Source organism: Pelotomaculum schinkii (assembly GCF_004369205.1).
In the GTDB taxonomy this organism is placed as follows: Bacteria; Bacillota; Desulfotomaculia; order Desulfotomaculales; family Pelotomaculaceae; genus Pelotomaculum_C; species Pelotomaculum_C schinkii.
Genome location: NZ_QFGA01000002.1, coordinates 230,686 through 346,028, shown reverse-complemented (window position 1 = coordinate 346,028; position 115,343 = coordinate 230,686). Strand labels below are relative to the sequence as shown.

The 115,343-nt window shown below is 47.3% G+C and carries 114 protein-coding genes, 4 pseudogenes and 2 riboswitches (2 of these 120 only partly in view); of the genes and pseudogenes, 84 read left to right on the top strand and 34 right to left on the bottom strand.

The features are described 5' to 3' along the window. Positions 1 to 1,072, bottom strand: partial view of an acetate--CoA ligase alpha subunit gene (gene acs / locus Psch_RS12635; RefSeq protein ID WP_190240539.1) — the 5' portion only. 1,031 nt of this gene lie to the left of the window's left edge; the window shows 1,072 of its 2,103 coding nt (coding positions 1-1,072); the start codon lies at positions 1,070 to 1,072; its stop codon lies beyond the left edge, outside the window. Positions 1,073 to 1,987: 915 nt separating this feature from the next. After that, positions 1,988 to 3,253 carry a sporulation integral membrane protein YlbJ gene (gene ylbJ / locus Psch_RS12630; RefSeq protein WP_134219169.1) on the bottom strand — a complete coding sequence of 422 codons (1,266 nt, stop codon included), beginning with the start codon at positions 3,251 to 3,253 and terminating at the stop codon, positions 1,988 to 1,990. Between the two features lie 181 nt (positions 3,254 to 3,434). Here ylbJ and Psch_RS12625 point away from each other — a divergent pair, with 181 nt between their 5' ends. From Psch_RS12625 to ftsY, 13 genes are all read left to right on the top strand, one after another. After that, on the top strand, positions 3,435 to 4,019 hold the full coding sequence (locus Psch_RS12625; protein ID WP_190240538.1) for a GerMN domain-containing protein: 585 nt from the start codon (positions 3,435 to 3,437) through the stop codon (positions 4,017 to 4,019). Positions 4,020 to 4,102: 83 nt separating this feature from the next. Next, positions 4,103 to 4,615 (top strand): YceD family protein, encoded by a 513-nt coding sequence (locus Psch_RS12620; protein ID WP_134219167.1) that lies wholly within the window; start codon positions 4,103 to 4,105, stop codon positions 4,613 to 4,615. Between the two features lie 16 nt (positions 4,616 to 4,631). Continuing rightward, positions 4,632 to 4,811, top strand: a complete 180-nt coding sequence (gene rpmF / locus Psch_RS12615) for a 50S ribosomal protein L32 (RefSeq protein ID WP_134219166.1) — start codon at positions 4,632 to 4,634, stop codon at positions 4,809 to 4,811. 153 nt (positions 4,812 to 4,964) lie between these two features. After that, the gene (gene fapR / locus Psch_RS12610; RefSeq protein ID WP_134219165.1) at positions 4,965 to 5,540 is read left to right on the top strand and encodes a transcription factor FapR; all 576 of its coding nucleotides are present in this window, start codon (positions 4,965 to 4,967) and stop codon (positions 5,538 to 5,540) included. Continuing rightward, entirely contained in the window at positions 5,537 to 6,568 is a 1,032-nt protein-coding gene (plsX, locus tag Psch_RS12605; RefSeq protein ID WP_134219164.1) for a phosphate acyltransferase PlsX, read from the top strand. Before fapR ends, plsX begins: the two co-directional genes overlap by 4 nt. Next, positions 6,549 to 7,553 carry a beta-ketoacyl-ACP synthase III gene (locus Psch_RS12600; protein WP_134219163.1) on the top strand — a complete coding sequence of 335 codons (1,005 nt, stop codon included), beginning with the start codon at positions 6,549 to 6,551 and terminating at the stop codon, positions 7,551 to 7,553. The genes plsX and Psch_RS12600 overlap by 20 nt, the downstream gene beginning before the upstream one ends. A 37-nt stretch (positions 7,554 to 7,590) precedes the next feature. Then, the gene (gene fabK / locus Psch_RS12595; protein WP_134219162.1) at positions 7,591 to 8,538 is read left to right on the top strand and encodes an enoyl-[acyl-carrier-protein] reductase FabK; all 948 of its coding nucleotides are present in this window, start codon (positions 7,591 to 7,593) and stop codon (positions 8,536 to 8,538) included. A gap of 2 nt (positions 8,539 to 8,540) precedes the next feature. Next, on the top strand, positions 8,541 to 9,482 hold the full coding sequence (gene fabD / locus Psch_RS12590; RefSeq protein ID WP_134219161.1) for an ACP S-malonyltransferase: 942 nt from the start codon (positions 8,541 to 8,543) through the stop codon (positions 9,480 to 9,482). 1 nt (position 9,483) lies between these two features. Further along, positions 9,484 to 10,230, top strand: a complete 747-nt coding sequence (gene fabG, locus Psch_RS12585; protein ID WP_134219160.1) for a 3-oxoacyl-[acyl-carrier-protein] reductase — start codon at positions 9,484 to 9,486, stop codon at positions 10,228 to 10,230. 44 nt (positions 10,231 to 10,274) lie between these two features. Further along, entirely contained in the window at positions 10,275 to 10,505 is a 231-nt protein-coding gene (gene acpP, locus Psch_RS12580; protein ID WP_134219159.1) for an acyl carrier protein, read from the top strand. A gap of 66 nt (positions 10,506 to 10,571) precedes the next feature. Continuing rightward, positions 10,572 to 11,813, top strand: a complete 1,242-nt coding sequence (gene fabF / locus Psch_RS12575) for a beta-ketoacyl-ACP synthase II (protein ID WP_134219158.1) — start codon at positions 10,572 to 10,574, stop codon at positions 11,811 to 11,813. Further along, positions 11,803 to 12,522 carry a ribonuclease III gene (gene rnc, locus Psch_RS12570; protein ID WP_134219182.1) on the top strand — a complete coding sequence of 240 codons (720 nt, stop codon included), beginning with the start codon at positions 11,803 to 11,805 and terminating at the stop codon, positions 12,520 to 12,522. Before fabF ends, rnc begins: the two co-directional genes overlap by 11 nt. A gap of 94 nt (positions 12,523 to 12,616) precedes the next feature. Beyond that, a complete protein-coding gene (gene ftsY, locus Psch_RS12565; RefSeq protein ID WP_134219157.1) occupies positions 12,617 to 13,528 on the top strand; it encodes a signal recognition particle-docking protein FtsY in 912 nt (303 codons plus the stop codon). Positions 13,529 to 13,710: 182 nt separating this feature from the next. Here the strand turns inward: ftsY and Psch_RS12560 are convergent, their stop codons facing one another. From Psch_RS12560 to Psch_RS12545, 4 genes are read right to left on the bottom strand one after another with little or no spacing between them, the layout of a single operon-like run. Beyond that, on the bottom strand, positions 13,711 to 14,187 hold the full coding sequence (locus tag Psch_RS12560) for a DsrE/DsrF/DrsH-like family protein (protein ID WP_134219156.1): 477 nt from the start codon (positions 14,185 to 14,187) through the stop codon (positions 13,711 to 13,713). 39 nt (positions 14,188 to 14,226) lie between these two features. Then, positions 14,227 to 14,460, bottom strand: a complete 234-nt coding sequence (locus Psch_RS12555; protein ID WP_134219155.1) for a sulfurtransferase TusA family protein — start codon at positions 14,458 to 14,460, stop codon at positions 14,227 to 14,229. Positions 14,461 to 14,473: 13 nt separating this feature from the next. Further along, the gene (locus Psch_RS12550; RefSeq protein WP_134219154.1) at positions 14,474 to 16,138 is read right to left on the bottom strand and encodes an FAD-dependent oxidoreductase; all 1,665 of its coding nucleotides are present in this window, start codon (positions 16,136 to 16,138) and stop codon (positions 14,474 to 14,476) included. Continuing rightward, complete coding sequence (locus Psch_RS12545) at positions 16,138 to 16,425, bottom strand: ArsR/SmtB family transcription factor (protein WP_134219181.1); 288 nt, start codon at positions 16,423 to 16,425, stop codon at positions 16,138 to 16,140. The genes Psch_RS12550 and Psch_RS12545 overlap by 1 nt, the downstream gene beginning before the upstream one ends. 242 nt (positions 16,426 to 16,667) lie before the next feature. Between Psch_RS12545 and Psch_RS12540 the strand changes: the two genes are divergently transcribed. From Psch_RS12540 to Psch_RS12515, 6 genes are all read left to right on the top strand, one after another. Beyond that, the gene (locus Psch_RS12540) at positions 16,668 to 16,913 is read left to right on the top strand and encodes a hypothetical protein (protein ID WP_243124090.1); all 246 of its coding nucleotides are present in this window, start codon (positions 16,668 to 16,670) and stop codon (positions 16,911 to 16,913) included. 117 nt (positions 16,914 to 17,030) lie between these two features. After that, complete coding sequence (mtnP, locus tag Psch_RS12535; protein ID WP_134219153.1) at positions 17,031 to 17,822, top strand: S-methyl-5'-thioadenosine phosphorylase; 792 nt, start codon at positions 17,031 to 17,033, stop codon at positions 17,820 to 17,822. A gap of 191 nt (positions 17,823 to 18,013) precedes the next feature. Continuing rightward, on the top strand, positions 18,014 to 19,051 hold the full coding sequence (mtnA, locus tag Psch_RS12530) for an S-methyl-5-thioribose-1-phosphate isomerase (protein ID WP_427910099.1): 1,038 nt from the start codon (positions 18,014 to 18,016) through the stop codon (positions 19,049 to 19,051). Between the two features lie 184 nt (positions 19,052 to 19,235). Next, positions 19,236 to 20,486: an adenosylhomocysteinase gene (locus Psch_RS12525; RefSeq protein ID WP_134219152.1), complete on the top strand. Its 1,251-nt coding sequence runs from the start codon at positions 19,236 to 19,238 to the stop codon at positions 20,484 to 20,486. A gap of 18 nt (positions 20,487 to 20,504) precedes the next feature. Further along, positions 20,505 to 21,803, top strand: a complete 1,299-nt coding sequence (locus tag Psch_RS12520) for an amidohydrolase (RefSeq protein WP_190240537.1) — start codon at positions 20,505 to 20,507, stop codon at positions 21,801 to 21,803. A gap of 108 nt (positions 21,804 to 21,911) precedes the next feature. After that, the gene (locus tag Psch_RS12515) at positions 21,912 to 23,087 is read left to right on the top strand and encodes a class I SAM-dependent rRNA methyltransferase (protein WP_190240536.1); all 1,176 of its coding nucleotides are present in this window, start codon (positions 21,912 to 21,914) and stop codon (positions 23,085 to 23,087) included. A gap of 140 nt (positions 23,088 to 23,227) precedes the next feature. Here Psch_RS12515 and Psch_RS12510 read toward each other — a convergent pair whose 3' ends face one another. The 5 genes from Psch_RS12510 to Psch_RS12490 form a co-directional block, all read right to left on the bottom strand. Continuing rightward, positions 23,228 to 23,830, bottom strand: coding sequence for an IS3 family transposase (locus Psch_RS12510; RefSeq protein ID WP_243120657.1), 603 nt, complete (start codon positions 23,828 to 23,830; stop codon positions 23,228 to 23,230). Between the two features lie 46 nt (positions 23,831 to 23,876). Continuing rightward, positions 23,877 to 24,233: a Mu transposase C-terminal domain-containing protein gene (locus tag Psch_RS12505; protein WP_134219148.1), complete on the bottom strand. Its 357-nt coding sequence runs from the start codon at positions 24,231 to 24,233 to the stop codon at positions 23,877 to 23,879. A gap of 96 nt (positions 24,234 to 24,329) precedes the next feature. Further along, positions 24,330 to 24,545, bottom strand: a complete 216-nt coding sequence (locus tag Psch_RS12500) for a hypothetical protein (RefSeq protein WP_134219147.1) — start codon at positions 24,543 to 24,545, stop codon at positions 24,330 to 24,332. A 30-nt stretch (positions 24,546 to 24,575) separates the two neighbouring features. After that, complete coding sequence (locus tag Psch_RS12495; protein ID WP_134219146.1) at positions 24,576 to 25,244, bottom strand: hypothetical protein; 669 nt, start codon at positions 25,242 to 25,244, stop codon at positions 24,576 to 24,578. A 234-nt stretch (positions 25,245 to 25,478) separates the two neighbouring features. Continuing rightward, positions 25,479 to 25,790, bottom strand: coding sequence for a hypothetical protein (locus Psch_RS12490; protein WP_190240535.1), 312 nt, complete (start codon positions 25,788 to 25,790; stop codon positions 25,479 to 25,481). Between the two features lie 239 nt (positions 25,791 to 26,029). Here Psch_RS12490 and Psch_RS12485 point away from each other — a divergent pair, with 239 nt between their 5' ends. Next, the gene (locus tag Psch_RS12485) at positions 26,030 to 26,611 is read left to right on the top strand and encodes an RNA polymerase sigma factor (RefSeq protein ID WP_190240534.1); all 582 of its coding nucleotides are present in this window, start codon (positions 26,030 to 26,032) and stop codon (positions 26,609 to 26,611) included. Then, positions 26,586 to 27,320: a DUF4367 domain-containing protein gene (locus Psch_RS12480; RefSeq protein ID WP_134220445.1), complete on the top strand. Its 735-nt coding sequence runs from the start codon at positions 26,586 to 26,588 to the stop codon at positions 27,318 to 27,320. Before Psch_RS12485 ends, Psch_RS12480 begins: the two co-directional genes overlap by 26 nt. A gap of 101 nt (positions 27,321 to 27,421) precedes the next feature. Here Psch_RS12480 and Psch_RS21695 read toward each other — a convergent pair whose 3' ends face one another. Continuing rightward, positions 27,422 to 27,829 (bottom strand): aminotransferase class III-fold pyridoxal phosphate-dependent enzyme, encoded by a 408-nt coding sequence (locus tag Psch_RS21695; protein WP_134220444.1) that lies wholly within the window; start codon positions 27,827 to 27,829, stop codon positions 27,422 to 27,424. Between the two features lie 229 nt (positions 27,830 to 28,058). Here Psch_RS21695 and Psch_RS12470 point away from each other — a divergent pair, with 229 nt between their 5' ends. From Psch_RS12470 to Psch_RS21180, 6 genes are all read left to right on the top strand, one after another. Then, positions 28,059 to 28,454 carry a type II toxin-antitoxin system HicB family antitoxin gene (locus Psch_RS12470; RefSeq protein WP_134220458.1) on the top strand — a complete coding sequence of 132 codons (396 nt, stop codon included), beginning with the start codon at positions 28,059 to 28,061 and terminating at the stop codon, positions 28,452 to 28,454. A gap of 48 nt (positions 28,455 to 28,502) precedes the next feature. After that, the gene (locus tag Psch_RS12465; protein WP_190240533.1) at positions 28,503 to 29,183 is read left to right on the top strand and encodes a hypothetical protein; all 681 of its coding nucleotides are present in this window, start codon (positions 28,503 to 28,505) and stop codon (positions 29,181 to 29,183) included. 177 nt (positions 29,184 to 29,360) lie between these two features. Then, the gene (tnpA, locus tag Psch_RS12460) at positions 29,361 to 29,771 is read left to right on the top strand and encodes an IS200/IS605 family transposase (protein ID WP_190240532.1); all 411 of its coding nucleotides are present in this window, start codon (positions 29,361 to 29,363) and stop codon (positions 29,769 to 29,771) included. After that, positions 29,762 to 30,232, top strand: a complete 471-nt coding sequence (locus Psch_RS21190; RefSeq protein WP_243124089.1) for a hypothetical protein — start codon at positions 29,762 to 29,764, stop codon at positions 30,230 to 30,232. Before tnpA ends, Psch_RS21190 begins: the two co-directional genes overlap by 10 nt. Positions 30,233 to 30,294: 62 nt before the next feature. Beyond that, positions 30,295 to 30,630 (top strand): hypothetical protein, encoded by a 336-nt coding sequence (locus Psch_RS21185; protein ID WP_243124087.1) that lies wholly within the window; start codon positions 30,295 to 30,297, stop codon positions 30,628 to 30,630. Next, entirely contained in the window at positions 30,603 to 30,848 is a 246-nt protein-coding gene (locus Psch_RS21180) for a zinc ribbon domain-containing protein (protein ID WP_345789082.1), read from the top strand. Before Psch_RS21185 ends, Psch_RS21180 begins: the two co-directional genes overlap by 28 nt. Before the next feature lie 267 nt (positions 30,849 to 31,115). On the opposite strand, the gene Psch_RS12450 is transcribed toward Psch_RS21180, so the two are convergent. Beyond that, complete coding sequence (locus Psch_RS12450; protein WP_243124085.1) at positions 31,116 to 31,613, bottom strand: aminotransferase class III-fold pyridoxal phosphate-dependent enzyme; 498 nt, start codon at positions 31,611 to 31,613, stop codon at positions 31,116 to 31,118. A gap of 201 nt (positions 31,614 to 31,814) precedes the next feature. Continuing rightward, positions 31,815 to 31,952: pseudogene (locus Psch_RS21175) on the bottom strand (reverse transcriptase domain-containing protein); the annotation flags it as partial. A 170-nt stretch (positions 31,953 to 32,122) separates the two neighbouring features. On the opposite strand from Psch_RS21175, the gene Psch_RS12445 reads away from it, so the two are divergent. Continuing rightward, positions 32,123 to 32,623, top strand: coding sequence for an RNA polymerase sigma factor (locus tag Psch_RS12445; RefSeq protein WP_243120836.1), 501 nt, complete (start codon positions 32,123 to 32,125; stop codon positions 32,621 to 32,623). Continuing rightward, positions 32,616 to 33,635, top strand: a complete 1,020-nt coding sequence (locus tag Psch_RS12440) for a DUF4179 domain-containing protein (protein WP_190240530.1) — start codon at positions 32,616 to 32,618, stop codon at positions 33,633 to 33,635. The genes Psch_RS12445 and Psch_RS12440 overlap by 8 nt, the downstream gene beginning before the upstream one ends. A gap of 1,074 nt (positions 33,636 to 34,709) precedes the next feature. On the opposite strand, the gene Psch_RS12435 is transcribed toward Psch_RS12440, so the two are convergent. Further along, positions 34,710 to 36,128 carry an aspartate aminotransferase family protein gene (locus Psch_RS12435; RefSeq protein WP_243124084.1) on the bottom strand — a complete coding sequence of 473 codons (1,419 nt, stop codon included), beginning with the start codon at positions 36,126 to 36,128 and terminating at the stop codon, positions 34,710 to 34,712. A gap of 195 nt (positions 36,129 to 36,323) precedes the next feature. Between Psch_RS12435 and ylxM the strand changes: the two genes are divergently transcribed. The 12 genes from ylxM (at position 36,324) to Psch_RS12375 (ending at position 44,266) form a co-directional block, all read left to right on the top strand. Beyond that, complete coding sequence (ylxM, locus tag Psch_RS12430) at positions 36,324 to 36,686, top strand: YlxM family DNA-binding protein (protein WP_427910098.1); 363 nt, start codon at positions 36,324 to 36,326, stop codon at positions 36,684 to 36,686. Positions 36,687 to 36,719: 33 nt separating this feature from the next. Further along, positions 36,720 to 38,069 (top strand): signal recognition particle protein, encoded by a 1,350-nt coding sequence (gene ffh, locus Psch_RS12425; protein WP_190240529.1) that lies wholly within the window; start codon positions 36,720 to 36,722, stop codon positions 38,067 to 38,069. 26 nt (positions 38,070 to 38,095) lie between these two features. Then, complete coding sequence (gene rpsP, locus Psch_RS12420) at positions 38,096 to 38,362, top strand: 30S ribosomal protein S16 (RefSeq protein WP_134218988.1); 267 nt, start codon at positions 38,096 to 38,098, stop codon at positions 38,360 to 38,362. A gap of 16 nt (positions 38,363 to 38,378) precedes the next feature. Continuing rightward, positions 38,379 to 38,606, top strand: coding sequence for a KH domain-containing protein (locus tag Psch_RS12415; RefSeq protein ID WP_134218987.1), 228 nt, complete (start codon positions 38,379 to 38,381; stop codon positions 38,604 to 38,606). A gap of 488 nt (positions 38,607 to 39,094) precedes the next feature. Beyond that, positions 39,095 to 39,532: a YlqD family protein gene (locus Psch_RS12410; protein ID WP_190240528.1), complete on the top strand. Its 438-nt coding sequence runs from the start codon at positions 39,095 to 39,097 to the stop codon at positions 39,530 to 39,532. After that, positions 39,525 to 40,034, top strand: a complete 510-nt coding sequence (gene rimM, locus Psch_RS12405; RefSeq protein WP_190240527.1) for a ribosome maturation factor RimM — start codon at positions 39,525 to 39,527, stop codon at positions 40,032 to 40,034. Before Psch_RS12410 ends, rimM begins: the two co-directional genes overlap by 8 nt. Continuing rightward, positions 40,035 to 40,790 carry a tRNA (guanosine(37)-N1)-methyltransferase TrmD gene (trmD, locus tag Psch_RS12400; RefSeq protein WP_190240526.1) on the top strand — a complete coding sequence of 252 codons (756 nt, stop codon included), beginning with the start codon at positions 40,035 to 40,037 and terminating at the stop codon, positions 40,788 to 40,790. It begins immediately after the preceding gene. 190 nt (positions 40,791 to 40,980) lie between these two features. Next, positions 40,981 to 41,322 (top strand): 50S ribosomal protein L19, encoded by a 342-nt coding sequence (gene rplS / locus Psch_RS12395; RefSeq protein WP_134218984.1) that lies wholly within the window; start codon positions 40,981 to 40,983, stop codon positions 41,320 to 41,322. Positions 41,323 to 41,423: 101 nt separating this feature from the next. Further along, entirely contained in the window at positions 41,424 to 41,975 is a 552-nt protein-coding gene (gene lepB / locus Psch_RS12390; RefSeq protein WP_243124079.1) for a signal peptidase I, read from the top strand. 20 nt (positions 41,976 to 41,995) lie between these two features. Further along, positions 41,996 to 42,844 carry a ribosome biogenesis GTPase YlqF gene (gene ylqF / locus Psch_RS12385; RefSeq protein ID WP_190240523.1) on the top strand — a complete coding sequence of 283 codons (849 nt, stop codon included), beginning with the start codon at positions 41,996 to 41,998 and terminating at the stop codon, positions 42,842 to 42,844. A gap of 34 nt (positions 42,845 to 42,878) precedes the next feature. Continuing rightward, the gene (locus Psch_RS12380; protein ID WP_345789081.1) at positions 42,879 to 43,682 is read left to right on the top strand and encodes a ribonuclease HII; all 804 of its coding nucleotides are present in this window, start codon (positions 42,879 to 42,881) and stop codon (positions 43,680 to 43,682) included. Positions 43,683 to 43,903: 221 nt separating this feature from the next. After that, the gene (locus tag Psch_RS12375; RefSeq protein WP_134218981.1) at positions 43,904 to 44,266 is read left to right on the top strand and encodes a YraN family protein; all 363 of its coding nucleotides are present in this window, start codon (positions 43,904 to 43,906) and stop codon (positions 44,264 to 44,266) included. A gap of 58 nt (positions 44,267 to 44,324) precedes the next feature. Here the strand turns inward: Psch_RS12375 and ablB are convergent, their stop codons facing one another. Both ablB and kamA read right to left on the bottom strand, forming a co-directional pair. Continuing rightward, a complete protein-coding gene (gene ablB / locus Psch_RS12370) occupies positions 44,325 to 45,215 on the bottom strand; it encodes a putative beta-lysine N-acetyltransferase (RefSeq protein WP_134218980.1) in 891 nt (296 codons plus the stop codon). Then, on the bottom strand, positions 45,190 to 46,488 hold the full coding sequence (kamA, locus tag Psch_RS12365) for a lysine 2,3-aminomutase (protein WP_134218979.1): 1,299 nt from the start codon (positions 46,486 to 46,488) through the stop codon (positions 45,190 to 45,192). Before kamA ends, ablB begins: the two co-directional genes overlap by 26 nt. 139 nt (positions 46,489 to 46,627) lie before the next feature. Then, a riboswitch (cyclic di-AMP (ydaO/yuaA leader) is annotated at positions 46,628 to 46,782 on the bottom strand. Between the two features lie 291 nt (positions 46,783 to 47,073). Here kamA and Psch_RS12360 point away from each other — a divergent pair. After that, positions 47,074 to 48,165 carry a mechanosensitive ion channel family protein gene (locus Psch_RS12360; RefSeq protein ID WP_134218978.1) on the top strand — a complete coding sequence of 364 codons (1,092 nt, stop codon included), beginning with the start codon at positions 47,074 to 47,076 and terminating at the stop codon, positions 48,163 to 48,165. 51 nt (positions 48,166 to 48,216) lie between these two features. On the opposite strand, the gene Psch_RS12355 is transcribed toward Psch_RS12360, so the two are convergent. Together Psch_RS12355 and Psch_RS12350 are read right to left on the bottom strand one after the other, a co-directional pair. Then, positions 48,217 to 48,912, bottom strand: a complete 696-nt coding sequence (locus Psch_RS12355) for a response regulator transcription factor (RefSeq protein ID WP_134218977.1) — start codon at positions 48,910 to 48,912, stop codon at positions 48,217 to 48,219. Between the two features lie 27 nt (positions 48,913 to 48,939). Continuing rightward, positions 48,940 to 50,409: a sensor histidine kinase gene (locus Psch_RS12350; protein ID WP_134218976.1), complete on the bottom strand. Its 1,470-nt coding sequence runs from the start codon at positions 50,407 to 50,409 to the stop codon at positions 48,940 to 48,942. Positions 50,410 to 50,708: 299 nt separating this feature from the next. Between Psch_RS12350 and Psch_RS12345 the strand changes: the two genes are divergently transcribed. The 6 genes from Psch_RS12345 (at position 50,709) to Psch_RS12320 (ending at position 63,136) form a co-directional block, all read left to right on the top strand. Next, positions 50,709 to 51,881 carry an efflux RND transporter periplasmic adaptor subunit gene (locus tag Psch_RS12345; protein WP_190240522.1) on the top strand — a complete coding sequence of 391 codons (1,173 nt, stop codon included), beginning with the start codon at positions 50,709 to 50,711 and terminating at the stop codon, positions 51,879 to 51,881. Continuing rightward, a complete protein-coding gene (locus Psch_RS12340) occupies positions 51,878 to 55,033 on the top strand; it encodes an efflux RND transporter permease subunit (RefSeq protein ID WP_190240521.1) in 3,156 nt (1,051 codons plus the stop codon). Before Psch_RS12345 ends, Psch_RS12340 begins: the two co-directional genes overlap by 4 nt. A 378-nt stretch (positions 55,034 to 55,411) precedes the next feature. Beyond that, positions 55,412 to 57,550, top strand: coding sequence for a helix-turn-helix domain-containing protein (locus tag Psch_RS12335; RefSeq protein ID WP_190240520.1), 2,139 nt, complete (start codon positions 55,412 to 55,414; stop codon positions 57,548 to 57,550). A 687-nt stretch (positions 57,551 to 58,237) separates the two neighbouring features. Continuing rightward, positions 58,238 to 59,854: a CoA-transferase gene (locus Psch_RS12330; protein ID WP_190240519.1), complete on the top strand. Its 1,617-nt coding sequence runs from the start codon at positions 58,238 to 58,240 to the stop codon at positions 59,852 to 59,854. Positions 59,855 to 60,135: 281 nt separating this feature from the next. Further along, positions 60,136 to 61,377, top strand: a complete 1,242-nt coding sequence (locus Psch_RS12325; protein WP_190240518.1) for an L-lactate MFS transporter — start codon at positions 60,136 to 60,138, stop codon at positions 61,375 to 61,377. A 232-nt stretch (positions 61,378 to 61,609) separates the two neighbouring features. Continuing rightward, entirely contained in the window at positions 61,610 to 63,136 is a 1,527-nt protein-coding gene (locus Psch_RS12320) for an acyl-CoA dehydrogenase family protein (RefSeq protein WP_190240517.1), read from the top strand. Between the two features lie 413 nt (positions 63,137 to 63,549). Here Psch_RS12320 and Psch_RS12315 read toward each other — a convergent pair whose 3' ends face one another. Both Psch_RS12315 and Psch_RS12310 read right to left on the bottom strand, forming a co-directional pair. Continuing rightward, the gene (locus tag Psch_RS12315; protein WP_190240516.1) at positions 63,550 to 65,283 is read right to left on the bottom strand and encodes a M64 family metallopeptidase; all 1,734 of its coding nucleotides are present in this window, start codon (positions 65,281 to 65,283) and stop codon (positions 63,550 to 63,552) included. Further along, entirely contained in the window at positions 65,280 to 65,759 is a 480-nt protein-coding gene (locus tag Psch_RS12310) for a hypothetical protein (protein ID WP_190240515.1), read from the bottom strand. The genes Psch_RS12315 and Psch_RS12310 overlap by 4 nt, the downstream gene beginning before the upstream one ends. Positions 65,760 to 66,456: 697 nt before the next feature. Between Psch_RS12310 and Psch_RS21690 the strand changes: the two genes are divergently transcribed. The 3 genes from Psch_RS21690 (at position 66,457) to Psch_RS12295 (ending at position 68,580) form a co-directional block, all read left to right on the top strand. Next, positions 66,457 to 66,573 carry a helix-turn-helix domain-containing protein gene (locus tag Psch_RS21690; protein WP_190258832.1) on the top strand — a complete coding sequence of 39 codons (117 nt, stop codon included), beginning with the start codon at positions 66,457 to 66,459 and terminating at the stop codon, positions 66,571 to 66,573. Positions 66,574 to 66,860: 287 nt separating this feature from the next. Next, positions 66,861 to 68,216, top strand: a complete 1,356-nt coding sequence (locus tag Psch_RS12300; RefSeq protein ID WP_190240514.1) for an acyclic terpene utilization AtuA family protein — start codon at positions 66,861 to 66,863, stop codon at positions 68,214 to 68,216. A gap of 13 nt (positions 68,217 to 68,229) precedes the next feature. After that, positions 68,230 to 68,580, top strand: a complete 351-nt coding sequence (locus tag Psch_RS12295; protein ID WP_190240513.1) for a DUF4387 domain-containing protein — start codon at positions 68,230 to 68,232, stop codon at positions 68,578 to 68,580. 476 nt (positions 68,581 to 69,056) lie between these two features. On the opposite strand, the gene Psch_RS12290 is transcribed toward Psch_RS12295, so the two are convergent. Next, the gene (locus Psch_RS12290; RefSeq protein ID WP_190240512.1) at positions 69,057 to 69,272 is read right to left on the bottom strand and encodes a Ku protein; all 216 of its coding nucleotides are present in this window, start codon (positions 69,270 to 69,272) and stop codon (positions 69,057 to 69,059) included. A 261-nt stretch (positions 69,273 to 69,533) separates the two neighbouring features. Between Psch_RS12290 and Psch_RS12285 the strand changes: the two genes are divergently transcribed. Further along, on the top strand, positions 69,534 to 72,650 hold the full coding sequence (locus Psch_RS12285; protein WP_190240511.1) for a hypothetical protein: 3,117 nt from the start codon (positions 69,534 to 69,536) through the stop codon (positions 72,648 to 72,650). A gap of 150 nt (positions 72,651 to 72,800) precedes the next feature. Here the strand turns inward: Psch_RS12285 and Psch_RS12280 are convergent, their stop codons facing one another. The 3 genes from Psch_RS12280 to Psch_RS12270 form a co-directional block, all read right to left on the bottom strand. Continuing rightward, positions 72,801 to 74,174: an MATE family efflux transporter gene (locus Psch_RS12280; protein ID WP_190240510.1), complete on the bottom strand. Its 1,374-nt coding sequence runs from the start codon at positions 74,172 to 74,174 to the stop codon at positions 72,801 to 72,803. Positions 74,175 to 74,192: 18 nt separating this feature from the next. Continuing rightward, entirely contained in the window at positions 74,193 to 74,639 is a 447-nt protein-coding gene (locus Psch_RS12275) for a MarR family winged helix-turn-helix transcriptional regulator (RefSeq protein ID WP_190240509.1), read from the bottom strand. 377 nt (positions 74,640 to 75,016) lie between these two features. Continuing rightward, positions 75,017 to 75,361, bottom strand: a complete 345-nt coding sequence (locus Psch_RS12270) for a helix-turn-helix domain-containing protein (protein WP_190240508.1) — start codon at positions 75,359 to 75,361, stop codon at positions 75,017 to 75,019. A 150-nt stretch (positions 75,362 to 75,511) separates the two neighbouring features. Then, positions 75,512 to 75,603: riboswitch (cyclic di-GMP riboswitch) on the top strand. Between the two features lie 66 nt (positions 75,604 to 75,669). Here Psch_RS12270 and Psch_RS12265 point away from each other — a divergent pair. From Psch_RS12265 to Psch_RS12245, 5 genes are all read left to right on the top strand, one after another. Then, complete coding sequence (locus Psch_RS12265; RefSeq protein ID WP_190240507.1) at positions 75,670 to 76,221, top strand: HD-GYP domain-containing protein; 552 nt, start codon at positions 75,670 to 75,672, stop codon at positions 76,219 to 76,221. A 21-nt stretch (positions 76,222 to 76,242) separates the two neighbouring features. Next, entirely contained in the window at positions 76,243 to 76,596 is a 354-nt protein-coding gene (locus Psch_RS12260) for a hypothetical protein (RefSeq protein WP_243124077.1), read from the top strand. Continuing rightward, positions 76,596 to 77,447, top strand: coding sequence for a CBS domain-containing protein (locus tag Psch_RS12255; RefSeq protein ID WP_190240505.1), 852 nt, complete (start codon positions 76,596 to 76,598; stop codon positions 77,445 to 77,447). The genes Psch_RS12260 and Psch_RS12255 overlap by 1 nt, the downstream gene beginning before the upstream one ends. Before the next feature lie 330 nt (positions 77,448 to 77,777). Then, complete coding sequence (locus Psch_RS12250; RefSeq protein ID WP_190240504.1) at positions 77,778 to 78,080, top strand: LysM peptidoglycan-binding domain-containing protein; 303 nt, start codon at positions 77,778 to 77,780, stop codon at positions 78,078 to 78,080. Positions 78,081 to 78,486: 406 nt separating this feature from the next. Beyond that, positions 78,487 to 78,696 (top strand): hypothetical protein, encoded by a 210-nt coding sequence (locus tag Psch_RS12245; RefSeq protein ID WP_190240503.1) that lies wholly within the window; start codon positions 78,487 to 78,489, stop codon positions 78,694 to 78,696. Between the two features lie 145 nt (positions 78,697 to 78,841). On the opposite strand, the gene Psch_RS12240 is transcribed toward Psch_RS12245, so the two are convergent. From Psch_RS12240 to Psch_RS12225, 5 genes and pseudogenes are all read right to left on the bottom strand, one after another. Next, on the bottom strand, positions 78,842 to 79,942 hold the full coding sequence (locus Psch_RS12240) for an RNA-guided endonuclease InsQ/TnpB family protein (protein WP_206663773.1): 1,101 nt from the start codon (positions 79,940 to 79,942) through the stop codon (positions 78,842 to 78,844). Then, positions 79,932 to 80,324: an IS607 family transposase gene (locus Psch_RS21170; RefSeq protein WP_282432474.1), complete on the bottom strand. Its 393-nt coding sequence runs from the start codon at positions 80,322 to 80,324 to the stop codon at positions 79,932 to 79,934. The genes Psch_RS12240 and Psch_RS21170 overlap by 11 nt, the downstream gene beginning before the upstream one ends. Next, positions 80,325 to 80,783, bottom strand: a pseudogene (locus Psch_RS21430) (class I SAM-dependent methyltransferase); the annotation flags it as partial. Positions 80,784 to 80,974: 191 nt separating this feature from the next. Further along, the gene (locus Psch_RS12230; protein WP_190240501.1) at positions 80,975 to 82,537 is read right to left on the bottom strand and encodes a YifB family Mg chelatase-like AAA ATPase; all 1,563 of its coding nucleotides are present in this window, start codon (positions 82,535 to 82,537) and stop codon (positions 80,975 to 80,977) included. A gap of 526 nt (positions 82,538 to 83,063) precedes the next feature. Further along, positions 83,064 to 84,044, bottom strand: coding sequence for a LysR family transcriptional regulator (locus Psch_RS12225; protein ID WP_190240500.1), 981 nt, complete (start codon positions 84,042 to 84,044; stop codon positions 83,064 to 83,066). A gap of 388 nt (positions 84,045 to 84,432) precedes the next feature. Between Psch_RS12225 and Psch_RS12220 the strand changes: the two genes are divergently transcribed. Then, positions 84,433 to 85,506, top strand: coding sequence for a TDT family transporter (locus Psch_RS12220; protein WP_345789080.1), 1,074 nt, complete (start codon positions 84,433 to 84,435; stop codon positions 85,504 to 85,506). A gap of 602 nt (positions 85,507 to 86,108) precedes the next feature. On the opposite strand, the gene Psch_RS12215 is transcribed toward Psch_RS12220, so the two are convergent. After that, positions 86,109 to 87,068, bottom strand: coding sequence for an amidohydrolase family protein (locus tag Psch_RS12215; protein WP_190240499.1), 960 nt, complete (start codon positions 87,066 to 87,068; stop codon positions 86,109 to 86,111). A gap of 4 nt (positions 87,069 to 87,072) precedes the next feature. On the opposite strand from Psch_RS12215, the gene istA reads away from it, so the two are divergent. The 6 genes from istA (at position 87,073) to Psch_RS12185 (ending at position 97,618) form a co-directional block, all read left to right on the top strand. Next, positions 87,073 to 88,611 carry an IS21 family transposase gene (istA, locus tag Psch_RS12210; protein WP_190240498.1) on the top strand — a complete coding sequence of 513 codons (1,539 nt, stop codon included), beginning with the start codon at positions 87,073 to 87,075 and terminating at the stop codon, positions 88,609 to 88,611. Next, complete coding sequence (gene istB, locus Psch_RS12205; RefSeq protein ID WP_190240497.1) at positions 88,605 to 89,351, top strand: IS21-like element helper ATPase IstB; 747 nt, start codon at positions 88,605 to 88,607, stop codon at positions 89,349 to 89,351. Before istA ends, istB begins: the two co-directional genes overlap by 7 nt. Before the next feature lie 906 nt (positions 89,352 to 90,257). Further along, positions 90,258 to 92,237, top strand: coding sequence for a sigma-54-dependent Fis family transcriptional regulator (locus Psch_RS12200; protein ID WP_190240496.1), 1,980 nt, complete (start codon positions 90,258 to 90,260; stop codon positions 92,235 to 92,237). 320 nt (positions 92,238 to 92,557) lie between these two features. Beyond that, complete coding sequence (locus Psch_RS12195) at positions 92,558 to 93,790, top strand: AsnC family transcriptional regulator (protein WP_190240495.1); 1,233 nt, start codon at positions 92,558 to 92,560, stop codon at positions 93,788 to 93,790. Then, entirely contained in the window at positions 93,791 to 95,209 is a 1,419-nt protein-coding gene (locus Psch_RS12190) for an acetate--CoA ligase family protein (RefSeq protein WP_190240494.1), read from the top strand. 342 nt (positions 95,210 to 95,551) lie between these two features. Next, positions 95,552 to 97,618, top strand: coding sequence for a sodium-translocating pyrophosphatase (locus tag Psch_RS12185; protein ID WP_190258830.1), 2,067 nt, complete (start codon positions 95,552 to 95,554; stop codon positions 97,616 to 97,618). Here the strand turns inward: Psch_RS12185 and Psch_RS12180 are convergent. Beyond that, a complete protein-coding gene (locus Psch_RS12180; protein ID WP_190240493.1) occupies positions 97,615 to 97,767 on the bottom strand; it encodes a hypothetical protein in 153 nt (50 codons plus the stop codon). The genes Psch_RS12185 and Psch_RS12180 overlap by 4 nt on opposite strands. A 71-nt stretch (positions 97,768 to 97,838) precedes the next feature. On the opposite strand from Psch_RS12180, the gene Psch_RS12175 reads away from it, so the two are divergent. The 5 genes and pseudogenes from Psch_RS12175 to nadA form a co-directional block, all read left to right on the top strand. Beyond that, positions 97,839 to 98,024, top strand: coding sequence for a recombinase family protein (locus Psch_RS12175; RefSeq protein WP_282432464.1), 186 nt, complete (start codon positions 97,839 to 97,841; stop codon positions 98,022 to 98,024). A gap of 7 nt (positions 98,025 to 98,031) precedes the next feature. Continuing rightward, entirely contained in the window at positions 98,032 to 98,253 is a 222-nt protein-coding gene (locus Psch_RS12170; RefSeq protein WP_190240491.1) for a hypothetical protein, read from the top strand. A 520-nt stretch (positions 98,254 to 98,773) separates the two neighbouring features. Continuing rightward, complete coding sequence (locus Psch_RS12165; RefSeq protein WP_190240490.1) at positions 98,774 to 99,229, top strand: universal stress protein; 456 nt, start codon at positions 98,774 to 98,776, stop codon at positions 99,227 to 99,229. 227 nt (positions 99,230 to 99,456) lie between these two features. Further along, positions 99,457 to 99,717 (top strand): helix-turn-helix domain-containing protein, encoded by a 261-nt coding sequence (locus Psch_RS12160; RefSeq protein WP_243124075.1) that lies wholly within the window; start codon positions 99,457 to 99,459, stop codon positions 99,715 to 99,717. A 181-nt stretch (positions 99,718 to 99,898) separates the two neighbouring features. Further along, positions 99,899 to 100,162, top strand: a pseudogene (nadA, locus tag Psch_RS12155) (quinolinate synthase NadA); the annotation flags it as partial. Here nadA and Psch_RS12150 read toward each other — a convergent pair. Beyond that, entirely contained in the window at positions 100,156 to 100,716 is a 561-nt protein-coding gene (locus Psch_RS12150) for a magnesium chelatase domain-containing protein (protein WP_345789079.1), read from the bottom strand. The pseudogene nadA and the gene Psch_RS12150 overlap by 7 nt on opposite strands. Before the next feature lie 1,087 nt (positions 100,717 to 101,803). Here Psch_RS12150 and Psch_RS12145 point away from each other — a divergent pair. Further along, a pseudogene (locus Psch_RS12145) lies at positions 101,804 to 101,955 on the top strand (IS3 family transposase); the annotation flags it as partial. A gap of 5 nt (positions 101,956 to 101,960) precedes the next feature. Here Psch_RS12145 and Psch_RS12140 read toward each other — a convergent pair. Further along, positions 101,961 to 102,281 carry a BMC domain-containing protein gene (locus tag Psch_RS12140; RefSeq protein ID WP_190240489.1) on the bottom strand — a complete coding sequence of 107 codons (321 nt, stop codon included), beginning with the start codon at positions 102,279 to 102,281 and terminating at the stop codon, positions 101,961 to 101,963. Positions 102,282 to 103,510: 1,229 nt separating this feature from the next. On the opposite strand from Psch_RS12140, the gene eutJ reads away from it, so the two are divergent. The 14 genes from eutJ to Psch_RS12070 form a co-directional block, all read left to right on the top strand. Next, a complete protein-coding gene (eutJ, locus tag Psch_RS12135; protein ID WP_190240488.1) occupies positions 103,511 to 104,362 on the top strand; it encodes an ethanolamine utilization protein EutJ in 852 nt (283 codons plus the stop codon). A gap of 5 nt (positions 104,363 to 104,367) precedes the next feature. Further along, positions 104,368 to 105,729 (top strand): 4Fe-4S dicluster domain-containing protein, encoded by a 1,362-nt coding sequence (locus Psch_RS12130; RefSeq protein WP_243124160.1) that lies wholly within the window; start codon positions 104,368 to 104,370, stop codon positions 105,727 to 105,729. Further along, positions 105,726 to 106,265 carry a BMC domain-containing protein gene (locus tag Psch_RS12125; protein WP_190240486.1) on the top strand — a complete coding sequence of 180 codons (540 nt, stop codon included), beginning with the start codon at positions 105,726 to 105,728 and terminating at the stop codon, positions 106,263 to 106,265. The genes Psch_RS12130 and Psch_RS12125 overlap by 4 nt, the downstream gene beginning before the upstream one ends. Before the next feature lie 149 nt (positions 106,266 to 106,414). Continuing rightward, positions 106,415 to 109,048, top strand: coding sequence for a glycyl radical protein (locus Psch_RS12120; RefSeq protein WP_190240485.1), 2,634 nt, complete (start codon positions 106,415 to 106,417; stop codon positions 109,046 to 109,048). A 92-nt stretch (positions 109,049 to 109,140) separates the two neighbouring features. Further along, positions 109,141 to 110,124 (top strand): glycyl-radical enzyme activating protein, encoded by a 984-nt coding sequence (locus Psch_RS12115; protein ID WP_190240484.1) that lies wholly within the window; start codon positions 109,141 to 109,143, stop codon positions 110,122 to 110,124. Positions 110,125 to 110,144: 20 nt separating this feature from the next. Then, positions 110,145 to 110,486: a BMC domain-containing protein gene (locus Psch_RS12110; protein ID WP_190240483.1), complete on the top strand. Its 342-nt coding sequence runs from the start codon at positions 110,145 to 110,147 to the stop codon at positions 110,484 to 110,486. 4 nt (positions 110,487 to 110,490) lie between these two features. Beyond that, on the top strand, positions 110,491 to 110,967 hold the full coding sequence (locus Psch_RS12105) for a EutP/PduV family microcompartment system protein (RefSeq protein ID WP_243124073.1): 477 nt from the start codon (positions 110,491 to 110,493) through the stop codon (positions 110,965 to 110,967). After that, a complete protein-coding gene (eutM, locus tag Psch_RS12100; RefSeq protein ID WP_190240481.1) occupies positions 110,939 to 111,217 on the top strand; it encodes an ethanolamine utilization microcompartment protein EutM in 279 nt (92 codons plus the stop codon). The genes Psch_RS12105 and eutM overlap by 29 nt, the downstream gene beginning before the upstream one ends. A gap of 40 nt (positions 111,218 to 111,257) precedes the next feature. Then, entirely contained in the window at positions 111,258 to 112,058 is an 801-nt protein-coding gene (gene pduB / locus Psch_RS12095) for a propanediol utilization microcompartment protein PduB (protein ID WP_190240480.1), read from the top strand. Positions 112,059 to 112,087: 29 nt separating this feature from the next. Beyond that, positions 112,088 to 112,732: a phosphate propanoyltransferase gene (gene pduL, locus Psch_RS12090; protein WP_243124071.1), complete on the top strand. Its 645-nt coding sequence runs from the start codon at positions 112,088 to 112,090 to the stop codon at positions 112,730 to 112,732. Between the two features lie 50 nt (positions 112,733 to 112,782). Beyond that, on the top strand, positions 112,783 to 113,121 hold the full coding sequence (locus Psch_RS12085) for a BMC domain-containing protein (protein WP_206663771.1): 339 nt from the start codon (positions 112,783 to 112,785) through the stop codon (positions 113,119 to 113,121). A gap of 66 nt (positions 113,122 to 113,187) precedes the next feature. Continuing rightward, complete coding sequence (pduA, locus tag Psch_RS12080; RefSeq protein WP_190240478.1) at positions 113,188 to 113,463, top strand: propanediol utilization microcompartment protein PduA; 276 nt, start codon at positions 113,188 to 113,190, stop codon at positions 113,461 to 113,463. Between the two features lie 123 nt (positions 113,464 to 113,586). Continuing rightward, a complete protein-coding gene (gene buk / locus Psch_RS12075; RefSeq protein ID WP_190240477.1) occupies positions 113,587 to 114,654 on the top strand; it encodes a butyrate kinase in 1,068 nt (355 codons plus the stop codon). A 51-nt stretch (positions 114,655 to 114,705) separates the two neighbouring features. After that, positions 114,706 to 115,343: the 5' portion of a hypothetical protein gene (locus Psch_RS12070; protein ID WP_190240476.1), read on the top strand. 529 nt of this gene lie beyond the right edge of the window; only the first 638 of its 1,167 coding nucleotides appear in the window; it begins with the start codon at positions 114,706 to 114,708; its stop codon lies beyond the right edge, outside the window.

Genomic DNA, 115,343 nt, shown 5'->3' with positions numbered 1-115,343 from the left:
CCTTAGCATCCCCTAACACGTCAACCGGATTGTAAATATTGGATTCCCGGGGCAGGTTGCCGCGCAGTTGCTCGATCGTCTCCTGCGTAAAGCGCGCCATCTGTAGTTTCTTCTGCTCAATGGTGTCGGCGGCGATAATCCCGGGACCTCCGGAGTTGGTGACCACCGCCACCCTGCCCCCGGAAGGTACCGGCTGGCTGGCAAAGGCCACGGCCAGGTCAAAGAGTTCCGCCATACTTCTGGCGCGAATAACACCACATTGACGGAAAGCTGTTTCATAGGCCAGGTCGCTTCCAGCCAGCGCGCCCGTATGGGAGGAGGCTGCCTGGGCGCCGGCCTGGCTGGTTCCTGATTTTAGTATGATGACGGGTTTTTTGCGGCTGGCTGTCCGGGCTGCCTCCAAAAAATGAGCGCCATTTTCCACGTCCTCAATGTAGCACAGGATTACCTTGGTGTTGGGGTCCTGTCCGGCGTCCTCAATAAAGTGGGACTCGGTGAGGTCGGCTTTATTACCCAGGCTGACAAACTTGCTGAAGCCAAGACCGGCCCGGTAGCTCCAGTCCAGAATGGAGAGGACCATGGCGCCGCTCTGAGAGATAAAGGCTATTTCCCCTTTGAGAGGAAAGCCGGCAGCAAAAGAGGCGTTAATCGGGGTGTGCGTATCAATCAATCCGACACAGTTGGGGCCCGTCATCCTCATTTCGTATTTGCGGCAGGTTTCCACCAGACGGCGCTCCAGTTCCAGACCTTCTTTGCCTGTTTCCTTGAAGCCGGCGGTGATCACCACCAGGTTTTTAACCCCGCTGATGCCGCACTGCTGGGCTGCATCCAGCGTGCGGGACGCCGGCAGGGAAAGGACCGCGAGCTCGGCCGGCATTGGCGTCTTGTCCACCGCCGGGTAACAGGCGAGCCCCTCGATTTCCTGCTCCTTGGGGTTAATGGGAAAAATAGGGCCGGTATAACCACTGCTGATCATATTTTTAACAATCACGTTTCCGATCTTACCAGCAGCCTTGGACGCGCCGATTATGGCGACCGATTTCGGGTTAAAGAAACTGACAAGGCCTGCCATAAAATTCACCTTCTTTATGCGATGAGCTGGCAAACTTTTAATAGCATTTCCTTTAACCCTGCTCTAAATTCATCCCGCTAAAAAACAAGTGTATAATTGGTTCTCGAAAAGCCTCATGCGTAGTGGGCTTGGGGTTATCCTCCGCTCTCTTCGCAATTCTCCATTTGTGCATCAAGATCGTCGTACCAACCGCATCTGCAGACTGCCATGCGGTAGCTACGCGCTATTTAAGCTTTACTGCAAGCAACGCACGCGCTAAGGAACGCACCCAGGTGCTCCGCTCGCTCCGGATAACCCCAAGCCCGCAAGTCAAGCCTTTTCGAGAACAGTGTTTGTGGTAAGTGAAACAGAGGTAGTTCTCTGGTCTGCCGTTCTCGAAAAGCCTCTGGGGTAGTGGGCTTGGGGTTATCCTCCGCTCTCTTCGCAATTCTCCATTTGTGCATCAAGATCGTCGTGCCGAACGCATCTGCAGACTGCCATCCGGTAGCTACGCGCTATTCAAGCTTTTCTGCAAGCAACGCACGCGCTAAGGAACGCACCCAGGTGCTCCGTTCACTCCGGAAAACCCCAAGCCCGCAGTTAAGCCTTTTCGAGAACAGTATTTGTGATAAGTGAAACAGAGGTAGTTCTCTGGTCTGTCGTTCTCGAAAAGCCTCTGGGGTAGTGGGCTTGGGGTTATCCTCCGCTCTCTTCGCAATTCTTCATTTGTATAACGAGGGGATCATATCCACCGCATCTACAGACAGCCATGCGGTAGCTACGCGCTATTTAAGCTTTACTGCATGCAATGCACGCGCTAAGGAACGCACCCAGGTGCTTCGTTCGCTCCGGATAACCCCAAGCCCGCGAGTCAAGCCTTTTCGAGAACAGTGTTTGTTACAATGAGAACCGTCCCCATTGTTATGGTGTTACCGTTCATCTTTTTAGCCTTAAAAAGAACAACCGGAGGCTGCCGGCCAAATGTGCCAGCAGTGCCAGAAGTATCACCCCTGCTAAGATAGCCAGGAAAAAGCCGAAGATTTTAGCGTGGGTGTACGGCGCCAGGGCTTGCCACCCGCCGGCCGCAGCCATGGCCGGCGCGGTTGCTTCTTCCAGCGGCGCAAACCAGCTGCAGGCCAGGTAGGTGTACAGGCCGGCCAGGGCGGTGTGGGCCAACCGTGTCATGATAAAAGGCTTCATCCTGATGTCGGTCTCGGCAATCATACTGGCCGCCTGGGCATGGACGGAAAGGCCGCTCCAGGCCAGGATCATGCCCACGGCAGTCACCCGCTGGATCAAAGGGGCGGCCGCCTCGCTGGCCAGTTTCGAACCGATGGTCATCTCAAAGAAGCCGCTGCCCAGGGCGGGTAATATGCCGGGCGCGAACCCAAGCGGCAGCAGCAGCATCCCCAATATACCGGCCAGAGCGTCAATAACCCCGGCTGTGGTCAACAGCCTGATGATTACGGCGAAAAGAATGATAAAGCCGCCGATATTGAGCAGGTTGGTTACGGCGCTGCGCACCGCGTCACCCATGACTTTACCGAGGGGGCGTCGGTCCTCTCGCTGTACCTGAAGCATACGCTGGAAGGCATGCCGTATAATGCTGCCGTCTCTGTGTGGAGGTCCGGGGTAGCGCTCCCGGCCGTCCCTGCCGTAAAAACGCAAGCCCAAACCCAGGGTCAGGTTGGAAAGGTAATGAGCCCCGGCAATCAATAAGCCCACCTTGGGGTTGTTGAACATGCCGATTGCTACAGCTGCCAGCATAAACAGCGGGCTCGAGTTGTTGGTAAAGGACATCAACCGCTCTGCCTCGATCCGGGTGCATAGTCCCTCCGAGCGAAGTCTGGCCGTGACCATGGAACCAATTGGATAACCAGAGAAAAAACCGACCATCATGACAAAAGAGCCGGCGCCGGGGACATTGAAAAGAGGTCGCATCACCGGCTCCAGCAGGACCCCCATAAAGTGCACCACCCCGAAATTCATCAGCAGTTCGGAGGCAATAAAAAAGGGCAGGAGGGCGGGGAAAACAATGTTCCACCAGGTTTTCAGACCGAGAGCCGCCCCGTCAAAGACCACCCGCGGGTACAGCGCCATGCTGATTACAAAGGCCAGAGCACAGACAGTCCAAAGGAGGCGAACCATATCCCGCCGCCGGTCGTCTATCTTTGTAAAACCCTTTAAATTTAATCTCGCCATGAATTCACCGGCTGTCTTTTTGAAAATGAGTTCTCTTAATAATATGGCCGGTCACCTGGATTTTAGACCCTATCAAACCAACTCGGCAACCCGGTGAATACAATGGGGATGTGAATTAATTATGAAGTAAGTCTTGATTTTTATACAAAAGGCTTAAATAATAATGAGGGAGGCGATTGTTTTGTCCAAGTTCAAAAACCGTTGGATTAAGCTGTTTTTGCTGGTGGTTGGCCTGGGCGCCGCTGCGTTTTTGTTGGGAGCCTATGCTCCTATATTTAACCAGCAGGTGGAAAATCCCGCTGGAAACACGCCCGAACCCCTTTCGCAGGGGGCCGGGGAAGAGACAAGAGAGCTGGTACTATATTTCTCCGACGAACAGGCCATGTGCCTGGTGCCTGAAAAACGGCAGGTCGCTGTTCAGGGGGATAATATCGGGGAAGCCGTGGTCAAAGAGTTAATCAAGGGACCGGAGAGCCATTTGTTACAAAGGACTTTACCTGAAGAGACCAGGCTGCTTTCCCTGTCGGTTAGACAGGAGACAGCTTATGCCGATTTTTCAAAGGAAATCAAAAACAGCAATTACGCAGGCTCTGCCGGTGAAATCGCCCTGGTTTATTCGGTTGTCAACTCTTTGGCCGAAGTGCCCGGGATCACAAAGGTGCAATTCCTGGTGGAAGGCAAGGAAGTAGAAACTCTATACGGCCACATCGATACAGGAAGTCCTATTTCCCCGGACCGGAAGCTGGTGAAAACGGGAACACCGTAAAACCGCATAGAACAGGAAAAATCTTGACAAGACTATACTAAATCAATATAATTTTGGGTGTTGAAATGGCGGTGTGCGATACGATGCTGCAATTGGACGTAGCCAGGCTAAAGAGGTCGCCGGGGGAATCGGTTTCTTTCGAACTAGTGGCGGATATGCCCCCCATGGAGATGGCAGGTGAAAAAATCAGCTTTGACGGACCGGTCAAAGCTGTTTTGAATGCAACCAACACAGGCCAGACGATTATGGTGGAGGGAACTGCCTCCGGGCTGCTTCAGCTAAACTGTAGCCGTTGCCTGGAGCCGTTTCGCTATTCTTTTGAAGTCCCCTTTTCTGAAATCTACACAACTGCCGTTGAAGAGGCCAAAGAAGAGGAAGTCATCCCCTTCAGCGGAGATGAAATTGATGTAACCCCCGAGGTCTTGAAGTGTCTGATCATGTCGTTGCCGATGAAAGCGGTATGTAACGAGGAATGCCAGGGATTGTGCCCGGGTTGCGGGCAAAACCTGAACCAGGGAAGATGTGGCTGCGCAGGCGCTGAGGTTGACCCCCGTTTAAGTGTTTTGCGCGATATTTTCAAAGGAATGAACGAATGACTGGAGGTGTAGAAGTATGGGTGTTCCAAAAAGGAAATCATCTAAACAGCGCGGCAGACAGCGCCGCGCCGCAAATGAGAAGCTTGAAGCGCCGGTTTTGGTAAGCTGCCCGCAGTGCCGGGCTCTGATCAGGCCCCACCACTTGTGTCCCGAGTGCGGGTATTATAAAGCCAGAGAAGTGGTAGCGGCAAAATAAAGCAAAATATCTCAATTTTTTAAAATAAGCCCGGATATCAACCCGGAGCTTATTTTTTTTGTCTTACTTGCAAATTAACAAAAGGTACATTATACTATTCTTGGTACCAGGTACTAATTTTTTTGCCGGATGGCGGTAAATGAGGGTGAGGTTATGGCCAAGTGTAGTTTAAATAAAAACACCAGGCAGCGCCAGTTGAGCAGGTATCTGGAGGAAGACCCCTTTCTGACCGACGAGGACCTGGCCTCTATTCTCAAAGTTAGCGTCCAGACCATACGGCTGGACCGGTTTGATTTGCAGATTCCGGAGTTGCGGGAACGTGTCAAGAACGTGGCCAGAGGAGGACGGCAGCTCAGGACCATGTCCGGCGGAGAACTGGTGGGAGACCTGGTAGACCTTGAAATCGGCAACAGTGGCATGTCGATCCTGCCGGTTACACCAGCCATGACCCTCAGCAAGACCAGTGTCGCCAGGGGACATCACATCTTTGCCCAGGCCAATTCACTGGCGGTCGCGGTGATTGACGCAGGGGCGGCGCTAACCGGAGCAGCCAGGGTGAGCTACAAGCGGCCGGTCTACTGTGGTGAAAAAATTCTGGCGAAGGCGGTTATAAAAATAAAAAAAGGCAATAAATACATGGTAAAAGTTACCTCCGAGGTCAAGGATGAAATTGTTTTTAAAGGTAAATTTCTAGTGTTTGCCCTGCAGGAAGAGGGAGTGCCGCAGTGAAAATAGCAGTGGATGCCATGGGCGGCGATTTCGCCCCGGGTGAAATCGTAAAGGGAGCCCTAATGGCGGCCAGGGAGTATAAGCAGGCCGTAATCCTGGTCGGCGACGAAGAGAGAATCCGTGTTGAGCTTGGGGGCATTGACCCCGGCGAGTTGATAAGCATCGTCCACGCTCCTGAGGTTGTAGATATGGGCGAGCATCCCGCGGTGGCCGTAAGACGTAAAAAAAATTCTTCTATTGTAAGGGCTACCCAACTGGTTAAAGACGGGGAAGCCGGCGCCCTGGTTTCCGCCGGCAGTACCGGAGCAGCGATGGCGGCGGCCCTATTGGGTCTGGGCCGGATTAAAGGAATTGACCGCCCGGCTATCGCCGGGGTGCTCCCCAGTGAAAAAGGTTATACCGTCCTGTTGGATGCGGGCGCCAATGTCGACTGCAAACCTCAAAACCTCTTGCAGTTCAGCGTGATGGGTTATCTTTACGCCAAAAGAGTCCTGGGTGTGGCCAATCCCCGTGTCGGCCTCCTTAGCAACGGGGAGGAGGAGACCAAGGGGAGCGAGTTAACCCTGGCGGCTTACCCCCTGCTGCAGCAAGCCGGCATCAACTTTATCGGTAATATCGAAGGCAGGGACATTTTCCGGGGCACGGTGGATGTTGTCGTGTGCGACGGGTTTATCGGCAATGTAGTTCTAAAGTCGGCGGAAGGAATTGCCGGAGCTCTGTATAACACGCTGAAAGAGGAAATTAACAGGAGCTGGTTGGCCAAAATAGGGATTGTTATGGCCGTAAAAGCCCTAATGAGGTTTAAAAAACGCATCGATTATGCCGAATACGGCGGAGCGCCGCTGTTGGGTGTGAACGGCGTATCGATTATCTGTCATGGGAGTTCTACGGCTAAGGCCGTCAAGAACGGGATCCGGGTGGCCATGGAGTCGGTGGATAACCGCCTGGTGGATTCGATTTTAGACAGTATCTCGCAAACAGGAATTAACGAAGGAGTTGGGAGCAAGCTTGCCAAGAGAAGTGTGTAACGCCGGTATTATAGGAGTAGGAGCTTATCTTCCTGATCGGGTTCTTACCAACGACGAACTGCAGAAAATGGTTGACACCAACGATCAATGGATCCGCACCAGATCAGGCATAAAAGAACGGCGCATCGCCTCTCCGGAACTGGCGACATCAGACCTGGCCGTCATTGCCGGTGAACGCGCCCTGGCGGATGCGGGAGTGGCTCCGGAAGAGCTGGGGCTCATTATTGTGGCCACAAATACCCCTGATACCATTTTTCCGGCCACAGCATGCCTGGTGCAGGACCGTTTGGGGGCCGTTAAGGCAGCAGCCTTTGACCTGGCGGCTGGCTGCACCGGCTTTGTTTATGCTCTTGCGACCGGCAGCCAGTTTATTACCTCAGGTACTTATAAAAAAGTCCTGGTTATAGGAGCAGAATGTTTATCGAGGATTGTCAATTGGGAGGATCGCAAGACCTGTGTCCTTTTTGGTGACGGGGCAGGGGCGGTGGTCTTAAGTCCTGTTCCGGCAGGTAATGGTATATTGTCTTTCACACTACGGTCCGACGGCTCCAAAGGTCAGCTTCTGAGTGTACCGGCCGGGGGTTCAAGGCAGCCGGCCACCAGGGAAACAGTCGACCAAAAGCTCCACACTATCCATATGGACGGTCAGGAAGTCTTCAAGTTTGCGGTGCGGGTTATGGGTAAAGCAGCTCTGGAAGTCCTGGCTGCCGCCGGCCTGAATAGATCGGATATCGACTATTTTATACCGCATCAGGCCAATATCAGAATTATAGAATCAGCCGCCAAGAGGTTGAACCTGTCCATGGATAAGGTGCTGGTCAACCTGGACCGGTATGGCAATACTTCAACCGCCTCGATACCCCTGGCTTTGACGGAGGCTGTCCAAGACGGGCGCATCAAGCAGGGTGACCACATTGTTATGGTTGGTTTCGGGGCTGGTTTGACCTGGGGAGCCACAGTGATAAAGTGGGGAAGCCCGGCATAAAAGAATTAGTATCTTTGATACGGGGGAGGGATTCGTCTTGATCCGAACTGCATTATGTGACTTGCTGAATATAGAATATCCTATTATACAGGGAGGTATGGCCTGGGTTGCCACCGCCGAACTTGCGGCAGCCGTGTCCGATGCGGGTGGTCTGGGGATCATCGGTTCCGGCGCTGCTCCTCCGGACTGGCTTAGAGACCAGCTTCACCGGGCCAGGCAGCTGACCAACAAGCCGTTTGGGGTTAACGTGATGCTGCGTTCGCCCTTTGTAGATGAAGTGATGAAGCTTTTAGAAGCGGAACCGGTGGCTGTAGTTACAACCGGAGCAGGAAACCCTGGTAAATATGTGCCGCCTTTGCGTAAGGTCGGGACAAAGGTTATCCCGGTGGTTTCCTCGGTGGCTTTAGCCAAAAGGCTCATCCGGAGCGGAGTTGACGCGTTAATCGCTGAAGGCATGGAATCAGGCGGCCATATCGGTGAGATCTCTACCATGGCCTTGGTGCCGCAGGTGGTCGACGCCGTTGATATACCGGTAATTGCCGCCGGAGGTGTTTACGACGGCAGGGGGTTGATCGCGGCCCTCTCTCTGGGCGCCGTGGGAGTTCAGATGGGTACCAGGTTTATCTGCGCAGCGGAGTGCACCGTACACCCCAAAGTGAAGGAAATGGTAATTAAATCCAAGGACCGCGATACTGCTGTCTCGGGCGCTTCAACCGGGCACCCGGTGCGCGCGCTGCGCAATAAACTTACGAGAAAATACGAAGAGATGGAAAAAAACAACGCTCCAGTTGAAGAGATTGAAAAGCTTGGCGCCGGCAGTTTAAGGCAGGCCATGGTTGAGGGCGATGTGGTCTACGGGACGGTGATGTCCGGCCAGGTCAGCGCCATGGTCCAACGGGTGCAGCCGGCCGGTGAAATCATGCAGGAAGTTTTGAGCCATGCTGTTGAGGTTCTGGACCATTTAAATAGCAAGGTGGTGAAATAGACATGACAATTGCCTTTGTATTTCCCGGACAGGCCTCCCAGTACGTTGGGATGGGTAAGGAATTATGCAGTCATTTTCCCGAAGCCGCCGCTGTCTTTGAAAAGGCTGACACTGTGTTAGGATTTTCACTTTCTCGCCTGTGCTTCGAGGGACCGCAAGAGGAACTGAATAAAACCGCCATTACCCAACCCGCGGTACTGACTACCAGCATCGCCTGTCTGGCTGTGATCAGGAAGGCCAAAGGACCGGTCCCGGTTGCAGCGGCAGGCCACAGCCTCGGAGAATACAGCGCCCTGGTGGCGGCCGGTTCACTGAGCTTTGAGGACGCGGTCCGCCTGGTGCGCAAACGGGGGCAGTACATGCAGGAAGCGGTTCCGCTGGGAGAGGGCGGGATGGCTGCGGTTATGGGACTTTCGAGTGAAGAGGTGGCGGCGGTTTGCCGTGAGGCGTCTACAGCGGGGGTGGTTGAAGCTGTCAACCTGAACTGCCCGGGACAGGTCGTAATTGCCGGAGACACGGCCGGACTCAAGGCGGCCGGCCCTCTGTTAAAGGAGGCCGGGGCTAAACGAATCATACCGTTGCCGGTCAGCGCCCCCTTTCACTCCAGTTTGATGGTTCCCGCCGGTGAAAAACTGGCCAAGGATTTAGACGCGGTGGCAATAGCGGATCCGTCAATGCCGGTGGTAGCCAACGTATCGGCCGATTATGTCAGGACGGGGCCCGAAGTCAAAGCCTCCCTGCTCAAACAGGTATACAACCCGGTCCGCTGGGAGGAAAGCGTCAGGCTCCTGGCTGCCGGTGGTATTCAAACTTTTATTGAAGTGGGTCCTGGAAAGGTGCTTAGCGGCTTGATCAAAAAGACCTGCCGGGAAGCGTCGCTTTATAATGTGGAGGACCTGGCGTCTTTGGAAAAAGTCCTTGCGTTAACAAAGGAGGTTAGCTAAAATGGTTCTTAGCGACAGAGTTGCCATTATTACGGGCGCTTCCCGGGGGATCGGACGGGCTATTGCCCTGGCCATGGCCAAGGCAGGAGCAGATGTTGTGGTTAATTATGCCAGGAACGACGCCGCTGCGGCCGAGGTGGCTGATTTAATCAGGGCCGCCGGCCGGAGGGCTTTGCTGTTCAAGGCAGATGTAGCCGACCCGGAAGCGGCGGAAGACCTTATTAAAGCGGCGCAAAACGAGTTCGGGCGGGTAGACATCCTGGTCAACAATGCCGGTATCAACCGTGATAACCTGGTCTTGAGGATGAAGGATGAGGATTGGGACGCAGTCCTCTCCGTAAACTTAAAAGGCGCGTTCAATTGCGCGCGGGCAGCCGCCCGGACTATGGTTAAAAACCAGTACGGCAGAATTATCAATATCAGTTCGGTGGTCGGGTTGACCGGTAACTTCGGCCAGGCCAACTATGCGGCCGCCAAGGCGGGTCTCCTGGGTTTGACCAAGGCCCTGGCGAAGGAGCTCTGCTCCCGCAATATCACCGTCAATGCCGTGGCGCCAGGCTTTATTAACACGGAAATGACCGCCGGGCTGCCGGAGAAGGTAACGGAAAAATTGCTGGCCCAGATCCCCATGAAACGCTTTGGAGAGCCTGAAGATGTTGCGGGGTTGGCCGTTTTTCTGGCCACGGACGCAGCCGCGTATATCACCGGACAGACAATTGCCGCGGACGGCGGCATGACATGTATGTAAAAAGATTAATAGGATACAGTAACGGAAGGGGGTGAATGTATATTATGGCAATTATTGATAAAGTTAAAGCGATTATTATTGAACAGTTAGGGGTAGAAGAAGCAGAAGTAAAAATGGAATCATCCTTTGTTGATGACCTGGGCGCCGACTCGCTGGACATTGTTGAACTGGTTATGGCCCTGGAAGAGGAGTTTGACCTGGAAATACCCGATGAGGATGCGGAAAAAATCCGTACGGTAGGTGATTCAGTCAAATATATCCAGGAACACCAGTAAATTTTTTTGCAAGTTTCAAGTCCCGCGGGGAAACCACGGGACTTTTTTGAAAGAGAGGTAATGGTTTTGCAAAAACGGGTTGTCGTTACCGGCCTGGGAATCATCTCGCCGGTGGGAACAGGTCTGGAGCAGTTCTGGACGTCCCTTACCGGCGGGGTTTCCGGCATCAGACGGATAACCAGGTTTGACGCGGCCAATTTTAGTACGCAAATAGCGGGGGAAGTCATTGACTTTGACCCGGCTGAACATATGGACAAAAAAGAAGCAAGGCGTATGGACCGCTTTACCCAGTTTGCGGTTGCTGCTTCAGGTATGGCCATTGAAGACGCCAACCTTGACCTGGAAACTGAGGACAGGGATCGCATCGGGGTAATACTCGGTTCCGGTATCGGTGGTATCGAAACCCTGGAAAACCAGGCCAGGGTCCTGGCTGAAAAAGGGCCAAGCCGGGTCAGCCCGATTTTTGTGCCCATGATTATCTCCAACATGGGCGCCGGGCAGGTGGCGATCAGCTATGGGCTGCGCGGTCCCAACATTACCAGCGTATCGGCTTGCGCTTCCAGCAGCAACGCCATTGGAGACGCCTTCAAAATGCTGCAGTGGGGCTATGCTGATGTAATGGTCACCGGGGGGATGGAAGCGCCTATCACGCCCCTGGCCATGGCCGGCTTTTGCACGATGAAAGCCATGTCGAGCCGCAATGAAGAACCGGAGAAGGCCAGCAGTCCATTTGACGCTCGAAGGGATGGTTTTGTCGCGGGAGAAGGCGCCGCCATACTGATTCTGGAGAGCCTTGAGCACGCCCTCAAGAGGGGCGCCAGGATATACGCTGAAATTGTTGGTTATGGAAGTTCCTGTGACGCTTATCACATGGTCGCCCCCGATCCGGAAGGAAACGGCGCGGTTAATTCGATGAAGGCAGCCCTCAAGGACGCGGGCGCGGCGCTTGAGTCTGTTGATTATATCAATGCGCATGCCACCTCCACGCCACTGGGTGATAAAGCGGAAACTCTGGCCATCAAAAAATTATTCGGGGAGCATGCTCCCAATATAGCGGTTAGCTCGACCAAATCCATGACCGGCCACTTGTTGGGCGCCGCCGGCGGGCTGGAGGCCATGGCCTGCGTCCTGGCTATACAGCGGGGTGTGATCCCGCCTACAATTAACTACGAGCAGCCTGACCCGGACTGTGACCTTGACTTTGTACCCAACGTGGCCAGAAAGGCAAAGGTGCGTTTTGCCCTCTCCAACTCTTTTGGCTTCGGAGGCCACAACGCCACGCTTGCTTTCAAAGAATATGGGCGTTAAGGATAACCAGGCCGGATTGAAAAAAAAACTTGGGATAGTCTGGCGGGACGAGGACCTGCTGGTCCAGGCGCTGACGCACAGTTCTTTCACCTATGAAAGCCGCCAGAACGGTGTCAAAAACAACCAGCGCCTGGAATTTCTGGGCGACGCCGTCCTGGAGCTGGCTATCAGCGACTTTCTCTACCGGAACCACCCCGACCTGGACGAAGGGGATTTAACCAAGCTTAGAGCCGCGGTGGTATGCGAGCCGTCCCTGGCCAGGGTGGCTGTAGAGCTGCAACTTGGTCCCTGTCTTTACATGGGTAAGGGAGAGGAAAGATCCGGCGGCAGGGAGCGTCCCTCGATCCTGGCAGACGCTTTTGAAGCGCTCCTTGGAGCCATTTACCTGGACCAGGGGCTGGCCGGGGCCAGCGACGCCGCAATAGGATATCTAACGCCGGTTATTCAAGATGTCCTCGAAGGGCGTCTGGACCGTGATTATAAAACCGAATTACAGGAGCTTGTCCAGCAGCGCGGCGGCGGCCAGGTCCAATACCTGATCTTGAAGGAAGAGGGCCCGGACCACCATAAGATCTTTACAGCCGGAGTACTTTTAAAGGGCGAGGTGGCCGGCCGCGGGAGCGGCCGCTCCAAAAAAGACGCCGAGCAGCAGGCTGCCAAGTCTGCCCTGGCCGGACTTGACTTGGGTAGAAAAAGGAGCGGAAGGTAATACAGGCGCGAATTCATTCGCACAAAGTCTCCAAAGGAATGCAGCTTAGATCTGCATGAACTATATCGAGTAATCCGGGAGGTCAATTTGGCTCATGGGCTTTTTCAACCGTTTAAAGGATAGCCTGAACAAAACCCGCCATTCTTTTGTCGAGAAAATCGACGATCTCGTACACCTCCGCAAGGCTATTGATGAGGATTTGTACGAGGAACTGGAAGAGGTGATGGTGCAGGCCGATGTAGGTGTCACTACTGCTATGGAACTGGTGGACAGGCTGCGCCGCACCGTCAGGGAACGGCGGGTTGAGGACGCTGCCGAGTTGAAGCCTCTCCTTAAAGAACTCATCCGGGAAATGCTTGGTTCTCTGCCGGGCCGTCTCAATACCAGTTTGGATTCTCCAACCGTAGTAATGGTTGTGGGAGTAAACGGTGTAGGCAAAACCACCACTATCGGTAAACTGGCTTATCTATATAAATCGGAAGGCAAGAAGGTTATTCTAGGCGCCGCCGACACTTTCCGCGCCGCAGCTATCGATCAGCTGGAAGTGTGGGCTGACCGTGTCGGTATAGACCTGGTTAAGCACCGGGAGGGTTCCGACCCGGCTGCGGTTGCTTTTGACTCCTTGCAGGCGGCCAAGGCTCGTCAGGCTGATCTGTTGATTATCGATACCGCCGGCAGGCTGCATACCAAAAGCAACCTCATGGAGGAGCTGAAGAAGATTGGCCGCGTGCTGGATCGCGACATGCCCGGCGCCCCCCACGAGGTCCTGCTGGTACTGGATGCCACCACCGGCCAAAATGCAATCAACCAGGCCAAACTATTCTGCGAAGCCGCCGGGGTAACCGGCATTGCCCTGACCAAGCTTGACGGCAGCTCAAAGGGCGGTGTCATCATAGCAGTCAGGCAGACCCTGGGCATCCCGGTGAAGCTGATCGGTATCGGGGAAGGTATCGACGACCTGAAGGAATTCAACCCGGTGGAGTTCGTCGACGCCCTCTTCTCCTAAAGGTTGACAAGGGGACGGGGTTGTTGAGAAGGATGTACACAATAATCCCTGGTTTATAGCTCTTACTGTAACGTTGCAGCTAAAAAGAAAAAGCATCCGCTGAATATTTCAACGAATGCGCATTAGAACCCGCATTGGCTAAAAGTTTCATCTTCTGCTCGACGGGTCAGCCGCAGAGGTGTCTAAATGAACAGGTTAACACCGGCCTCGTCGGCTGCGCCAAGGTAGGTGGCCACGCCGGCGTACTCAAGGCCGTCGATTAGTTCCTCTTCTTTCAGCCCCATGACGTCCATGGACATGGTGCAGGCGATAAGCCTTACCCCCAGGTCTCTGGCTGATTCTAAAAGTTCATGGATGGTGCTGACATTTTTTTGTTTCATGATGATTTTCATCATGTAGGCGCCCATGCCGCCGAAATTCATTTTCGATAAGCCAAGTTTTCCCGCGCCGCGCGGCATCATCCAGCCGAAGAGGGCTTCCAGGAAGGTTTTTCTGGCTCTGACCTTTTCCGGTCTGCGCAGGATGTTGAGGCCCCAGAAGGTAAAGAACATGGTCACTTCATTGCCCATCGCGGCGGCGCCGTTGGCAATAATCAGCGAAGCCATCGCCTTATCCAGGTCGCCGCTGAAAACAATAATTGTTTTCTTATTGCTGTCCATTGTTACCACCCTTTCAAAAAAACAGGCATCAGCGGGGAACTAAGACTGGTCAACTTTTTTGATCCTGGCTTTAATAACGCCGTTCTCTTCTTCAAGGGAGAGCAGCTCGTTTTTCGTCTTTTTACACCAGGCAGCTATGTCTTTTTTAAAACCGAGGTCGGTTGCCTCGATTTCCATGATGTCCCCAGCGGCACAGGTTTGGGCTTCCTTAAACAGACGCACGATCGGTCCCGGGCACTGCAGCCCTCTGCAATTGATAAACTTTTCCGCCATTTTTCAAGCCTCCTTATTCAATTTCGAAAGGATAGGCGCTGATCCCGCCTTCCAGGATGCTGAGGTTTTCAAAGCCGAGCTTCTTAAGCTTCAGAAGCGTGTTGTAGGAGCGAAATCCCACTTTACAGTTAATAATTATCTCCTTGGCGCGGTCCAACTCATCGAGCCGGGACATGAGCCGGCCCAGGGGAATATTGATGGAACCCGGGATGGAGCGGACGAAGAATTCTTCCTCGGTTCTGATATCCAAGAGGATTGCTCCGGCATCCATCCTTTCCTTCAGGGCCAGGGGATTGGTTCCCTTAAACTTTCCTTGCAGTTTATTCATCATCACGTTGGCTGCGACGATGGTTGAACTCATGGCGGTGGAAAAGGGCGGGGCGTAGGCCAGGTCCAGCTTTGCCACCTGGTCGACGGTTGCTCCTAAAGTGATGGCTGTGGCCAGGATATCAATTGGTTTATCCACTGTGCCCTCGCCAAAAACCTGAGCGCCGAGGACGCGGCGGTTCTGACGTTCAACAATGAGTTTGGTTATTATCTGGCGACTGCCAGGGTAGTAGTGGGCCCGGTCGGGGGCCGGAACCAGGACGGTTTCTAGATCATAGTCCATGGCTCTGGCTTCTCTTTCTGACAGGCCGGTCTTGGCCAGGTTAAGGTCAAACAGTTTAACAACCGCCGTTCCCAAAAATCCTTCGAGGGTATCCCCGCCGCCACCTGCTATGTTATTGGCGGCTACACGGCCGGTTTTATTGGCATTGGACCCCATTGGGTACCATACCGGTTTCCCCGTAATAAGGTTGGTATTTTCGGCGCAATCACCGGCGGCGTAGATGTCTTTAATATTTGTCTCCATCTTTTTGTTCACGGCAATAGCCCCGGTCGGTCCCAAGGCGATACCGCACTGCCGGCCCAGTTCCACGTTGGGGCGAACTCCCACTGCAAGCACCGCGAAATCGGCCTTAATGGCGCCGGCGCTGGTCAGTACGGCGCCCACTTCTCCCTGTCCGTTATCTGTAAAACTCTTAACGGCTGTCCCGGTCAGGATTTCAACCCCATTTTCTCTCAAGTGTTTTTCCGCATGCAGGGCCACGTCACGGTCAAAAGGCGGCAGGACGTGGGGGGCCAGTTCGATTACCGTAGTCTTGATACCCAGGCGCGCCAGATTTTCCGCCGCTTCCAAACCAATCAGCCCTCCGCCGATAACAACGGCTTCCCGCGGGTTGCCGTGCAGCTTTTCCTTGAGGGCAGAAGCGTCTGAAACGGTGCGCAGGGTAAAGATATTGCCCAATTCCCTGCCATCCAGCGGCGGAACAAGGGGATAGGCGCCGGTCGCCAGGAGCAGCTTGTCATAAGGCATGTTCCGGATCTCACCGCTGGAAAGATCTTTTACAATTACAAGCTTTTCCTCCGGCAGGATTTTTTGGGCTTCCTGAAGGGTCAGGACTTTGATGTCCATGTCCACCTGAAAATCTTCCGGGTGTTTGACCAGCAGTTCTTTCTCCTCCCTGATAACCCCGCCTATATAGTAGGGAAGACCGCACCCGGCGTAAGAAATATGTTGGTCCTTGGTTATAACCGTAATCTCCAAGTCGGGGTCCACCCGCCTGGCCCTGGCGGCTGCTTTGGTACCCGCGGCTACACCGCCGATAATGAGTAACTTTTGTTTTTGGGGATTCATTATGAGTCCTCCTCTTGTTTTTGATCAAAAAATAAAAATCTTACAATCTCGCGGGCTAGTTCATTGGTAACCTTATAGCATACCTCAGTTCCCTTGCGGCGGCCTTCAATAATCCCTTTGCTGCGCAGGATACCGAGTTGCTGGGAAACCGTTGACTGGGGTAATTCAAGACAGCTTATGATGTAATTGACATTGCACTCGCTTTCCAGCAGGCCGTGGACAATGCAGAGCCTGGTGGGATGGGCCAGCGCTTTGAGCAGTTCCGCTTTCTCAATATATGGCTCCATTTCCTTCAATATCATTACCCCTTTGTATTAATCTGTTAATTCATATATTACGATATTAAGATATATTTGTCAACGGACTATTGTAAACTTTTCGGGAAAAACTAAAAGGGTACAATAAAAACCTGCTCTGGGCACACATTGTACGTAGATGTTTTTTTTTGCCGGTAGTATGTGGTTGAAAATCATAGTTGATTCATTTGCATATAGTAGTTACATACTTTTCTTTCGGGGTGAGCGCTGTGGTGGTGTGTCCGGTTTGCAACAGCTTGATCGCAGTAGAGAAGAACTGTCCCAATTGCGGCCGGCAGATGGTTGACGCTGGAAAAATCCAGGATTATTACGACGATTACAGCCCTTATCTGGCTCAGGACATCTACCAGGATGGTTACGGCTGTGATGACGGCGCCCACTGTGTCCACCTTTTTGCCTGTCCAAATTGTCATTATGACCACCGCCTCACTTTCCTGAAGGTGGAGGGCGGCAGCTGATGAATTAAACCACTGCCTATTTTTTACGCTGAAGAGGAAAAGAAACCAAAAGAGGCGAATATTAGGAGAAAGATCCAAATTGCTCATTGCACTCAACGAAGAGGGGGCTAGATAATTATGGAAGTAAAAATTGCCGTGATTGGCGGAACGGGAGTATACGACCCGAATATTATGACTAACATTAGAGATGAGACTGTGGGAACGCCATACGGTGAAGTGCAGCTCAAAATCGGAAACTACCGCGGTAAACCGGTGGCTTTTATGAACCGCCACCATGAAGACCATTCAGTCCCGCCGCACTTGATTAATTACCGTGCCAATATTACGGCCTTGAAAAAACTGGGGGTCAAGAATATTCTGGCCACCGGAGCCGTGGGGTCGCTTAACCCCGCGATGCAGCCCGGTCACTTTATCTTTGTAGACCAGTTTCTTGATTTTACCAAATGCCGGCAGCACACCTTTTTTGACGGGGGCATGTCCGGGGTGGTGCACGTTGACATGACCGAGCCATACTGCCCGGAACTGCGGGAGATCCTTTCACATGCCGCACGCAGCCTGGGCTTTACCTCGCACTCGTCAGGGACCTACGTCAGCTGCGAGGGACCCCGTTTTGAGACGGCCGCCGAGATAAAAATGTACCGCCTGCTGGGTGGCGACCTGGTAGGTATGACCAGTGTCCCGGAGGTCTGTCTGGCCAGGGAATCTGAAATGTGTTACGCCACTATCGCCATGGTTACCAACTATGCCGCAGGGATATCCCCTAGCCGCCTGACGCACCAGGAAGTTGTAGATGTGATGATGCAGTACGGAGAGAACATCAGAAAACTGGTAATGCAGGCCATCCACTGGCTTGACCCGGATCGCCGCTGTGATTGCCATAGTGCGCTGGACCAGGTCAAACTGGGGTAGTACAGAGAATTCATTCGCACCTGACCACAAAGGAACGCAGTATAATCCCTTAAACACATCGCTGAGTATTCATCCTTCTAATCATTTATTCATAACCAAGTTGGGGGACAGGATACACCTGTACCCTGCGACCATTTGTACGAACCTATCATTTTCAGCAGCTTGGTAAAGCATAATGGGGGTGAACAGTTTTGGAAACCATGCGCTGGTTGGAGGAAGGCCTGCTGGAACTGCTGGATCAGACCGGCCTCCCCGGCACGGTAAATTACCTCAGGTGCAGTGATTACCACGAGGTGGCTACAGCGATTAAAAACCTTTCGGTGCGTGGCGCCCCGGCCATCGGGGCGGCCGCTGCTTACGGTCTGGCGTTGGCGGCCGGGAAAATTGAAACCGGCTCCAGGGAGGCCTATATAGCAGAATTACGGGAGGCAGCCGGTGAACTGGCGGCCACCAGGCCGACGGCTGTTAACCTGTGCTGGGCTGTAGACCGGGTCATGCGCAGGTTGGTTGGCGCCCAGTCGGACGACCCGGCGGTACTTCGGCAAGTTGTCCTTGACGAGGCCCACGCCATTCATCAGGAGGATGAGTCCGGTAACAGGAGGATGGGGAAATACGGCCGGGAGCTTATACCACAAGGGGCCCGCATTCTTACCCACTGCAACGCCGGGGCTCTGGCTACAGCGGGTTACGGGACTGCCCTGGGGGTGATCCGGGCGGCCAGGGAGGAAGGCAAAGATATAAGCGTTTTTGCCGGTGAGACCAGGCCCCTTTTGCAGGGCGCCCGTCTGACCGCCTGGGAAATGTGCCAGGAGGGCATCCCGGTAACCGTAATCACGGATAATATGGCCGGCTATTTGATGGCCAAAGGCATGGTTGACCTGGTACTGGTGGGCGCGGACCGCATTACCGCCGGCGGTGACGTGGCCAATAAAATCGGTACCTACAGCCTGGCGGTCCTGGCCAAAGAGCATAATATCCCATTTTACGTGGCCGCCCCCATTTCCACGGTAGACTTGAGCTTGACCTCGGGTTCCGAGATAACAATTGAAGAACGGGATATGGCCGAGGTAACCCACCTGGCCGGACAACAAATAGCCCCCACGGGGGTGCAGGTCTGGAACCCTGCCTTTGATGTTACACCGGCCCGTCTGGTTGCAGCCATCATCACCGAACGGGGGATTGTTCGCCCGCCCTACATGGAGAGCATCAGAAAAATAGTAGAGGGGTAAACGTACGCCAAAGAACCCCCAAAATGTGGGTGCGAATTCATTCGCAAATTGCTCTGATTATATGTTCTGTTTTTTTTCCTACCAATGTGGCTGCGAATCATTTGCGCATGACCTCATAGGAATGCAGGATATACCCACGTCCCACGTCCCACGTCTCACATCCCAATAGAGGAGGCAGACTGATTTGTCCGATTATGCTATTAAAGACATTAAGCTCGCTCCTGGCGGGCGATTAAAAATAGACTGGGTGCGAGCCCACATGCCTGTGTTGAACCATATACGCGAGGAATTTGAGCGGGACCGTCCCTTCGACGGCGCTCGGGTTGCGATGTCCATTCACCTGGAGGCCAAAACAGCCTACCTGGCCGAGGTTATCCGGGCCGGCGGGGCGGAAGTGACCGTCACCGGGTCCAACCCGCTTTCCACCCAGGACGACGTGGCGGCGGCCCTGGCCGCGGCAGGGATAAAGGTTTACGCCTGGCATAACGCCAGCGGCCAGGAGTATCATAACCACCTGCTGCAGGCTCTTGATACGCGGCCACAGGTGGTCATTGACGACGGGGGAGACCTGGTCAGCCTGTTGCATACGATCCGCAGGGACCTGGCCGGGGGGGTTGCCGGCGGTTGCGAGGAAACCACCACCGGCATCCGGCGTCTCGAAGCGCTGGATCGCGAGGGCAAGCTGCTCTTCCCGATGCTCGCGGTAAACAACGCCCAGTGCAAGTTCCTGTTTGACAACCGTTACGGTACCGGAGAGTCGGTCTGGTCCGGGATCATGCGGACTACCAACCTGGTGGTAGCCGGCAAGACTGCGGTAGTAATGGGCTATGGCTGGTGCGGCAAGGGCGTGGCCATGCGTGCCAAAGGGCTGGGCGCCCGTGTCATTGTGTGCGAAGTTGACCCGGTGCGGGCGATAGAGGCCTGCATGGACGGCTACCAGGTCATGAACAAGGATGGGGCCGCCACCCAGGGTGATATTTTTATCACGGTTACAGGCTGCCGGGATGTCCTTACACAGCGCCAATTCATAAAAATGAAAGATGGGGCCATCCTGGCTAATGCCGGGCACTTTGACGTAGAAATCAACAAACCTGATTTGGCAGCCATGGCGGTGGAACAGCGTCAGGCTCGCCATAATATCGAGCAGTTCACCCTGAAAGACGGGCGCAGAATCTACCTTCTGGCTGAAGGAAGGCTGGTTAACCTCGCGGCCGGTGACGGGCATCCTGCTGAAATCATGGATATGTCCTTTGCCGTGCAGGCGCTTTCAGCCAGGTATATTGTGGAAAACGCACAACAATTCCAGAAGAGGCTGTATCACGTACCGGAGGAGATTGACCGGCGGGTGGCCGCTCTTAAGCTTAAATCGATGGGCGTAGTTATTGACAGCCTTACCAGCGAGCAGGAAGCTTACATGAGAGAGTGGCATGAATAAGTAACCGGGGGGAGCAAAATGGCTAGAATTTTAATAAAAGGCGCTACCGTGTTGACTATGGAGAAGCACGACGCTGTTTTTCATAACGGCGAGGTAGCTATCGCGGGTGACAGCATCATAGCAGCGGGACCTCAAGGATGTGTCCCCAAAAATTTTATAGCCGAGCACGTTATTGACGGCAGCGGCATGGTGGCGATGCCGGGTTTTATCAACTGTCACACGCACGCGTCTATGACCCTCCTGCGCAGCTACGCCGACGACCTGCCGTTGATGAAGTGGCTTAACGAGAAAATATGGCCGCTGGAAGCCAAGCTGCAGCCGGAGGATTGTTACTGGGGGGCAATGCTGTGCTGCCTGGAAATGATCAAGTCGGGGACCACTACTTTTGCCGATATGTATTTTGAAATGGACGAAGTGGCCCTGGCCGTGGAGGAAAGCGGCATCAGGGCCTGCCTGGCGCGCGGCATGGTGGGGGCCGGACCCGCTGCCGAACGGGCTATTGAAGAAAACGTAAAACTGGTGAAAGATTGGAGCGGCAGGGCCGACGGCAGGATTACCACCATGTTTGGGCCGCATGCTCCTTACACCTGTCCGCCGGATTATTTAAAAAGGGTCATGACATTAGCAGAGAAGTATGATGCCGGTATCCACATCCATGTGGCCGAGACACAGGACGAAATCCGGCAAATCGAGGAAAAGTACGGCATGACACCCGTCCAGTTGCTCGATTCAATCGGCCTCTTTGACCTGCCGGTGCTGGCAGCCCACTGTGTTCATCTGAAACAAGAAGATATTGCCGTTCTGGCTGCCAAAAAGGTCGGTGTGGCCCATTGCCCCGCCAGCAACATGAAGCTGGCCAGCGGTATTGCCCCGGTAACGGAGCTGCTCAAGGCGGGGGCAATAGTAGGCCTGGGTACCGACGGGGCTGCCAGCAACAACAACCTCGATATGATGGAGGAAATGCGCATAGCGTCCCTGCTGCATAAAATCGCCACCGGCGACCCGATGGCGATGCCTTCCTTTAAGTCCCTGCAAATGGCTACGTCCAACGGAGCCCGTGTGCTGGGTCTTGGCGACGTGGGGATGTTGAAGCCCGGTATGAAGGCCGATTTGATCCTGGTCGACTTCCAGCGCCCTCACCTCTACCCGCAGCACGACCTGATTGCGCACCTGGTCTATGCCGCCCAGTCGGCTGACGTGGACACCGTGATCATTAACGGGGAGGTCGTCATGGAAGACAGGCTGGTCCTGACCATTGACGAGGAAGAGGTTATGAGCCGGGCTCAGGAGAGCGCATTCCGTTTGGCGGGCCGGTAATATGAAATGTGCGAATGAATTGCGCCTACATTTTTAGGGTAGTTTGCAATTGAAAAACATGGTTTGTTTAGATGAAAAATACAGTTTTCCAAGACAGGAGTGCAGTATTTGGCAGAGGTGAAATTGGCCGGGAACAGGCAGCACCGGGTGGTAGGGGGTCATCCCTGGATTTACTCGACTGAAGTTGATGAAATCTCCGGTGGCTTTCTACCTGGAGACATCGTGGAGGTAATTGACGCTAAAGGCAAGTTTCTTGGACGCGGGTATATCAATCCGGCCTCAAAGATCCTGGTGCGCATGTTGACACGTGACCGTTCGGAAGAGATTAACCGCGAGTTTTTCGCGGCCCGGATAGAGGCGGCGCTGGAGTACCGGCGGCGGGTGGTGCGTGATACCGACGCCTGCCGGTTGATTTTTGCCGAGGCCGATTTTTTGCCGGCGCTTATTGTCGATAAATTTGGTGATTTCCTGGCGCTGCAAACACTGGCCCTGGGTATCGACAGGTACAAGGACCTGATTGTGGAAATTTTGGATGAACTCCTGGCCCCTTCCGGCATATACGAGCGCAACGACGTTTCCGTGCGGGAAGTGGAGGGACTGCCGCTTAGAACCGGCTTCCTAAAAGGCCCTTTTGAGCCACTGGTGGAGATTCATGAGAACGGGTTAGGCTTTCTGGTCGACCTGGCAGGCGGCCAGAAGACCGGCTACTTTCTGGACCAGCGGGAAAACCGCATGGCGTTAAGCGGCCTGGCTGAAGGGGCAAGAGTGCTTGATTGCTTCTGCCATACCGGTACCTTCAGCGTTTATGCCGCCGCTTACGGCGCCAGGGAAGTGCTTGGCGTCGATATTGCCGCCCCGGCCCTGGATGTGGCCCGGCGGAATGCTTCCAGGAACGGTTTCGAAGAAGTTTGCAGTTTCCGTGAAGCTAATGCTTTTGATGAACTGCGGGCGCTGGAAAAGGCCGGAGAGCGGTTTGACCTGGTAATTTTGGACCCGCCAGCTTTTACCAAGTCCAAGCAGGCCCTGCGGGGTGCTGTGCGCGGCTATAAGGAGATCAACCTGAGGGGCATGAAGCTGTTGCCGCCAGGCGGTTTCCTGGTAACCTGCTCCTGCTCCTTCCATATGAGAGAGGAGCAGTTTATGGAAGTCATCCTGGAAGCAGCAAAAGATGCCGGCCGCCAGCTGCGCCTGGTAGATTTGCGCCGGCAGGCCAAAGACCACCCGACACTGCCGGCTTCTCCAGAAACCCACTACCTCAAGTGCGCCATCCTCCAGGTCTGGTAGCGCAAACAAAGAGAATTGACACGTTTGAGGGATGTTGATAACCGTACGGGTTCAACTCCCGCCTCCGACACCATAATTTGTCTGAAAACCCGCTAAATTGAACTGCTCCCTGTCAAGTAGACAATAAAAAACTAAAAGCACTAAGCAATATTAACGGCTTGGTTTCGAAACTCAATCGGAGCCAGGCCGTTTAGTTTTGCCTGGTACCGTTCATAGTTGTAAAAATGGATATATTCATCAATTGCTTTTTCAAGTTCATCGTATGTATGAAACTTTTTCAAGTAATACATTTCAGATTTCAGTGTGCCCCAAAATCCTTCCATAGGCCCGTTATCAATACATCGGCTAACTCGGGACATGCTTTGCGTACACCCTGCCCGATCAAGTTTTGCCCGAAAGGCGGTATTTGTATATTGGAAGCCGTGGTCACTGTGAAATAAGGGACTTGCTTCCGGGTTGTATTTAATGGCTAAATCAAAGGTTTTAAAAACCAAATTATTGTTATTGCAATGCCCAAGCACATAAGACACAATTGAGCGATCTCCCAAATCCAATATTGCACTAAGATAGGCCTTTTGCCCATTACCATATTTGAATTCAGTAACATCAGTAAGCCATTTTTCATTCATTTGTTTTGCTTCGAAATTAAGGTTAAGAACATTTTCTGCTGTTATCTGAGGTGTAGAAGGTATGTATGTCTTCTTTTTGCGGCGGATAACTGCCTGGAGATTTGCAGCTCTCATAAGTCTGTGGATGCGTTTGACGTTGTAATGCTTATTTTGCTGCCGGTTAAGAACGAACCAGGTTTAAGGGAACAGCATCAGCATAGCGCTTGTTGTCATACCAGACCTGGATAGCAGAGAGGTAGAAGGGGTCGTAGCGCAAGAGTACCGTCTGCCCAACCAACTCCAGGTCCACCTCGTAGATGTTGCCTGCCACTTTGATACAACCCATTTTATCCACCTTTCGTTTTTCTTCCCAGAGGAAGATGTCTATCAGTTGAGTTACGGAGATGCGGCGGGGTTCTCGTTTACTGGCGGCCAGCCGGGCCTTGGGGGTTTCACCCGTTCCACCATGTACCCACCAACGCCGGGTAAGACCCGATAAGCCGGGAAAGGTGGTACCGGATACCGATACAAGAAACATCCCTATTTGCCCTTCTGATAAAACAAGGGCTACTGCACTTCGAACACTCCGTTCATGTGCAACAGCCCTTTTAGAACCAAAGAACTTATTAGTGACCTATTTGAACTTATATTCTAAATAGGTGAGAAAAATGGCAATAGATATAGCTAGCCAAAATAAAAGATCGGAAAGCCAAACGGGCAGAGGCAGAAGATATGCTGCAATGATTAATATAAAGGCAACTTTGTTTAATAGTTTTTTTAGTTGAATTAAATTAGAATTGACCGATAGCCATTCCTGAATTTTTAATTTTATGTCATCTAAATTTAGCATTTGCCATTTTCCCCCTACTATTCTTACCAATTAAGACCAACTAAAAGAAGCTTCGCCATAACTGTTAAATTTACAAGAATTTGTATAAGTAACATCTTGCCAATATATGGTTCCGGGAATTCTCATTTCCATTTCAAAAACTACTTGAGCGCTAGGATTGTATGATTCACCCGTATCCCACGTTCCTTCTTCGTTTACAAATCTATAGTTCATTGTATCAAGATTTTCGACATGACCAGAGGCACCATAAATTTGGGTTGTCATTGAGTTTGGATTGTTAATCGTTGGATGTGTATATTTATAGACAGCTACCATGTAGCCGCCAGCACCGGGTACGCCACCCCAGAACAAACCGTAAGAATCTTCGATAGTATGCATAGTGGCACTTATTGTATATGTTCGTGTGCTTTCTATTGTTAAATTATCATTAACTTTTAATTTCCGGAATTCTTTTCTAACTTTGTCACCGTTACTCAAAGTATACTCTTCAGTATCTATTACTGGAGCTTTAGCCGCTTTATTCAGTGCTGAAATGCTCTTATCGCGGTCAGACAAGAATTCACTTATATGTTTAGCTGCATTCTTTTTCGCGGAGTCTTTCTCAGAAACTTCTGCAGAGTTGGCAAACGCCATTCCGGGTACGAGCAACCCAACAATAACAATCATAACCATTATAATACTTAGCTTACTAAATTTCATCCAATTTAACCTCCATTTATAATTAGAATTATTGGCTGGCTAGTTCTTACTAAATTTCTCTCCTTTCTTTCCTTCCCATGAGACGAAGACTATGCTATGATACAAACAGCTCTCGCTTTATACGGGAAGTTATTTGTTAAACCCTAGCGAATATGGTAGCCAACCAGATTCACTTCGCTAGGGTTTTCCCTTTTTTTCGAAATTCCTCAAGCTCCTGAAGGACCTTGCTGCTCACTAGTGCCTATTCATATTGCCTTTTGAATCGTCGTAATTGCAATTATCCCAGCTCTTTACCACCGTCCAACCGCTGCCGTTGTACTTTTCCAGATATACAGTAACCGCAATTTTTTCAACGTCGGTGTATGCACCGGTTTCTCCTTTAACGCTGATGGTGTTATTGGCATTAACAAACATTAAGCTTTGGGCTTTTGATAAATAATTAAATGCTTGTGGAGTAGCCCCTCCGTTTTTTGCCTCGGCAAGGCCGGACGTCAGCAAAAACAGCAACATTGAAACTGTGACCATAAGTTGACAGCGTCTTCTCATAAAAAGTCCTCCTTAGATTTGTTTCTATATAGTAGAGTTTTTATATTAAAAAAGGTTGCACATCAATAGCAATATTTTTTGAAAATCGATAGACGAGGTTCGACATTATTCACCAATATGCATCAATATGGACCTGAAACCGTGTGTAATATATTTTTATAAACATAAAGGTTTCTTCAAATGCTTGTCGTAATTTATAACTTATTACTTATTACCAGCTAATACGGGAGGCGAGTTGCTTGCGTTTTAAATTATTCGGTAAAAATGAGACTCGTCATGATATAGCGGAGTTTATTTATAAAAATTATTATAAAACCGCATACTATACAGCCTACAAATATTGCGATGATCATGCAATGGCCGAGGAGGCTGCCCAGGAAGCTATTTTTCAGGCTATCAAAAATTTTGACCAGCTAAAAGATTCGGGTAAGCTGGAGTCCTGGTTAAAGGCTATAGCAAGAAACAATGTATTAAAAATGCTCAAGAGCATGGCTAAAAGAGTGACTTATAATGTCATTGACTTTGAGGATATGCAAAATGAGCCGCTGACTATAGTCGAGAATGAGGAAATTATCAGAGAGGTACGACAAATCATAAGGAGCTTAGATGAACCTTCTTATGCTATAATTGTTTTATATTATTACAAAAGAATTAAAATAAAGGAAATATCATCCATATTGAATATTTCAGAAGGAACAATCAAGTCCGTTTTGCACCGGAGCAGGAACAAGGTTAAGAAAGAATTAATTAAGAGGGGATTTATTGAAGGGTTGGAGGAAAGAGGTGTAGATATCGATGAACCCCAAAAACAAAATAGATAATCTTATAGCGCGGGCGGCAGCGGCGAACATTAACGAGGGACTTTCAAAAGAAATCAATCTGGATGAAGAATGGGTTAAGTTTAAAAGAAAATATTTTCCGCAAAAAAATTATTTTTATTTGCAAAAAAGCGTTGCTATAATGATTCCCATTCTATTCGGTGTCGGGATCTTATTAAGTTTATTGTTTCCTGTGCAGGCTAAAGCGATAAGTTCAAAGTCTTTGGCGTTCTTCAAATCATTTATCGTTGGAAAAGTTCAGACTGTGGGTATCGATTATGCGAATCAAAGTTCCGCCGATGACAGCATAAATAGCTTAAGCCCGGAAATTATGGAAAAGATTCAATCCGTACCTTTTAAGATTCTTTTGCCCATTGACTATCTGGACGAATATCAAATAAGTTCCTTTACAGCGGACAAACTTGGTGACTCTACTGACGTTGCAATAAAATTAGCCGCAAGCGATAACCGTAAGGTTACCGTTCAACAGACCAACATCACCCAGGGTTTCAGCCAGGGCCTTTCTTTTGACAATGAGGATGCGGTTTTAAAGAAAATCAGGATTAATGGACAGGAAGCAACGCTAATTATTTACAAAGAGCAGTTTGTTTCACTGACCTGGATCGACGGGGATGTTTTTGTTTCTATGGACGGCAATATCGGCGAAGATGAAATGCTCCAACTGGGTAGCAGTATGCGCAGGATTCCTTAGGATTGCTTTTGTTTTTAGAAGAAACAGGGTTATACTGGTTGACCAGGCTGATAAGATTCACTCAACCTGGTCTTTTTTGAAGGAGAAATAGCATGCATCCTTTATTTTTTAATCAATGACTTCAGCATGGTCTTCGCGCCGGAGGCGGCCATGCTGAAAAACCCCTTGTTGGCAGCCAGGACCTTATCCAGGGCCTGCAGCAGGGTGTCAAGCTGTTTCAGGGCACCTTCGACCGCCTCGGCGCCGCTGTTGCCGAAGAAAGAGCGGCGCAGGTCACCGGGGGCGGCCAAAGCCAGATTTTTGGCCAGGGCCGCCGACAAGGTAGAGGCCTGGAGCAGGTTGGGCACTCCCTTGACCTGGTTGACGGCGTCGATAATTCTCGGAGGGAAGAGAAGAAGATTTCTCGCCATAGTAAAAGCAGAGACAAAAAGGGAAGCCCGGAAAATCGTTAAGGTCGAACTGACAGAACAAGAGCATGACAAGGATGGGTATAAAATTGACAGTGCCATGGTCTATGGCTTACCTCTTTATACCAGAGACCCAGATGAATTTCGATATGTAGCGCATGATAATTTAATTAAAATGTAGACAACCCGGCAAAGGCTCCAGTCATTACATTTACCACCACCCGGAACTTCCAGATTTACTTTCAATCCCTAAAGCCAGGCCCATCAAGGCTATATATGTTAAGCAAGCTATAGCGGCAATTGAAAGACTAAGAGAAAGAAGTGAGCATGAATGAAAAACTTAAATTACTATCTCAACCTGAACTATGAAATTAAAATGAGAAAACTTACTAATGAAGAAGGAGGCGGGTGGTTTGCTGAAATCCCTCTCCTTGCCGGATGTATGTCTGATGGAGATACCCCTGAAAAAGCCATTATAAACATAAATGATGCTAAAAAGTGCTGGATTGAGACCAGCTTGGAAATGGGGCGAGCTATACCCGAACCAACAGCTGATGACTTTTCGGGCCAATTAAGGGTTCGTATGCCCAAGTCCCTCCACCGGCCACTTGTCGAAAAAGCCAAAGAAGAAAACGTCAGCCTCAATCAATATATTAACTACCAGCTTGCTCGCGGGGTCGGACATCCGCTCAACGCTGTCAAAAGTAAAAATAATATAAGATCATAAAAAAACACGTTTCTTTATTATTTTAATATTAAAGAAGAAGGCATTCTTATGTTAAAGAAAAATAAGTATTTTGTCGTTGGGATTATTTTAATAATTAGTTTAGTGATAATAGCAGTAGCGACCAGTGGTACCAATAATAGCACCAGTAAATGGAAAAATTTTGGTTTGTCCTATCAGAAGGTTTATAACGATGTTGACAAGAACAAAGTCATTGCTAAGCTTGATGGAGAGGCAATAACAAAGCAAGAATTCGATGGAACAAAGGTATTTTTGACAGCGTTGTATGACAGGGAGCCATCTTCCCAGGAAGTAATGGAAAAAGTGCTTAATGAAAAAGTTATTTTGATTGAAGCTAAAAAGCGGAATTTATATCCTGATCGTGCCGAAACGTTAGAGTATATGACAAGAATAAGAAATGATAAAGAAGAAGCAATAAATGAAGGAATAGAAATAGATGAAGAATCAGCAAAAAGCTGGGAAGAAACCCTAGAAGGACAAGGACTGACAGAAGAAGAGTATTGGAAGAGTGAAGATACCATAAAAGGATATCAAGCTGCTTTAGCTACCGCCCGCGTCAGAAGTAAATTAGTTCAGGAATGGGGGTTTTCAGGAAAAGAGATGTCAACGCCGGCAGGCGCTGCTAAATTTGAGGAAAAATTAAATAACATGATAGATGAACAAAAAAATAAACTTAAGTTAGAATATATAGAACCAATTATTTCAAATTAGGTATTAAATATGGTTATGCAAAGTTAACTTCATAAGTCCTTTAAAATTCGTAATAATTATTCAGTTTACAGAAACGTAGCCGAAAGCCCACGGTTTTAATCGTGGTATGAAGGCGGCTCCCGATTTGCCCCCCCTCGTTCTGTTGCAGTAGTATTAATTAAGTGATACAATATAATTATGGGACAAGAGTATAGAAGAACACAAACCACAGTATCTCTAATCAACTATCATTTTGTTTTCTGTCCACGGTATAGGCGAAAGGTGTTAGTCAAAGAGGTTGAACAGAGGTTCCGGAAACTTCTTCAAGAGATATGCCGGGAACACGAACTCATCATTGTGGCGCTTGAAGTAATGCCGGACCATGTGCACCTATTCGTAAACGCCTTACCGACTATTAGACCCTCAGAGATTATGGCAAAAGTGAAAGGAGTGACTTCAAGAAGATTGCGGCAAGAATTTAAACACTTGCAGCATTTGCCCAGTCTATGGACACGCTCATTTTTCTGTTCTACGGCAGGAAATGTATCCAGCGATACGATCCAACGGTATTGCAGAACAAAAGACAAGGGGGTGACAAATTGCAAATAACTGTAAAAGTCAAGCTGCAGCCCACAAAAGAACAGTTTAAATTGCTAATGGTAACAACCAAAAACTATATCTATTTGGTCAATCAAATCGTATCAGACTATGCTGTGGCGGATAGAAACCTTAAATACTCAAGCAAAGACGTGATCGCAGACCTTCCCAGCGCTGTTAAAAATCAAGCTATTCGAGACGCCAAGAGTGTTTTTGTGAAATATAAGAAGGCAGTCCGGGCTAACGCCAGACTAAAACCCGATGAGCAAAGAGAAGTCAAGCTCCCTGTTCTCAAAAAGCCTGTGGCTATTTGGAACAATCAAAACTATTCTTTAAAAGAAGATGTGCTCTCGTTTCCAGTGTTTGTCGAAGGAAAATCAAAACGTATGGAGATGAAAGCTATCTTAACCGGCTACCAGAAAAATCTATTGAATAACAAACCAGGCAGCCTGCGCATCACGGCAAGTACATAGCTCAAATTGCCGTACAGGTGGCAGAAAATACGGCCGCTGGCAGTCAAATTATGGGGGTGGATTTGGGCCTGAAAGTTCCCGCTGTCGCTGTCCTGGAGGATGGCAAAACGAGATTCTTTGGCAATGGTAGACAAAACAAGTTTATCAAACGCAAACACCGGTCAGTACGCCGTAAACTTGGCAAATTAAAGAAACTCAAGGCGATCAAGAAACTGCATGATAAAGAGCAGCGCTGGATGACAGATCAAGACCATAAAATAAGCCGGCAGATAGTTCGTTTTGCTCAAGAAAACAATGTAACGACGATCCGCTTGGAACAACTTTCCGGCATACGCCAGAGGCAAGAACAAGCCGTAAAAACGAAAAGAATTTGCATACCTGGAGCTTTTATCGATTAGCTCAATATGTAGAGTACAAAGCAGTTTTGGCTGGAATTAAGGTTGAGTACGTTAACCCAAAACACACCAGCCAGAAATGCCCTGCATGTGGAGAACTCAATAAAGCTATTGATAGAAAATACAAATGCGGTTGCGGATATAAAACACATCGCGACAGGTTAGGCGCGATTAATATCATTTCTGCAACTGTGGCAGATGGTAACAGTCTGTCAGCCTAGTCTGCTATATGCACTGGACTAGGACGGGCTGATGGCACAGCCTGCGAACTTGGGGTCATACTCCGATAGCAGAAATGCACTTCGGTTTAATCACCCAAGAATCCCATGGCTTCAGCCGTGCGGAGTGTCAATTTGCATTATCAAACTTTTTAGTGGTTTTTATTTGGTTTGCTTTTGTTTTTGGAAGAAACAGGGTTATACCGGTTGACCAGGCTGATAAGATTCACTCAGCCTGGTCTTTTTTGAAGGAGAAATAGCATGCGTCCTTTATTTTTTAATCAATGACTTCAGCATGGTCTTCGCGCCGGAGGCGGCCATGCTGAAAAACCCCTTGTTGGCAGCCAGGACCTTATCCAGGGCCTGCAGCAGGGTGTCAAGCTGTTCGCGGGTGACACCCAGAGGCGGCTCCAGGCGGATTACGTTGGGATTGTTCAGAGTATAGGCGGTGATGATGTGGTACTTGTTCATCAGTTCGCCCGCCACTAGGGTGCCCAGATATTCCTCGGAAAGTATGCTGGCCAGTCCAAAGGTGGCTTTGCCGGCAAGGCTCCCCGGCTGGTTGAATTCAATCCCCACCATCAGGCCGCGCCCTCTGACATCTTTTAAAAGCGGGTATTTTTCCTGCAGCTTGCGAAGTTCCTGCAGCAGGTAGGCGCCGTTTACACGTGCTTTTTCCGGCAGGTTTTCCTCGAATATTACTTCCAGGGCTGCGATACCCTGGGGTGTCAGGGGGACCGGGTTATCGACAACATTGTTTTGAAGCATATCTGGCCCCTGGTTGGCCATGGAATATCCTACTAGACGACGAAACTGAGAAAATCTTGTCTGAATGGGTTAAAAACTCTGGTCACATTGCAAAGATTAAACATTCCCGGACGTAATTCTGGGTAGAGTTCAATCTATGGCTCTATGTTTTAAGTAGCCATCATATCCCAAAACCTTTTTGAGGAGAGTGCAGTATGAATAAACCGTGGGTATCCCCAGTTTCCTGGTTTTCCCGTTTTCTTTGGGTATTTCTACCCGGCGTACGGGTTTTGGCCGGTATTTGCCGTCTTGGAGGGATTGCACGAGTTCCTTCCGGTTTCTTTTCAGGAAGGGTAGAAGGAGTTCTGGTAATATTTTTGATAAAAGACAGAAGGCAGTAAACGGTTGCGATTAACCGATAGTAAAATAATCTTTCAAAGTTAAGAAAATGGCTAAAATTTTATAAACATAAAACATTTTGACGTTCTCAATCGTGTTATTATTGAGCAAGCAATTTGGGAGGTGGGGCAGTGAGCATTTCTTTATTGCGTACGGATGAAGAAATGGAAGATATCTATAACAGATATGTCGATACCATCTATCGGATTGCTCTAATGCTGCTGAAGAATGTCTCAGAAGCGGAAGACGCCACACAGACTGTTTTCATCAAGCTGATGACATCGGGCTCTCAATTTGAGAGCGAGGAACACATGAAAGCATGGCTTATCGTAACTGCGCAAAACACCTGTAAGGATATGCTCAAAGGTTGGTGGCGCTCCAAGCGGGTAGATTCCGAATGTATTACCGAGCAAATTTATTCGCCAGACACTTTACATAGCGACATCTGGAGCAAAATCGCGGCTCTGGAGGACAAATACAAATTGCCTGTATATCTTCATTATTATGAGGGGTATAAGACGGAAGAAATCGCCGGAATGTTGAAAATCAACCACGCTACCCTACGAACCCGCTTGCGAACAGCGAAGAAAAAACTAAAACTTTTGCTTGAGGAGGATATTGAAGATGAATAAGAATGATTTGGTCGATTGCTTTAAAGAAATCACTCCCAGCCCTACGCAAAAGCAAAAGATGCTGAAAATAATTCTGGACAGCAGAAAAGGAGGAACAGTACCTTTGAAACGAACAACAAAAAGATTATCCTTAACAGCCGCAGTCGTTGCGATTTGTATTCTCACCACGACAACCGCGCTTGCTATAAGCCTTGGTTGGAACGAGAAATTGATAGAGTATCTCAAACCGAGTGAAGAACAAATGGAAACGCTCAGCGGCGCAGTAAATATACCCGAAGCTACAGTTACTCAGAACGGCGTCACCATAACGGTAAAGCAGACGCTTGCAGACAGCTTTGGTGTCTACGTGTTATATGAAATGACCGTTCCCGAAGATATTGAGTTGAACGACGATATCCAATGGAAACATGGTTTCCTAAAGGTACCTAAGAAAACGGATGAGGCTACTGTCGGCGGTGTTTATGGTGCGGACACTTTGGAGCAAACCGGAAATAAAAGAACCGTACTGTATCACTTGCAGGCCACAGCACCGTTGGAAAACGGAGAAATTGAACTTAATTTTGGAGATTTGGGTTATTATAAGGTCACCGGAGACCCGAAAGGGCCTACGCCACCAGATATAGAATTTGTACCGCTTGTGGAAGGCGAATGGGACCTGAAATGGGAATTCAGCTACGTTGATACCAGCAAAACAGTTGAAGCAAACAAGCCTTTGAGCATCAATGGAAGCGAAGACACTATTTCCAAGGTTGTAATCTCACCGATGTCGGTATGTGCGTTTGTCAAAGGCGATGATATTCTGATGAGTGGTGTCCGACCTACCGTAAATTTCAAAGATGGCAGCCAGATTGCTTATGATGTAAATAGTAAAAACAAGTCGTTTGGTTACTATCTTATCGATGAAGCCAACCTGATTTACCAAAATCAACTGTATTACCGCTTTGAGAATATTATCAACGTAGATGACGTTGAAAGTATAACAGTCGGTGATGTGACGATTCCTATTGAATAGGCAGGCATTGGGACGCACAAACTCATTTTCAAAGTACATCTTAATCTTAAAAGCGGAGGATAAGGAATTTACCTTATCCTCCGCTTTGAGACGTTGAATTCGAATATGCAGCGATTCGAAACAATCATATGTCAAATTCCGTATGAAATGCTGAAAAGTACGGACAATTCCGTACTTTTCAGGCAAATTGTGGTGTAGGCGGGGGGAATCCTGAATTGGGCACGTACGGATCTATGAGGGGCTCAGCTCGTGAGGGCTGGGTCTACTCGACCGCCTGTAGCCTATGCGACGTATTGCTATGTCCTCTTCCACATCCTGAATGCCGTAGAAGCTATTTCTACGGTGAGCCGGGGCTGGCCCCGTTTGATTAATAATTCTTGCTACGACCAGTTTAATCTATGGCTATCAGAAGGGCCTTAAGCATATTGACGAAGAGGCTGTAAGGCAGGCTGCTGTTGAATTGGGTATGTAATCATTTTCTACCTTGGGCTGGTTATTAATCGGCCTTTTTCTTTTAACTCATACATTATAGAAATAAATAGTGCTGCAGAAAATTACTGCAGCACTACTCTAGTTGATTCTTATTTCTTTAGCAAATAATATTTTCTATCTGTATGCTAGACTAAATAGAATATCACCCGAATCAGCATCAATAACAACATTATATTCATGGAATATTGGAGCTTGCATCCCTTCAGGTGCTTTGCCAGCTCTAGTTATTCCTTTAAAACTTACGATATAGCACGGAGCTTTTTCCAAAAAACCATCTTTTGATAGATATTTGTTGTTATTCTTTGTATCATCACTAAAAGCATTAAAGGCAGTGTTTGTAAGTTGATAGAATTATTCTGCCAAACCATAGGCCATGCACATGTCATATGTCCAGACGATATGACACCGTATGCTGCTGTATATATGTCAGCTTTTACACCGGTTATGTTGCCTGATGATGGGATCCATTTTCCTCCAACATATACATTGGCTGATGCTAAAGCAGGCAAGCAAAGGGTTATTAACATAATTAGCATTAAAAAGAAGCCTGGTCTTTTTTGAAGGAGAAATAGCATGCATCCTTTATTTTTTAATCAATGACTTCAGCATGGTCTTCGCGCCTGAGGCGGCCATGCTGAAAAAACCCTTGTTGGCAGCCAGGACCTTATCCAGGGCCTGCAGCAGGGTGTCAAGCTGTTCGCGGGTGACACCCAGAGGCGGCTCGAGGCGGATTACGTTGGGATTGTTCAGGGTATAGGCGGTGATGATGTGGTACTTGTTCATCAGTTCGCCCGCTACCAGGGTGCCCAGGTATTCCTCGGAAAGCTTGCTGGCCAGTCCGAAGGTGGCTTTGCCGGCCAGGCTCCCCGGCTGGTTGAATTCAATGCCCGCCATCAGGCCGCGCCCTCTGACATCTTTTAAAAGCGGGTATTTTTCCTGCAGCTTGCAAAGTTCCTGCAGCAGGTAGGCGCCGTTTACACGTGCTTTTTCCGGCAGGTTTTCCTCGTATATTACTTCCAGGGCTGCGATACCCGCGGCGGCCGCCCAGGTGTTGCCCCCGAAAGTGGAGGTGTGCAGCAGGGCTTTTTCCATGCTGCCGTAAGCCTTCTTCCAGATTTCATCGGTAGTGATGTAGGCGCCTATAGGCATGATGCCGCCTCCAAGTGATTTAGCCATGCACATAATATCAGGGGCGACACCTTCGTGTTGGCAGGCAAACATCTCGCCGGTACGGCCAAAGCCGGTCTGGATCTCATCAAAAATCAACAGCGTCCCGTATCTGGAGCAGATCTGCCTGACACCGGAGAGGTAGCCTGCCTGCGGTATGATGATCCCGCCCTCTCCCTGGATCGGCTCTACAATAAAGGCAGCGCAGCTTTGGTCGCGCAGCTGTTTCTCCAGCGCATCGAGGTCACCGAAAGGGACACTGTGGCAGTCAGGCACGAGAGGCTGAAAGGTCTTCTGGTATTTTTCACGGCCGGTAACCGACAGCGCGCCCAAAGATTTACCGTGGAAAGAGCCTTCACAGTAAACAAAAGCTGTCCGGCCGGTGGCGGCGCGCGCCAGTTTAAGGGCTCCTTCGACCGCCTCGGCGCCGCTGTTGCCGAAGAAAGAGCGGCGCAGGTCACCGGGGGCGGCCAAAGCCAGGTTTTTGGCCAGGGCCGCCGGCAAGGTGCCGAGGGAGGCTTGGAGCAGGTTGGGCACTTCCTTGACCTGGTTGACGGCGTCGATAATTTTCGGGTGGTTGTGGCCCAGGTTGAGCGCCCCGTAGGCGCCTAGAAAATCAAGGTAGCGGTTGCCTTTGTTGTCCCAGACGTAAATGCCCTCGGCTCTGGTGAAATGCTTATCAAAACCTATAAGACCCATCATCATGACCAGGCTGCTGTTCAGGTAATTTTTGTGGTTCTCCACAACCTGCTCCCGGCTTTGTTTTATAGCTTCGGTCAGGGACAGGAACCCGGCCGGCCTGGAAGCGCTGCGCTGCAATTGTTTAGCCTGCAATGCTGTCACCCCTTTATATAATTATGATTAAAGTCATACGCGCCTGATGTGCACGTAACTGTGCACTATATTATTTTCTATGTCAGGGCAAAATACCCTCCTTATAGGTAAAAAAATGGAATACAACTTGACATTTGACAGCTATTTTTGTAGAATCTATCTGTGTAAAGGTGAAATCCTTTATAGGCTGGCGGGGTGAGTAAACTGCTGGAAAAAGTAGCCTGGATTAACCTGCTCAACGATTTTTACGGCCAACTGCTGACCCGGCGCCAGCAGGACTTTATGGAGCTGTATTACGGCCAGAACCTGTCCCTGGGAGAGATCGCCGGCGAGTTCAAGGTCACGCGCCAGGCCGTGCACGATACCCTGAAAAGGGCCGAGCAGCTACTAAACGAGTACGAGAGCAAACTCGGTCTGGTGGAGAAGTTCAACAACGAAAGAAATAAGTTGGCTGCCGCCGCGCTCCTTCTGGACGAGTACAGTTCGGCCTGCAAGGACGACAGGGTGCTGCGGGCCAGGCAAATTCTAACGGAAATCCTGGATATGGTCAATAAATAAACATTATCGGTGGAAGGGAGGATTCCAACGCTTATGTTTGCCAATCTGGCCGAAAGGCTGCAGGATACCTTTAAAAAGCTCCGAGGCAAAGGACGGCTAACCGAGTCGGACGTGACCGAGGCCTTGCGTGAGGTGCGTTTGGCGCTATTGGAAGCGGACGTCAACTTCAAGGTGGTCAAAGATTTCATTGCCAAAATTAAAGAGCGGGTGGTGGGCCAGGAGCTTCTGGCCAGCCTCAATCCCGCCCAACATGTTATAAAAATTGTACATGATGAACTCAGCTTGCTGATGGGTGGTTCCAATAGTAAAATCAACCTTGCCCCCAAACCCCCTACCGTGGTGATGATGGTCGGCTTGAACGGCGCCGGCAAAACCACCACCTCCGCCAAGCTGGCCAACCTCCTGCGCAAACAGGGGAGAAGGCCGCTTCTGGTCGCAGCCGACGTGTACCGTCCGGCTGCCGTTAAACAGCTGCAGGTCCTTGGCGGGCAGTTGAATATACCTGTATTTACCTTGAACGACAGTAAAGCTCCCGTCGCCATCGGGCGGGCTGCCGCGGACAGCGCTGTGCAAAACGGCCAGGACCTGGTCATTATCGACACCGCCGGCCGCCAGGAAGTAAATGAGGAGCTCATGGCTGAACTTGTCAACATGAACGAGGCTATCGCCCCCCACGAAATCCTCCTGGTGATCGACGCCATGACCGGCCAGGCGGCGGTCAATGTGGCAGAGGCCTTCAACAGCCGCCTTGACCTGGACGGAGTAGTCCTGACCAAGCTGGACGGCGACACCAGGGGCGGCGCCGCGCTTTCAGTGCGCGCGGTTACCGGGAAGCCGATAAAGTTTGCCGGTGTGGGCGAGAAGCTCGACGCACTGGAACCTTTTTATCCCGACCGGATGGCAGAGCGGATCCTGGGTATGGGGGATATGCTCACCCTGATTGAAAAGGCCCAGGAGAACTTCGATGCTGAACAGATGGTCCAGATGCAGAAAAAAATTCGCTCACTGGAGTTCACCCTGGATGACTTTCTGGATCAGCTTTCTCAGGTGAAAAAACTGGGGCCGCTGGAGCAGATCCTGGGGATGATTCCCGGCCTGGGCGGTGCAAAGAAGTTAAAGGACCTGCAGGTCGATGAAAAAGAACTGGTCTATGTGGAAGCCATCATCCACTCCATGACTGCGGATGAGCGGCGTGAGCCGGAAAGAGTATTAAACGGCAGCCGCAAAAAACGGATTGCCAGGGGCAGCGGCACTTCTGTGCAGGAGGTAAACAGGCTCTTGAAACAATTTGACCAGACCAAAAAGATGATGAAACAATTTATGGACATGGAAAAAAATTTAAAGAAGGGCGGCAAAATGTCCAAATTGCCTTTCTTTAGCTAGGGATATAATAAAAGGAGGTGAAGTTCGTGGCAGTTAGAATCCGCTTGAGAAGGATGGGAGCGAAGAAGGCTCCGTTTTACCGTATAGTTGTAGCTGATTCTCGTTCCCCCAGAGATGGCAGATTTATTGAAGAAATTGGATATTATGATCCCCTGAAGGACCCGGTGGTGATTAATATCAATGAGGAGAAAGCCCTGGACTGGCTGAAAAAAGGAGCGCAACTTTCCGAGACAGCCAAGGCCCTATTTAACAAGGCAGGCGTTTTGAAAAAAACAGTCGAAGAGGGTCAGTAGATAGGGAGGCTCAAAGATGAAAGAACTTGTTGAAATTTTGGCCAAAGCCCTCGTTGACCAGCCGGACAAAGTAGTTGTTGATTTGGTGGAAAAAGACAAGTCTATTGTCATTGAACTCAGGGTTGCCCAGGAAGACATGGGCAAAGTGATCGGTAAGCAGGGCCGCATCGCCAAAGCCATCAGAATGGTGGTAAAGGCCGCGGCAGCCAGGCAGAACAAAAAAGTTATCGTGGAAATCGTCTAGGGGTAAAATACACCCCTAGACGTTCCCTTAAGCGCCTTGCAAGACTTTGCGTTTTTGTGCTAATTCCTGTGAAACATCTAATGCTTTTTGAAACATAGTTATTAGGCGCAATAGTAAAGGCCATAACTGGTTCTCGAAAAGCCTTGGGGGTAGTGGGCTTGGGGTTATCCTCCGCTCTCTTTGCAATTCTCCATTTGTGCAACAAGAGCGTCATGCCGACCGCATCTACTGACAGCCCTCCGGTAGCTACGCGCTATTTAAGCTTTGACTTTCAGCAACGCACGCGCTAAGGAACGCACCCAGGTGCTCCGCTCGCTCCGGATAACCCCAAGCCCGCAAGTCAAGCCTTTTCGAACAATATTCTTGAGATAGGTGAGGCATATGACGGGACATATGTTTGTCACTCCTCAGTGATATTGAATTGGTTCATTCGCACATTGACCCCATAGGAATGCAGTATATACCCACGTCCCAATCCGGAGGTTTTCATGGAAGCTATTCACCTGATCCGGCCGGTGCTGGTCAAGGTAAAAGTTACAGACGCCTATAAGAAGGCGGCGGCAGCTGAAGTGCAGGAAGCGCTGCGGCGGGTTGAACTGGAGCTGCAGAGCCTTGATTTTCAGGAAAGGCGGCTGGTTCCCGAACTGGAAAAGAAAAACCCCCAGGGGTTTGCCGTCGCCCGGCAGCGCCTGGATCAGGAGCGCAGCCTGCGCAAAGAAAAACACCGGCAGCTGCTCGACCAGCTCAAAGGGATAGGACAACTGGCCGAAGGCACGGAGGTACTGTTCAGCAAAATGGAAAGCCCGGTTGAGCTAAAACTTGGGGATGATTGGAATAAAGTACTGGGTGTGGAGATTATTGTTCAGGACGGTACCGTCATTGAAATAAGGCAGGGGGGGATCGGAAAGGACCACGGCCATGAGTGATGAATTCATCCGGATTGGAAAAATACTTAAGAGTCAGGGACACCGGGGAGCTGTCAGGGTATTGCCGCTGACCGATTTTCCCGAACGCTTTCAAGGTATGAAGCGAGTCAGGGTTAAGCTCCGGGACGGCGGCGCGGACTACACCATTGAGGAAATAAAACCGCACGGCAAATTCCTGACCATCAAGTTTAAAGAAATCACAGACATGGATGCCGCCGATAAGCTCAGGGACTGTTACCTTGAGGTCACCCGCCAGGAACTGGTACCGCTTCAGGAAGGCAGTTATTACATATTTGATATTGTCGGTATGAGTGTATTTGATCTTGATCAAACACTTCTGGGAAAAGTAACGGATGTGCTCCAGACCGGAGCCAACGATGTTTACGTGGTGGAAACCGCAGGTAAACCCCTCCTGATTCCTGCGCTCAAGCAGGTTGTCCGGGAGATTGATCTGCCGGGGCGAAGGATGCTGGTTGAACTGCCGGAAGGGCTGGCTGATTAAATGAGATTTGATATCCTCACCCTTTTCCCGGAGATGTTCACGGGACCCTTGACCTCCAGCATTTTAAAAAGGGCCCGGGAACGCGGCGCCATCGAGGTCAACCTGGTTAATATTCGCGATTATTCAACCAACAAACACCACACTGTGGACGACACCCCTTACGGGGGCGGCGCGGGGATGGTCATGGGGCCGGAGGCGCTGACCAATGCGATCGAAAACGTCGTGGGCCGGTACGGTCAGTCTTCCCATCGCGTGCTCCTGATGTGTCCCCAGGGCAGACCTTTTAGTCAGGCCCTGGCTATGGACCTGGCAGGCGAGAAAAACCTGCTGTTGATTTGCGGCCACTACGAGGGGATAGACGAGCGGGTGCGGGAGACAATGGTAACGGACGAAATCTCAATCGGGGACTACGTCCTGACCGGCGGAGAACTACCGGCGGCAGTGGTGGTGGACGCGGTGGCGCGCCTGCTGCCGGGCGTGTTGGGAGAGGCGGCTTCATTTGAAGAGGAATCTTTTCAGACCAGCCTGCTGGAGTATCCCCACTATACCAGGCCCAGGGAATACCGCGGGCAAATGGTACCGGAGGTCCTCCTAAGCGGTCACCATGAGGAAATCAGGAAGTGGCGAAGGCGGCACTCACTGCTGCGCACCCTGGCCCGCCGGCCGGATCTGCTGGAGCAGGCGGAATTGACCCGGGAGGATAAAGCCATCCTCAGAGAGGTGCTGCAAGACCTTGCAAGTCTTGATCTGGATTAAACCAGCCAGGGTTTACTGGGGTATGTTTTCCAGGAAAATTCTTGCCGCGCCACACTGTTTATGCTATAATAACGTTTGTTGAGCAAACGCGGGCTGTTAGTGTGCTCGGGTATCCTATTTTTTTGCAAAAGATCTCAAGCTTAATTTGACATTATGTACTTAAGATCTAGAGGGAAGGAGGGACTTCTTGATGAACCTCATCCAATCGCTTGAACAGGAACAGCTTAAAAAGGATATAGTAAAGTTCAATCCCGGTGACACGGTCCGGATACATGTTAAGGTTGTTGAAGGCGGCCGCGAGAGAATTCAGGTCTTTGAAGGCGTTGTAATCAGGCGCAGGGGCGGCGGCATCGGCGAAACTTTTACAGTTCGCAGGGTTTCCTACGGGGTAGGGGTGGAAAGAACATTTCCCCTGCACACACCAAAAATTGAACGCATTGAGGTAGTAAGGAGAGGCCGGGTTCGCCGGGCCAGGTTGTACTACCTGCGCGGACTGCGCGGCAAGGCTGCCCGTATTCAAGATAAGCGGTAGATGGAAAGGGACTGGACATGGCGCAGTCCCTTTTTCGTTTTTTAGCGCTGAAGGGCAAAAAAAGAGTTGGTAATGCCGGGAAGAAACAGGGGGGAAGCGCGGTGGAGGATAAAAGCATAGAAGAGTTGCCGGAAAAACCGAAAAACAGCTCCTTCTTCAGGGAGATTACTGAGTCCATCGTTATCGCGGTGGTTCTGGCCGTATTGATCAGGCTGTTTATCCTGGAACCTTTCTACATACCATCCGGTTCGATGGAGCCTACTTTAAAGGAAGGCGACCGGATTATCGTGAGCAAATTGAATTACCATTTCCAGGACCCTGCCCGGGGGGATGTTGTCGTCTTCAAATACCCGCTTGATCAGAAACGTAATTTTGTCAAAAGGCTGATCGCCACAGGCGGTGAGACGGTAGCTCTAAAAAGCAGCCGCCTTTATATAAACGGGCAGGCGGTACCGGAAGATTACCTGCCGGCGGGTCTGCGCTTTAATGACTACGGGCCAAGAGAGGTACCCCAGGGCAGCTACCTGATGTTGGGTGACAACCGCAATAACAGTGATGACAGCAGGGTTTGGGGGTTCCTGCCCAGGGACCTCATGATTGGCAAGGCGGTCCTGATTTACTGGCCGCTGGACAGGATCCGCATTATAAACTAGTCTATTTGAAACGGTGACCTATGGACATACAGTGGTACCCGGGCCATATGGCCAAGGCCAGGCGGCTGGTCAAGGAATATTTGAAGCTGGTCGATGTTGTTATCGAGGTGCTGGACGCCAGGATACCCTCCAGCAGCCGCAATCCCGATATAGATGAGCTGGCGGGGCAAAAACCCCGCCTGGTGATATTCAATAAATCAGACCTGGCAGACCCGGAACAGACCAGGCTTTGGAAGGCTGTTTTGGCTAAAGCCGGTTTTCCCTCCATTGCCGTTGATTCCATCAGCGGGAGTGGGGCTAGAGATGTTTCCGGGCAGGTCAACAAGCTGGCGGCTCCCAAAATACAAGCGCTGGTATCGAACGGCAGGCGGCCGAGGGCGCCGCGTTGCATGGTGCTGGGCATCCCCAATGTCGGGAAGTCCTTTTTTATCAACAAGCTGGTAGGTCAGCGCGCCGTCAGGACCGGTGACAAGCCCGGGGTTACCCGCGGCCAGCAGTGGGTTAGGGTGGCCGGCAACATTGATCTGCTTGATACCCCGGGTATTCTGTGGCCGAAGCTGGAGGACCAGGAAGCGGCTTACCGCCTGGCCGTGACCGGGGCGATCAAGGACGAAGTCTATGACCTTTATGGGACAGCGGGCAAGCTTTTAAAGTGGTTGGCTGACAATTACCCTGAAGCGATACGGGAGCGGTACCAGATTGCGGACTTGACGGCTGAGCCGGAACAATTGCTGGAGGCTGTCGGGGTGCGCAGGGGTTTTTACATATCCGGCGGGGCCGTCGACTCGTTAAAGTCGGCCCGTATCGTTATTAAAGAATTCCGGGAGGGCAAACTGGGGCGATACACCCTGGACAGACCGCCCGTTTGAACCTCATTAATCTCATGAAAGGCCGGGGGTTTTATTGATTCTTACGGGCTTGTCCTTGGCGCAAATAAAAGAGCTTCTCAAGAGCCCCCGTGCGGATCTGGAAGAGATCCTTGCCGCTATGGCAGAAGACCCGAGGGCAGGGGTGCGTAATCTGTACAGCCGGTGGAAGCGGGCTGAAAATATCAAGGAGACCGAGCATAAGCGCCTGGCCGGGATGTTTCTGTACGAGGAGGATTTGTGGGCCAAAGGCCACTCGGCCATAGCAGGTGTGGACGAGGCGGGGCGGGGGCCCCTGGCCGGGCCGGTAGTGGCGGCAGCCGTTATTTTACCGGGTGTAATCCATCTAAAGGATTTAAACGATTCCAAAAAGCTTACTGCCGCCAAGAGGGAAACTCTGGCCCGGCAGATTAAAGAGGCTGCCCTGGCCTGGGCTACCGGCCTGTCTACGGTTGAAGAAATTTATCAGGAGAATATCCACCAGGCCGGACTCACCGCCATGCGGCGCGCCGTGCTGGGACTAAAAGATAAGCCCGTCTTTGTACTGGTTGACGGTTTTAAAATTTCCGGACTCAACCTGCCCCAGATGCCGCTCGTTGGCGGGGACGGCCTCAGCGCCTCTATTGCGGCGGCTTCAATCCTGGCCAAGGTGGAAAGAGACCGGATCATGGATTCTTACGACCAGCTCTATCCCCAATACGGGTTCAATCGCCATAAAGGCTACGCCACACCGGAACACCTGAGCGCTCTGAAACTCTACGGACCCTGCCCGATCCACCGGGCCGGCTTCCAGCCTGTCAAGGATATGACGGAACAGGCGGATGGGGGCTTGTTCGGATAAGTTGCAGATACGACTGTGAAAACAACAAAATGCCACTTTGCTTTGAACATGGAAATAACACTTCGGGTGGGTCTGGAAATGTAGGTGCAAACCTTGCCTCTGCGTCAGCGACATGGGGAACTATTCTATGCCCATCTGGGCGTGAGCGTTTGTGCGAATGAATTATCGCGGGAAATTATGTTGTTTTTCAGCTATGATGTTAGAGTTTGCAGGTGATGCGAATGACAATCCGGCGAAAGCTGCTGGGGCGGCAGGGTGAAGACGCTGCAACCCAGTACCTGGAAAATAATAACTACCAGGTGTTATGCAGGAACTATAGCTGCAGGCTCGGAGAGATCGACATCGTGGCATGCGAGCGGGATGTCATCGTCTTTGTTGAGGTTCGATCACGCAGTTCCAACGATTACGGCTTGCCTCAGGAATCGGTTACCAGCCGGAAAAAGATGAAGCTCAGGCAGCTGGCCTGGCATTATCTCAAATCGGTGGGTAAGACCAACGCAAGCTGCAGGTTTGATGTCATAGCGGTCCTGTTTGACGGGGAGGGCCGGGTAAAAAAACTGGAACATATTGAGAACGCTTTTTAGCTTGCCATAAACAAAAGGCTCGCCGATGCCGGCGAGTCTTTTTTGGGCGTCAGGACTTTCATAGTAATTTAGCCCATACGTTCATGTCTTCAAATCCCACACCAATATTACAATTTTTGATTAATACTCCATAATAACCATATCCGGCGTTGACGAACACACTATTCATACCAATTGAACTACTACGGGCGATGGTGTACAGACACCGGAACCGTTCACCCTTCAGCCGGGTTTCCATTTGTTCCAGGAGAAAACTGGCCAGCCCGTGCCCTCTCCACTGGGGGAGCGTGGCAAAGTCAGTCATCTCCGCGTTTTGCTGGGGGCGGTTTATCTCTGCCGAGGAGGCAGCTATCAGCTCTCTGTTGTGCCAGGCTGTTATATAGTAAGTACTGTCTTGAGCGATGGTCGATTTGAGGTAATCGGGATCAAAAACCGGAAATGGATAAGTAGTAAAAACCTTTCTGTATAACCGGGCCAGGGCTGGGCAATGCTCCTTTTCACCCCACTTAAACGTTATCCCGTCAGGAATTATACGTTTTACTGTTCCGTCCTTGAACTTGGATACCAATTGATCGACCAATTCCTTGCCTCTGGCGTGTGAAGGTGTTTGTCGCTGGTTGCTTAGGTACAGGGCAAAGACGAGGGCTGTCTCCTTGCCCTTATAATAACCGGGAATAGCTGCCTCCAACTTCATCCCGGCGCCTGCAAAAGCGTTCATATAACCGGTTTTGGATTTAAGCCAGATCTTGTCGAGGCCGTTTTCTAAAGCCTTTCCCGCAAGGAGTTCAACCATTTCTCCTGCAGCATGGTCCCGTGTAAGGTTGAATTCATAGACAGTAATTCGCCGGTTATAGGGTGAAACCAGAATACGGCAGTCAAAAGCATTGCCCTCTATGATTTCCCAGCGATCCAAGTAAATATCTTCATTTTTTTTGATTTCGATAGACATGAGCTTCTCCTTTACGAGCGGTATAGCGAGCTTTGCGCCGGTTTCCTTCTGGCACCAGGCTGACAGTCAGGTTGGATGGGTCAAACAGCTTTTGCAGGCCGACCGGTTCATGCCTGATAATGTGTTCCTTACACAAGGAGCAGGTGGGGGAGCAACCGGAACCAGGGTTTTGGGGTTCCTCGTAGACACATATGACGCCCTCGTAGTTGCGCAATACAGTTTTGGTGTTGGTCATTGACAGCTGGTAATTAGGCAGGACCGGGATTTTGCCGCCTCCTCCCGGCGCGTCCACAACGTAAGTGGGTACGGCAAAACCGGAAGTATGGCCGATTAGCGCTTCCATGATTTCTATCCCTTTGGCTACAGGAGTACGGAAATGTTCGATGCCCCGGGATAAGTCGCACTGATAAAGATAATATGGACGAACACGGTTTTTCACCAGGAGGTGCGACAGTTTCTTGATAATCACCGGGCAGTCGTTGACGCCTCTCAACAGGACCGTCTGGTTGCCCAAGGGAATTCCGGCATCGGCCAGCCTGGCCAGGGCCTGGACAGCTTCAGGCGTGAATTCACGCGGGTGGTTGAAATGAGTATTGATCCAGACAGGATGATATTTCTTGAGCATCCTGACCAGCTCGTCAGTAATCCTTTGCGGCATGACCACCGGGGTACGGGTCCCAATGCGAATTACCTGTACATGTGGAATTTCCTTCACCTTGCGGATGATTCGTTCCAAATGGTTGGTGGAAAGTATAAAAGGATCTCCTCCCGACAGCAGGACATCACGTATTTCCGGGTGGGCTTTAATGTATTCAACGCCAAGGTCAATATCCTTTTCCGTTGTGCACCTGTTGTTGTCGCCCACTTTGCGCTTGCGGGTACAGTGCCGGCAGTACATGGAACACTCGTTGGTGACAAGCAGGAGCACCCGGTCGGGGTAGCGGTGGGTCAGGCCGGGTACGGGAGAATCTGCGTCCTCATGTAAAGGATCGTCCATATCGCCGCGTCCCTCTATAAGTTCCTGGGGATTTGGTATGCACTGCATACGAATGGGACACCTGGGGTCATCCTTGTTGATCAACGATGCATAATAGGGGGTGATGGACATAGGGAAGACATCGCAGGCCATCTGGATATCCCGTATCTTCTCATTATTGAAGTCGATATATTCGGCCAGTTCTTCCACCGACTGGAGCCTGTGCTTCATTTGCCATCGCCAATCCATCCAGTCTACAGTGTTTCTGGATTGTAGGGATAAGATTTTTGCATTCATAGGTTAAATACCTCCTGTCAATTTTTCTCCCCCGGCTAAACAGCATTAGGGTAACAATGGGGTTAAGGAAGAATAAAAAGGAAGTATATTGAAAATAAAATGGCCGGAAGAAAGATCCGGCCAAAAAAATATACAGCCCAATTCTTCCCTTGTACGCCTACGAGGTTAGCTGACGGATGCGGACTAAGGGTAGCCCTACCATTTGAGATGTGAAATGTACACGTCTCAAACAGATTAACCCCAAAAATTGGTTCCCCCGCTCTTCCTTTTGGGAAGACTCGGCGCTGATAGAATGGTCTTTGATATTCAATATGTCTTGATGTAATTTTAGTTATAAATATTTCTTATGTCAAATGAGATATATGGTAGCATATGGCAGTATACCGGAGTTATGGCATTGTAAACGGATACATGCACTTTTTATGCCTGAGTTTTAAAAATTTAGCCTTGCAGGGTTGTTTAATTACTGCTGAAGGAAATGCTGAGCCATATGGGAAATCGGAAATTTTTGTGATATAATATCCGACAATAGTCTTGTTTTATTGCGAGGTGGCTACAATTATCGATAAGCAGCTGGAGTTATATATGGACTGGATTAAGGATCTGTTTATCCCCGATCAGATGCAAATTTTCTTATACGACCTGGTATTATCCGTTTTAGTATTAGTTTTTACGTACATCCTTATCAAGGTGCTTTACCGCTTCTCGAACCGGGTATTGAGAGAAAGCGGGCAGGGCGATAGCGAGCAGGCAGAGAAGGGGGTTATTTCTGACGAAGCTATACGTTCGGCGCGTATTTTACTGCAGACAATAATCCTCTATGGGGGTTATTTTATAGCGGCTATAGTGATCCTGGAAATTTTCAATGTGAAGCTCATTTCACCGGACGATTTAAAAACGCTGGGCGCCAAAGTGTTAAAAATCATCGGGATCCTGGTTGGAGCGAAGCTGGCCATTAATTTCGGCCAGTTGGTTGTGAAGCAGGTTTTTGATAATCACGAAACGACCGGCCGCCGGGCGCAAACCCTGGAAATACTGCTGCGTAGCGCCATCACTTACCTCGTTTTCTTCATGGCCTGCCTGATGATCCTGCAAATTTTCAACGTTAACACCAGCGCCATCCTGGCCAGCGCCGGTATCCTTGGCCTGGCGGTAGGTTTCGGCGCGCAAAACCTGGTCAAGGATGTCATCAGCGGGTTCTTTATATTATTTGAAGACCAGTTTAGTGTGGGCGACTTTGTGCAAATAGACGCGGTAACCGGCACCGTGGAGGAAATAGGGCTGCGCACCTGTAAGATCCGCCAGTGGACCGGTGAGCTTAGCATCATCCCCAACGGGGGGATTACCCAGGTGACCAACTACAACCGGGGACCCATGCTGGCCCAGGTAACGGTGGGTATCGCCTACGAAGAAGATATCGACCAGGCCATCAAGGTATTGAAAGATGAGTGTGAAGCAGCCTGCCGGGAAATCGAAGCCATTATTGATGTGCCCCAGGTGCAGGGCGTTATTGAACTGGGGCTTTCATCGGTAGATATTCGCGCCGTGGCGCCTACTTTGCCGGGTGAACACTGGGCTGTAGAAAGAGAGCTGCGCAAGCGCTTTAAGTACGCGCTGGACCGGGCCGGTATCGAAATCCCCTATCCCAAGCAGGTCATTTACCAGAATAAAGAATAAGATACCGGGTACCTAATTTTAACTTATTGATAGGTCATTGCTTAATCGAAATCAGGAAATATTAAAACGATATCCTGTACCCCATATGGTTTCAATATAATCCGGATTAGATGTATCTTCTTCTATTTTTTCACGGATTCTCCGGATGTGAACGGCTACTGTCGCAATCTCTCCCACATTATCCACACCCCAGATCTTTTCAAAAATATGTTCTTTACTGAACACCCGATCAGGGTTCTCAGCCAAGAAGACCAACAGATCAAATTCTTTGGCGGTAAATGGAATTTCCTGGCCATTCAGGTGAACACGCCGGGAGCTTTTATTGATTACCAGTCCTTTAATTTTTATTTCTTCGGGGCGATTGACAACTTTTTGATCAACAAGGCGATTATAGCGGGCAAGATGGGATTTAATTCTTGCAACCAGTTCGGCAGGACTGAAAGGTTTAGTCATGTAATCATCAGCTCCTAGCCCCAATCCTCTGATTTTATCAATATCTTCTTTTTTGGCAGAGACAATAATGATAGGTACATTACTCCTATTGCGTATTGTCCTGCAGATTTCAAAACCGTCTATTTCAGGCAGCATGACATCTAATATGATAATCGCGTAGTTTCCTTGCAAAGCACGCTGCAGTCCTGTTCTTCCGTTTAGTTCAATATCCGTTTCAAATCCGTCTATTTCCAGATAGTCTCTTTCCAGTTCCGCAATACATTGGTCGTCTTCAATAATCAATACCTTTTTCATTCTTCTAACCTCCTCTTTGATGGGATTTTAATCTTTTTTAAAATAGGCAGCTTTTTTTAAAGTGAAAAAAATACTTGTCCCCAAACCTTCAGTGCTTTCTCCCCATATCCTCCCCTGATGGGCCTCAATAATCTCCTTGGCAATGGACAGCCCGATCCCGCTACCCCCGGTTGTCCGGTTCCTGGCGCAATCTACCCGGTAAAACCGGTCAAAAATTAAAGGGAGTCTATCCGCCGGAATTCCACAACCGTTGTCCCTTATTTCAATCAAGGCTTCGTTTTTTTCTTCTTTTAAGATTATTTTTATTTCCTTTTCCTGTTTATTTAAATGTTTTTTGGCGTTTTCCATGATGTTATGAATGACTCTAATTAACCTCTGCCGGTCGGCCATGATTAGATCATCGCTTTCATAATAGGACTCAAAGTTAAGCGCTATATTGTTTTCAGTCAAATCAAAATGTAGTTCTTCTCTGGCATCCTCAAGGTATCTATTAATGTCTACACACTCAAAGGAAAAAGGGATTTGTTTGATGTCCAGTTTGGAAAAAAGGACTAGATCATTTGTTAAGCGCTCCATTTCCACAGCGTTGGTAAAGATAGTTCGAAGATATTTTTCTATTTTCGAAGGGTTGTTAGCTACACCTTCAATAATACCCTGGGCGTAGCCTTTAATTGCTGTGATGGGGGTCTTAAGGTCATGGGATATATTGGATATTAGCTCTTTTCTGCTATTTTCATATTGCGCGTTGAGCGCCTGTGATTGCTTTAGCTTTATCCGCATCTCTTCAAAGGCTTGATACAATTCTCCTATTTCATTCTTTACCGGATAACTAATTGGATAATCCAGGTTTCCATATTGGATTTCTTTAGCCGCTTTTTTAACCGAATCCAAAGGCTTGATTAAGCTTTTGGACAACCGGTAGGTCAAGAAACTGTTGGTCATAAAGATGCAAATAATGAAAATTAAAAAAACCCATTTCACATAGCCGGTGTGGCCGGCCGGCGGAGTATCCCAGGGCGCTGTTCTGCTCATAAAAAGGTAGATGCGGCCGGTTGTCCCGTCACTGAAAGAGAGAGCCCGGCACTTTACAATATAATCTTTTGAGATTGCCGATACCCATCTATTGGCAACGTCTTGTTGGAGAAATTTTACCAAGTAAGGTTTAAGTTTTTCGGCGTTAACTGGAACAGAATTATACATAAACTTTTCATTGTATTGAATCAGAACTCCCATATTTAAAGAAGAAATTCTTTCGTTGATCCGCGACAGGAAAAATGAATCTTTGAAATTATCCGGCTTATTGGCGAGGGTGTTATCCAGCTCATCCATAAAATCCATATTCTCCTGCATTTTTTCCTCTAGGGCAATTTCGATTATTTGAAGCTGGTGGTCCTTTTCATAATTGCTTAGAATCAGCCTGGCTGACAAAACTGCCAGGAGAAGAGGAATAATAATCATAATTATGTAAGAAGCCCAAATTTTTGATTTTAAGGACATGCTATTTCTCCTCTGAACTTGCCTTTTGGGGAATTTTTTTCTTTATCCATTATAAATCCTAAATATTAATTACTTTAAAACGGTTTCTTAAATTTTTTAAAAATATTGTACAAAATTTTTATTTCGATTTTCAAATTTGTTAAGAAAATTTTTCTATTTGATTTAGAGGCAGTTTATTTTCTTTTTTTATAATGTTTAAGGTTGAAGAACTGGCTGATTTTACATAATGCAGTTTCCAGAGTTTTGCCTAATGCATAAATGCTTGTAAATAAAAGAAGATGAAGGGAGCGAGAAGAAAGTTGAAACGATTAACGGTTTTGGTATTGGCTTTGTTATTATGTTCTCTTTTTAGCGGATGTGGAAAAAAACAGCCTTTAAGCAATGAAGAATCTTCTACTGCAGTTGAGGTTGTTCAGGTGAGCAAGACAGACATGAACAAGATTTACAATACCTCCGGACAGATTGAGGCATCGTCTGAAGCCACTATTGCTTCCAAGGTTTCGGGCCGTGTTGCCGGGGTCAACGTGAAATTAGGTGACCGGGTGGAAAAGGGGCAGGTTCTTTTTACAATTGAGTCCAGGGAAGCATCTCATAACCTGGCTGAGTCGGAAGCTGACCTGGGTATCAAACAGGTTGGTTATGATACTGCACAGGTTAGTTATGATACTGCAGCTCAGGCTTTAAATGATGCCCAGGTCAATTACGACCGCATCAGTACTCTTTATGAAAGCGGTGCTGTATCAAAGACCGATTTAGAAGATGCGAATACCAAACTGGTCAATGCCAGGCTCAGTTTGGAACAGGCAAGGCTCAGTTTGGAACAAACAAAGCAGGAAATTGATAAGTTGCACGTGACCATTAGTACCGCACAGGATAATTTGGAAGAATATACGGTTACCGCGCCAATTAGTGGTTACATAGGTGAAATTGATGTAGATCTTGGAGAAATGGTAAGTAGTTCGAAGGATGTAGCCAGTATCGTCAGTATCGATACCGTCAAGGTAGAGGCTTCGATACCGGAAAGTGTGGTTAACAACATTAATCTGGGAAATAAGGTCCCAGTAACCGTTGATTCCCTGAACAAGTCTGTGGAAGGAACGGTGACTGCGATAGCTCCAAAGGCTGACTCGACCACCATGGGTTATCCGGTAGAAATCACCGTAGCCAATCCAGACGGGGAAATTAAGCCGGGGATGACTGTGAAAATCAACCTTGTCACAGGAACTTTGCAAAATGTTATTGCTGTCCCGGTGGATGCAGTTATTGATAAGGATGGACAGCATATTGTCTATATTGTAGAAGACAGCAAAGCCAAGGAAGTATATGTCGAAACAGGAGTGTCCAATGACTCCCAGGTTGAAATCACAAAAGGCTTGGAGGTCGGACAGAGCATTGTAGTCGAAGGCAACCGCTTGCTTTCCGATGGGCAGCAGGTGAAGGTGGTCACAAAACAGGAAGGTGATTCCAAGTGAAAATAGCAGATTTCTCGGTAGAACGACCGGTTGCCATCTCGATGCTCATCCTCGCGGTGGTATTCATAGGTCTCTATGCCCTGCCAAACCTGGGGGTTGCTCTGATGCCGAACATGAGTATCCCGGTGGTGACAATCAGCACCAGTTACCAGGGGGCGGCGCCGGCCGAGGTGGAAAAGATCATCACCAAACCAATTGAATCCGCTGTGAGTTCGGTTAGCGGCGTGAAAGAAATCAGTTCCAGCTCTTCAACCGGAAATTCCATGGTAATGGTGCAATTCAACTATGGGACCGATATTGATGAAAAAATGAACGATCTGCGGAGCAAGGTGGATACGGTTCGGAAATCGTTGCCGGATGATGCCGGCAGTCCCACCATCTCGAAAATAGATCCTAATTCCCAGTCGATCATGACTTACTCCCTGTCGGGAGCAAGCCTCACCAAGATGAAGGAAGTTGCCGAAGACACCATCCAGCCCGCTTTGGAACGGATCGAGGGAGTGAGTTCCGTATCGATCAGCGGCGGCAAGGAGAGGGAGATTCAGGTCAGGCTAAATCAAACTAAAATGGATGCCTATGGACTGACCGTGCAGCAGGTGTCACAGGCAATCTCCGGTGATGATATTACCGGCACAGCGGGCTCACTGGTAAAAGGCTCCAACGAAATCAGCATCAGGGTCATGAACGAATTCGACAGCCTGGACGTCATCAAAAACGTGCAGATCAGTGTTCCCGGCTCATCGAATAAATATGTCCCGTTGTCGGATATTGCGGAGGTGAGTGATTCTTTCGCCAAAGATAGCACTCTCACCTATGTGGATGGGGAAGCTTCTCTAAGTCTAGCGGTAATGAAAACTTCAGACGGGAACACAGTGCAGGTGGCTGAGAAGGTACGTGAGGAAGTTGCCAGTTTAAGTCAAACTCTTCCTGGCGGGGTGCAGATGAATCTGGTCAGCGACACTTCCACCACCATCAACGATACCATTAAAAGTGTTGAGGAACATGGGTTACTGGGCGGTCTCCTGGCCGTGATCGTTCTTTATTTATTCCTCCGCAGCGCCCGCAGCACCGCGGTAGTGGCTGTCACTCTGCCGGTCGCCTTAATCGGAACTTTTTCTGTCATGTATTTTTCTGATGTTACGATTAACATGTTGTCCCTGGGTGGATTGATGCTGGGGCTTGGCTCTCTGGTCGACTTTTCCATCGTTGTACTGGAAAGTATCTACAGAAAGAGGCAGGAGGGTCTTGATATTGTCAATGCCGCCAAAACAGGAGCAGCTGAGGTGGGGACTGCCGTGATGGCCTCGGCAGCGTCACAGATCGTGGTCTTTCTGCCTATTGTCTTTGTCAGCGGCATCGCCAGCATGATTTTCAAGCCATTGGCGCTTACAGTCAGCTTTTCTCATGCCTGTGCTCTGTTTGCCGCTTTGACACTGGTCCCCATGATGGCCTCCAGAATGTTGAAAAGCGTTCCGGCGCCGGAAGAGTTTGTGTATAAAAAAGGCGCCAAGAACCCGGTTACTATTTTCGGTTACGGGCTTCAAAAGATTACTGCCCTGTATAAGAAGACCCTCAAATGGGCTTTAGCTCACCGTAAAAAAGTGGTGGCTGCTACCATAATCATGTTCTTCGCCAGCCTGGGGTGTATCCCGCTGATTGGGATGGAGTTTATGACTTCGATGGATGAAAGAGGGGTCAATATCACCATCGAAATGCCCACGGGGACAAAGTTGGAGTCAACCCGTGAAAAGGCTATGGAAGTTGATGCGCTGGCCCAAAAGGCATTAGAAGATGGTTTTAAAAAAGATTATATAACTGTCGGCGGTGGAAGCAGGTCCTTTATGGGCATTTCCAACAGCAATCAGGCCAATATCCAGTTTAAGCTCAAATCCACGGATGAGTATAAACTGACGGCAAATGAAGCGGCAGAAAAAGTGCGTCTGGCCTTGAGCGATGTTGTTGGGGCGACCATAACAGTAGCGGTTGAAGGCGGCGCCATGGGGATGTCCAGCAGCGCAGTCGATGTGATTATCCGGGGTACCGATCTGGATGTCCTTACTGAGTTGGGGAACGAGGCGGCAGATATCGTCAAAGGGGTTTCAGGGACCAGAAATGTAGAAAATTCACTGTCCAGCAATACCCAGGTGCAGGTCGTGGTTGACCGTGAGAAAGCGGCGCGTTACGGGCTTTCCGTAAGCCAGGTGCTTTCGGTGATCAAAACCGCCTTCGGAGGGTCGACGGTAGGCACCTTGCATACCGGGGATAGCACGGTAGACATCAATCTGAAGTTGTCCAATGATTTCACCCAAACAGAGAGTAATCTTGAGAGCCTGATGCTTGTAACCTCTTCTGGCGTGAAGGTGCCGGTGAGCAGCCTGGCCAGCATTACCATTAAAGATTCGCCCAAAGAGATCAGCCGCTCCAATCAAAACCGGGAGGTGGAAATTACCGCAGATGTTTCCGGCAGGGATACCGGCAGTGTTAACAGTGATATTCAGGAACAACTTGCAAAAATGACGCTGCCCCAGGGCTATACCATCGACTACAGCGGTGAGCGGCAAAATATGAATGAATCTTTCAGCGCTCTTTTTACGGCGCTCGCAATGGCGATTGTCCTGGTCTTTATGGTGATGGCGGCACAGTTTGAATCTTTGTTCCAGCCATTTATTATCATGTTTTCCTTACCGCCTACCTTTATCGGCGCTGTGATCGGTCTGGGGCTCACCGGGACCCGTTTGAGTGTGATGAGCCTGATCGGGGCGATCATGCTGGTGGGTATCGTTCTCAATAATGCCATCGTGTTGGTCGACTATATCAATACCCTGCGAAAGCGGGGTACCGAACGCAACGAGGCGATCCTGCAAGCCGGACCGATCCGCTTGCGGCCTATTCTGATGACCACGCTGTGTACGGTGTTGGCCCTGGCGCCTATGGCTCTTGGTGGTGGTTCGGGAAACGAAATGATGAAACCGATGGCCATTGTTATCGCCTTTGGATTGACTTTCTCTACTCTCATCACATTGGTTCTGGTCCCAGTGGTGTATACCATTTTTGATGACCTGGGGAAAAGATTAAGTAAGCGTTTTTCCAATACCTTTGGGAGGATTAAGAAAAATTTTATTAAATCAAGCCATCCCTCTGCGGATGTATAAGATTGCACTCAATTTAGAAATGTCTTTATAAATTAAGAAGCTTAATTTCGTATCGTAACCGAATGGGATATGGAATCTATATGGATGGTTTATTTTCTAATTAGAATTTAGAGGATCAACCATCTTTTTTATTCTGGCAATAATAGTAAATAAATGTCGGTTTACTAATTCTGTAGAAGTATTATAATTGTTATTGTACCACAATAACTTGGTCCTGAGAGGCATTATAATTGTTAAAGTATAACAATAGCTTAATCCATAAATTGGCATATTGCTTCTGTCTCGATAAATATGATGAAAAGGGATAGGGTTTAAACACTCTTTTGGGGAAGCAAATGAACCCTGGTAAGATCGATTGTTTGAAAGGCAAGGTGGAACATGATTACCAATATTAAGCACAAAGATGTGTGTAAGTATATACCTGTTGAGTCATTAATTAGCAAGAACTTCTTTACCCCTAATACAGTAGATATTGGGAAAGAAAAAGTCTTACTCTATATACCAAAACTACCAGTCAATATAAATTTTGAATTTGATTATATCCACAAAGAGGGCAAAACTAATCAAGAAGATGCCCTGAAAACATACCAAAGAGTCTTAGAGGCAAAAAAGATTATAACTTCAAAACTCATAAATGAATGGGTTACCCTTTTTTATAACAACGATCCTCTTTCAAAACAGATCGCTTGGCTTATAACCCCCAAATTGTTAAATGTATATCTTCTTCATCTCAATAATTCTATAAAAGAAAAAGGATTAAAAAATGCAATTACAGAAAGGCCTTATATTGAAATAACCACAAACGAAGAGAGGGACTATATAACCGGACTAAAAGAAGAATACTTTAATACAGTATTCATTAGTGTTGAAGCTTTTCTTCAAAAATCATTACGGGAAGTTAAATATATATGGAGAGAATTTGCGAATTGGTTTTTAACCAACCTAATCGTTATGGCGTTAGAATGGCTGGAAAGTAATTTTGGCAAGGAAGCCTTAGATTCTATGAATAAGGAACAGAGAGTACAAATACTTAATAATTATTTATATAATGATGCCCTGGTTTTTTCCGGAAGGTATCGTTATCTGGTAGGGATGTACGTACAAGATCTGTCTCGATCAATAGTAAAAAGCATAGATTTGACAAATCCCTCAATGGAAGAATTGGAGATAATATTGGGTTTGAAGGCACTGGAGGGAAAAAATCAAGATGTAAAAATATCATTCCACATTGATAGAAGTATGGAATCGCCTTTTAGTGGGAGCTTGCTGGGAGTGGGAAACTGTTTGCTGTATTACCGGTTTCGCGAAGTCCTGGCCATAAGCGGTTTTACCATTCCTGAAGGAGAAAGCTGGCCCACTGCTAACTTGACTACCGGCAATAGAAAACTCAGGGCAATTGTTCAGCTCAGGCCGGACCCTGTAGACATAGAGCCTTACCTTTCAAATACTGAAATAATTGCCTGGCAGAAGCGAATGAGACAAAATGTTATGTCCATGGATGACGTTACTGCCGACGTCGTGGATATTGTCTCAGCTATATGGTTAAAACAGGCATCTCACTATGAGGACATAGCCACAGTGACTGCAGATGACATTCTAGCTTTTAGGGGTTTAAAACCACAGAAAAACGGCGCGGGCAGAAGAGGTGGATACAAGAATGTGTGGCGCCAAGAAATTGCCCGTCATATCGCAATTTTAGCAAATACCTGGATCGTTGTCGCTGAGATGGATGTAACTGAAGAAGTAGAAGGGAAAAAAGGCAGGCAGCGGAAGAGAGTAAAATGGCAGGGTGAAAGTAAAGCCTGGGTTGTCGATAGTAAGTCCGGGCAGGGAACTATGGAGGGAAAAGATTCCTATGTTTGGCGGGTAAGACCTGGGGATGTGTTCTCCAAATTTCTTTTTGGAGCAGGACGTCAGACGGCACTCATCTCACAGAAAGCAGTAGAATATCATCCCATTAACCAGCAATGGGAAAAGAGGTTGACTCGTTACCTGACCTGGCAGTGGAGAAACCGCCAGGGTGGGGGGGCTTACCTTGCCCCGTTCAACGTAGAAACCCTTCTGAATGCCGTAAATAAAGAAGTCAGTAAACATAACCCGAGCCAAACGAAAGAGCGCTTGGAAAAGGCGTTGGATATCCTTCAACAGGATCACATTATTACAGGATGGCAATATGAGTGTGTTAATGAGGATATCGTCGGTACAAAGGGTTGGTGGAAGGAATGGCTTGTTTGGAAAGTCATTATTGAGCCGCCCCAGGAAATCATGGACCATTACGGCAAAATAAGGGACCATAAAATAAAAAGACGGGAAGCTCAGCCAACTCCCTGTCAGGAGCGAACTGCGACATTTATGGGTCCGATTGTAAAAAAAGCACGGCTTCAAAGTGGTCTTTCCCAGATGCAGGCTGCTGAAGAAATAGGTGTAGATCAAAGTACAATGTCCCGATTGGAGAGAGGAAAATCAACCGACGGAAGAACCAGATATTTACTTAAGAAGTGGCTGGAGGACAGATGACAAATTAAGCCGTCTGCATAATACCATATCGCATCGAGTCTACCCCAGCATGTGGCAGAGATTTTCTCGGCACGGGTAATGTCTACCCTGGCGTGGGGTGGTGTCTAGCCTGGCAAGGGGTAGTGTCTATCCTGGCATGTGGCAATAAATTTTCTCATACTTTGTCCATCAAGTGCTTCAGGGTTTTATGCAGCTTTAACTATATAAATAACTTTTACCAAGCCTGGCCGCGCCATAAAGCGCGGCCAGGCTGTTATTATAATTAAGACAACTTGGAGGTAATACTTCCAAATCTTATTAAATATAGAAGTCATATTTGCTTAGTATTTTAAACGAAAGCCCTTTCTGCGCCTATGAAATTAATAAAACAATCATTTGCCAAAACATGACGAGATTTAGCAACGGGTAATCATTTTCTTAGATTTTAGTTTGTGAATAAAATTATTTATTTTTTTTGGCAAAATAGTATGGATTATAGTAGTTTTGTATATTTCAATATGTTCGATAGTAATACGCATAAGTTAACATTGTGGTTTGTTGACGTTTGGCAGCATTTGATTGTTATAAAACAAAACTGGCAATAACATGATTTTATTTAAGAGCGCCGGGTTTCTATCAATTTCGCGCAGAACACCCCAAATATTTTAGGGGTTATCAGTAAGATAAACAAAAAAGGAGAGCGATGTTATGGCAAAGGTAATTACGATGGCAGAGGCAGCTGAACTGTTTGCTGATGGGGACATAATTCTATCAGCCTCTTTCGGAATGGTATGGCCGGAAGAAGTCGGTCAGGCCATCGAGAAACGTTTCCTGGAGACAGGTCATCCCCGTGATATGGTTCATCTTCATGCTGCGGGCTGCATACCGGCGGACTGCTTCGCCCATGAAGGCATGTTAAAGTGGGATATTTCTTCGCACGAAAGCACTACCCCCAAAATGGCAAAGCTAATCGAGGAAGATAAATTACCCGGATGGTATATGCCTTTGGGAACAATGCTGCAGATGTGGAGAGAACAAGGCAGAGGGATGCCGGGTGCCATGTCAAAGGTTGGTCTTGGAACTTTCATGGACGAACGGGTTGACGCAGGGTGCTTAAATCCCAGCGCAAAGAAGATTACAGAGGAATTGACGGCTCAAAATAAACAATTTATTAAGTACATTCCCGATTTTGACGGGGAAGAGTATCTCTACTACAGAGGACTACCTTATACCAAGGGTCTAATTAGAGCTACTACAGCTGACGAAAACGGTAATGTTACGGCTGAAAATGAAGTTTATAACCTCGAATTATCAACTGTTGCGCGTGCTGTGAAAGCTAATGGCGGAAAGGTAATTGTTCAGGTTGAGCGTCTTGCCAAGGCAGGGTCTTTGGATCCTAAACTGGTTAAGGTTGGACGTAATTTAGTTGACTATGTAGTAGTCATTGAACATCCCGAAAACCTGGTCCACGGCTTATGGCCCCACGGCAAGCAAAACATTAATTATTGGTACGGCCTCAATGGAAGAATAAAAGTTCCTATTGGCGATAGCTTAAAACCGATGCCTCTTGACCCCAAGAAAGTAATGGTAAGAAGAGCCTGCATGGAAGCCCAGGCGGGTTGGATGTGTAACTTTGGTATCGGTCTGCCTACCTTCTGCGGCAGCGTAATGGCTGAAGAAGGCGTTATGGATGACATCACCATGATTTCCGAATCCGGTTCTGTTGGCGGCGTTCCGGGCGGCGGCCCTGACTTTGGATGCCATTGGAATGTGCAAGCTTCGGTAGACCAGGGCGAGCATTTCGATTGGTTTGACGGAACAGGTCTCGACTTTGGTGTATTCGGTTTATCCGAAGCACAGGAAGACGGTTCGATCAATACTTCATTTCTAAACGGCATAACTCTCGGCGTAGGTGGATTTGCCAACATAACTGCAGGTGCTAATACTGCTCTGTTCATCGGTACTTTCACTGCCAAGGGTTTAGAGGAAACTATTGAAGACGGTAAGCTTGTTATTAAACAAGAAGGCAAACTGAAGAAGTTCGTGAAGAAATGCTTACAGTTGACCTTTGACGCAAACTTGGCCGCTAAGAATGGTCAGAAGCTGCTCTATATCACTGAAAGATGCGTATTTGAAAGGACTTTGGAAGGCATGGTGTTGATTGAGATCGCGCCGGGCGTAGATCTTCAGAAGGATATTCTGGATCAGATGGAATTCGCTCCGATCATCCCGGCAGGCGGCCCTAGATTGATGCCTGCTGAAATCTTCCAGCCGGTTTGGGGCAACGGCGGCTTAAAGGCTGTTTGGGACGCAAAAGTAAAATAGTTTAACCGGATATGTTTTCTTTATAATCAAACGGAGTACTTATCGAAGCAAAGCGGATTCTTGACATGGAGAATGATTCTATCGTCCACAGATGATAAGGAATGCAGCGAAGCTGCTTCATCCTCAGGCATTTAAAACGATGGTACCAGTTTCCATGTCAAGTGTATCCATGAATAATTGAATTTCTCGCTATAGTGGGGGTAAATAAATGTTCCCATAATATAGGTAATATTTCCCATGGATAACAAATGATAGCTATTTTTATAAAGGAGGCATTATTCATGGACTTAAAAACTAAAAGATGGCTTATTTTGATCGCCAGCGTGGTTATCAACCTTTGTATTGGTTCCGGTTACGCCTGGAGTGTTTTTGCCAAACCAGTGATCGCTGCGTTAGGATGTACTGCTGCCGCAGCGGCTCTGGCATTTACGATTTCTAACGGTGTTGGTCCTATAACGATGATCACGGGCGGAAGAATTCAGGACAAAGTTGGACCCAAGTGGGTAATATTTTTCGGAGCATTCATGTTCGGCGGCGGCGTTTTACTGGCCGGCTTTTCGACATCGGTATCATGGCTGTATATGTCATACGGGGTGATCATGGGCTTAGGTATGGGTATCATTTATTCCTGCACGGTAGCCAATACGGTCAAGTTTTTCCCGGATAAACGGGGTCTTGTAGCCGGAATAGCAACAGCCGGTTACGGGTGTGGATCTATCATTGTGCCCCCCCTTGCTAACTCTATGATTGCCAGTATGGGTATCCTTAACACTTTTAAGACGTTGGGCATTGCCTACATTATCATAATTGCAGTATTCTCATTCTTTATCCAGACTGCTCCCGCCAATTACAAGCCGGAAGGCTGGAATCCACCGGCGCCTACCGCTACATCGACAGTATCCGGTGTGGATAAAAACTGGAACCAAATGCTCTCGGATCCCATGTTTTACGTGTTATTTTTAATGCTTACCGCCGGGGCATTTTCCGGTTTGATGATTATCAGTCAGGCTTCACCTATTATCCAGGAAGTAACCAAAGTAACCCCGGCAGCAGCAGCTGTAGGAGTAAGTCTGCTGGCTATGGCCAACACGTTCGGCCGGATCTTTTGGGGTGCGGTGTCGGATAGAATCGGCCGCTATCCTGCGCTGATCGTCATGTATATTATTGCTGGCGCAGCCACATTATCTTTGTCCAGTATTGGCTCTTTTGGTACTTTTATTGCCGCCATTATGTTCGTTGGCTTTTGCTTCGGCGGCACTATGGGCATCTTTCCGGCACTTACGGCCGACATGTTCGGTCCTAAAAACAACGGGGTTAATTACGGCATCATGTTCTGCGGTTTTGCTTTAGCCGGATATCTTGGCCCTATCCTGGCTGCCAGTATTAAAGCTAGCAACGGGAATTATACGATGGCCTTCATGATTGCCGCTTCAATGAGTATTATCGGTGTCGTGCTTACTCTGATTGTGCAGAACAAGAATAAAAAAGACCGGGCAGCCAGGTCCCTGGAGGCTAAGGCATAGGTTTTAATCGCAGGGCTGTTTCAACTTGAGGCTGCTTATATTGTGTGTAATAGGAATCAGTATGATAAAGCTAGCAGTAAAGTTGCGTGCGTAACCCCTTGTGGAATATCCCACAATGTAACGCAGGGCAAAAAAAGAGGGTAGAATACCAGCTATAGGAAGATGCAATGATTTAGCGGTATTACCCCGGATAATATCAAATTAACTATTCAATATAAAAGGAGGCAAAAAAATGGAGAGTTTTCCCTGGTGGAGTGAAGAACAGAAACAGTTAGCAAAAGATGTAAGGGCGTTTATGCAAAAGATAGCGAAACGGGAAATGGAGACCAGGTGGACGAGGGAATTCCCCTTTGATTTATATGAAGAGTTTGGCAAAACAGGCTTTACAGGCGCCGCCTTCCCCAAGGAGTATGGTGGAATGGGTCTGGGCTGCACAGGCGGCTGCATCGTGGCCGAGGAAGTTCACAAAGTTAGCCCGGGATTGGGCAGGATCATCGTGGGCAATATGATGGGCGGCGTAATGCAGCTTCTAGATTTCGGTACGGAAGATCAAAAGAAAAAGTATCTGCCGCGTATTGCCCAAGGTGAGATCGGGTGTGTTGGTATTACCGAAGTGACCGCTGGTACCGATGCTGCTGGTATAGAAGTTGAAGCGAAACCGGAAGGGGATCATTATGTCCTCAACGGCAAGAAGCGCTTTATCGTCGGAGCCGGCGTGGCACAACATTATATTGTCTACGCCAGGTCAAGCAACAACCCGGAAGATGTTAAAAAACACCGTCATCTCACAGCTTTCTGGGTTGAAAAAGGGGTACCCGGCTTTACCACAGAACGGATCAATGAAATTCTAGGTTTCGAGAACGTACAAAATGGTTCCCTTGATTTCGATAATGTTATCATACCGGTGGAAAACAGAATCGGCCAGGAGGGTGAAGGCTGGAAGGTTTTGATGCACGGGCTCAATTTTGAGAGAACCCTGATTTCCGCCTCGGCCGCTGCCTGGCAGCAAATATTATTGCAATATACAGTACCTTATTCTCAAAGGAGGGTCCAGTTCGGCAGACCCACCATTGATATTGCCGGTAACCAGACCAGAATCGCTGATATCATCATGCGGCTAAAAACGACGCGTATGTCCGTTTACTACACCGCATACCTTTGGGATCTTGGCAAGGACATTACCATCGAAGCAAGCATGGTAAAGGCATGTGGCGCTGAAAACACATTTGCATCAAGCTGTGACGCCACTCAGGTTATGGGTGGTGACGGGGTGAACCGTTTCTATCCGGTTCAGAATGTATTTGAAGTTGCCAAGACAGATTATATTGCGGGGGGTACTCTGGAAGCCTGTAGGTTAGTTATTTTCAGGTCCGGGCTCAAACTGATGGCGGAGGATATGCAGATGCCGCGCCGGGTCATAAGCGAAAAACTGGGTGTGCCGGTGCCGGCAGCAGGGCCTGTTGAAAAGAAATTGGCGCTCAGCGAAGAAAATGTCCTGGCTGTCCTGGGCGAAGACTACCGGATCAACCAGGGACTGCATATGACACTGGGTGATATCGAGCAATATATCGATGCAGATGATGAAGCATTGGGCAAAGTCATCGACGCCCTGCAGGAACAGGGGCTTGTAATGACCTACCGGACCAGGAAAGGCGCCGTACAGCTCGTCAAGGCCAACTACAAAGGTCTGAAGAAAGCTTATCCCAAGGAATACTACAGGTGGGCGCCGGAATTTGTAACTGAGGATAGAATGTTCTAAACAAATCCTATAGGCAGCAAGACCGTCTACTATAAAAAGTAGGCGGTCTTGCTCGTTTTGCCCTTTGCTGTCGTACTTGGTTTATACATAATGTGGTAATGCTTTGCAGCTTCTTAAACTAAAGGGCAGTTTCATCAAAAAAACCCCACTTCAAAATGAACTGGGGTTTCACGTTCTTATTAAAATTATTGTGTAAAATGGTTTAAGCAGTTAGTCTAAGGGTACCCGGTGGAGCGCAAAGATTGAAAAGTGGAGCCTCGTGCTGGACAGCTGAGCCTGGTCACTGGGGCGCGACGCCGCCCTGCTCGCCCAAGCGGCTACCGCCTGGTGTCGGTGGCGCTGGTCGACTCCTTCCCCCACACCTTCCACGTTGAGACCGCGAGCGGGTTCGACCGCTGACGCCAGCCCGGCGGTCAGCCATAATAACGGACATGCACCGCGGGTACGGCGCTCGACCCGGTGCCGAGGTAGTTGTGCTGGCGGCCCCACGTCCTGCCGTCGAAGGTCGTGTAGTAGAGGCTCGGATCGCCGGCGACGCCGCTCCATGCCATGAACAGCCGGTCCGGACCGGCCGAGAGCGAGACGCCCGTGGCCGTCCCCACGTTGGGGACCGGAGCCTGCGGCGCCCATCGCGAGCCGTCGAAGCTGGTGAACCACACGCTCTGATCGCCCTCGATCCCCTTCCACACCATGTAAAGGCGATCACCGATCACGGCCAGGGCGGGATAGGCGCTCGTGCCGACGTTGGGGATCGGCGCCTGGGCGCTCCACTGGTTGCCGTCGAAGCTGGCGAACCACATGCTCTGGTCGTTGGCGATGCCCTTCCACGCCATATACAGCCGGCCCCTGTAGACCGCGAGGGCCGGACGCGTGCTTGTGCCCACTCCGGGAACGTTGCGCTGGGCAGCAGGCAAGCCGCCCTCGAAGCGGGTGAAGTTGATGCCTTGGTCGTTGAACGCGCCCTTCCAGGCCAGGTACGCCCGGCCCTGGAACATGGCCGCGGCGGGGCCGGTGCTCGTGCCCACGCCGGGCACGTTGTGCTGCGTGTCCCAGGTGACCCCGTCGATGTGGCGTAGTACGCTGTAGTAGATGCCCTGGTCGTTGGAGATGCCCTTCCACGCCATGAAGGCTCCTTGGTTGTCGCTGATCAGCGCGGGGCCAGTGCTGCTCTTGAAGTCGGGCAGGTGGTACTGGTAGCTTTCGCTGGCCCGGCCGTTGTAGAGGGTCTGGTCACCACCCACTCCCTTCCAGGCGAAGCGGACGGACAGCGGCGAGAACTGCCAGAGGCGGTGCAGGATGACGTCGGAGCAGACCCGGCAGAAGTCGCTCGCCAACGTGCGCATCTTGCAGTCGAACTCGGGACGGTAGGCGGAGCAGTGGTAGGTGTCGGCGCCCTCGAACGCCCCTACGGCGCCGGAGGGGACCGGTGACGGCTGCGGGTCGCACACCGCGCAGTTGGCGTTCCGGGTCGTCGGGAGCGCCGTGCCCGCCCGGACGTACCGGCGCCACTTCAGCCTTTGGATGTTGTTGAAGCCGGTGACCGTTACGTTTTCGGCGGCGGGCTCCACCGCCGGGTGGTTGTTGTGGTCGAGCTCGCCGGACGCGCACCCACGGAAGGTCTCGTACTCGTCGGCCAGAGCGAAGGCGGTGTGGCCGATCTCGTGCAGGGCGATGTCGACCGCGTTGGCGGCGAGGGAGTAGACGGCCACCGGGCCCCCTGAACCCCCGTAGATCGGCGAGTTGACGATGACCACGACCAGGCGGTGCTGGGGTACTTCGGCGTTGGCCACCTGTAGGGCTAAGGTATTGTTGACGGTCAACAAACGTTGGTTCGTGCCGTCGCCGCAGAACGTGGCGTCGAAGTACGTGCGGGCGGTGCCGCCCCCGCCGCCGCACGTCACGGGGTCGTCGGCCCCCGTGTCGGTCGAGCTCACGTCCACCCGGAACACGTTGATCGAGTTCATGACCAGGTGGAACGGCGGTGTCCGGGACAGCCGGGTGACGAACGCGGCGGCGTCGTTGGCGAACTGACCCAGCTGGGCCTGCTGGTAGCCCTCGGACAGAATGACGATGTTGAACCGGCGGGCCGCCGGCCCGTTGTTGAGTATCTGGGTCGTCCCCACGACCGCCCCATCCGAGGCGCTCACGGCCGGCCCTCCACGGTGCGCCGCACCCCGGCCATGTCGAAGCGGGCGACCTCCCGGGCCGCTTGGTTGCGGGCCTCGGGTGTGGAAGGGCTGGCGACGAGGACCAGGTTCTCGGCGCGTTCCGGTTCGGGGATCACCAAGGTGAACGTCCCCGACGGCGCCGCGGCCGGAAGCCGGACGATCTCTCCGGCAGGATTCTCGGGGAAGACCTCGTAGTCGGCGGCGATCGGGTTGTGCAGGTCCTGCCTGAACACCAGGGCGCCGGCCGCGTCACGCAGCTCGAGCCAGAAGCCGCTTCGCGGCTCACGCTCCTCCAGGGAGTCGGCGGGCGGCACGAACATCGCCACTCGTTGGGCGACGACCAGCTCGATCTCCTCGCCGCGGTAGGCGAAGGTCAGCCGCAAGGCCCGCTCGTCCTTCTCTTCTGGCTCAGACAAAATCCATGTGGGGTTAGGATTGCCCGAGACTTCTAGCATGACAAATGTCCTCCAAAAATAGATTTTTGTCTTATATGGTAAATATCTTTATCTTTTGTTTCGTACTGCAACCTGCATTCCGCATTAACTCAATTAGCATTGCACATGTGCTCGAACTGACCTCAATTTCTCCCTGGCAGGCAGGAGGACGGATGGAAGAGGAAAAAATCGTCCGGGCTGGCTTCACCATTAGGCTTTTCCGCGATCTATGTAGTTCAGCCCAGGAAGCTTACACCGCGGTGCGCCGCCTTATTTTCCCAAGAGGGGGTATACTCTGCTACGTCCGACGATCTGGTTTTCGACCCGTGTAGACTTCGCCGTAGGTACCATAAGCTTGTCATTTAAGTAGCTTATATGTATATTGCCCGGTTCTAATCATTTATACGCAGGCTTTGCAACAGGTGTCTTGCACAATTTAGTCCCTGTGGTCTACATTAAGTTTTATATTTTAGGTAAAAAGCGCTAGATATAGTAAATTTCAAAAATATGAATTTTCTGCTTTACAAATAGCAATCCAGGGGGTAAGGGGATGGCAATTACTTTGAAACGCTTAGTGTCTGTCTGGGTACTTTTGCCAGCATGGCCGGGGGGGTATGCCACGGTTATTGACTACCGCATCGATTACTAGTCCATTCCCCCAGTAAGAAAGGGTTAATACACTTCTTTTTACCTATGGGGGACTGCCTTCTGGCAGTTAATATTAAAGGACACTGGCTATAAACGAAGCCGGGCTGCAAAAAAGCTGGGTATAAGCACCACCACGCTATGGCGCAAGATGAAACTCCTAGGCTTATTAGATGAGATGAATAGCTAGAAAAGCATTACAAGAGAAAAAAGTGGTTGAAGCTGTTGTCTTCAACCACTTTTTTTGTTTAACTAAGATCGTATTATTTAGCCCAATTACGGCAATGACCTTGTTAAAAGAGTCTTTTTTGTAGTTGTTCCATATATAATCCTTAATAAATAATATTATAGATTAAAAAATTCAAAAAGGAGGGTTCGTATGAAAGTCTGGGCATCAGCAAAATCGGAATGGACTCTAATTTTTGAAATATATGAATGGTGTCATTTTATTTTTGCAACAAAGGGGGATTCATTCAGATGGAAGAAATGCGGATTTTGTCTCCAACGGCCATCCTTGGGTATGGGTTTCCGTTGGAATCATTCACAGAAGGGTTAAGCCAAAAGCCTCATGTCATAGCAGTGGACGCGGGTTCCACCGACCCGGGTCCGTATTACCTGGGCGCCGGGAAGTCTTTTACAAACCGCGCCGCTGTGAAAAGGGACCTCGAGTTGATACTGGAAGCGGCGGTAGAAAGGAAAATCCCGGTACTCATTGGTACGGCAGGGGGCAGCGGTGGGGAGCCGCACCTGAAACGGGACTATGACTTAATCGTAGAGATTGCCAGGGAAAAAGGGCTTCATTTTACAATGGCGGTAATTCATGCCGAGGTGGACAAGGAGCAGGTTAGAGAGGCGTTGCGCCGAGGTGAAGTAACTCCATTGTATCCTGCGCCACCGCTGAAGGAAGAAGACCTGGATACTACATTCAGGGTTGTAGGACAGATGGGGTTCGAGCCTCTGATTGCTGCCCTGGAAGAAGGGGCGCAGGTGATTTTGGCCGGCCGTGCTTACGACCCGTCGGTCTTCGCGGCCCCGGCCATTCGCGCTGGTTTTGAACCGGGGTTGGCTATTCACCTGGGCAAAATTCTTGAATGCGGGGCTATTGCCTCATCTCCCGGCAGCGGCAGTGACTGCCTCCTGGGACGGGTGGGCCCGGGATATTTTGAAGTGGAGCCCTTAAACCCAATCCGGCGGTGTACGGTTACCTCTGTGTCAGCCCACACCCTTTATGAAAAATCAAATCCATTGGCGCTGCCCGGCCCGGGGGGACTGTTGGAGCTGAAGGAAGCAAAGTTTGAGCAAGTGACAGAGAACCGGGTAAGGGTTACGGGCAGCAAGTTTATCCCTACGGACAAGTATTATATTAAGCTGGAAGGGGTAAAGATGGCTGGTTACAGGACAGTATCCATTGCCGGCTGCCGTGATCCGATCATGGTGAAGAAAATAGATGAGGTCATCACGACAGTAAGGGAAAGGGTCCAGGATAACTTTAAGGAGTCAGGTTACCAATATTTTCTCGACTTCAAGCTATACGGCCGCAATGGCGTAATGGGCAGGCTGGAGCCGGAGCTAAATGTGATACCTCATGAATTAGGAATCATCATTGAAGCGGTGGGGGAAACCCAGGACATAGCCGATACGATTTGCAGCTTTGCCCGTTCCACCATGCTCCACAGCGGTTACTCCGGCCGGATGGCTACAGCGGGAAACCTGGCATTTCCTTACTCTCCCTCCGACTTTAAAGGTGGGGCCGTATACCAGTTCAGCGTCTATCACTTGATTGAGGTAAACAATCCCTATAGTCTTTTCCCGATGAAACTAATTAATCTTTAAAGGGGCGATTGGATTGAAAAAAATTAATATTACCGAACTAGCCAGTGTGGTTCGTAGTAAGAATTCGGGTCCTTATGAATTGACTTTCGATATCATTTTCAAGGATCGTGCGGCCTTTGAACAGGCACGGAGGTCTGGGGTGTTTACAAAAGAATTGATTGCCGGACTATACAACATCGATATAGATAAGGTTATCGGGGTTGTAGAGTTTGAAGCAGCAAACGCTATCAAGGCGACAATTGTACGCCCGGTGGTATCAGGAGCCCTCGGCGAGACAGATGTGTATGGGGCTCAGCAGAATGCCCCTTTGTTGAGTATAGAGGTACCGGTTAGCTCAGACTTCGTAAAATATTTGGATAGTTAATCGGCAAGTTAGTTACCAATAAAATACGACGAAAGACAGGTGATTTTTATGATATCCCGTTTTGCAATTTTTACAATGAATGCTGCAATAATAAAGAAACCTAAACCTATGGCAATGGCTATACTTGTCATGGTTTACCTCCTTTACACTTTGTTAATTTTTAATCTACCCGACAGGTTAAGTTAAAACTCTGGCGAATATTCCCAATATGATATACGTTGACTATACCTTAGGAATTGCATGTGCAATCTGAGCTGTATTGATGGCACGGTGGAGCCGAATAAGAGACCGGCTTAGGTTTTCGCGGCATTGCTGATGGTGGGGTGCCACATAATTTATGTAAGAAGTTATTAAAACTGAAGCCGTTTAATTAAAAAACATTACAGGAACAGCCCCTGGTTCCCCAGGGGCTATTCTTACGCGATTTCGTCTTCTTCATAGACTGCTCTATACTCAATCTTAGAGCCTCCATAAGATTAGTAACCCTGGGTGGTTCTACCACTACCTTTGATAATTTCTTCTGCCGGCACTTCCTTTTCACAGTGAGGGCAGTACTTACGGTACTTTATCCTACTCTTGCAAGGCTCATGTATCTGATTGAAGGAAACTTGGTTAGCATTAACGGCGCCGCATACTTTCACCGGTATGTTAACGAGGCCAAATGATATTGAGCCTTTCCATATTGCCTGCATATTCATTCCCTCCTTAGCTACATTTTATTGTTTTAAGAAGTGGAGGTCAGCAGGGAAGTGATGGTAGGCAGGATTAATCTATATACTGGATATTTTTCCTAGTACTATATCTCGTGTGATTTAGGTTGAAATGTTTATTCATGATTTTTGACGAACAACTTTTTTAAGGAATATTTTCTTAGTAATTTTTTGTATGTAAAGGAATAATTTATATTTCTGTCGAATGTTAAAAAATTCTACGTTAACGGGAAGTGGTATTTTGTGGGTAATTATTTAAGAATTGCATTAGCTCAGATTAAGTATCACCCTGCTTATAAAAATTTACTTATGGAACCAACTGGTGAAGATATAGGATTAAACTTATTAGGGTCATCAGTTGTTGGGGTAAAAGCCTCAAGAAAGTATGTATATGATAAATATTTAGATTTTTTATCTCGAAGAGTTATATCTATTATAGATAAATGTTCTTCATTAAAAGTTAACATTGTTGTTTTCCCAGAATATTCAATACCATCTGATCTTTTATTGTTAGTAAAAGAACTTTCCATTAAAAACAATATTTTTATAGTTGCTGGTAGCCACATGGTTACACAAAAATGCGCTAACCATTATAAAAGTATAGGATTCGATGATTTTCTGGAGAACGATGAATATATAAAAGATGAATATATTCGGCAAGCAATGTGTCCGGTGGTTATGCCAAATGAAAAAATATACTTTGTTCCTAAAACTCGACCTTCTAAATTTGAGCCGGATTTAGAAGAGTCTCAAAGAACTTGGGATTGGATTTCTATTGATTTAAATGATTATAATTTTAACTTAGGAGTTATGATCTGTGTTGATTTCTTGAGTGAGGCTTTAGTATCACCTCAAAACGATAATCCTTGTCTGATAGTTGTTCCGTCTTGGAGTCCAAAAACAGCATATTTTAGTTTTCCAGCAAATTATTATCGAATTCAAGGAAAATCTATTATATATGTTAATGAAGCAACTATAGGTGGGTCGAAAATATTCGGATACTGTGACAAAAATAATAAGGACATTTTTTTAGATGAAGATGGAACTATTGCAATGCCATCTAACGATGAAGTTATTCTTGTTGCTGATGTAGATATTGAAGGGCAATATAATAAAAGTGGTGTAGTGACATTACATAAGCCAATAAAAATTGTTTCTATTATACCTATATTGAATAATTTACATGAAAGAATATTTGATTCATTAAACAAGGCACCTTCTTTAAATTCGACTCAGTTACATTTAGAACTGGATTCACTTGCAAGTATAAAAGAACAACCATCAATTTTAAACTATAAATTGACTTTTCTTTCAGAAATAATTGAAGAAGGTATTGCTAAGAAGGAAGATGTTCTATTTTTTTGTGATTACATATTTATCTCGGAAAATCCCCTTGAATTTTTAGAATATGAATTTTTAAAAGTGATACAGAAAGCTGTTGCACCAATAGTTACCAGCGATAACTTTAATAGGAAGGCCTTAGAAGTATTGAATAATATATCGAGAAAACTTGATCAAATAAAAAAGTGTTATCCATCTATTACCGCAAAAACGATTATTACTCCAGATGCTGAACAATTTTCTGAAGTAATCAGTGATACTAATCGTCCATATATTGGTAGGGATAATGCAATTAAAGAAATGAGAGAATTTATTAATAATGAAAATATTAAAACTTGTTTTGTTTTTGGCATAAGGGGTATAGGAAAAACAGCCTTCGTTAATGAGGGAATTAATTATGTACTACCATCAAATTGGAAAAAAATAGTTATTAATATAACGGAAGGGACAGGATTTAATCGTTTTATCCTTTCCCTGTTAAACTTACTGGAGTTTATCTTTGATGAAAAAGAAATAATAACACAGATTGAGAGTAATTTGGAATCTTTATTTAAAAATATTTTTGATAGGTTTAATAGTTTGCCTTCTGCTGTTTTAATAATAGATGACTGGCACTATACATTTAGTAGAGGTAACTATTTTGACATAAAATTTGATCGATTTATTAAATATTCAGCCAAAACTGTTTCAGGTAGCAAAAATAAAATCTTTATTACATCACCTTTTAAGTTTAAATATCCTGAAGAAGGTTTTGCAAATATCGTTTTGGAACCACTTGAAGAACAATATATAAGAGGAATAATAGACTGGAATTTGAAACTTTTCCATGGAAACAAATCTATCTATATTCCAATAGAATTAATAAATAGGTTACACGGTAACCCGCTAGCTGCAAAATTCATATCTCAGTTACTAGAAAAGTATCCTATGCAATCAATTATTGATAATACTACTGTTCAAAAACGTTTCCAAGATAGGTTAATTCCTTTACTACTAGCAAGAATTGATTTAATGCCCAAGGAAATTGAGTTGGTTCGCTATATCTCAGTTTATAACGTTCCTTTCGAGTTTGAAGTAATAGATAAGTTTGTTGGAGACGAATCTGTAGAAATGATTGATGTTTTAACCGATCATTTTTTGCTTGAATTTAATATAGAAACAGGTCTCTATCAGATGCATCCAATTATTAAGGAGTATTTTGTTAATCAAATTCCACTTGAAATAAGAATTGAATACCATAAGCATGCTGTTGAATACTATGAATCCAAAATAAAACAATCATCAACAAGGATAGAGGATTATGGGGAACTAGTATCACATTTAGCTCAATCACTTCAATATGAAAAGGTTCAGGAATATAAGGAAATTTTTATGGATGAAATTCGTCCAGTGGCATTAAGGTTATTTAGAGGAAAAGAATTCCGTAAAGCTATTGAATATTATAAGATACTTGAAGGCATGTATCCTGAAGATGTCGATATAAAATTTAAAATTGGATTATGTTATGGTAATTTAGAATTTTGGAGGGAGGCTGAGCATTATATTAATTTAGCTTTGGGCAAGAATCGTGATGCGTGGTGGGTTCTAGCGGGATACGGGGATTTATTATCAAGAAAAAGGAAGCTGGATCAAGGAGAAAAGTATTTAAATCAATCAATAGAAATTGCAAATAAAGTCAATGTGCCAGAATGGCGATATTCCGCTATATATCAATCGCTAGCAAATGTCTTTGAAAAGCGTAAGATATTTGGCAAGGCAGAAGAATTCTATAAATCTGCGATTGATTTTGATAAAGCCAGTGCTTTTGCTAGATATGCATATGCAAAATACCTATATAAACAAAAAAATTATCCAGATGCAATTACTCAATTGAAAATTGCAGAGGAACTTGATTCTTCACTTAAACAGGTTAAATGGCTTAAAGAACAAATATCATCTACTGCAGGTAATGGGTTAGTTAGACTTCCGGATGAGGATGAGGTTGTTAATGAGGATGATTTCGAGGATAATAACATCTAATTTATTTTTGACCAAATTTTCCCTGATATCTTTTGTTTGAACTTTTGGTGGGACCGTCTACTGTAAGAACTAGACGGTTTTTTCTTATTTTGAAAATCATGCCTTTTTAAACCTGCTGGAGTTCTATTCATCCGCTCCGATTATAAAAACTCAGACAGACTGCTTAACCTGTGCAATTAATGGTTGATTTTGCGGGAGGTTTTTCATTTCCAAATAAATAAGGGTAGCCGTCAGCAGAACTGCCAGGCCGTCAGCAATCGGCGCTGTTCTCCAAACTCCGTTGATTCCCCAGAAATTTGGCAGGATCAGAAGCAAGGGGATAAACAGCAGTACCTGTCTGGACAAGCTGAGTATGGTAGATTGTACCGGTTTGCCCACTGCTTGAAAATAGTTTGAACATATTATTTGAAATCCTACAACCGGAAATAGCGCAAAAAACACCCGCATTGCCTGTGAGGTCATTTCCGTAAGCGCCGTATCCCCTTTGCTGAATAGCCCAACAATTTGGACCGGCCAGATATGAATGGCCGTATAGCCGGCTACAGCAATGCAGGTGCCGGCGATCACCGCTATTTTCACCGTCTCTTTAACCCTGTCATATTGCCGGGCGCCGTAATTAAAGCCTATAAGGGGTTGTGCTCCCTGGCTTAAGCCCACTATCGGCATGAATAATAAGGCAGCTATACTCATAATAATGCCCACAGCCGATAGAGCTAAATCCCCGCCATGTACCAACAGGGTTTTATTAAGTATTGATTGCTGAACACTGTTGGCGACTTGCATGGCAAAAGGGGCAAAGCCAATAGATATAATGCTGATAATTATAGGCAGCTGCAACTTAAGGTTTTTTAATCTGATTTTGACCAGGCTTCTGCCTGACAGGAAATAACTCAATACCCAGATTGCTGAAAGGAATTGGCCGGACAAAGTAGCTAAAGCCGAACCTTTTATCCCCAGTCCCAACTTGAAAATGAAAATGTAGTTTAAAACTCCGTTTATCAACGCGCCGGTAATTTGCGTAAACATAGCCAACCTGGGATTGCCTTCCGCCCTGATAAAGTTGTTCATCCCCATGCTGATGGAACCAAAAGCCGCTCCCAGCATAATAATGTGCGCAAAATCCCGGGCGTAAGGTAAAACTTCTTCACTTGCCCCAAAGAATATTAAAATCGGCTCGGGGAAGAGCAGGTATATTACGGCTATAATGACTGGCAATAAAATTATCATAACCATGGCATTGCCGGCTACCTTTTCGGCTTCTTCCATTTTCTGCTGTCCTAAACGGATGGAAATCAATGCCGTAGCGCCGATTCCGACCAACATGGATACAGCCATTAGAATAATCATAATGGGGAAAGCCACAGTTGTTGCGGCGATGGCGATAAAGCCGATCCCACGCCCTACAAATATCCTGTCGACAATGTTGTAGAGTGCGTTAATGAGCATAGCCACGATAGCGGGCAAGGAAAACTTCCACAACAGACTGCCTATATTTCGATCGCGCATTTCTAAGCTTTTTTCCATTTTGTCAACATTCACCTTTTAAAATTTTTTCATGAAGTCTACTGCATATTGCAAGCTGGCTACAAATTGTTTTATTTCTCCGGGATCTACGCCTCGGAAAAAAACACTCAGGCTTCGGGTGTGATCGTCCATAATTTTATTCATTTCATCTCTGCCGGCAGCACTGAGTGATATTAATAGCTTTCGTCTGTCGCAGGGATCAGCGCGTCGTATAATCAGGCCCATATCTTCCAATTGATCTATAAGGGCAGTCAGACTACCTTTTTCTATATCCAGCATTTTACCGATTTCAGTTGGGATCAGGTGATCATGCTGGTATAAAATACTGATAATCTTGACCTGGTTTTTTTTAAGCCTGGGATTGCCGTCATAATGCTGGCGGAACCGGCATAGAAACTTTTCATGAAACATACCTATAAAGGAAAACAATAAATTGTGCAATTCTTTAGCTTCCTGGAAATTCATCAGCACCACCCCTGTTGGATAGTTAGAATACTAACAATAAGAATACCGACATAATTTATCATATAAAGGCTTCTGCGTCAAGGGCATAAGCCCATAGGAAACAAGGATCTTCTAACTCTAAACGAAGCCGTCGGGTTTTGGAAAAGTACCGGCTACTGCTCTACCTGAAGAAGCTGCAGTAGCTCCAGCTTTGGTATACGTAGCAACGAACCTCCACCGGGGGATAATACAACTTCAATTTCGGTAAACTATATATGCAGACATACAAAAGGCCTCGCTCTCCGCAGCGGGGCTTTTGTGTTTTACAAAGAAATACTCAGCTAATATCAATCTTTTTGGCAGGTTGATAATTTATACTATAAAGTTACGCCGCTTAACTATTGCCTGTCATTATTCTTTATGGATTTTAAATAGGATGTTAGTACTTCCTGTAAAAAAATTACTTCATCAATTCGTTTTCTTGTAATTAACATAATAATCAAATTATGTAACGACCGGTCAAAACGATTTTCAAAATTTACCAGGAGATGATAAGGCTCTACCTCCAAAGCCTCTGCTATTTTGGCTATTGTTGCCAGGGAAGGGTTTCTTTGTCCCCTCTCAAGATATCCAAGATATGAACTAGTTATGCCAATATCCTGAGATAATTGATTTAAAGTTAAACCTTTAGCCTTTCTATAATGCCTCAGATTCAATCCACATGTTTTCAAAATATCAACCATATTTTACCTCATTTTTATTTATCCCTTGAATGAACAATTAAATTTTAATATATATTTTTGCCCTTCCCAAAAAAATAAATTCAAACTATTGATAAATGTATACTCATAGTTGTATAATTTATTGAATATTTTCTAAAAAGCATACCACCTGTTGTTTAAGGGCAAACCACTCCGAAAGGGTGGGACGCAAAGCTAAGACTCTTATCAGTTATGTTTACTGGTGTGATTGTCTGGCTACAAGAGAAATGGCTTGGTAATTTCTTTTTTTATGCCCTTTTCTTTAACAGTTTAGGAAGGGGTATGAGCTTTTGCTTAACGAGATTAACAAATTAATGATTGCATTAAATAATTATGATTTTGAAATTTATTGTCATTCTATTAGCGTTAGTTATATTGCATGTCGTATTGCATATCATCTGGGATTACAAGATAAAGATATTTCGATAATCACTAATGCAGCTTTATTACATGATATTGGCAAGGTTAAGATTGACAAAAGTATATTATCTAAAAAAGAACAATTAACTGGCAGGGAATGGAGTATTATTAAGAGACATCCTGAATCTGGAGTTGTTATGCTGAAGCCTTATTCCTGGGCTAAAGAACTCCTTGTATTAATTTTGTACCATCATGAACGATGGGATGGAAAAGGATATTTCGGTGTCGAAGCAAACGATATACCTCTAGGGGCTAGAATAATTGCCGTTGCTGATGCTTTTGATGCAATGAGAACCTCCAGGCCTTATAAAAAAGGAAAGGCATGGGATGAAAGTTTAAGTGAAATTGAAAAAAATTCTGGAATGCAGTTTGATCCCTATTTGACAGAAAGACTAATTCGATTAGCATATTTGATTTTCTAAATGAAATGGTGGTGTTCTAATTTGCATGCTCAAAAGGTTGAACCTGGAAGAAAGGCGCTATTTTCGATGAAGTTAAGCGAGTTTGAGATTCCGCCAATTCAGGATGTGTTATTGATTGGAAGAAGAGCTCCCATAGGTCCGGAAGCCGTAAAGAGAATGATAGATTTAATGTGTCCCGGTCAGTACGAAATACATTTAATTGAGGAAGGACCTCTCGAAGCGGTAGTAATTCGTAAGTCACTATCAAAAATGGTTAGTAATGAAAAATTACTGGAAATTGTTTTGAATGAAGCAAATAAGGTTGCATCTGAAACAACATTATTAAAAGCACAGGTTGATATTGTGCTTGCGATTAGTCTAGAGGTGGAACTTTAATGGCTTCCATTTCTAATTATATGAGCAGTCCTGTCATTACGGTTGATATTCTCGACAGTGTCGAACAAGCCGTCTCATTAATGGAAGAAAACTGTATCGGTGGACTTCCAGTTTTAGAGGACGGTAAACTCTGTGGAATGATCACTTCAAGGGATGCCCGGCGTTCTCATATGAACCGTATTATTGCAGACGCTATGTCCAAAAATCCAGTATTTGTTTATACAAATACGTCCCTTTGGGATGCAATTAATTTAATGGAAGAAAAACAAGTAGAAAGGTTGCCTGTATTTGAGAGCGGTAAACTAGTAGGAATTGTTACTAAAAAAAGTCTTCTGGCTGAGGCCGGTAAGCATGAAGATACGCTGACTGGCCTTAAAAAAGCCCCATATTTAAGGTATATGGCAGAAAATATTCTCAGCCAGGGGAAGGAGCTTACGGTTATCTTCTTCGATATCAACGGCTTCGGAAAAATAAATAAAAAGTACGGTCACGTTAGAGGAGACATCTGCCTAAAAATTATAGGACGATTGCTTTTAGAGAGAACGGAAAATGGTGTTTACTTTCCGGGACGTTATGCCGGAGATGAATTTATGGTGATTACCGCAGAAGATACTGAACGTTCTAAGGAATGGGCCATTAAAATAGTTAATGAAGTAGCAGTACTAACAAAAGAGTTTGGAGTACCGATAAATATTGTTGCTGGTGTAGCAAGAGGAGGCAGTGACGGTACATGTATAGGCTCTTATTTTGCTATTGCTGTTGATAATTTGATAAATAAGGCCAGCTTGGCCAGTACTATTTCCAAAGAGGAAGGAATACAAGTCACATGTATTAAGGGAGAACTGAAATAGACTATTTTACCCTTGCTTTGGACTCCAGCTGGCAGTAGTAGTTACCCGTAGGTATCGGCGGGTATTTTGTTTTGTCTTTAATTAATTAAAGATTATTTGGATTTTGACGAATAGTATAGTAGTTACTAAGGGGAGATGAATTAAATCAATCAGCAATCCAACGAGGTTTTCGCGAAGAGCATTGGTGAACTAGAAAAGCAAATCCACAAATCTAAGGGGATATCAGTTCTTGCGGCACAATTGAAAGAGCGGCTTTTACCTCTGGGTATAGTACTTTTATTTGTGATTATGCTTACAATCATATGGAGCCTGAAATGTGAAGTTTCTTATTTGGGAGCTACAATATCCCAGCTTAATAGTGAAAATGCATCACTCAAGGAACAAATTTATGCACAAGCAACACAGATATTGCCAACCACAAAAACTTCTGACGATAAAGATGTAGATGGATTTATTTTCCATGTCGTTCAAGCAGGCGATTGCTTTGCAACTATTTCTGAGCGATACTACCAAGAAGTTGATTACACTTCTGAATTAGCAAAATTAAACGGATTGACAATTAATTCGACATTGCATATTGGACAAGTTATAAGAGTCCCAAAAGATAAACCTGATTTAAAGAATAATCTGTAGGGCTATTTTCTTTCGGGAATATTATAAATAATAACTTATTCATTATTTGGGTGAAACTCATGAAATTAAAGGAAATACGCAAACGGTTGGTTTCATATGGATATCACCCCGACGAGGTTGAATACGCGATTGCAGAAGTTCTCCAATATAAGAGTCCTCAATCACTTAAAAAGATTGATTTTAATATACTACGAAACATGTTACAGGAAAAATCGGAGGTAACTAGAGCTAAAAAAATCTAACTTGTTGATTATAAGGTAATTATATTTAATCAAGCTTAATTACAGCAAAGTAATGAAGATTTAATGAGCCTTCGGGCTTTTTTGTTTTTGGGAGTTTATACGGATAAAGTCCGAACGGAGGGATAAGCTAAGGAATAAATTATATTTGGTGGGGGTACGGATCAATGCCAAAAGCTGACGAACTACGATCAACCAGGGCAGAAGAATTACGAAGGATAACTGCCGACCGGTTAAGAAATTTCGACGCGGGGGATATTCGGGATGTAACGGCCGAGGAGTTGGAGGAATTATGTGAAGCTCCAGGGGACCTTGGTTGTTCGGAGCAAACAAATACCGTAATTCCCAAAGAGGATACTCATCCCATGAAAAGGTAAAGGATGTTGACCGTTCCTTTCTTCATAGAAAAATATTCCCACTCCGAAATTCCTGCATCATCGACCCGTGACTAGATGGTCTCCCACCCCCGGCAGAGGGATCTCTACAGGCGTAAATTCCCGGAGAACTTCCGGTACTCAAATTTTAAGCAAGGCTTCTTGTATATTTCTTCAGGTTGACAGCAGCATTAACGTCACGGTCATGCTGCGCCCCGCAGGAAGAACAGTCCCATTCACGAATAGACAGAGGCATGCTATCCCTCACATGGCCGCAACATGAGCATGTCTTGCTGCTGGGATAGAAACGGGGAGCAAGTGTCAACACTGACCCATACCACACAGTCTTATAGGTGAGTTGTCGCCGGAATTCTCCCCAGCCCACGTCAGCGATATGCCTGGACAACCGGTCATTTTGCAACATCCCGCGGACATTCAAATCTTCGAGCACGATCTCTGACTTGGTTTTTGCCAGCTCTGTCGTGAGCTTGTGCATGAAGTCCTGCCGGATGTTGCGGATGCGCCGGTGAAGACGGGCTAGGTCAAGAGCGCTTTTCTTCCGGTTGTTGGAGCCTTTCTGTTTCCTGCTGTGTTTCTTGGATAATCTCTTGAGTCTTTTCAGATACTTGCCCAGTGGTTTAGGAGCTTCGATCTTCGTCCCGTCAGACATGGCGGCAAAATGGTGCAACCCCACGTCAATGCCAACAGCATCACCGAAGACAGGTTCAGGATCTGGAATCGCTACCTCACAGGAAAAGCTGACAAACCAGCGATCCACTTCTCTGCTGACGGTGGCCGAGAGAATCCGGCCACCTATCGCTGATTCTTCTTTGAGACGGATTATACCCAGGCGGGGAAGCTGAACGGCTTTCTCTTCAACCTTGATTGCGCCCGTCAATCGGAAAGAGTCATGGACACCTTTCTTCTTGAACTTGGGAAATCCGATCTTCTCTCCTGCTTTCAGACCAGTGAAAAAGTTTTTGAATGCCCGGTCGAGATCCCGCAGGGCTTCCTGAGGAGCACACTTGGAAACCTCATACATCCAGGAAAAATCTGTCTGTTTAAGTTTATTCAACGCCCGGTGTTGGGCCATAGCATTAGTTGACTTCTTTTCCGCTTGATACAGCTCGATCCGGCGGGCTAGCCCCCAGTTGTAAGCGAAGCGAGCGCATCCGGCATGCTTGGCAAGGAGGATTCTCTGAGATATGTTTGGTTTTAACTCATACCGATAGGCACGGTTAATTATCATTCTCTAAGGCCTCCATTGCTTTTTTTACCTTGTTCTTTGCCGACCTGCGGCCATATAGCCGGGCACAGAAGGATGTGAGAACTTCAATCATATCTTGAACCAGATCATCTTTCATTTCAGACTGGTCCATCACGATCACCCGTCTACCCTGGACAGAAAGACAGCTTTCCACGTATTCAAACACAAACCGCATGAGACGATCACGGTGTTCAACCACAATCACTCGTATCTTAGGATCTGCAAGTAATTTCATCAGTTTTAGGCGGTGTCCGTTCAGACCGGATCCGATCTCTGTTACGGCTTTACCGATTTCCCAGCCTTGTCCGTTTGTATCAAAAACTATTTCTGCGCCGGGGAAGTTGTCTGCTAAAAGCTTGAACAATTCTTTTACTTCTGTCTCGGTGAAGTAAAACAGCACCCCTCCTGAAAAGAACAAAACATCGGACGAACCGGTTGAGACTTCCTTTACCCAGGCCGGGTCAAGCATGGATCCCGCTATGCATTTTGAACGTGCGCCTTCCGGGATTATTTTTTTCCTTATTTCTATGACGTCGGGGAGGTCCAGGTCATACCAGCGCGATTTACCGTTGTCGATACGGAAAAAGGTAGTGTCCAGGCCGGCGCCAAGGTTTACCACAGTGGCTTCAGAATGATTTGATAAGAAGGCTTTAATCGTTTCATCAAACATTTTTGCTCTTGTGATCCATCCAACATTAAAAAAATCGCTAAAAATCTTTTCTACGCCTGCAAAATCATATTCGACTATTTGTTCCACAATTTCAACTGCTTTGGGGTCGCTTAAAACCGGATTGCCAATTTTGGTTAGTTTGGCCCTCCCCATAAAGGTAACAGCAGCGTCCCTTGGACGTTTGTCAAATTAATTTTCATTTTGTTCTTCCTCTCAAATCAAAGTATCAAGTGGCTATATGATTAAAATGGATGTGTCTGCGGCGGTTGCCGGTGTGCCAACATGGAAGAGACATGTGCCCTTTATAGGGATATGTAGAATAATCCTTGGTGGGCGCATAAAACCTATAAGCTCTTGTTGTCCATAGAACGGTACTGCAGCGCCTCGGCCACGTGGCCTTCCTTAATCAGTTTACTGGCAGCCAGGTCAGCTATGGTTCTGGAGACTTTGAGGATGCGGTCGTAGGATCTTGCGCTCAGGTTTAGCCTGCTGAAAGCGTCCTTGATCAACGCCTTGGCGTCCTTGGTAAGTTTGCAGTACTGCCTTATCTCTCGCGGACCCATGCCGGCGTTACAGGTTGCACATGATGGTTTGCTCCGCAGCGTCCCGGCTGGTTCTTCTGCGGAAAACCTCTGCCGTTGTATTTCCCTGGCTCGTTCCACCCTGTTTTTAATTTCCCTGGAGCTTTCGCCTTGGGGCTGTTGTGATATGTCTTCGTAAGGGAGCCTTGGCACCTGAATATGGAGGTCAACCCGGTCCAGGAGAGGTCCGGAAAGACGGGAAATATAGCGCTGTACCTGGAGCGGGGAGCAGGAGCATTCCCTGACCGGGTCGCCGTGATAACCACAGGGGCAAGGGTTGAGCGCCCCCACCAGCATCAACCTGGCCGGGTAGGTCAGGGATGCGTTAATCCTGGAGATGGTCACCACGCCGTCTTCCAGGGGCTGGCGCAGCGCTTCCAGGGTGTCCTTGTGAAATTCCGGCATCTCATCCAGAAACAAAACCCCGTGATGGGCAAGTGAAACCTCACCAGGCTTGGGAATCCTCCCGCCTCCAATTATGCTTATCGTTGATGCGGTGTGGTGCGGGGAGCGGAAAGGGCGCCTGATTAACAACGGACGGTTGGCAGGAAGCAGTCCGGCCAGGCTGTGTATTTTGGTCACGTCTATAGACTCCTGAAAGGTCAGGTCAGGCAGTATGCCGGGCAGGCTGCGGGCAAGCATGGTTTTACCGGAACCTGGACTGCCGAGCATAATCACATTATGGCCGCCGGCTGCGGCCACTTCCAGACACCTCTTGGCTGTCTGCTGGCCTTTGATGTCCTCAAAATCAAAAGCTCCTTCCTCCGGATGGGCCTGCAATTCTGATAGGTCCAACCTGTAAGGAGCTATTTCATTTTCGCCGAGCAGGAAAGCTACCAGTTCATCAAGGCAGGAAGCAGGAAAAACATCAATTCCTTCCACGAGCGCGGCTTCTTGCGCGTTTTCCAATGGCACAACCACCTGCTGTAAAGCTGCATCCCTTACCGCCAGCACGTTGGGGAGCACACCTGTTACACCTCGCAGGGTGCCATTAAGGGACAGTTCCCCGAGATAAACATACTTCTGGAAGCGCTCAGGAGGCAGCTGCTCAGTGGCAGCCAGGATGCCGACTGCAATGGGGAGATCGTAAATTGGCCCCTCCTTTTTGAGATCAGCGGGGGCGAGGTTGACTGTAATCCTCTTGACCGGAAATTCAAGCCCGGAGTTTTTGATGGCGGTGCGGACGCGGTCCTTGGCTTCACGCACCGAGGCGTCCGGCAGCCCAACTATGTCGAAGCTGGGTAAACCTCTTGACACATCCACCTCAACCTCCACGATTTGACCATCCAGACCGCTCAAAGCGGTGCTTTTCACTATGGCAATCATGCTTGCCTCCGCATAGAAAAATGATTTACACATCTTTCTATTATTTTGCTGTAAAATCCTGCCTGGAATTGAAAAGAGAGGTCGGTTTCTTCTGTGTTGGTATTTAGAAGCCGTTTACAAATGCTAGCGGACAACGTTTATATAATTGAAGAAGACGGGGGACAATCCGGTAGGGCGATTCACCCTGTGGGTCAAGCAGAAGCTTTCGACCGCTGCAACCTATTTACTCCCACCCTCTGAAGCGGCTCTTTTGAATGGAGTGGTTTTCGGCACCCAGGGGATGATAGATTAGGAAACACGACAGGCTTTTACCGAAACAGGAGTTGCGCAAGCCACCACATTTCCGGAATATGCACGTAGTTTTGCTTGTTGGTGTGCTATTATCTGCACTACTAACCCACCTTATTCGCAAATTTTGCAGGATTTATCACCAAGACATTCAACTTCCCATCATTACAACCAAGGTATACTGTTGCTTGCCTTAGTACGCAGCCTTTAGTAGCTAAAAATCTATTGTACTCCCAAGCTATTGATCATTAACGGGTTCGGTTATCAGAACACTTCTGTTATTCCAGCTTATCTGTCTAGAAGTTATGAAAAAGGGACACTTACCCTGGGGAAAACATTTATGAATGAAGTTTAATAAGGCTAATACTGTTGGAACATGATGTTGGTATTTTGCTGAAATGACATAAAAATACCTGGGGATTACGAATTTGCTGCTGTCTATTATATTGAGGATGCCTGCTGAAAGCTCTAGTGTTATCGCATACCTAGAAACAAAAGCAATTCCCATTTTTGCCGTAACCAAACGCTTAGTTGCTTCGGTGTCACCGATTTCTATATAATTTTTGAAAACAACTCCGCTATTATTTAAGAATCGCTCGATCAAAGCACGTGTTGCGGAGCCTTTTTCCCTCCAAATAAGGGTTTCTCTTTCAAGGTCTTCCACTAAGACCTTTTTTTTATTATTCAAATGATGTTCCGGTGAAATGATCATTACAAGCTCGTCCCGGAAATATGTCTCTACGTGCATGGCCGGGTTTTTAACCTCATCGCCCACTAATCCCAGGTCCACGTCTCTATTTGTAACCAACTGTTCAATGGTTGCGCTGTTTCCTAAACGCAATGAAATATCTATGTGGGGGAACCTCTCATGGAAGGCCTGCAGCACTTGCGGGAGTATATAGCTACCAATGGTTGTACTGGCACCGATGAGTACATGGCCGCGCTCCAAGTCCTTAAATTGAGACATGGCCCGCTCGGCCTGGACTGCCAGATCAAAGATCCGGTCGGCGTAATCGAAAAGGCTGCGGCCCACGTCGGTAAGCTCTACATGCCGTCCTCTCTGAACAAAGAGCTCAAGGCCAAGACTTTTCTCCAGGGCGGCTACCTGGCGGGAAACGGCAGGCTGACTTAAGGCCAGCTCTTCCCCGGCCTTTGAGTAACCGAGATGTCTTGCTACACTGTAAAATACTTTTAGCTGGTAAAGGTTAATTTCAGACAATAGCTGCGCTCCTTTTAATCGTTCGAATTATTACTGCAGCGCATACAAATATGCATACAATGCATTTGTATTATAATTACTGTTATGATACGCTGTAAACAAACTAATGGCAAGGAGCATAATCAATGGATAATCAATTCTTAAATATAAATTTAACCTCCTACTCCCCGGGTTCAGGCTGAGCTTGTAAAATAGGTCCTGCGGACCTGGCGCAGGTTCTGCGCATTCCGGACGCTACGAAAGCACGGTGAGGCTTAATCGAATAGGTACCAGCGTGTAGTTATATGCGAATTATTTACCATAATTTGGTTGGCGTACGATTTCTTCCGTTTCGTGAGCAGACCCCGAGGATGAAGTTTTAGAATTCTTAAGAAAGCAGGGGTTCAAAGTGGTAAACTCCTTCAAATCACGTGATAAGCAGGAAATCCTGAAATATTGCGTAGGATACGAGGATAAAAGAAATAGTGTCCCATTCCCATCAGTAAGTATGAGAAACATAATTGATAGAATCCCCGTACCGGCATCAGGGCTGATGCTGGGGCTGGCAGCTGCAGGCAATCTAATATCGTCCTACTCAAATATATTAAAAAGCATATTTGGCATTATATCCGCTTCAATACTGGTGCTTCTTTTAGTAAAGATAATTTGTAAGATCGGAGTCGTCATTGAGGATTTAAAGAATCCCGCAATTGCCGGTATTGCTTCTACTTTCCCAATGGGAGTTATGGTTCTATCTACCTATATTCACTCCTGTTGGCCGTTTGCATCATATGTCATATGGGTTATAGGAATTTTGATGCACTGTGCTTTAATCATCTATTTTACAAAAGAATTCATTTTAAAATACAGCATTCAAAAGGTTTTTCCAAGCTGCTTTGTAGTATTTGTCGGTATTGCTGCGGGAAGTATCACGGCACCTGTATTTGGAGTTGATTGGATCGGCAGGGTATTATTCTGGTTTAGCTTTATTGCTTATTTGATTCTGCTGCCAATTATTACTTATAGAACATTCGTAATTAAATCTATACCTGAATCGCTGTTGCCTACGGTAGCGATTTTTGCTGCGCCTACAGGTATATGCCTAACCGGATATCTAAATTCTTTCCAAGAAAAAAACATGACATTCATTTGGCTGTTAGTAGTCATGTCACTAACAATGTTTTTTGCAGTACTTCTTTACATGCCTAAAATGTTTAGGCTAAAGTTTTATCCAAGCTACTCGGCTTTTACATTCCCTTTTGTTATAAGTGCAACAGCAATTAAGGCTACCGATGGTTTTTTTATAAAAATGCATATGGATATCCCTGCACTCAAATACCTTGTGTATTTTGAAGAAGTATTTGCTATTACTTTTGTTGTATATGTCCTGATTAGATATATCTGCTTTATATTCATACAGTCTGTTGGAGTAGCACCGCAAGATACCCAGAATGCTGTAAAACAGTATAGTAACAACGGATAAATATATTTGTCCTTTCACCATAATTCTGCTACACACCTGCCGACAAACCGGGGGGATTCCATATCGTTGATGGCCTAGTTTTAACCCATGGAATATGATAGTAGATACAGCGCGTATTTAAAACGAACTGAAATTCCACCCTCAATATCTCTCTATTTATACCGATAGAGATATGAGAGCCTTGTAGTTGTAATTTGCAAAGGTGGTATATTAAATTCTCAGGCTTACAGAGATGTAAGTTTCTATAACCCGGGTCCTTTCCAGCAGTTCTTTTAAACACCGTATCTGGCAGCAAGACTTTGAAGAGTGAAACTTCTCTTCATCATCAACACGGCACCAACATTCTTCAAATTGATTCCAAGCAATGTATAATACTTTGCAATGTCGTAGGTCTCGAATAGGGTCCGCCCTCATCGGTGGATGAACCTGAGCTCCTACTGCTGCAGCTTCTTAGTACTCGCATCTGATCGCGCAAGGCCGCTTAAGGGTCGCTTCGCGAAGCAGACACCTCGTATGTTAACAGGAGATACTCCTTTTTTCAAAGCTCATTTTTGCTTACTACAGGAATGCTCCATATGTCAGGCAAAGAAATCTTGCCGTCATCAAAGGGTATCTGAGATATCTTTATGACCAGTTCTTATATTAAAAACTCTCATAGAGTTATCTCCTAATATAAGCCTTTTGTCTTCATTAATAAGACTCATATCCATAAATCGTTTAATGTCATGTATAGGACAACCAAAAGGGTAGTCGGAACCAAAAATAATCCTGTTTGCACCTATTTTATTAATAATATCAATTACTATATTATCATCCCGCCAGCAATCATCATGTACTCTTTTAATACAAAGCAATCCAGAAATAGCTATTGATGTATCAAAATATACATTTCTATATACCTTCGATAACCATAGTACATCCCCAACCTTTCCCTCAGCCATATGACCTAATATAATCGGGATATTTTGGTATTCGTCAATTACCGGCATGAGCATTTCTAAATCGGAATAATTGTTTATTCTAACTTCCGATGTTAGCCCACAGTGAAACACTATTGGAAATGCAATTTCATTACAATACTCATACACACTCTGAAGCCTGTAGTCATTTGGCAAGAACCCTTGTACGGAGGGATGAATTTTAATTCCTTTAGCCCCTAATGCTATGTATTGTTTTAAATGGCTAAGAATATTTCCTTCCATTTCAGGGTGAATACTGATAAGTGGAACAAGTTGTGTATGTTTCTTTGCCATAGTAATTGTCCATATATTGTTTTGGTGCAATACTTTTACTGGTGCGAAATTGGCTAAAATTGTGTAATCGATGCAACCCTTTTGCATGTTTGAAACAACTTCTTTAATTATGCCTGTCCCCATATGGGTTGGTTCCATTTTATGGAATGAATATGCCGGGTCAAACTGAACAGTTTGACCGCTGAGATTGAACAGTGTCTCCGTTTGAAACTGGACACCCTTTCCGGCAAAGTTGAACACCGGATATGACCTTTCTGCTAAATTGAATTTATGCATCTGAAAGGTGCAAATAAATTCAAGGAGGGTCATAGAGATGACCAGTTACAAAGAGATTCTGCGGCTACATAGCCTCGGAATCAACAACAGCCGCATTGCGTCTGGATGCGGATGCTCTCGAACCACGGTTATTAACGTGCTTCAAAGAGCAAAGGATCAAGGGCTAAGTTGGCAGACAGTGGCCGAAATGTCCGACAAGGAGTTGTCACAGCGCCTTTTTTCTTCGGAGAGCGCTAAGCCCGCGTACAAAATGCCGAATTACGACTACATCCATCGTGAGATGGCAAAAAGCGGTGTGACCTTAACTCTGTTATGGCTTGAATACTGCGACCAGTGCCGCGAGTCCGGGCAAGTACCGTACAAGTCGACCCAGTTCAACAAATATTACGCTGACTATGTGAAAAGCACCAAGGCAACCATGCACATTCACCGTAAGCCTGGGGAAATCATGGAGGTAGACTGGGCGGGACAAACCGCCAGGATCATCGACACAGACACGGGAGAGATTATCCAAGCCTATGTGTTTGTGGCTGCCCTGCCATACAGCGGCTATGCCTATGTGGAAGCCTTCCTTTCACAAAATCAGGAGAGCTGGATTACCGCCCATATCAACGCCTATCGCTTCTTCGGTGGAATCACTCGCATTATGGTACCGGACAACTTAAAAACCGGCGTGGAGAAGGTGACGAAAGGCGAAGCAGTTATTAACAAGACCTATCAGGAGATGGCTGAACATTATGGTACAGCGGTTATTCCATGCAGAGTTAGGGCTCCCAAAGATAAACCCACGGTAGAAGGATCGGTCGGCATCATCTCAACATGGATACTCGCTGCTCTGCGTAATCAGCAGTTTTTATCGTTACGAGAGCTGAATGCTGCCATTCGGGAAAAGCTAATGGTTTTTCTAGAGAAACCTTTTCAGAAGAAGAACGGGAGCAGAGCCACCTCGTTCGATGAGGAAAAACCCTTCTTGCTGCCGTTGCCCTTAAAGCCATTTGAATTGGCGACCTGGAAGATTGCCACTGTTCAATACAATTACCATATCAGTGTGGAGACCCAGAATTATTCGGTGCCGTTTGAATACATCAAGCAGAAAGTTGATGTCAGGATTACCCGCAATGTGATTGAGGTCTTCTTCCAAGGCAATCGCATTTGTTCTCATCCCCGGCTCTATGGTAGGAGCAATCAATACAGCACCCTGGAAGTCCATATGCCACCAGATCATCAAAAATATGTGTCTTGGAACGGCGACCGCTTTAAATCCTGGGCAGCCAAAATCGGTGAGAATACAAGCGCTGTCATTAACCTGTTTTTAGGAAGTCACAAAGTCGAGCAGCAGGGCTACAAGGCTTGTATGGCTCTTTTGAAACTAGCCGACAAATATTCGGTGGAGCGCCTTGAAGCGGCCTGCACCAAAGCATTGTCCTACACTGTACAGCCTAGCTTGAAGAGCGTTCAGGCCATCTTAAAATCCGGTCAGGACAAGCTGCCGAAAGAAACCCCAGCCCATTCCTCCTCTGAATTTGGACTCACACGAGGAGCCGATTACTACAGCAGGAGGGATGGAAAATGCTAAACGATTCGACCGTAACCAAGCTTCACGAAATGAAGCTTAGTGTCATGGCCGCAGCATTCCGGGAACAGCTCAAAAACGCAAACTTGTCTGACATGGCTTTTGAAGAACGCTTCGGTCTGCTGATCGATGCCGAATGGGCAGCCCGTAAAAACAATCGGCTGTCGCGCTTGATCAAAAACGCGGGTTTTGCCTTCAATGACGCTTGTATTGAGAACATTGAGTATCATGACGATCGCAAACTCGACAAAGCTCAAATCATCCGCTTGGCTAGCTGTAACTACATCCAAGAAGCCCATAACATCATAATCCTTGGAGCCACGGGCAGCGGAAAAACCTACCTCTCAAATGCTTTTGGCATGGCTGCCAACCGAAACTTTTACACGGTTAAATATGTACGGCTTCCCGATCTGCTGGGTGAATTGGCCATTGCACGCGGTGAGGGGACATACCGCAAGGTCATCAAAGCTTACAAACAGGTAAAGCTGCTCATTTTGGATGAATGGCTTCTGTTTCCGCTCAAGGAAAGCGAAGCCCGCGATCTGCTTGAGATCGTAGAATCTCGTTACAAAAAAGCTTCTACCATATTCTGTTCCCAGTTTGAGATCGGCGGTTGGTATCATAAAATTGGCGAACCGACACTGGCCGATGCCATTTCAGATCGCATTGTGCATGATTCCTACACCATTTTTATCGACGGTAAAAACTCTATGCGGGAGCGCAAGGGTATTGCCGACAGATAATTCAAAACAGCCTTACGGCTATTGAGGGCTCTGCCCTCAAACTCCCGAGGTTTATCGCTTAGTTTTCCAAAGAGAGTGATGTTATGTTGCTTTTAACAAAAAAAGAGCGACGCTCACCGGCATCACTCTCCCCGCAAAACTCTTAAGCCGCTCGGGTCACTCCTCAGTGTTGCCCTATCCTGCTTAAAAGTAAAAGCAGTTTGAGTATACCATGTGATCCTTTAGTTATCAATGTACAGCCACTACGGAATGATTGTTCAATTTAAACGGTCTTAGTGTTCAACTTCGGCGGTCTAGGTGTTTTTTCTTAGCGGAATATACAATGGAATGTAGTAAATGCTTTTAATATTTTAATTGCTTTATCATAAGATGAGTTTAATGCTCTTAAAAAAGAAAATAAATCAACTGATAAAATCGTGGATGATAAAACCAATAACTCATGATGTTGTTGAAAATAAATTATGTTTAGGTACCGGGGAGCCTACGCATGGTATAATGGGAGAAACGACGGACTCTACTTTTGTAGACATGTTCCCGGAGCCACCCCGTCGGCATATTGATGAGACCATGATGGGGGTGGTAGTCAACGACACGGCCACCTACGTTTTTTGAATTTTTGTAATCCGGTATGTTGTCAAATTTATTATTTGGTTGAGTTACATTGAAAATTATCGGGAACAACCTACTTTAACTTGACAGCATTATTGGCAAGTTGTGAAAGTAGCGATATTTCATGGGTATGATATAATAATTAATTAAGAAAGCCATATAAGTATCTTATATAACAAGAAAGACGCCTGTTATGATGTTGACGCTTGGTTAGATTCGGCTTGCAGTAGGTTTTCACGGTAGAATTAGTGTTAGCTTGGGCAATCTGCAGCAATAAAGAAACAAGGAGTCTTCATTATGTCGCTTGCTCAATTAAGAAAAAACAACTCCTTACTTAAAGAGGAATGGCAGAATTTTATAAAGTATGATAAACAGCCGGTTAAAGTTAACCGGGCGATTCTTTCATCCTGGCAAAGGTGTAAAAGGTTGGGCATTGATCCTTATGGTGGGGAAAGTACGAAAATATTATCTAGTGCGGAGCTAACCGGAAAGTTAGAGCAAAATGAAAACTTTTTGAGAGTAGTCAAGCCTTATATGGATAAGATGTATCAAATGATAAAAGGTTCGGGTTATGTTGTTTTTTTGACGGATAATGAGGGCTGGGTATTGTATGTTGTAGGGGACAAAAAAATATTAAGAGACTTCGAGGACAACTTGAACTTTGGTATTGGGGTTAGCTGGAGCGAGCAGGCGGTGGGCACAACAGCTGTCGCAATGGTACTGGCAGAGGGAGTCCCCGTGCCGTTTATTGCTGAAGAAAAATACTGCATGAAGCTAAAGGAGCGGGCTTGTTCGGCAGTGCCTATCAAAGATCCAGAGGGGAAAATTATTGGGGTACTGGGTTTTGCCATGAGCTTCCAAATGGTGAAGAAAATTAACTGCCAAATCTTCGGCATACTGGTGGCGGCTGAAATGGCAATTGAAAATCACCTGCTGGTTATGAAGACAAGAGAAAATCTTCATGTGATAAGCCAATATTATAAGGCTGTATTTGATTCGGTTGCAGAAGCGGTTGTGACGATTGATAGGAAAGGAATAATCAGGGATATCAACAAGAGCGCAGGAGGGCTCCTATCAATCAATCATGAACAAGCAGTCGGCAGGAAAGCGAGTGAAATCCTGGATTTTCACCCGGTTACGCTAAAAACATTTGATTCCGAAAAAGGTTGTCGCAACCAAGAGGTTATTCTTGATTCCAAACGGGGGAAAATATTTTTAAATAGTATTCCCATATTAAAAGACGATGGTGAAATCGCTGGAGTTATAGGTGTCTTCAGGGAAGCTAAAGAACAAAAAAACTTAGCTTCTAAAAATAACAGCAAAGCAAAATTTACTTTTGACAGCATAATAGGGAACAGCAGGGAAATCCAGGAAGTTAAACGATTGGCAAACATAGCTGCCAGGGAATCTTCTAACGTACTGCTGTTTGGTGAAAGCGGGACTGGAAAGGAATTATTTGCTCAAGCTATTCACAATGCAGGTTTCCGGGCGGAGGGCCCCTTTATAGCCGTTAATTGCGGGGCGATACCAAAAGAACTGATAGAAAGCGAATTTTTTGGTTATGAGAAGGGGGCTTTTACAGGGGCATGCCAGGGCGGCCGCCCTGGGAAATTTGAACTTGCGGTGGGCGGGACAATCTTTTTAGATGAAATAGGGGAAATGCCTAAAGACCTCCAGGTAAGGCTATTAAGGGTTTTACAGGAAAAAGAAGTTACACGGTTAGGCGGTGCGAAAGTTGTACCGGTGGACGTCAGGGTCATCGCCGCCACGAACAAGGACCTGTCAAGGATGGTGGCGGAGGGTAGTTTCAGGGAGGATCTTTACTGGAGGTTAAATATAATATCTATAAATATTCCCCCTTTGTCTCAGCGAAATGGTGACATACCTCTGTTAATTGAATATTTTCTTGAAAAACATTCCCGGAAGCGTGGAAAAAAATATTCTTTAAGTAAAAATACAAGGGAGATTTTACTTAATTACCATTGGCCCGGAAACGTCCGTGAATTGGAAAACGCCCTGGAAAGGGCGGCGCTCTTTGCGGAAAATGGTTACATTTTGCCTGAACACCTTCCTGGATATATTACTACATCTAAACCGCAGTACAATAAAACATCCACAGGAACGCTTTCTTTGGAGGAAGCAGAAAAGCAGTCGATTCAACAAGCTCTGGATATAAGCAGGGGAAATTTAAGTCAAACAGCTAAAATTTTAGGGATTGCCCGGAATACACTTTACTGTAAAATGAGGAAATATCAAATAGGGTGTTATGAAAACTAACACCTGATAGAAATTCTAACACTTATTGATTTTCTTTGTCCTCATAAGTTTTCATTGGATTTAAATATATCTATGATTCAATTTTAGGACATAAGCCTCTACGTTAATTTTTAATGTAGAGGCTATTTTTTGAGTTTTTATGCCTTTTTCTTTAAAACACTTCTCTGGCATATTAGTTGCTTAGTACTATAAGCAACTTAATAAAATCATTATCAATCCCGTATGTGTGGTATCTTTGCAAAACAGGTTATGGGGGGGTAGATACCTTTGTAATTGTTTTTTAAGTAGATATTAAGAAAAATCAAAAAGGAGGTCAAAAAATGTCTGATAAACAACAAAAAGATGCACCAGCTTATATGCTTGGTAGTGATCAAAGGCAAGAGTGGATGAGAGATTACTTTTTTGCACCCAGAGGGATTGGCTTTTCAGAACCGGGTATCGTACCGCTGGACGACGCAGCCATGAGCGCGTATAACGTGGCAAAATCCTCATACCAGATCCATCCCGACGTCTTCAACATGGATTACCTGTCCAAAGCTGTTGGGTTGGGTAAAAATGAAATTGTTAAACGGCTGCACAGGCTCTATGATGAACACCTGATTATGTTTGTGATGAATCCCGCCACCCAGGTCTACGGATGGGGGCTATATTACTGGCTTGTTAAACTAAAAGAAAACACTCCCAGGGAGACCAAGGCAAAATTATCAGAATGGTATCAAAACAAGGATGATATCTGTACCGGTTATGAATGCAGCGGCGATTTTGATTATTTTAACGGAAACCATATGAGGGTTTTGGATAACCTGCTGGCCGATGTTATTGAACCCTGGAAAAACAACCCGGAAATAGAGTTTGTGCATCTTTGCCCGATCCGCCGTGACATCCGGGAATCTAATGTCAATATGTGGGACGCGCCTGGAGATTCCTACCGTGAACTTTTCTGGGGCAAGGATCAGTTGGAAAAGTTGGCAAAAATACAGGACAAGATGGACCTGACGGATTTAAAAATTATCCAGGCCTTGAACACTAAAAAACCAATGGAAGAGCTTTTTGACTTCAAAGTCCTGGCTGATATTTCAGGCCTGGATCCAAAAGAAATGTTGGCCGGAATCAAAGATGTCGTAGAAAACAAACGTATACTGGTTCCCCTGTTTCACCTTAATTTTATGAAGCTTGGCCTTACCAACCATGCATATGTAATACGTTTGTTCCAAACTATACCCAGTTATCGCAAGGCTCAAATTGCCGATGAACTGTCACGGATTCCGGAACTGAATAACGTCGTTGAATTTACTGATTCTTTATATGATATATCTGTCTGGGCCTATAATGAAATTTCGGATACCAAAGCTTTGAAGGAAAAACTCAACTCTTACAGCGAGATCGAAGACATAAAAGAAGCCGATATCTACAGGCAATTCCGGCGCTGGGTATGCCGGATGGACGACCAGAACGGTTTTTGGGAAGAATGTGTGTTTACCGACGATTTCCTCCAGGACCGCACTGTGAAAGACGGAATAAAATGCAGCATGGCCAGGAAGGAGGAGGAATAAATGAAAATCAGCGCTCCTCGTCAATATGTGGTTGATAATTTGAAGTATGCCCTCAGCCCCTCTTCCATCGCTGTTGTAGGCGCTTCACGTTATAGTACCAAAGTCGGTTACAAGGTTATCGAAGGCTTGAAAAACTGGGGTTATAAGGGGACCATCTATCCGGTTAACCCACGGGCGGAGAAGATCCACGGCTTAAAAGCATATAAGACCGTCATGGATATTCCGGGTGAGGTGGACTTGGTCTTTGTCGCTGTCCCCGCTCATCTGGTGAAAATGGTTCTGGAACATGCCGTGGCTAAAAAGGCTAAAATGACAGTTATTGCTACAAGCGCTTTTAAGGAAATCGGCAGGGGAGACCTGCAAAACCGCCTGACTCAGTTTTGCCGGGACAACAAGCTGCCTCTGATTGGTCCTAACCTGGTTGGAATGGGCAGTCCTTATCTTAACTTCAACTGTGGTTTTATCCCCTATCTGCCCATTAAGGGCCCGGTGGCAATGATATCCCAGTCGGGAGCAAACCTGCTGGCCGCCCTGGGGACTTCACAGACTTCCCATTTTGGCATGAGCTTTTTCGTCGGCCTGGGCAACAAGGCAGATGTGGACTTTGCCGAGTTTGTCGCTTACGGAGCTAAAGATCCCAATACCAAATGCATTTCCACGTATATAGAGGGCCTGGATTCTCCGGAAGCATATGTTAAGGCCTGCCAGTCTGTTGTCCGTGAAAAACCGGTAGTAGCTATCAAGGTCGGAGGATCCAAGATCGGGGTTAAAGCGGCTTTTGCCCATACCGCATCTGAAAACGAAGGTACTGATGATGCTTACTACGATAAGATTTTTGAAAAAGCCGGAGCTATCAGGGCCGGCACATGGCAGGAGTTTTTAGATATTTCCCTTGCCCTAGGTATGCAACCCGAATTAAAAAGTGATAATGTAGTTATGATCACAAATGGCGGCGGTTCAGGCTTGCTGGCCTGCGATCACTTTGAAAGAGTCGGCATGCCCTTAACTGAACTGAAAGATATTTCTCCTAGTCTTATTCAGAAAATCAGGGCTTACATGCCCATGTTCGGTTCGCCCCTGAACCCTGTGGACATTGCCGGCACGGCTTCCCCCATTCAGTATAAGGGAGCTTTCAGGCAGGCCCTACGTGACCCGAACGTCGACGGTGTTATAGGTTCTATCTGCCCTACAGCCGTCACCGACGTCCCTGCTGTGACCGACATCGCCATTGAGATTTATGAAACCTATAAACACCTCGGGAAGCCGTTTATCATGGAATGCCAGGGTGGAGGCGAATGCAACGAATCGATAATGAAGCTCAGGGACCACGGCATTCCCGCTTATCCTACACCGGAACAAGCTGTTAATGCTATGGTTGCTTTAAGAAAATACGCGAAAATTAAAAAAATGATTGGTTAGTTGGAGAATCGGCAACTAAGGCGTTCTACATGCCACCGGCATCGCCACGTATCATGAAAATGTATTGTTAGAGTAGAAAAAAAGAAGTAAAGTTCCCAAGGATGATATGAGATCCCGCACAAAATGTGAGATCTCATATCTTATCCATTATGATGTTATTTCCTGAAATATATCAAATATTTTGGATTATTTGAGGTTTTAGATATAAAAATCGTACTTTACGATAAGTGGAAAAATATTAATACAAGATGAGGTCTGAAAGATTGCTATTATAGCAGTTGAGCTTTGTTGGAAAATTTTCAGAAAAGGTCTAAGGAGGTTAGCTTAGAAGTGCAGGAAACAATGACACTTGCTTGGTACGGCGTAATAACCGGGGCAGTCGCCCTTCTTTTTGCGCTTGCAACATTTGCAAGCATTATGAAAGAATCCATGGGCACCCCCAAAATGAAAGAGATTTCGGAAGCGGTTCAGGAAGGCGCCATGGCCTATCTGAACCGGCAGTACAAAACCCTGATACCTTTTACTATTGTTGTTGCAATATTACTTGTATTAGTGTTGCCTATGCTTGATCCCCGGGTTAAAGGAATTCCTTTGATGATATCATTCCTCGTGGGTGCTGTTTGTTCAGCTATTGCAGGATACATCGGAATGAACAGCACTACCAAATCAAACGCTCGGACTGCGGAAGCTGCTCGTAGTTTTGGCTTGGGCAAAGCACTGAATGTTTCCTTCCGCGCCGGCTCAGTTATGGGACTGTCTGTAGCAGGTTTAGGCCTATTGGGAGTTTCTGTTTTATTCCTTATTTATAAAGACGCCGTTGTTATCAACAGCTTTGCCTTTGGCGCATCTGCCATCGCGTTCTTTGCCAGGGTCGGCGGCGGTATTTACACCAAGGCTGCCGATGTGGGCGCAGACCTTGTAGGTAAGGTTGAAGCCGGTATTCCCGAAGATGACCCGCGTAATCCGGCTACTATCGCCGATAACGTGGGTGACAACGTAGGCGATACCGCCGGTATGGGCGCCGATCTGTTCGAGTCATACGCCGCGACCACCATCGCCGCTATGATTATCGGTAATAGTATTTTCGGGCCCAAGGGCGCCCTTTTCCCACTGTTGGTAGGAGCGATTGGGATTATCGCTTCTATTATCGGCACTTTTTTTGTACGTACCGGTGAAGGCGGCAACCCGCAGACGGCTCTTAATGTGGGCCTGTGGGCCACCAATCTTATGACCGCTATCGGCGTATACTTATTATCTACCAGGACTTTCCCCGGCAGGGATGGCGTGGGTATTTTTCTGGCGGTTGCCGCCGGGTTGATTGTTAACATTGCTATCGGCGCCCTGACCGAATATTACACCGCTAATAACAAACCGCCCTGCCTGCGGATCGCCGAGGCCTCCAAGACCGGGCCGGCCACCAACGTCATCCATGGCCTGGCGGTAGGGATGGAGTCGGTGTTCTATCCGATGGTGTTCTTTGCGGGCGCGATTTATTTCGCTTTCTGGGCTGCTAGTTGGGTTGACCCAAGCCATGCCATTTACGGTATTGCCATGGCTGCCATGGGTATGCTATCCACCGCCGGCATAGTGGTGGCTATGGACTCCTTCGGCCCCGTCGCCGACAACGCCGGCGGTATTGCTGAGATGGCCGAATTGCCTGAAGAAGTCCGTGAAAAGACCGACAGGCTGGACGCTGTGGGCAACACCACCGCTGCCATCGCCAAGGGTTTTGCCATCGGTTCGGCGGCGCTTACAGCTTTAGCCCTCTTCCAGGCCTTTGCCGACGAAGTGGCCAGGAACCCGAAACTTGCGCATCTATTGACGAATGGCCACCTGGTTATCAACCTGAACAACCCGACGGTGCTGGTGGGACTCCTGCTTGGCGCATCCATTCCTTTTGTTGTCGGCTCTGCCACCATGCGTGCCGTGGGTGATGCCGCTTTCGGTATGGTGAACGAAGTGCGCCGCCAATTCCGTGAAATTTCGGGGATTATGGAAGGCGAGGCCAAGCCGGACTATGCCCGCTGCGTCAGTATCGCCACCGGCGCCGCCATCAGCAAGATGATCTTCCCCGGCCTTGTGGCTGTTATCGTGCCGCTAGTTGTGGGCTTTGGCCTGGGCGCGCTGGCCTTGGCCGGTTACCTGGCCGGTTTGACCGCCACCGGCGTTCTGATGGCCCTGTTCCTAGCCAACGCCGGCGGCGCCTGGGATAATGCCAAGAAGTGGATTGAAGCGGGCAACCTGGGCGGTAAAAAGATCGACGGCAAGCCCAACCCGGTCCACCAGGCAGCGGTTATCGGCGACACTGTCGGCGACCCCTGCAAGGATACTTCCGGACCTGCCATGAACCCGCTAATCAAAGTTGCAGGTACCATTGCCCTAATTATTGCTTCCGTTTTATTCCACTAATAACCATCGCTATTTCTGCCGGCCAGAACTGTGACCAGGTTAAATTCCAATACCAGGCAGCAGATAGCGAAAACTGTATCGATACTCCAGCCGCCCGAACTTTTAGGAGCGCCCACCCGCTGTCGGTAGACTAATATAAGGCTTGCCAAGCAGCGAGCTTACCCCTGTTCCAGATATAACCATGGCAATCCCGTAAAAACCGAACTGGACGCAGAGAGATTTGTGGTATGCCACTAGCGTAAAGGGGATCTTGAGAAACGACGCCCATATCGGAACCTTACGTTGTGGTACTACCAAGGTAAGCAAAATGAAAGGCAAGAAGGTCGGGGTGGACAAGGAAGAACAATTCGTCCACCCCGATTTTATGCCTGCCATTATTAATAAGGAAGACTTCAACATGGTCTAGCAGATATTTGAAAAAAGGTTCCAATGAAAAGGTGCGGGCCGGGAACCAGAAGATACACAAATATGCCGGGATACAGAAGTGCGTTAAATGCAACAAGGGTTTTGTGGCCAGAAAAGTAAAAGCTAAAATTATCTATGTGTGTTCAACCTTCCATGAGTTTAGGGCGCAGTACTACAGCAGCCACAGGGTGATGGAGGTGACCTGGACGAAATTATCCTGGCTCAGTTAAATAAGCTACTTTATATGACAGAGCTAAGATTAGACGAAGTTGATAAAAGCGTTACTGAGCGGTTAAGTAAAAAAAGGATTACGCCAGGCAGGCGGAAAAGGCCAGAATCAACATTCACAAAAAGCAAGAAGAGATTAAGAGCTACTCAAGGCATCTGGCTTAGGGGTTCATCAATGGGAAGATGTTCCTGAAATTATCCGGGGATGCGAATAGGGACTGGCCAGGTTGGAGGAACAGCTGACCGAATTGGAGAAACTGGCGGAGTCAAATGAGTTTGAGAAGGAAAATATCGTGAAGAGCATAGATATATAGATATAATGAAGAAAATTATTCAGGAGAAGGTGCTCACTAATACTAATATAACCTTCACATCATGTTACGCGGAATTTCTTCCCTCAATCACACACACCTATCAGCTTATGTGGCTTTGTGACGCACGTATAATCTGATAGCAGTATAGGGAAGGGTTTGCGCAACGCTAAAAACATAGAGAAGTATTTTGGGTTAATTATCACGCGGGGTGATAGGACTGTATAAAAAAATTCTGGTCCCATTTGATAATACTATTCAATCAAATTCAGCATTGCGGCATGCCTATAGAATGGCAATAGCTTTCAGGGCGTCTGTAACGTTATTTCACGTAGTACCTTGCAAGGCTTCTGTTGATGCTAAAAAAGGTGGAACGAATGGCTTAAAACGTACTGATTCGATTAGAGAAAATAAGGCCAGAGCCAAGTTGATTCTGGAACAATTGAAAAGGAGTTTTTCAAACTTGGACGTTAAAATTAACGTAGACGTTGCGATCGGAAAACATTCCAACGAGGTATGTAAAAAGGCGAAGATTGAAGGATATGATTTGATAGTCATGGGTAGCAGGGGCCTGGGTAAAATACATGATCTCCTAGGTGGTAGCGTTAGCAGTAAGGTCAGTAGCAATGCACCGTGCCCGGTAATCTTAATTCATACAGCTAACTAGAAAAGAAAATTAAACGAACCCACAACCTTTACTGTCAACTCACAACCATCCTCTCAACGGTAGTGATACAAAGTTTACTCAATAAACGGTAGTTTAGTAAGGATTGAAAACATTATAGCGATATAAAGGCTAATTATATGTAATCTTATCCCCTAATATATGCCAAAATATCAATTAGGCCTAAGCAATAAAAAGGGACTATTTAGTACAAAATAAGGGGGTATTAATTGAAATTATTCACAATTGATGATGTCTCTGAACTAATTTCACGAATCCAGGCAGATGAGGCAATTAGTTTGAAGTTGTATACAGTTGGGGAAGTAGCTAAAATTCTCAAACTTAATAGAATTACTGTATATAATTATATAAAAATGAAAAAGCTCAAGGCTACTAAAATTGGCAGGGCCTACCGTATAATAGAAACAGATTTACTGGATTTTGTTCAAGAGGACATACAAAAAGCAGCTAACAAGAAGGCGTACAACTAGTTAGTATCATATGGTTCTATAACAAACATCTACAGCCATATTACTTTCCAAGAATATAGGTAAAATCAAATGACGGTTAATGTGATACATTACTTGCTATATTTATAGTTGTTACAGTTATGAAAATGAACATCCTACTAAATTGTTAGGGTAAGTAAATCATGAGGAGTTTTCTAAGGAGATCCGGAGTATCAAGAAAGAGAGGGATGCGGTAATCCTAGCGCATGTGTACCAAAGACCTGAAGTCCAGGATATTGCAGACTTTGTTGGAGACTCTCTGGGGCTTTCCCAGCATGCAGCAGCAAGTAACGCGAAGATCATTATCTTTTGCGGTGTCCACTTTATGGCTGAAACCGCGTCGATCCTTTGTCCCGAGAAAACCGTGGTGTTGCCTCAAGAAGAGGCCGGTTGTCCAATGGCTGATATGGTAGACGCCGTTCAGTTGTCCTGCAATTCTGTAAGGTCCAACCTGTAAGGGGCTATTTCGTTTTCACCGCGCAGAAAAGCGGCCAGTTCATCAAGGCAGGAGGCCGGAAAAACATCAATCCCTTCCACCAGTGCCGCTTCCTTCGCATTTTCCATAGGGACAACCACCTGCTGCAAAGCTGCATCCCTTACCGCCAGCACGTTGGGGAGAACTCCCGCCACGCCGCGCAGTGAGCCATTAAGGGACAGTTCCCCGAGATAAACATACTGCTGGAAGCGCTCAGGAGGCAGCTGCTCAGTGGCAGCCAGGATCCCTACTGCGATAGGGAGATCGTAAACCGGCCCCTCTTTTTTTAGATCGGCGGGAGCCAGGTTGACTGTAATCCTCTTGACCGGAAATTCAAGCCCGGAGTTTTTGATGGCGGTGCGGACGCGGTCCTTGGCTTCACGCACCGAGGCGTCCGGCAGCCCAACTATGTCGAAGCTGGGTAAACCTCTTGACACATCCACCTCAACCTCCACGATTTGACCATCCAGACCGCTCAAAGCGGTGCTTTTCACTATGGCTATCATGCCTGCCTCCGGAAAGAAAAATAATTTAGACATCTTTCTACGATTTTACTGTAAAATCCTGCCTGGAATTGAAAAGAGAGGGCGATTTCTTCTGCGGTGGTATTTTAGAAGTCCTTTTAATGCTAGCGGAGAACGTTTATAAGCTGGCGTATTTCTTAAAAAAGAGGTGCTGCTATAACTTAAAATCTTCGTTTTCACTTAACTGGAACGTCAGGGTATCTGGTTTCCCTTTCTGCAATCGACAAGAATTCTATTCGGAAATTGGAGAAGACGGGGGCATTCGGTAGGACGATTCACCCTGTGGGTCAAGCAGAGGTTTCGATCACTGCAGCCGATTCACTCCCTCTGAAGCGGCTGTTTTGAATGGAGTATTTTCTGCAAGATCAGGAAACACGGCAGGCTTTTACCGAAACAGGAGTTGCACACATCTAAAGATTTCCGTTTCCATACGTGGGTTTGGTCTGCGGTCGTATCACCTCAGTTTCAACTGAAACAGATCTACCAGTTTCACCTGACCATGCGAATGATATTACAAAGGTACAGAATTTTAATTATGTAGAAGAACTGGATTAATATATATTTATGGGTACGTCAGATCTCTGGTTTTCCGATACCAGTACAACCGTATCATTAATAATGGTTATAAGAGTGAGATTCAGTGCCTAAATGAGCAGATTGTTCCAGATCTCCTCACCGACATAAGTGTGTAAAGTCCTTTGCTAACAGGAGAATCAACATTAATCGTAAACTAAATGCTTTCCTGTTGAAGTCGAAAGTATCTTTGGTGATATCAAAGGCAACTTTAGTTAGAAGATTCTTTCTAAAGGGACTAGAAAAAGTAAAAAACGAATGGGGTCTCCACCGCATAGCGATAATATATACTGCCGCTATTGAGGATCTGTTCAGCGTAAGAGCGTCGGCTAGGCTATGGACAATACCATGAAGCCAGACTGAACGCTTTCAGACAAGCCGTCTGAAGATATCGGCCGCCGACGGGATTGATTTCCTTTCGACTGTGGAAGTCAGTATGCCAGTCATAAATTCTAGCGTTTAAAGGATTATGGAATGATTGCCATATGAGCCACAACTGAAGCGGGAACTGATTTATTGCAACTATTTCAGGACAAGGTCTGAAGCCCGCCAGGCATCATTAAATATATTGAAATATTTCACAATAGGATTCGGTTGCATTCTGCTCTTGGGTATATGTCCCCAGTGGAATACGAGCAAACCTTTTAATTAGCCTAGCAATTTTTACTTCTTTCATTGTTTATTTCAATATTTTTCACCGCCTGCATAGCAGCGCTGACTGCCGCCGTATCGCCGAAGAAGGCAAGTGTACTGAAATGCTGCGGGCAATTGCCGTTGATTTCGATGGGGAGGACATTACCAGCCTTTTGCCCAATGTCCGCATAATAATACAAATTCGGAATGTTGGTCTGAATTAAGCCCACGGCATCAAAATGATGTGCTTCAAGCTTGGCTTTTGCTTCATGATGTATTCGCCTGCACAGCATTTCAATAACCGCTGCGCCCGGCGCTAAGATGATACGGGCTGCTGTCATTATTAAACATCTCCTTTCTCCGAAATTTACAATATGATAGCTGTTTTACTTATCGGGTGTTCCCAGGGTATTATTTCACCCGGCTCTTTCAAGTAGTTCAATATTTGCCACATCCTTCGCCCGCATAAGAGCTTACATGAAAAATCTTTTCATAGCCGCCAAACGGAGCTACTCCTCAGCTTGGGCAACATTCGTGTCCGTCCGATCAATCTTCGTCACGATTCCGAAGACATCACGCTTTGCGCATGGTGTGAGATTGGAACTCTAAAGAGAATATTGTTCGGATGAACTGATTAGAAACCCAATTATACCTGCCTCAAAGAGTACAGAGCTTCGTTACCAGGCAAGCACTTTTGTTTCAGCGTATTTTCCCGGTGTATCAATAATGACGTTTGCAGGTTGTAAAGCCAAGTGTATCACTTGTAATCAAGGATAGTTTTCAGCGTAATTTCCACATTGGATACCGAACCGGTAATAATCAGTTTCCCGTTAAAACGGTCTATGAAACCGAGATTGAATGTTTGAGCGATTTTGTAGCAATATCGCTTCCGATAATGGCCATTTCGCTAGGCGTCAAGGAGAATGCCGATGACCTCGCTTAGTCGATTGAAGGATTAGCCCCAGCTTTTTGTAAGTAATTGGCCTTGGATAAGTTATGACGTGTGCAAGGGTGATTGTTGTCCCGGAACAGTTTCCTGAATGATTCTGAGTCGGGTTCCGCTTCCCGAAGGCTCCGTAATACGATAATTATCTTGATTCATATGCCTGACTTTTTCTTAATTTTTATGTATTTTATTAAACAAATCATACAGTAAAAAAGCTAAAGGTACTCTAACTTAATTTGCTATGACCAATACAACTATTGCATTACTAAATGGGCGACAGGTAAATAAAATTACTGGAACCTAAAAATGGAAAAAATTTAATCAATATTAAAGATTAAAGCGGTGGGTGTGAATTCGATTTTTTATTCATGCTCACCCCTTTTTATTTGGAAAGAAGTGAGGCAATGTGGATTAATACAAATACGGAGTGCTTTTAGACAATAAAGGAATGGTGCAAATGAATAAGTGAACATCGCTTTGTTAATTACTTAAAAAGTGGAAAATGAGATCACAAAAGGTGCATTATCAAACGCAATTATATCCAAAGACGATAGATGCAATGAGAGATACAATGTGCACAACAAACGGAAATGAAAGAGAGTCGGCTGTAGGGGGCAAAAAGAGTTGAGTCAATTGGAGCAAGCTAATGCCTTAATATCTAATTTAGCACAAAGAATGAGTGGAAAACCAGTTCTTGGAACGCAGAGTTGTGTATATCTGGGTGTCGATATCGGTACGGCGAATGTCATTAGTGTTGCTGTTAACAACGACGGGAACCCTTTGGCGGGTGAAATCACTGCGGCTCATGTGGTCAGGGAAGGCATGGTTGTCGACTACTTTAATGCCGTCCAGTTGGTGAGTCGGCAAATTGAAACCCTACAGGAGCGACTCGGTATGGATTTATCCGTAGCTGCCTCCGCCATCCCGCCTGGAACTGAAAACGGAAACGGTAAGGTAACAAAAAATATTCTTGAGGCCGTAGGGTTGGAGGTCGTAACTATTATTGATGAGCCGACAGCCGCAGCTCTGGTACTGGGCATTGAAAACGGTGTGGTCGTCGATGTGGGCGGAGGGACAACCGGAATCTCTATTATAAAGGAAGGACGAGTAATTTACACCGGCGACGAGCCGACAGGCGGGTTCCAGTTGGATTTGGTGATTGCGGGTGGACTTGGAATATCCATCGAAGAAGCGGAAGCAAAAAAGCGGGAGCCGAATCTTCAGAAAAGTTTGTTGCCGGTCGTGAGGCCGGTGTTCGAAAAGGTGGCGTCCATTACAAGGAAGCATTTGAACGGCTATGAAACCGATGCGCTGTATCTGGTCGGAGGAACGTGTGCCTTTCCAGGGTTTGCAGGACTCATGGAAAAAGAAACTGGAATAAAGGTTTATTTGCCGGAAATGCCATTGCTGGTTACGCCACTGGGAATTGCGCTGGCGTGTAAACAAATTCATGGCAAAGAGAAACAAGGAAGTTGAGGTGTGTGAATTTGGGCAAAAAAATCGTTGAACTAGCCCGGCAGGCAGGCGTGGTCGGTGCTGGCGGTGCTGGATTTCCGACCCATGTAAAGCTGAACGCCCAAGTCGAATATTTGGTAGTAAACGGCGCTGAATGCGAGCCGCTTATAACTGTGGATCAAGTTCTAATTTTGAAGTATGCGGCTAGACTTGCGGCTATGCTTGAGCGGGTTCGCTTCGAACTTGGCGCGAAGGAAGCTATCATTGGCATCAAGGCAAAGCATAAAGAGGTCATTGCGGAGGCCGAGCGTGTAGTGGCAGAGTATGAAGATCTGCGGGTGAAGCCATTGGGCGATTTCTACCCTGCAGGAGATGAATATGTGTTGGTTTTTGAGACGACAGGACGGCAGATCCCACAGGGTGGCATTCCGTTGGAGTGCGGTGTAGTCGTTATTAATGTAGAAACCCTTTGGAACCTTGCTGAGGCTGAAGAGGGCAGGCCGGTGAGCCAAAAGTGGGTGACCGTGGCTGGTGCGGTGGCAAATCCCGGTACATACTTTGTCCCACTGGGGGTTAGCACGGAAGAAATGCTTGAGCTGGCTGGCGGCCCGACGATTACAAAATTTGCAGTCATCAACGGTGGCCCCATGATGGGAAAGCTGGTCAGGGATTTAAAGGAGCCGGTTACCAAAACGACAAAGGGGCTGCTGGTGCTGCCCGAGACCAATCCGGTGATTGTCAATCATTTCAGACCACTCACGGCTATCCTGCGACAGGCACAGTCAATGTGCTGCCAATGCCATATGTGTACGGATTTGTGTCCCCGAAACCTGCTTGGGTATCATATTAACCCTAATAGTACGATTTTATCTGCAAGCTACAGCTGGCTGGTCAAAGGGGCGCCACTTGCAGAAGCGTTATTATGCTCTGAGTGCGGTGCATGCGATATGTACGCCTGTACCATGGGGCTTTCCCCAAGGCGGGTCAACCAGATGCTTAAAGGAGAACTTTCTCGACAGGGCGTTAAAAATCCATATAAGGGGCAGGAAGCCACGGTCAGCAAGTGGCGCCCCTATCGTCGCATTCCGACCAAGCGGTTGCTCTCCCGTTTGTGTCTGACAGAGTATCGCAGTCCGGTTGAGATACGAAGTATGCAATATCATCCGAAACGGGTGGAACTGATGCTCAAGCAACATGTTGGTGCGCCGGCGGCGCCGGTGGTCGCCCAGGACGATTGGGTGGAAGCGGGAGAACTGATTGCTAAAATCCCAACTGAGAACGCATTGGGCAGCAACTTGTATGCGAGCATTTCTGGTCGGATCACCAAAGTTTTGGATGATAGAATCTGCATTGATGCAAAGGAAAACAGCGAGGTGATAAACAGATGAAAAGTTCTATCGGTTTTATTGAGTATAGAAGCGTCGCAAGAGGGCTCGAAGCAACGGACGCTATGCTAAAAAACGGAACTGTAGAGTTGGTCCAAGCAACAGTGTTATGTCCTGGTAAATTCGTTTCCATGGTGACGGGAGACATAGGTGCGGTGGAGTCTGCCGTAAAACGAGGAATTGGATACGATCCCACTTTTGCGATATCCAGCTTTGTCATCCCCAACGTACACCCGTCTGTGCTGCCCGCGCTGACTGCCACCACAACGGCGGCTGTGACCGGCGCACTGGGTATAATTGAAACCATTGACGCATCCTCGGCAGTTGTTGCCGGGGATACTGCAGCCAAGAATGCCAATATCAACCTGCTGGAAATCAGATTGGCACGGGGAATGGGCGGCAAAGGATTTGTATTCCTCTGTGGCGAGCTGACGGCAGTGCAGACCGCAGTTCGGACAACGGAAATCAAAATAGGAGAAGAGGGTCTTCTCATTGCGACGTCGGTCATTGCCTCACCACATCCTGATCTAAAGTTCTAGGAACTTCATGGGGAGGTATCAGTAGCTCGATAAGAAGTTAGTTATACTGTGAAAACATGACGAGAGGGTGATGTAACTGTCAAGAGTTGCAGAAAAATCAGCAGCGCAATGAGCAGGTACCAAATTAAAAACAGAAGGAGTGTAATTTTATGCAGGCTATGGATGCAAAACAGGTAGAGGAACTCGTTAGCAAAATTATGCAACAGATGTCCGAAGGCAGTCGCCCTTCAACAGCAACCGCAGCAGTCTTCGGCTCCGGCGACCAGAGCAAGCTGGGAGCAGGCGGCAATGAGCCGTTTGACAAAGTATACGGAATCATGGATTACACTGGTAAAAAGCTGGGTTCTCCGTTTCCGAGGATTAACAAGATTCTCCAACGGATCTTTGATACTGAGCGTTATGTCGACGATGAACGAGCAATGCTTGCGACCCAAGCGTACAAAATGTATGACGGTGATCCCCAAATCATTAAGCAGGCAAAAATTCTTGCGCATGTCCTTGAGAATGTTAAGATTGCAATTCACGACGACGAGCTGCTTGTAGGCGAAATTGCTGCTCCGTGCAGAGCATCATCCATTTTCCCGGAATTTTCTTACAACTGGATCGTGGATGAGATGAAGAATCACCCTTGGCCTAAAAGAGTTAATGACAAATTTGAGTTGACTGATGAGGCTGAACGGAATCTTCTTTCCATCGCTGAATACTGGAAGGGCAAGACTATTGAAGAGTATGTCCTTAACCTTCTTAGTGATGAGGAGACTAAAGGCTCCTGTGTTGGTGCAAAACCGGTATTCCACCCGAACCTCTTTTTCTATGGTGGCGTAGGCCACATCATCCCCAGATATCAGGTTATCCTTGGAATCGGTTATGGCGGATTGAAGAATAAAATAATCGATTGCATGACAAAGCTTGACCTCACCGTCCCCGAAAACCTAGAGAAAAGAGAGTTCTATGTTGCCCAGCTCATCGTTTTGACCGGAGTCAAGAACTACTACATGAGATATGCCAACCTTGCACGCGAAATGGCTGCAAAGGAAACTGACAGCAAGAGAAAGCAGGAGTTGCTGACCATTGCCGACAATTGCGAATGGGTTTCAGAGAATCCACCTAGAAATTTCTATGAAGCCATACAGCTTTACTACATGGCAACTTCGATTATCCTCATCGAATCCAACGGCCAGGGCGTTTCCTACGGCCGATTCGATCAGGTTCTCTATCCGTTCTATGAAAAGGATATGAAAGAAGGCAAGACTAATAAGGAATTTGTCGGAGAGCTGATTGAAAACCTCTACCTCAAGATTTTTGAACAAATGAGACTGAGAGACCATGCAACCTCTGAACTTAACACTGAGCTTGGCATAGGTGGTCCGCTCCTTCTAGTCGGCGGTTGTGACGCCGAAGGTAATGATGCTACCAATGACCTTACCTATCTGGCTCTAGAAGCCCATTCACATACCCAGACTCCTGACCCGTGGTTTGCCGTCAGATGGAGTGAAAATTCTCCGTGGGAGTACAAGGTGAAGGTCATTAATTCTATCTGCGTCGGAACTGGTCAGCCAAAGATTTTCAACGACGAAGGCATTATCCCAAACTGCCTCAATGCCGGAAGAACATTGGCCGAGTCCAGAGATTACGCGGTTGTTGGCTGCGTTGAGATCGATTCCGGCGGGCTGGAATATGGGGAACATGATGCGGCTTACTTCAGTATGCCGAAGGTATTTGAGCTTGCCATCAACGATGGCAGGTGCATCGACTGTACCCCTGCGTGCTCCAGATTCGCAAAGTGCGCGGGTGCAGGCGGCAGCCTTGGTCCCAAGACCGGAAGCTTGGCTAACTTCAAGTCCATCGAGGAGGTTAAGAAGGCCTACGAGATTCAGATGGAATACTGGGTCGAAAAGATGGTAACCTTTATCAATGCCTGCGAAATCGCACATGCCCGCCTGAAACCCCTGCCATATGCATCGCTCCTCATCGAGGATTGTATCGCAAACGGCAAAGATGTCACTGCCGGCGGCGCAAGATATAACTTTACGGGTCCACAGGGTATCGGTGTCGGAACCGTTGCCGACAGTTTGTGTACCATAAAGCAGCTCATCTTTGAAGGGAAAAAGATCACTGGTGCAGAGTTGCTCAAGGCACTCCAGAATAACTGGAAGGGTTATGAGGCGCTTTACACCCTCATTAACAGCGATAAGGTTCACCACTTTGGCAATGATGACGATTATGCTGACGTTCTTGCCAGATATGCAACCGACGTTTACTGTAACGAGGTTGACAAATATAAGAACACCAGAGGCGGCATCTATCACCCGGGTATCTACTCCGTATCCGCAAACGTCGGCATCGGACGAGTCCAAGGCGCAACACCAGACGGGCGTCTTGCTCAGGAAGCTGTATCCAACTGCGTAGGTCCGGTTCACACTGTTGTTGGATGCCATGATGTCAAGGGCCCAACCGCGATGGCCAAGTCGGCTGCAAAGCTCGACCACATTAGAGCGGGCAACGGCACTCTCCTCAATGTCAGATTCTCACCGGCTTGCGTATCCGGTGAAACTGGCCGGGATAACTTTATCCACTACGTGGATGACTACTTCCAGAGGAAGGGGTTGCACTGCCAGTTTAACATTGTCAATAGAGCTACCCTTCGCGATGCGCAGGCTCACCCGGAAAACTACCCAACTCTGCTCGTTCGTGTCGCCGGCTACAGCGCATACTTTACAAAGCTAAGCCGTGAGCTGCAGGATGACCTGATTGGCAGAAACGAATACGACTCGTTTGATTAATTTTATCAACATAATTCTTTGCGGCAGATTGTTTCTGCCGCAAAGAATTCAATTAAATGGTATACAGAATTATTTTTAAAGGGGGTGACGCAATGGCAGATGTTAATGATAGAAATCTTGTAGCAACGGTTATGAATGTGCAAAAGTTCACTGTCCATGATGGTCCAGGTATCAGGACGGAAATCTTCTTTAAAGGATGTCCGCTCAAATGTCTTTGGTGCAGCAACCCCGAAGGAATCAGGAATAATCCGGAGGTGGGGGTGTATGGAAGAAGAGATTGTATTGGAATAGACAAATGCGGCTGGTGTATCAATGCGTGCCCCCTTTCAAAGGAAAATGTTCTTACGGTTGAAGATAATAAGGTTGTTGCTATTGACAGAGAAAAGTGCCTTAATTGTCTTTCCTGCGCCAAAGCGTGTCCCAATGACAGCTTGAAGATTTTTGGACGACAGGTTACTGTTCCGGAGCTCATGAAGGTGATTATGGAGGATCGGTCGTTTTACCAGAAGTCGGGCGGCGGGGTTACATTGTCCGGAGGAGATCCGTTGGTGCAATGGGAATTCGTTGTAGCCTTGCTCAAGGAATGCAAACGAGCTAGTATCCATACCTGTGTCGAATCCGAACTGCACTGCAAAACTGAGGTTCTCGATCAGGTACTGCCGTATACCGATTTGCTCATGACGGATATCAAGCATATGGATTCCGCCAAGCATAGAAAATACACAGGTGTAAGCAACAAACTGATTCTCAGTAATATCGGATATGCAGCTATAAAGGGCACTCCGATGATTATTCGTTTCCCTGTAGTGCCCGGCTATAACGACGATGATGAGAATATAAAAGCTACCGCAGAATTCATTATCAAGTATGTTGGAGGTTGTCTGAGACAAGTCCAGTTATTGCCATACCGACCATTGGGCGTGGAAAAATATGAGGCTCTGGGCATGGAGTATACCATGAAAGGCTCTGAATTAACCGAACCGGATTCCTATTTGAGCAGGGTCAGGGGGTTGGCAGAGGTATTCCAGTCTTATGGCATTCCTGCCGCTGCTGGCACTACGGTTAAAACAAAGTAGCAAGAGACGGGGGGAGCTTCATGCTTGGACAAAAACAGCATATCGTGCAAGAATCTGTTCCTGGCAAGCAGGTGACGCTCTGCCATCTCATAGCTCATCCAGATGCCGGATTGTCAAACAAACTGGGGCTGTGTAGCGAAAATGCCATCGGAATTATGACAATTACTCCGTATGAGGCGAGCATCATTGCTGCAGACTGCGCAATCAAGACGGCGGCGATAGAACTTGTGGTAGTAGACAGATTTACCGGATCCCTGGTTATCACTGGGGGTGTCAGCAACCTTGAAGCTGCACTGACACAAGCCAATTTGTTTCTGGCAAAGGTATTGGGCTTTGAAACAGTGCAACTGACCCGATCGTAGCATTATGAAATGTTTGATAATAGGACCGTCTGGCAGCGGCAAAACCACACTATGCAATGCCCTGGTGGGTTATTGGGGTGTGACAAGACCAACACAGATGTTCAAGACGGTTGGCAACCTCATTGATACGCCTGGTGTTTATATGGAATATCCCACGCTTTATCAGGCCTTGATTGTCAGTTCACAGCAAGCGGATTGTGTGCTTCTGATGATTGGTTCCGATCAAAAAGGGAAACCGCTGCCGTCTGGCTTTGCGCAGAGCTTTCCCAGACCGGTTATTGGGATCATCAGTAAAACAGATCTTGGTGAGGCAAAACTGGAACACGCAAAAGCTGTATTAGCGGATGCCGGAGTAAAGGAACCCTATTTTTATATTTCCAGCCGTACACTGGAAGGTTTGGACAAACTTAACCAGTGGATAATAAGGAATCACCAGGAAAGGAGAGAGCATAATGGCACAGGATGCATTGGGAATGATTGAAACACGCGGTCTGGTTGCATGCATTGAGGCTGCAGATGCCATGTCAAAATCTGCTAATGTATTGCTGGTTGGCTACGAAAAAATCGGATCAGGATTGGTCACAGTTATGGTGCGGGGTGACGTGGGTGCAGTGAAGGCGGCTACGGATGCTGGAGCTGCTGCGGCACAGAAGGTTGGCGAAGTAGTTTCCGTTCATGTAATTCCCCGTCCGCATACCGATACGGAAAAAATTATCCCGCAGGCGGTATAAACTGAGACATTAGATTATCTCAAAATAGGAGGTAAATAACATGGATAAAGAGTTAATTGTTCAACAGGTGTTAAATGAATTACGGGCGCAAAATGCAGCAAAAGAAGTCAAGGAGATAGCCCCTAAAATGGCCGGTTCCGTTGATCTAAATAAATGCGGCATGACGGAATTTGTTGGAACTGCGATGGGAGATACCATTGGACTTGTAATCGCCAATCTGGACGAAAGCCTGCACGAGATACTGGGCATTGATAAAAAGTACCGTTCTTTGGGTATCATTGGCGCTAGAACCGGTGCGGGGCCGCACGCAATTTCTGCGGATGAAGCGGTCAAGGCCAGCAATACAGAAGTAATTATCTTTGAAACCTCTAATGACACCAAGGGGGGCGGCGGCCATGGCAACCTGATTGTTTTTGGTGCTGAAGAGGTTTCTGATGCGAGGCGTGCCGTAGAAATCACACTTAATTCACTTAGTTGGGCCTTCGGAGGTGTAGTCGGCAATGAAGCAGGCTTCTTAGAGGTGCAATATACTGCTAGAGCTAGCCATGTACTTGCGAAATACTTTGGTGCAGAGCTTGGCAAAGCATGGGGCCTCATCAACGGATGTCCTGCGTCAGTTGGTATGCTGATGGCAGATGCGGCGGTCAAAGCTGCGGATGTAAAGATTGTTAAGCACTGTTCTCCGGGGCACAACACGTGCTTCACCAGCGAATTTACTATCTTTGTGACCGGCGATTCCGGGGCAGTCAAGCAGGCGGTTCTCGCTGGTAAGGAAACGGCTATTAAGCTGCTTCGTACCATGGGGGGCGAGCCTGAGGCCATGGCAAAACCGTATTTTTGATCCTTTGAGGTGCGTTGGAGGTAGAAATATTGCAAACATCACATATTCAAGAAGAGCTGGTTAGGGAAATTGTGAATAAATATATGAATACTGGTAAGATTTCTAACCAGTTAATTATCCCAGTACGTGTTTCTAATCACCACATTCATCTATCGCAAGCCGATCTTGAAACTCTATTTGGTGAAGGTTATGAGTTGCATCCATTGAAGGAGCTTTCGCAGAAGGGATTTTATGCAGCGAAGGAAACCCTAATGTTGGCTGGCCCCAAAGACGTTATCAAAAAGGTACGGGTGCTTGGCCCGCTGAGAAAAGATACTCAGATAGAGATATTGGCTTCAGATGGCCCTAAACTGGGCATTGTGCCGCCTCTCCGCATTTCCGGAGTTCTTGCTCCGGCCCCCGCCCTGACCCTGATTGGTCCAAAGGGTATTGTTGTCAACAATATGGGGGTTATGGTTGCGTGGCGACATATCCATATCGATTCGCGTGAGGCCGCCGATTTGCATATCAGAGAAAGCGACTTGATGCAGGTGAAAACGATGGGAGACCGGGCAGTGATTTTATCCAATGTCAAGATCAGGGCGGGCAAGTTTAATACTGAGCTTCACATTGATGTTGATGAAGCCAATGCGGCAGGAATTAAAGACGGCGACCAGGTGGAGGTTCTGCTGTAGAGAAAGGGAGCATTCTGGCTTAAAGGATGAAAGCGGCTGGGGGAGTTGCAATGGTTGATGATAAATTCCGTATCATTTCAGAGGACGTACCAGGCAGAGAGGTTTCTTTATGCCATCTGATTGCAAATCCGGATATTAAGTTGACTGAGATGCTCGGACTGCAAAAAACAGCATTTGCCATATTGTCCGTAACCCCCAGCGAAGTTGCATATATCGCAGCTGATCGAATCACCAAAATGGCGCCTGTGGAACTGGTGTTCGCCGATCGTTATCTTGGTACATTGATGGTAGCAGGGCAGGTGAGTGCTCTGGAAACCGTATTGGAAGAAACAGTGTCCTTTTTGCACATTACTTTGGGAATTGAGATAGTTCCAATTACCCGTTCCTAACGCACCCGGGATGTGACCGAAATACAAAATTTACGTATCACACAATAAATGAAGGAGGAAATATAAATGTCACAAGAAGCTTTGGGAATGATTGAAACACGTGGATTGGTAGGAGCAATTGAGGCGGCGGATGCAATGGCGAAGGCCGCTAATGTTACCCTTACAGGCTATGAAAAAATCGGTTCTGGACTGGTTACCGTCATGGTGCGAGGAGATGTTGGCGCTGTAAAGGCAGCTACCGATGCCGGTGCCGCAGCCGCACAGAAGGTAGGCGAGGTAGTTTCCATTCACGTAATTCCACGTCCGCATAGCGATACTGAGAAGATTATCCCGAAGGCTTAAATGGTCTGTAGTTCAGGAGCGAATAAAAATTCGCTCCTGAACAAAACTGCAATATTGTGGGCGGCATTTATGTAATGAAGCCGTATTGATATGCAACATATTATAGAAAAAGGTGAGCGCGGCATGTATAAAATATTGGTTATAAACCCGGGCTCGACCTCAACAAAGCTTGCAATTTATGACAAAGGCAAACCACCAGTGGAAAATACAATCCGGCACGATATAGAGAAAATCCGGCAATTCCCGAATATAAGCAGCCAGCTTACCTTTCGTAAAGAAGTTATCCTGGAGTGGCTAAATAATATAAACGTGCCGGTAGCTAGCTTTGACGCAATAGTAACCAGAGGTGGACTGGTAAAGCCTCTTGTCAGTGGAGCTTACCTCGTGAATGAAGCCATGCTGGCAGATTTGAGAGCGGCTAAATACGGAGAACATGCTTGCAATCTGGGGGCGCTGATTGCTTATGACCTTGCGAAGAATCATTCTATTCCCTGCTATACGGTAGACCCTGCCGTTGTGGACGAGTTGGAGCCGGTAGCCCGTTTATCTGGTAATCCGCTTTTTGAACGGAGAACTACCTTTCACGCGCTGAATCAAAAGGCTGTCGCCCGCAGGGCAGCACGGGACTTGGGAAAACGGTATGACGAGTGCAATCTGGTGGTGGCGCATCTCGGTGGAGGAATTACTGTAGGAGCGCATCATAAGGGCTGCGTGATAGACGTAAACAATGGGGTTGAAGGCGAAGGCGCTTTTACACCGGAACGGTCGGGTGGACTTCCTGCAGCTCAACTGGTGGAGCTCTGTTTTGGCGGGAAATATACCAAACCGGAAATTCTGCGTATGATTATGGGTGGTGGAGGCGTATCGGCTTATTTGGGAGTGACCGATATGCGCCAGGTTGAAGAACTGATGGAACAGGGAGACAAGAGAGCAGCCTTGATTTTTGAGGGAATGGGGTATCAGGTTGCCAAGGAAATCGGGGCGTATACGGCTGCCATTGGCGAAAAAGTCGATGCAATTGTGTTAACAGGTGGAATTGCATATTCAAGCAAAATGACAGATTTGATCATAGCTCGTGTCAAGCTTTTTGCACCTGTTCTTGTCTATCCAGGCGAGGACGAAAACGGCGCTTTGGCGGAGGGCGCAATCCGAGTACTTAGCGGAGAAGAAGTGGCAAAGGTGTATGGTTAACCCCCTCCTTTGCGAAGTAAAGTTTTGAGAAAATCAGAAAAGAGGGAGAATATGAGTAACGAAGTGGCTGATGCAAACATAAGGGGTACTTCCTCAGAGCTTGAAGTGAAAACCCATCAAAAGGGTCTGGTATTAGGCAGTTGGGCCTTTGGCACGGCTAACTTGATTATTACTTTGGTCATAAGCTTTCTACTCTGGTATTTATTGATCGATCCCAAAGTCAGTGGGACTAACCTTTACCCGCAACCGTTCGGACTATTCCTCTTTTGGTCAATTTTAGCCGCAGTATTTCTCGCTTTCTGCTGGGAAATGTGGCCGTTGAACAGGCTAACTCAGCCATTGAAAGGGTTAGTATCAGTAATTGTCGGGTCAGGTATTGCATTAATAGCTATTTTTGTTTTAGGTTTTGGTTATGGAAGCATGGATCCGGCTTTTACATTGGGGGGTCCTTCGGCACCGGGGTATACTGCGAGTGGCATGATAGTATTGATAGGCTTCTATATGTGGGGGATGTTTGCTGGTAACTGGGGCCACTGGCCCTGGCGCGATTTAAAATTAGAGCAGCCAGTCGTAGGTATTGGTGAAATTTTGCTTGGTCTGGCCTTAACACTAATCGGTTACTTGGTCTTGATTTATCCTAATGTAGCAACTTGGGCTAAACAAGACAATGTGGTGATGCCACTTCCAAT

Bases quoted from the DNA above. Each gene is read 5' to 3' on its own strand.
- ylbJ (WP_134219169.1), bottom strand. From the start codon at position 3,253: ATGGCGAGATTAAATTTAAAGGGTTTTACAAAGATAGACGACCGGCGG.
- Psch_RS12620 (WP_134219167.1), top strand. From the start codon at position 4,103: ATGCTGCAATTGGACGTAGCCAGGCTAAAGAGGTCGCCGGGGGAATCG.
- rpmF (WP_134219166.1), top strand. From the start codon at position 4,632: ATGGGTGTTCCAAAAAGGAAATCATCTAAACAGCGCGGCAGACAGCGC.
- fapR (WP_134219165.1), top strand. From the start codon at position 4,965: ATGGCCAAGTGTAGTTTAAATAAAAACACCAGGCAGCGCCAGTTGAGC.
- fabD (WP_134219161.1), top strand. From the start codon at position 8,541: ATGACAATTGCCTTTGTATTTCCCGGACAGGCCTCCCAGTACGTTGGG.
- fabG (WP_134219160.1), top strand. From the start codon at position 9,484: ATGGTTCTTAGCGACAGAGTTGCCATTATTACGGGCGCTTCCCGGGGG.
- acpP (WP_134219159.1), top strand. From the start codon at position 10,275: ATGGCAATTATTGATAAAGTTAAAGCGATTATTATTGAACAGTTAGGG.
- rnc (WP_134219182.1), top strand. From the start codon at position 11,803: ATGGGCGTTAAGGATAACCAGGCCGGATTGAAAAAAAAACTTGGGATA.
- ftsY (WP_134219157.1), top strand. From the start codon at position 12,617: ATGGGCTTTTTCAACCGTTTAAAGGATAGCCTGAACAAAACCCGCCAT.
- Psch_RS12560 (WP_134219156.1), bottom strand. From the start codon at position 14,187: ATGGACAGCAATAAGAAAACAATTATTGTTTTCAGCGGCGACCTGGAT.
- Psch_RS12555 (WP_134219155.1), bottom strand. From the start codon at position 14,460: ATGGCGGAAAAGTTTATCAATTGCAGAGGGCTGCAGTGCCCGGGACCG.
- Psch_RS12550 (WP_134219154.1), bottom strand. From the start codon at position 16,138: ATGAATCCCCAAAAACAAAAGTTACTCATTATCGGCGGTGTAGCCGCG.
- Psch_RS12545 (WP_134219181.1), bottom strand. From the start codon at position 16,425: ATGGAGCCATATATTGAGAAAGCGGAACTGCTCAAAGCGCTGGCCCAT.
- mtnP (WP_134219153.1), top strand. From the start codon at position 17,031: ATGGAAGTAAAAATTGCCGTGATTGGCGGAACGGGAGTATACGACCCG.
- Psch_RS12520 (WP_190240537.1), top strand. From the start codon at position 20,505: ATGGCTAGAATTTTAATAAAAGGCGCTACCGTGTTGACTATGGAGAAG.
- Psch_RS12510 (WP_243120657.1), bottom strand. From the start codon at position 23,830: ATGAGAGCTGCAAATCTCCAGGCAGTTATCCGCCGCAAAAAGAAGACA.
- Psch_RS12505 (WP_134219148.1), bottom strand. From the start codon at position 24,233: ATGTTTCTTGTATCGGTATCCGGTACCACCTTTCCCGGCTTATCGGGT.
- Psch_RS12500 (WP_134219147.1), bottom strand. From the start codon at position 24,545: ATGCTAAATTTAGATGACATAAAATTAAAAATTCAGGAATGGCTATCG.
- Psch_RS12495 (WP_134219146.1), bottom strand. From the start codon at position 25,244: ATGAAATTTAGTAAGCTAAGTATTATAATGGTTATGATTGTTATTGTT.
- Psch_RS12490 (WP_190240535.1), bottom strand. From the start codon at position 25,790: ATGAGAAGACGCTGTCAACTTATGGTCACAGTTTCAATGTTGCTGTTT.
- Psch_RS12480 (WP_134220445.1), top strand. From the start codon at position 26,586: ATGAACCCCAAAAACAAAATAGATAATCTTATAGCGCGGGCGGCAGCG.
- Psch_RS21695 (WP_134220444.1), bottom strand. From the start codon at position 27,829: ATGGCACTGTCAATTTTATACCCATCCTTGTCATGCTCTTGTTCTGTC.
- Psch_RS12470 (WP_134220458.1), top strand. From the start codon at position 28,059: ATGAAAAACTTAAATTACTATCTCAACCTGAACTATGAAATTAAAATG.
- Psch_RS12465 (WP_190240533.1), top strand. From the start codon at position 28,503: ATGTTAAAGAAAAATAAGTATTTTGTCGTTGGGATTATTTTAATAATT.
- tnpA (WP_190240532.1), top strand. From the start codon at position 29,361: ATGGGACAAGAGTATAGAAGAACACAAACCACAGTATCTCTAATCAAC.
- Psch_RS12450 (WP_243124085.1), bottom strand. From the start codon at position 31,613: ATGCTTCAAAACAATGTTGTCGATAACCCGGTCCCCCTGACACCCCAG.
- Psch_RS12440 (WP_190240530.1), top strand. From the start codon at position 32,616: ATGAATAAGAATGATTTGGTCGATTGCTTTAAAGAAATCACTCCCAGC.
- ffh (WP_190240529.1), top strand. From the start codon at position 36,720: ATGTTTGCCAATCTGGCCGAAAGGCTGCAGGATACCTTTAAAAAGCTC.
- Psch_RS12415 (WP_134218987.1), top strand. From the start codon at position 38,379: ATGAAAGAACTTGTTGAAATTTTGGCCAAAGCCCTCGTTGACCAGCCG.
- Psch_RS12410 (WP_190240528.1), top strand. From the start codon at position 39,095: ATGGAAGCTATTCACCTGATCCGGCCGGTGCTGGTCAAGGTAAAAGTT.
- rimM (WP_190240527.1), top strand. From the start codon at position 39,525: ATGAGTGATGAATTCATCCGGATTGGAAAAATACTTAAGAGTCAGGGA.
- trmD (WP_190240526.1), top strand. From the start codon at position 40,035: ATGAGATTTGATATCCTCACCCTTTTCCCGGAGATGTTCACGGGACCC.
- rplS (WP_134218984.1), top strand. From the start codon at position 40,981: ATGAACCTCATCCAATCGCTTGAACAGGAACAGCTTAAAAAGGATATA.
- ylqF (WP_190240523.1), top strand. From the start codon at position 41,996: ATGGACATACAGTGGTACCCGGGCCATATGGCCAAGGCCAGGCGGCTG.
- Psch_RS12375 (WP_134218981.1), top strand. From the start codon at position 43,904: ATGACAATCCGGCGAAAGCTGCTGGGGCGGCAGGGTGAAGACGCTGCA.
- ablB (WP_134218980.1), bottom strand. From the start codon at position 45,215: ATGTCTATCGAAATCAAAAAAAATGAAGATATTTACTTGGATCGCTGG.
- kamA (WP_134218979.1), bottom strand. From the start codon at position 46,488: ATGAATGCAAAAATCTTATCCCTACAATCCAGAAACACTGTAGACTGG.
- Psch_RS12360 (WP_134218978.1), top strand. From the start codon at position 47,074: ATGGACTGGATTAAGGATCTGTTTATCCCCGATCAGATGCAAATTTTC.
- Psch_RS12355 (WP_134218977.1), bottom strand. From the start codon at position 48,912: ATGAAAAAGGTATTGATTATTGAAGACGACCAATGTATTGCGGAACTG.
- Psch_RS12350 (WP_134218976.1), bottom strand. From the start codon at position 50,409: ATGTCCTTAAAATCAAAAATTTGGGCTTCTTACATAATTATGATTATT.
- Psch_RS12335 (WP_190240520.1), top strand. From the start codon at position 55,412: ATGATTACCAATATTAAGCACAAAGATGTGTGTAAGTATATACCTGTT.
- Psch_RS12330 (WP_190240519.1), top strand. From the start codon at position 58,238: ATGGCAAAGGTAATTACGATGGCAGAGGCAGCTGAACTGTTTGCTGAT.
- Psch_RS12325 (WP_190240518.1), top strand. From the start codon at position 60,136: ATGGACTTAAAAACTAAAAGATGGCTTATTTTGATCGCCAGCGTGGTT.
- Psch_RS12320 (WP_190240517.1), top strand. From the start codon at position 61,610: ATGGAGAGTTTTCCCTGGTGGAGTGAAGAACAGAAACAGTTAGCAAAA.
- Psch_RS12310 (WP_190240515.1), bottom strand. From the start codon at position 65,759: ATGCTAGAAGTCTCGGGCAATCCTAACCCCACATGGATTTTGTCTGAG.
- Psch_RS12300 (WP_190240514.1), top strand. From the start codon at position 66,861: ATGGAAGAAATGCGGATTTTGTCTCCAACGGCCATCCTTGGGTATGGG.
- Psch_RS12290 (WP_190240512.1), bottom strand. From the start codon at position 69,272: ATGCAGGCAATATGGAAAGGCTCAATATCATTTGGCCTCGTTAACATA.
- Psch_RS12280 (WP_190240510.1), bottom strand. From the start codon at position 74,174: ATGGAAAAAAGCTTAGAAATGCGCGATCGAAATATAGGCAGTCTGTTG.
- Psch_RS12275 (WP_190240509.1), bottom strand. From the start codon at position 74,639: ATGAATTTCCAGGAAGCTAAAGAATTGCACAATTTATTGTTTTCCTTT.
- Psch_RS12270 (WP_190240508.1), bottom strand. From the start codon at position 75,361: ATGGTTGATATTTTGAAAACATGTGGATTGAATCTGAGGCATTATAGA.
- Psch_RS12255 (WP_190240505.1), top strand. From the start codon at position 76,596: ATGGCTTCCATTTCTAATTATATGAGCAGTCCTGTCATTACGGTTGAT.
- Psch_RS12245 (WP_190240503.1), top strand. From the start codon at position 78,487: ATGCCAAAAGCTGACGAACTACGATCAACCAGGGCAGAAGAATTACGA.
- Psch_RS12240 (WP_206663773.1), bottom strand. From the start codon at position 79,942: ATGATAATTAACCGTGCCTATCGGTATGAGTTAAAACCAAACATATCT.
- Psch_RS12230 (WP_190240501.1), bottom strand. From the start codon at position 82,537: ATGATTGCCATAGTGAAAAGCACCGCTTTGAGCGGTCTGGATGGTCAA.
- Psch_RS12215 (WP_190240499.1), bottom strand. From the start codon at position 87,068: ATGACCCTCCTTGAATTTATTTGCACCTTTCAGATGCATAAATTCAAT.
- istA (WP_190240498.1), top strand. From the start codon at position 87,073: ATGACCAGTTACAAAGAGATTCTGCGGCTACATAGCCTCGGAATCAAC.
- istB (WP_190240497.1), top strand. From the start codon at position 88,605: ATGCTAAACGATTCGACCGTAACCAAGCTTCACGAAATGAAGCTTAGT.
- Psch_RS12200 (WP_190240496.1), top strand. From the start codon at position 90,258: ATGTCGCTTGCTCAATTAAGAAAAAACAACTCCTTACTTAAAGAGGAA.
- Psch_RS12195 (WP_190240495.1), top strand. From the start codon at position 92,558: ATGTCTGATAAACAACAAAAAGATGCACCAGCTTATATGCTTGGTAGT.
- Psch_RS12190 (WP_190240494.1), top strand. From the start codon at position 93,791: ATGAAAATCAGCGCTCCTCGTCAATATGTGGTTGATAATTTGAAGTAT.
- Psch_RS12185 (WP_190258830.1), top strand. From the start codon at position 95,552: ATGACACTTGCTTGGTACGGCGTAATAACCGGGGCAGTCGCCCTTCTT.
- Psch_RS12150 (WP_345789079.1), bottom strand. From the start codon at position 100,716: ATGATAGCCATAGTGAAAAGCACCGCTTTGAGCGGTCTGGATGGTCAA.
- Psch_RS12140 (WP_190240489.1), bottom strand. From the start codon at position 102,281: ATGACAGCAGCCCGTATCATCTTAGCGCCGGGCGCAGCGGTTATTGAA.
- Psch_RS12125 (WP_190240486.1), top strand. From the start codon at position 105,726: ATGAAAAGTTCTATCGGTTTTATTGAGTATAGAAGCGTCGCAAGAGGG.
- Psch_RS12120 (WP_190240485.1), top strand. From the start codon at position 106,415: ATGCAGGCTATGGATGCAAAACAGGTAGAGGAACTCGTTAGCAAAATT.
- Psch_RS12115 (WP_190240484.1), top strand. From the start codon at position 109,141: ATGGCAGATGTTAATGATAGAAATCTTGTAGCAACGGTTATGAATGTG.
- Psch_RS12110 (WP_190240483.1), top strand. From the start codon at position 110,145: ATGCTTGGACAAAAACAGCATATCGTGCAAGAATCTGTTCCTGGCAAG.
- Psch_RS12105 (WP_243124073.1), top strand. From the start codon at position 110,491: ATGAAATGTTTGATAATAGGACCGTCTGGCAGCGGCAAAACCACACTA.
- eutM (WP_190240481.1), top strand. From the start codon at position 110,939: ATGGCACAGGATGCATTGGGAATGATTGAAACACGCGGTCTGGTTGCA.
- pduB (WP_190240480.1), top strand. From the start codon at position 111,258: ATGGATAAAGAGTTAATTGTTCAACAGGTGTTAAATGAATTACGGGCG.
- Psch_RS12085 (WP_206663771.1), top strand. From the start codon at position 112,783: ATGGTTGATGATAAATTCCGTATCATTTCAGAGGACGTACCAGGCAGA.
- pduA (WP_190240478.1), top strand. From the start codon at position 113,188: ATGTCACAAGAAGCTTTGGGAATGATTGAAACACGTGGATTGGTAGGA.
- buk (WP_190240477.1), top strand. From the start codon at position 113,587: ATGTATAAAATATTGGTTATAAACCCGGGCTCGACCTCAACAAAGCTT.